Genomic DNA, 115,343 nt, shown 5'->3' on the forward strand with positions numbered 1-115,343 from the left:
GCCTTCATTCCAATCTGTTCCGTTTCATACAGCAATAAAAAACTCACGACTAATAACCCGGTACCACAGTGGCTTTATGTAATATAAAGGTAGTCTAATCACACCAAGTTTTAATTCAAATTATTTGACCAATAAAACCAAATACTTCAGCTTTTACTTATTCCACACCCGGCCTATTATTACTCCATCGAAGGCGATAAGCCTTGAAACAGACCAAAAACATTAAGGAATACGACCATGAGATCCATCAAATATTTAGTTGTAGTTACCGCTCTTTCTCTGGCTTCATTTGGCGCATTTGCCCAAACAGTTAGCGCAACTGCATCAACTCTCGATGGCGCCGAAGCAAAAATCGCCGCACAGGCAAAACAAGCTGGAGCAGAGTCTTACAACATCACTGAAGCATTCAGTGGTAACCAGGTGCATATGACTGCGGAACTGAATAAATAAATCGTATCGGCCATAGTTACCCTCTGATGTATCGCTATTTATTGCCATACCAAAACACGTGTTTGAATTCTGACTCTTATTTGGCGACAGTTCCTTGTCGCCTTTTTTTATTTGTGTGCCAGTAAGCGATAAAAAACGCCCTGTGCCAACTGGTACAGGGCGTTTATACAACCGTAATACGGTGAGGTTATTTATGCTGGCCCGCTTTCTTACGCCGGGAAGTTAAATCCTTCAGTAACCGCGTAATATCTTCATCAGAGAAAATATCTTCTATTTCACGATTAAGTTTACGCCGCCAGTTTGGGTACTGCGTACTGGTGCCAGGTACATTCACAGGCTCCGCCATATCCAGCCAGTCTTCAGGCTGCAACCCCAACAGAGCGCTGTTTGAGTCGGCAATATAGCGCTGTAGCCCACGGTTAAGAACAGGTGACATGTGCATAAGGCGCGCCTGCTTTCCCGTTCGTTTTGGCACACAACCATACTGGTGCAAACTATCAAGTAACCCTTGTTTCGCCGCTTCACGTTCCTGATATAAGCCTTTAAGAATCACCTTGTCAGGATACAACCCTAAAGATTCACCCAGCGTCAAATCTCCACATGCCCAGTATCCCCGTAAAGTTGGCAGGTCATGGGTAGTGGCAACAGCCATGGATTGTTCTGGCCAGATATCCGGTGCTTTAAACTGCTTGTCGCTGTCATGCTCAAAATAGAGCACTTTGTATGAATACACCCCGCTACTTCGCAGTTTACCCACGATTTCTGCTGGAACTGTCCCCAAATCTTCGCCAATCACCATGCATTGATGGCGCTGGCTTTCCAGTGCCAGAATGGCGAGCAGGTCGTCTACCGGGTAGTGAACATACGCGCCTTTATCTGCCGTTTCGCCATAAGGGATCCACCACAAACGCAGTAACGACATCACATGGTCAATACGCAGCGCGCCGCAGTGGGTCATGTTGGCTCGTAATAAATCAACAAACGGCTCATAGGCACGCTCGAACATTACATGGGGATTAATCGGTGGTAAGCCCCAGTTTTGCCCAAGTGGGCCAAGTATATCTGGTGGAGCACCCACGGAAGCTTGCAGGCTATATAGTGAACGATCACTCCAGGTCTCAGAACCTCCCTCAGCCACACCCACAGCCAGATCACGATAAAGCCCTACAGACATTTCTGCTTTCAGACATTCGTCCCAACAGGCCGAGAATTGTGTGGCTGCCAGCCACTGTAACCACATCCAGAAGCACACTTCCTGGGAATTTTGCTCACAAAACTGCAGCACAACAGGGCTTTGCGTATCCTGCCAGGCTTCAGGCCAGGCCGGCCACCCCCAATGCTGAGCATCTTCTGCCAGCAAATGGTGGTGCACCGCATCATACGCACCTTGCCAATAAAGGCTTTCACCGCCATCGCGCACAAAGGCCTCAAACAATGCAACAGTGTCGTCATCATGAGGCCGGGCACAGAAGGTATCCCAGGCCAGGCGCAGTGCAGCAATTTTAAGTTCCGTTACTGTGGTGTAATCCACCCATTCAGCGCTACGGGCTTTGGCTATCGCTTGTTGTGTTGTTGTTTTTTCCCACCAGTGTTGTGCGGCATCACTGGCAGCAAAATCAGCTACAGCGGGAACATCGATATACAAAACATTCAGCCAGCGGCGTGATGACGGACTGTACGGGCTGGCACTTTCAGGCGTGGCAGGGTACAACGCATGCACCGGGTTCAGGCCAATAAAAGCCCCACCTCGTGCGGCAATTTCCGGCAGCATTCGCTTCAGGTCACCAAAATCACCGATTCCCCAGTTAGTTGCTGAACGTAATGTATATAGCTGTACACAAGCTCCCCAGAGTTTTTTCCCTTGTAAGAGTGACGCGGGTTCATAACAACGGGGTGGAGCCACAATGACCTGGCAGTGCCAGCGCTGTTCATCCTGAGTGAGAGTCAGTGAGTGGTATCCGGGTTGCAGGCTGGTGGGTAAACGCATGGGCTTACCGCCCTGAATTGCGCCGTGATGCTGTTCACCGTTTTCTGTTGTCAGCAACCACTGGAAACGCCCGTCACCTTTTACTGGCACAGACAGGCGCTTACCAGCAACCAGTACATGTACAGGAGGCAATACACGTTGGCTGTGTTGGTATGCCAGTGCTGGGGCATCACCCATTGCCGCCAGCAGCCGCTGGCGGGTGTCCATTCCGATGCTCTCAGGTTTACCATGTGCATTGATGTAACTTGATGCAATCCCTGCTTCCAGGGCGGCTTGTTCAAGACGTTTTTTGTCTATCATCCTTTCACCTACCTTGATGTCCTTAGCGCTTTGCCTGCCAAATACGTGCCTGGTAGTCGCGAATGGAACGGTCTGAACTGAACATACCGCAACGTGCTGTATTCAGAATCGCCGCACGCGTCCAGGCCTCCTGATCGCGGTAGAGTTCATCAACCTGTTTCTGCGCTTCAACATAAGCATGGAAGTCAGCCATCACCAGATATGGGTCGCCCCCTTGTTTCCCCATGCTGTGTAGCATTTGGTCGAATGCATGTTTATCGCCGTTGCTGTATTTACCGTGCTCCAGCTCTTTCATAACTGCATCCAACAGCTTGTCTTTTTTACGCCATTTTTGCGGTTCATAACCGGCGGCTTTCAGCGCTTTCACTTGCTCTACGGTATGGCCAAAAATAAAGATATTTTCCGCACCCACTTTCTCAGCAATTTCAACATTCGCACCATCCAGTGTACCGACCGTCAAAGCACCATTCAGCGCCAGCTTCATATTCCCGGTACCTGAAGCCTCTTTACCGGCTGTTGATATTTGCTCAGAAACATCCGCAGCAGGGATCATGACTTCTGCGGCAGACACACAATAATCCGGCAAGAAGACCACTTTCAGTTTGTCGCCAACCACCGGGTCAGCGTTGATAACTTCAGCCACTTTGTTAATGGCAAAGATGATATTTTTCGCCAGGTAATAACCCGGAGCCGCTTTTGCCCCAAACAGAAACACTCGCGGAACTCTGTCTGCTTTCGGGTTTTCGCGGATCTCTTTGTAAAGCGCAAGGATATGCAACAGATTCAAATGCTGGCGTTTGTATTCGTGCAAGCGCTTAATCTGGATATCAAATAGCGCGTGGGGGTTAATCTCAATCCCGGTTCGTTGCTTAACGAACTCCGCGAGGCGCACTTTATTCTGCTGTTTAATCTCCCGATAAGCTTTGCGGAATTTGGCATCATCAGCATATTTTTCGATACCTTCCAGTACATCCAGGTCATTCGCCCACTCTTTTTTCAGTGTTTTATCCAGCAGTTCTGCCAGATCCGGGTTGCACTGTTTTATCCAGCGGCGAGGCGTAATGCCATTAGTCACGTTATGGAACTTGTTCGGCCATAACTGGTAGTATTCCGGGAACAAGTCCTTCACCACCAGCTCAGAGTGCAGCGCCGCCACACCGTTCACCGCAAAACCACTTACCACACACATGTTCGCCATACGAACCTGGTGGTCATGCACCACTGCAAGTTTCGCCCACACAGCTTCATCCCCAGGCCATGTTGCTTCAACCAGCTTTTTAAAGCGGGCATTAATCTCTTTGATTAACTGCATATGGCGTGGCAGCAATGTTCTGACTAAGCGCTCATCCCAACATTCCAGTGCTTCAGGCATCAGGGTATGGTTGGTGTACGCAAAAGTACGGCTGGTAATCGCCCAGGCGTCATCCCAGTTCAACTGGTGTTCATCAATCAACACACGCAGTAATTCCGGAATGGCAATAGTGGGATGGGTATCGTTCAACTGAATAACTTCAAAGTCGGGCAATTGTGACAACTTGCGCCCAGCCAGGTGGTGGCGGCGCAAAATATCCGCAACGGAACAGGCACACTGGAAATATTGCTGCATCAGGCGCAGTTTTTTCCCCGCCAGGTGGTTGTCATTGGGGTACAACACCTTCGTCAGTTTTTCCGCGTCAATCCCCTGCTTTTCGGCGCGCAGAAAGTCACCGTCGTTAAACTTACCTAAATCGAAAGGATGAGCGTGTTTCGCCTGCCATAAACGCAAAGGCTGAGATACACCATTACGGTAACCAATAACCGGTAAGTCCCAGGCTTCTCCTTGAATAACAAAAGCGGGTTCCCAGTGCGGTTTACCTTCTACGGTCACCACTTTGCCACCAATGCTAACCTGCACATCCAGGGCACTGTTATGGCGAAACCATGGGTAACTGCCACGCAACCAGTCATCCGGGGCTTCATGCTGTTGGCCATCAACAAACGACTGGCGGAATAAGCCGTACTGGTAATTCAGGCCATAACCCATTGCCGACTGCCCAACGGTTGCCATGGAATCCAGGAAACAGGCAGCAAGGCGCCCCAACCCACCATTCCCCAGGGCCGGGTCTGTTTCTTGTTCCAGCAAATCACTCAGGACGATGTCGTAATCGGCCAGCGTTTCGCTAACCGACTGATACCAGCCCATATTCAATAAGTTATTACCGGTCAGGCGGCCAATCAGAAACTCCATTGAAATGTAGTTTACATGGCGTTGTTTTTTTTCCGGCTTTGCCAGGGGTTGCGCAGCCAAAAGCTCCGCCAGCGCCCCACTAACAGCCTGCCACCACTGGTGTTGCGTCATTTCTGTAGCCGCATGTAACCCAAAATGCTGCCACTGACGTGTCAGGGCAGCCTGAAATTGTGCTTTATCGAATGTAGGCTGTGACATAGGTAATCGGTGTCCTTCAAGTAATTAGACAAAGTTTACGTTAGTGTGCCTGGGCCCCAAAGTGGATACCTCATCCCGCCCAGGATTAGGCAGGGAGGAGTAGCGGGGAGTAGGGAAAACTGTGATCCATGACACTCAAATTAGTCGGAAACCACGTAAAAGCATAATGCGAAATATTAATGAAACAGGTGAAATTTCAGGTTAAGAAACACTTTAATCAATTGAAATAATTACTATTAGATGCAAATAAAGACTGACATATTTTCTGCACATTATGTGGAAATAAAACCAAACCCATTGTTTTTACTTGGAAGAGCAGAGTGAATCGGAGATAAGCGTGGCGAAACAAAGGAGGATGGCTAACCCTGGCTACGCCCCCAAATCATCCAATAAGTTTCAGAAATGTGACCCTGTGCACCTTTGAAGGTCTTTTATACAGGGTTAACTTGCATTAAAGACTAATCTGACTGAATTTATCTTAAGAATTAATTACGAAGCGCGAAAAAATTCGTAATCCAGTAGTTTCGACACAGTGAAGTGAATGACTATGTTAATTCCATCCAAACTTAGCCGCCCGGTGAGGCTCGACAATACTGTCGTGCGTGATCGCCTGTTGGCAAAACTATCTTCGGCCAAAAACTACCGTCTGGTGCTGGTTACCAGCCCTGCTGGCTATGGGAAAACGACACTCGTCGCTCAGTGGGCTGCCAGCCAGCCTCATCTGGGTTGGTTTTCACTTGATGAAGGCGATAACCAACCTGAGCGTTTTGCCAGCTACCTGATAGCCGCAATTCAACAGGCCACTGGAAATCATTGCGTTACCACCGAAATGATGGTGCAAAAAAAGCAATATGCCAGCCTGATTTCACTTTTTGGGCAGCTCTTTATTGAACTGGCTGAATGCCAGCATGCCTTCAAATTGGTTATTGATGACTACCACCTCATCTCCAACCCGGTAATTCATGACGCTATGCGCTTTTTCCTGCGCCACCAGCCAGACAATCTCACGTTGGTCGTTCTGTCCCGCAACCTGCCACAACTGGGGATAGCCAATCTGCGCGTGCGTGATCAACTGTTGGAAGTTGGCAGCCATCAACTGGCCTTTACCCAACGTGAAACAAAACAATTTTTTGATTGCCGGTTAAGTTCACCGCTGGATGACCAGGAAAGCCACCAGATTTGTGAAGATGTCGCCGGTTGGGTAACTGCATTACAACTCATTGCACTTTCTGCCCGGCAAAAAAATACCGCCACTCAACACTCGGCCCGGCGGTTGTCCGGCATCAACGCCAGCCACTTATCTGATTACCTGGTTGATGAAGTGCTTGATACTGTTACACCAGCAACCCGCCTGTTTCTGCTAAAAACGTCTCTATTACGCTCAATGAATGATGCGTTAATTGTGCGAGTGACGGGCGAAGAAAACGGACAAATGTGGTTGGAAGACCTTGAGCGCCAGGGGCTATTCATACAGCGTATGGATGACGATGGAGAGTGGTTTAACTACCACCCATTGTTTGGCAATTTCTTGCGCCAGCGTTGTCAGTGGGAAATGTCCACAGAATTGCCAGCTATTCACCGTGCCGCAGCAGAAGGCTGGATGGCACAGGGCTACCCTGCCGAAGCTATTCACCACGGTGTGGCAGCAGGAGATACCGCGTTATTACGCGATATTCTGCATCAACATGCCTGGGATTTATTTAACCAAAGCGAACTGTCACTGCTGGAAGAATCCCTCAATGCACTGCCCTGGGCGGTGCTGTTAGATAACCCACGCCTGCTGTTACTGAAAGCCTGGCTGATGCAAAGCCAGCACCGTTTTCAGGAGGTGAACACCCTGCTGGCCCGTGCAGAAGAAGAGATGACACGTCAGCCAGATGAATCGCTACATGGGGAGTTCAATGCATTGCGAGCGCAAGTTGCTATCAATGCTGGCAATCCCGATGAAGCAGAACGCCTTGCGATGCTGGCGCTGGAAACATTGCCATTTGCCAGCTTTTACGGCCGCATCGTCGCTACCTCCGTTCATGGAGAAGTGCTGCATTGCAAAGGGGAACTGAACAGTTCACTGGCTTTAATGCAGCAGACTGAGCAGATGGCACAAATCAATGAGGTATGGCACTACGTTCTGTGGAGCCAAATTCAGCAGAGTGAGATTTTATTCGCACAGGGATTCCTGCAATCTGCATGGGAAATTCAGGAGAAAGCCTTTCAGTTAATTCAAACCCAACACCTCGAGCAGTTACCACTCCATGAATTCTTGCTGCGTATTCGTTCGCAATTACTCTGGGCATGGGCCCGGTTGGATGAATCGGAAGCGGCAGCACGCCAGGGGATGGATGTTCTGGTTAACTACCAGCCACAGCAGCAACTTCAGTGCCTGTCGTTACTGATTCAAAACTCGCTGGCTCGGGGGGATTTAGATAATGCCCGCGGTTTGCTCAACCGCCTGGAAAATTTGCTGGGCAACGGTTCATATCATATCGACTGGGTCAGTAATGCCGATAAAGTACGCGTCATTTACTGGCAAATGAACAATGACAAACAAGCGGCAGAAAACTGGTTACGCCAGACTCCACGACCGGCGACAGTCAGTAACCATTTCCTGCAAAGCCAGTGGCGTAACATTGCCCGGGCACAAATTCTGTTGGAAGAGTTTGGCACAGCTGAAACCATTCTGGAAGAGTTGAACGAGAACGCTCGCCGGCTCCACCTGATGAGTGACCTGAACCGTAACTTGTTACTGCTCAATCAACTTTATTGGCAGGCAGACCGTAAGAGCGATGCCCTCCAGGTACTGGTTGAAGCACTTTCTCTGGCAAACCGTACTGGCTTTATCAGCCACTTTGTTATTGAGGGTGAACCAATGGCGCAGCAGTTACGCCAGCTAATCCAACTGGCGACATTGCCAGAGCTGGAGCAACACCGTGCGCAACGTATTCTCAAAGAGATAAACCAGCATCACCGGCATAAATTTGCTCACTTCGATGAAAGCTTTGTACACCGTTTATTGAACCACCCGGATGTGCCAGAATTAATCCGCACCAGCCCGCTCACACAGCGAGAATGGCAGGTACTTGGGTTGATTTATTCAGGCTACAGTAACGACCAAATTGCGGGTGAGCTGGATGTGGCAGCAACCACAATCAAAACCCATATTCGTAACTTGTACCAAAAGATGGGAGTAGCTCACCGCCGGGAAGCCGTGCAGCAGGCGCAAGAATTATTAAAAATGATGGGGTACGGCGTATAAGCCCTGTTGTTGTCAGCCTGGCTGATATTGGCCAGGCTAACCGGGTTTAGCATAACTCCAGCTGGACGTTATTTTCGGCAATCACCTGCATGACGCCAGCAGGTGGCATAATGTCCGTATACAACGCATCAACCAGGCCAATACTGCCCAGATTAACCATGGCATTACGGCCAAATTTCGTATGATCAACCACCAGCATCACATGGCGTGAATTATCAATGATTGCCCGTTTGGTGCGGACTTCGTGGTAGTCAAACTCCAGTAACGAACCATCACTGTCGATACCACTGATCCCCAGAATGCCAAAATCCAAACGAAACTGTGAAATAAAATCCAGCGTTGCTTCGCCAATAATTCCACCATCGCGGCTGCGTAACTCACCACCTGCCAGGATTATCCGAAAATCGTCTTTTACCATCAGGGTGTTTGCCACATTAAGATTATTGGTCACCACCCGCAAATGGCTGTGGTTCAGCAAAGCATGAGCGACGGCTTCTGGTGTAGTACCGATATCAATAAACAACGTTGCCCCGTCAGGGATCTGGCTGGCAACTTTCTGCGCAATACGCGCTTTTTCTGAAGCCAGTGTGGCCCGACGGTCGTGCCATGACGTATTAACTGAGCTTGATGGAACGGCAGCACCACCATGGTGGCGCATAATAATATTCTGGTCAGCAAGGTCATTCAGATCACGGCGAATAGTCTGCGGGCTAACCGAAAAATGTTCCACCAACTCTTCGGTACTGACATAACCTTGTTTTTTGACCAGTTCAATAATGGCATCATGCCGCTGTGTTTGCTTCACCCTGCTCTCCTGTTGTTATTGTTGCGGCACAAGAGCCGTTTTCGCGACCAAACCAGTTATGCGCGTTTTCGCGTTTGGCTGCTGTCAACCAGCGCCATAGCCAGCCCCACCAGTAAACCAGTCAGGTGTGCGCTATTGGCAATGGACATCCCCATAACATTAAACCAGCCAATCACCAGCCAGAGCAGCGCAAACACCATCAACCCACGGGGTAACATCACACCGCAAGCCGGGTCGCGCTCGCCCCGTAACCACACATAACCCATTAAGGCATACACCACTCCCGATAAGCCACCAAACCATGGCCCGCCAAAATAGTGTTGTATAAAGCCGCTGAGTAAGGCGGAAATCAAGGTGATAGTCAGCAATTTACCACTGCCAAGGCGCTTTTCGACCGGGCCGCCCAGGTACCACCACCACACAAGGTTAAATGCGATATGCAGCAGCGAAAAGTGCAACAGGATATGCGAAAAGTAACGCCAGACCTGGAACTTGAGCGAAGGGTCAAATGGCCAGGCCAGCCACAGCATTACCTGCTGATCCCCAACTATCTGCATCAAAATATACACGGCGACACACAAGACCAGCATACCCAAAGTCAGTGGGCCTGCTTTGCTGCGCAGCGTTGCAAAGAAAGGATAGCGCCGATAATGCAGCCCACTGCCGATATGTCCAGTGGACCAACTCGCCGCAAGATAACGAGGATCATTGGGGTTCGCCAGAAAATGTTCCAGCGCTTCTCTGACTTGTGATTCCTGGCTTTCATCCTCCAGCCAGATATCTGTATTCACCCGGTGTTGCAAACTCAGGTGTACGCCCTGAGTCGCCATATAATCGACAAACGCCTGGGCCATACGCGGGTTTTCAAATGAGGCAACCATCAACATAGGGTAACAACCTGCTTATCCATAATAGTCATAGCAGTATACCGATTAAATAATCCCGGCAAAAATTACTCTTCACCCTGAGCAACTTCGGCTGGGAACTGGCGATGCCAGGCCTCAAAACCGCCATCAATGCTGTACACCTCATCATAGCCTTGTTGCAATAAGTATTGAGCTGCCCCTTTACTGCTGTTGCCGTGGTAGCACATCACCAATACAGGCGTATCAAAATCCGTATCTTGCATAAATGCCGGTAAAGAAGCGTTGGTAAGGTGAAACGCGCCAGGGGTATGCGCCAGGGTATAACTTTGTGGATCACGGATATCCACTAACACCGCACCACCAATGTGTAATTTCTGGTGAGCTTGTTCAACATTAATACATTCAAAGTTATCCATTATCTGCGCTTACTCTTCTCTGTATAGGGGATAAAACCCGTTTCCTGGTAAGGAAAATGGGGCCTGATTCTCTGGTACCCAGTGTACGTGGCTGCGCGTTAATGCGCCATTGTGTTATGCATATCACGCGAAATTGTTTTTTTCTTGTTACCAAAAGCGCGTCCCCTTGCTATTATGAGCGATATCGAACATTTTTGAGCTTTAACGAAAGTGCGTGGGGGAAAAATGGAAACCAAAGATCTGATTGTGATCGGTGGCGGCATCAACGGTGCCGGCATCGCTGTAGATGCAGCCGGGAGAGGCTTGTCTGTTCTGTTATTAGAAGCACAGGATTTAGCCTGTGCGACATCATCGGCCAGTTCAAAACTGATTCATGGCGGGCTGAGATACCTTGAACACTACGAATTTCGCCTGGTGAGTGAAGCACTGGCTGAACGTGAAGTGCTGCTCAATATGGCACCACATATCGCCTTTCCTATGCGCTTCCGCTTACCTCACCGCCCGCATTTACGCCCAGCCTGGATGATCCGCATTGGTCTGTTTATGTACGATCACCTGGGGAAACGCACCAGTTTGCCAGGCTCTGGCGGTTTGCGTTTTGGCGCAGACTCAGTGCTTAAACCTGAAATTGTGCGCGGTTTCGAATATTCCGACTGCTGGGTGGATGATGCAAGGCTTGTGCTGGCTAATGCTCAGATGGTGGAAGAAAAAGGTGGGCAAGTTCTCACCCGCACTCGTGTCACCTCTGCACGCCGCGAAAATGGCCTGTGGGTGGTTGAAGCTGAAGATGCCGACACCGGCAAGCGCCATACCTGGCAAGCGCGTGGGCTGGTCAATGCAACCGGCCCCTGGGTGAAACACTTCTTTGATGACGGCTTACACTTGCCATCGCCTTACGGCATTCGCTTAATCAAAGGCAGCCATATAGTGGTACCGCGTGTCCATACACAAAAGCAGGCCTATATTCTGCAAAACGAAGACAAACGCATTGTGTTTGTTATTCCCTGGATGGATGAGTTTTCGATCATTGGTACTACTGATGTTGAATATAAGGGCGACCCGAAAAGCGTTCAGATTGACGACAACGAAATTCGTTACTTGCTGAATGCCTATAACGCGCACTTTAAAAAGACACTCACACAAGAAGATATTGTCTGGAGTTATTCAGGGGTACGTCCGTTGTGTGATGATGAGTCTGATTCACCGCAAGCCATTACCCGTGATTACACGCTGGATATTCACGACGAACAAGGCAAAGCGCCGCTGTTATCGGTATTTGGCGGTAAGCTGACGACTTACCGGAAGCTGGGTGAACACGCGATGGATAAGCTCAGCCACTATTACCCCAATATCAAACCCGCCTGGACCAAAGGTGCAGTGTTGCCGGGCGGCCATTTTTCTGGTGACCGGGATGATTATGCAGCGCAGTTACGGCGTAAATTCAGTTTCCTGACTGAATCCCTCGCCCGCCATTTCGCCCGCACGTACGGCAGCAACAGTGAGAAGATCATTGGTAATGCCAGCAGCGTGGCAGATTTAGGTGAAGATTTTGGCCATGAGTTTTATGAGGCAGAACTGCGTTATCTGGTCGCTCACGAGTGGGTACGTGAACTGGACGACGCTATCTGGCGCCGCACCAAGCAGGGTATGTGGTTAACTGAAGCCCAACAAACCCGTGTTGCACAGTGGTTGTCTGAACACCAACAATCATCAGACAGCAAGCTTTCACTGGCATCCTGAGTACAAAGAAATAAGCGCCTCTGAAGTCCCCCACAGAGGCGCTTTTTCATTAGCTATACTAAAGCCTTACCGGTTTAATATGCCAAATTTCATCGGCATATTCCTGAATGGTTCGGTCAGACGAGAAATACCCCATATTGGCAATATTGTGCATTGCCCTTGTGGTCCACTCTTCTGGTGTCCGGTACAGCTCATCCACTTTTTTCTGGCAATCCACATAGCTACGGTAATCTGCCAGCACCTGGTAGTGGTCGCCAAAGTTTATCAGTGAATCAACCAGGTCCCGGTAACGCCCTGGCTCCTGTGGGCTGAACACCCCAGTCGCGATTTGCGTCAGCACCTGATACAACGCTTTGTCTTTCTCGTAATACTCACGCGGGTTATATCCCTTGCGGCGCAGTGCTTCCACTTGTTCTGCAGTGTTGCCGAAAATAAAGATATTATCTTCGCCAACATGCTCCAGCATCTCCACGTTTGCACCATCCAGCGTACCAATAGTCAGTGCGCCATTCAGAGCAAACTTCATATTACTGGTACCCGATGCTTCTGTACCTGCCAGTGAAATTTGTTCCGAAAGATCAGCCGCAGGAATAATCACCTGTGCCAGGCTAACACTGTAGTTAGGAATAAAGACCACCTTCAGCAAATCTTTTACCTGGGGATCATTATTAATGACCGTTGCAACATCATTTATCAGGTGAATAATGTGCTTCGCCATGTAATAAGCAGAAGCGGCTTTACCGGCAAAGATATTGACCCGCGGCACCCAATCGGCATCCGGATTCGCTTTAATCTGGTTATAGCGCGTAATCACATGCAATACATTCATCAACTGGCGTTTGTATTCATGAATACGCTTTATCTGCACATCAAACAACGCATGGGGGTTCAGGACAATCCCCATTTGCTGGGCGACCCAGTCCGCAAGGCGTTTTTTATTTTCCAGTTTAGCGTGCTGAATATCATTGTTTACTGAAGGGTAATCAATATGTTGTTTCAGCTCACTCAACAACCCCAGGTCAGTACGCCAGTTATGGTCGATGTTATCGTCCAGAACTTTGGACAAACCAGGGTTCGCCAGCGCCAGCCAGCGCCGTGGGGTAATCCCATTGGTTTTATTACAAAAACGCATCGGGAAGATAGCTGCAAAATCAGCAAACAGTGACTGCACCATTAAGTTTGAATGCAATTCGGAAACACCGTTTACTTTGTGGCTGACCACCACAGCAAGCCACGCCATACGCACGCGGCGCCCATTGGATTCATCAATAATTGAAGCACGACTCAACAGCCCCACATCTTCCGGGTATTGTTCCTGCAACGTTTTCAGGAAATAGTCGTTTATTTCAAAAATAATCTGCAGATGACGGGGCAAAATCTTGCCCAGCATATCCACATCCCAGGTTTCCAGCGCTTCGCTCATCAAGGTGTGGTTGGTATAAGAGAAGACCTGGCAAGTCACCTCAAAGGCTTCATCCCAGCCAAAGCCGTGTTCGTCTATTAGCAGGCGCATCAATTCAGGAATCGACAATACCGGGTGCGTATCATTCAGATGGATGGCAATTTTATCTGCCAGGTTGTCGAAGGTTTTATGCATTTGCCAGTGGCGGCTCAGGATATCCTGAATGGTGGCGGACACCAGGAAGTATTCCTGGCGCAAACGCAACTCCCGGCCTGAATAGGTAGAATCATCAGGGTAGAGAACGCGGCACACGTTTTCTGAATGGTTCTTGTCTTCCACCGCGGCAAAATAGTCCCCCTGGTTAAATTTACCCAGGTTAATCTCGCTACTGGCCTGTGCGGTCCACAGCCGTAACGTATTGGTTGCGTCCGTATCATAGCCAGGAATAATTTGGTCAGTGGCAACCGCCAGGATCTCTTCGGTTTCCACCCAGTTCGTTTTCTTACCTTCTTGCTGAATACGCCCACCAAACCGCACCTTATAGCGCGTATTATGGCGGCGGAACTCCCATGGGTTACCGTATTCCAGCCAGTAATCTGGCGACTCTTTCTGCCGGCCGTCGACTATGTTCTGTTTGAACATGCCGTAATCATAACGGATTCCGTAGCCACGGCCTGGTAAACCAAGGGTTGCCAGTGAGTCCAGAAAACATGCCGCAAGGCGACCTAACCCACCATTACCCAGGCCCGGGTCGTTTTCCTCTTCAATCAGCTCTTCAAGTGAGAGCCCCATCTCTTTCAATGCCCCGTCAATATCTTCATAAATACCCAAAGACAACAGTGCATTTGACAGCGTGCGGCCGATAAGAAACTCCATCGACAAGTAATACACCTGGCGAACTTCCTGGGAGAGCTGTGCCCGGTTGGAACGAAGCCAACGCTCGACCATTCTGTCCCTTACGGCAAACAACGTAGCATTCAACCACTCATGTTTATTGGCGATAGCCGGGTCTTTACCGATGGTAAACATCAGTTTGTAGGCAATGGAATATTTCAACGCCTCGACGCTGAGTGTAGGTGATGCATAGCTAAAGGGTGCGTTCATAACAGTGATTCCTGGAGACTAAATCAAGCGTTGATAAAGTTCGCGGTAGGACTGCGCCGCTACCTGCCAGCCAAAGTCCATACTCATCGCCTGGCGCTGGACATAGCGCCATAACGATGGGCGTGACCACAACACAAAAGCCCGACGAATCGCCCGTAGCAGCGAAAGGGCATTACTGTCTTCGAATACAAAACCACTGGCGAGACCATCAGCCAGGTTTTCCAACGAGCAATCTGAAACGGTATCCGCCAAACCTCCCGTACGTCGCACCAACGGCAACGTGCCATATTTCAGCCCATACAATTGCGTTAACCCACAGGGTTCGAACCTGCTCGGTACCAGAATCACATCTGCACCGCCCATTATTCGGTGGGAGAACGCCTCGTGATAACCTATTTGTACCCCAACCTGCCCGGGGTGCTCTGCAGCGGCTGCAAGGAAACCCTCTTGCAGAACTGGGTCTCCTGCTCCCAGCAGCGCCAGTTGCCCACCTTGCTCCAGTAAGCCCGGCAGTGCCTCAAGCACCAAATCCAGCCCTTTCTGGCTGGTCAGCCGGCTTACTACTGCAAACAACGGCACTTTGTCATTAACCTTTAGCCCCATGGCTATCTGGAGCTGGCGTTTGTTTTCCGCTTTCGCTTCCACAGAATCACGATCGTAGGCTGCAGTGAGCAATAAATCATGGGCCGGATCCCAAATTTTTTCATCCACACCGTTAAGGATCCCACTCAACCGCCCTTCCCTGTGCCGCTGGGTTAACAACCCTTCCATACCATAGCCATACTGTGACTCGGTTATCTCGCGAGCATAGGTAGGGCTCACGGCGGTAATGTGATCAGAATAGTAGAGACCCGCTTTCAGGAAAGAAATTTGCCCGTTGAACTCCAGGCCATGCATATTGAAAAACTCGCCTGGCAACTGGATCTCTGCCATGTGTTTGGCATAGAACAACCCCTGGTAGGCAAGGTTATGCACAGTAAATACCGATTTTGCTGGCCGCCCACGCGCGGCGAGATATGCCGGTGCCAGGCCAGCATGCCAGTCATGGGCATGAACCACATCTGGTTGCCAGAACAAATCCAGGCCACAAGCCAGCTCACTGCCCACCCAACCCAACAGGGCAAACCGCAGCACATTATCGGTATAGGCATGCAAATTGGTATCGTGGTACGGGCTCCCAGGGCGCTCATAAAGGTGTGGTGCATCAATCAAATAGATGCCCACACCATTAAAATGCCCATACAGCAGTGTCATCGGGCCCGCAAACGTATCCCGCCGGGTTACCACTTGTGCGTCAGTGATGCCTTTACGAATATCCGGAAAAGAAGGCAACAGAACACGCGTATCCACTCCACCCGCAATTTGTGCAGCAGGTAACGCACCAATTACATCCGCCAGGCCACCAGTTTTCAGCAGCGGAAACATTTCAGAACATACATGTAAAACCTGCATTGTTGCTCCCGTTCAATGTTTGGCCCACACTTTGTCAGTGAAGGCTCCCTGTTGTTCAGGCCTCCAGGCGGGCCAGCATTTCACGCGTTACCAGAACAATGCCTTCTTCGGAGCGATAAAAACGACGGGCATCCTCTTCGGCATTCTCACCAATCACCATTCCTTCAGGAATGACGCAAGCTCTGTCAATAATGCAGCGTCGTAAACGGCACGAACGGCCGATCCACACATCAGGCAAGAGCACAGCGGAATCAATATTGCAAAATGAGTTCACCCGCACACGGGGGAACAACACAGACTGCACCACTACTGACCCCGAAATAATGCAACCACCAGACACCAAAGAGTTCAGTGTCATGCCATGGCTACCCGAGCGGTCCTGCACAAACTTAGCCGGAGGAAGTGGCTCCATATGGGTACGAATTGGCCATTTCTGGTCATACATATCCAGTTCGGGGGTGACTGAAGCTAAATCCAGGTTGGCTTTCCAGTAGGCTTCCAGCGTACCTACATCACGCCAGTAAGGCTCTGATTCGGGGTCTGACTGCACGCAGGACAAAGGGAAAGGGTGAGCAAACGCTTCACCTGCTTTGGTAATTTTGGGGATGATGTCTTTACCGAAGTCATGGCTAGACTGCTCATCTTTATCATCTTCTTCCAACAACTGATAAAGATACTCTGCGTCAAACACATAGATTCCCATACTCGCCAGCGATTTGGTTTCATCATTGGGCATCGCTGGTGGTTGCTCTGGTTTTTCAACAAAATCAATGATGCGCTCTTCTGTGTCGACAGCCATTACCCCAAATGCACGGGCTTCATCAATAGGAACAGGCATGCAAGCAACAGTACATTTAGCCCCTTTCTCCACATGGTCAATCAACATGCGTGAGTAATCCTGCTTATAGATATGATCACCGGCAAGGATCACCACATAGCTCGCTTTATAGCGCCGAATAATATCCAGGTTCTGCGTTACGGCATCGGCAGTGCCGCGATACCAGTTTTCACCGTGCACACGCTGCTGTGCGGGCAGTAAATCAACGAATTCATTCATTTCTTCATTGAAAAATGACCAGCCTCGCTGAATATGCTGCACCAGTGTATGTGATTGATATTGTGTAATAACGCCAATACGGCGAATACCAGAATTGATACAATTAGACAGGGCGAAATCAATAATGCGAAATTTACCGCCGAAGTGAACCGCAGGCTTGGCGCGCATTGAGGTTAAATCTTTTAAGCGCGTTCCTCGCCCACCCGCAAGAATAAGGGCAACGGACTTCATTGGCAGCTCACGCGCCAACATCAACGAATCGTTCTTCTCGAATTTTATCATGACTGACTCCTTTATTTATGACCGGTAAAAACGCACACTCCGTGCGCGGGCCCATGCCATACAGCCATTACAACCGGGTTGTCCTCTCCGGCAAATGGGGGGACAGCACGCCATTCCCCTTCGGGTAAAACAAATTCACTCACAGACTGCGTAGCATTCAGGGTTATCAGCCACTGCCCTGAAAGCAGCACCTGCAATTGCTTTATCTCTGACTGCCACTCATCAGGGCTAAGCGACCTGGCCTGGCGGTTAAGCCAGACAACGCTACCATCCCCCTCATCCCACCACTGGTTACGGACCAGTGCAGGGATGTGCTTTCTAAGTTTGAGTAATTCGGCAGTAAACGCCATCAACCCTTCATTCTTATTCGCCCAATCCAGCCAGGTCAGCTCATTATCCTGGCAGTAGGCATTGTTATTGCCGTGCTGGGTGTGCCCGTGCTCATCGCCTGCCAATAACATTGGCGTCCCCTGAGCAAGCAACAAAGTCGCCAGTAAGCCATGAGCTGAATGGCGGCGGCGTTCCTGAATATGAATATTGCCTGTTGGGCCTTCCTCACCATGGTTATTACTGAAATTCGCACTGGTTCCATCGCGGTTTTCTTCGCCATTCGCTTCGTTATGCTTGTGGTTGAAACTGACACAATCACGCAGCGTAAAACCATCGTGAGCTGTCACCAGGTTAATGCTGGCCGAAGGGCTGCGCCCCTGGTGGCGAAACACATCGCTGGAGGCCGCAAACCGGCAGGCAAACTCACCAGGATTTGAGCCATCACCAAGCCAGAAACGCCGCATACCATCGCGAAAATGGTCATTCCATTCAGCAAACAGTGGCGGGAAATTTCCCACCTGATAACCACCCGGCCCAATATCCCAGGGTTCAGCAATCAATTTCACTTGCGATAACAATGGGTCCTGGCGAATCGCTTCAAACAAGGGGGCATCCTGGCGAAATTCCGGGGTACGCCCCATCACACTCGCCAAATCAAAGCGGAAACCATCAACATGAAATTCCTCTACCCAGTAGCGCAGATTATCAACCACCATATCCACCACCGCCGGGTGGCTCAGATTCAGCGTGTTACCACACCCCGTCCAGTTGTGGTAATCCCCGTTGCCCTGTAGCCAGTAATAGCTGGCGTTATCAATTCCTCGCCAGCTAAATGTTGGGCCAAAAAGATCAGTTTCTGCTGTGTGATTGAGCACAATATCCAGGACAACTTCTATCCCCGCCTGGTGTAACGCTTTAACTGCAGTGCATAGCTCAGCCCTTGCGGCTTCAGGGTGTGAAGCATACCCCGGCTCCGGGCAATACATCGCCAGCGGGTTATAGCCCCAATAATTGCTGAGCCCCATCTGCTGCAAACGTGGTTCTGTCGCAAACTGAATCACTGGCATTAACTCCAGTGCAGTAATCCCCAGTTGCCTGAAATAATCGAGCATAACGGGGTGAGCCAATGCGAGGTAAGTGCCGCGCAACTCCGCGGGAATGCCCGGATGAAGGCGCGTAAGGCCACGCACATGGGCTTCATAAATTACCGTTTCGCCCCAGGGAGTACGCAGCGGTTCATCGTCTTCCCATTCAAAATGAGAGTGAACAACTACGCAGCGCGGCATAACGCCGCTGTTATCCCGGTGGTCGGGGTTATCCAGGCCACCATGGAACAACGCGTTATCAGGAACACCACCAATGACAAGGCGGGCACACGGATCCAGTAGCAACTTTTCCGGGTTAAACCGGTGCCCTTGTTCTGGCAACCAGGGGCCATGCACGCGGTAACCATACTGCAAACCAGGACGGGCTCCGGGTAGGTAACCATGCCAGATATCGCCAGTACGGGCGGGTAATAAATGGCGCTCTTCGTTGCCGTCTTCGCCAAACAGGCACAACACAACCTGCTCCGCATTAGCTGAGAACAAAGTGAAGTTCACACCGTGGCCATCAAACACCGCGCCAAGGGGCGCAGAATTACCCGCCAGCAGTTGCGTCATCGACATCCCCCTCACGTACCAGCCAAATTGTCGCCAACGGCGGCACGGTTAAACACAACGAGTGTTCACGCCCATGGCTTTGGATAACATCACTTTGGATGATGCCGCCATTGCCCATATTACTGCCATGGTAGTACTGAGAATCGGTATTAATGGCTTCGCGCCAACGGCCAGGCTGGTTAACCCCTATACGGTAGTGCTCGCGAGGAACCGGGGTGAAATTGCTCACCACAATGATTTCATTACCCTGCTTGTCACGCCGGATAAACGCGAATACTGAGTTGGCCTTATCGTCAACAACCAGCCATTCAAACCCATAAGAGTCAAAGTCTAGTTGATGCAACGCTTTGTGGTGGCGATAGGTGTGGTTCAGGTCGCGCACCAGGCGCTGTACGCCGTTATGCCAGTTATCCTTACCTTCCAGCAAATGCCAGTCCAGGCTGGTATCATGGTTCCACTCACGCCCCTGCGCGAATTCATTCCCCATGAATAACAATTTTTTACCAGGAAAGGCCCACATCCAGGCGTAATAAGCGCGTAAGTTGGCAAACTTTTGCCAGGCATCACCGGGCATACGATCAAGAATAGACCGTTTCCCGTGAACCACTTCATCGTGAGAAAGAGGGAGTACAAAGTTTTCGCTGTAGTTGTACAGCATACCGAACGTCATCTGGTCGTGGTGATATTGCCGGTGTACCGGGTCCAGCTTCATGTAATTCAGCGTGTCATGCATCCAGCCCATGTTCCATTTAAACCAGAATGCGAGGCCATCTGGCCGGGAAACGCCGGGGAAATCGGTGGATTCTTCCGCCATTGTCACGGCACCAGGCACTTCCTTACCAATTATCTGGTTAGTCTGGCGTAAGAAAGCGATAGCCTCGAGGTTTTCACGCCCACCGAACTCGTTGGGGATCCATTCACCTTCAGCACGGCTGTAATCGCGATAAACCATTGAGGCGACGGCATCTACACGCAGGCCATCAATACCAAACCGCTCCATCCAGTACAGTGCATTACCCACCAGGAAGTTCTGCACTTCACGGCGGCCAAAGTTATAAATCAGGGTGTTCCAGTCCTGATGGTAACCTTCACGTGGGTCCTGGTGTTCATACAACGCTGTGCCATCAAAACGCGCTAAACCGGCATCGTCTACCGGGAAATGGCCCGGCACCCAGTCAAGAATGACGTTCAACCCGGCTGCATGGGCCGCGTCAATAAAATAGTGAAAATCATCACGTGTACCAAAACGCCGGGTTGGCGCATATAACCCCTGAGGCTGGTAACCCCAACTGCCATCAAACGGGTGCTCATTGATAGGTAACAGTTCGATATGGGTAAACCCCATACTTTTCACATACGGCACGAGCTGTTCCGCAAGCTCCCGGTAACTTAGCCAGAAGTTGTTATCGGTATGGCGGCGCCAGGAACCGAGATGCACTTCATAAATTGAAATGGGGGCGTCGAAGTCGTTCGCGCGCTGGCGTGATTCACTGATTGTCTGTTTTGGTGGTAACCCGCAGATCATTGATGCCGTATCAGGGCGCATTTGCGCTTCAAACGCATACGGGTCTGATTTAATGCGTAAGTTGCCGTGGCAATCCAGCAACTCGAATTTGTAGAGCTGCCCATTGTGCGCCCCTGGAATGAAGATTTCCCAAATCCCCGATTCTCGGCGTAAGCGCATAGGGTGGCGTCGCCCATCCCAAAAATTAAACTCCCCAACCACGGAAACCCGGCGGGCATTCGGTGCCCAGACAGTAAACCGCGTTCCTGTCACGCCATCCATGGTCGCAGCATGCGCGCCCATCGCTTCGTAAGGGCGCATATGGGTGCCTTCCGACAATAACCAGCCGTCCATTTCCGGCAATAAAGGCCCGAAACAATACGGATCGTCTATCAGGTTCTGTTGCCCATGCCAGGACACAGCTAATTGGTAGCGAAAGGGATTTTTTCTGCGAGGTAACACCGCGGCAAAGAAACCGCGAGAATCAAGACATGTAAGCTGGCCGATTTTCCGGCCCGTTTTCGGTTCAATAACCCAAACATCCGTGGCATCAGGTAACAATGCGCGAACTTCCAGCCCGGCATCAGTTTTATGCATGCCCAGCACGGAAAACGGGTCCGAATTCTGGCCAGCAAAAAGCGCAGTTATCACGTCCTTATCAATACATACAGACATGGTAAGCATCCTGTTTTTATGTGTCATGCCTGTCCGATTTACGCATGTGCGCAGGCATGCCCACTTATTTTATCGACCTGACAGTGCAGTCTTTCTCCCTGCTACTCTGTCACACAAAAAGCAGAAACGTGGCAAGCACGCTCTCTTTAAGCATAGTCAATGGTTTAGCTAACTCCCGAGAAAAAAATGAACATCGCGTTTACTCCATGTAGTGCGCAAGAAAACGGGAGGGGATCCCCTCCCGCGTAGGATAAAATGCTAATCAGGCAAGCTGGCGCAGCATACGACGCAACGGTTCAGCAGCGCCCCACAGCAGTTGGTCGCCAACAGTAAAAGCAGAAAGGTATTCTGGGCCCATGTTAAGTTTACGCAGGCGCCCAACCGGCGTAGACAATGTGCCGGTTACCGCAGCAGGTGTCAGTTCACGCATGCTGATTTCCCGGTCATTCGGAACCACTTTCACCCAGTCGTTGTGCGCAGCAAGCATTGATTCGATGGTCGCAACGGACACGTCTTTTTTCAGTTTCAGCGTGAAAGCCTGGCTATGGCAGCGTAATGCGCCAACGCGCACACACAGGCCATCCACAGGAATTGTTGATGTGGTTCCGAGAATTTTGTTGGTTTCTGCCTGGCCTTTCCACTCTTCACGGCTCTGGCCGTTATCAAGTTGTTTATCAATCCAGGGGATCAGGCTACCGGCCAGCGGTACACCGAAGTTATCAACCGGCAACGCACCACTGCGAGTCAGCGTGGTTACTTTGCGTTCAATATCCAGAATAGCCGATGCCGGGTCAGCCAGTTCTGCCGCCACTTCGTGATGCAACTGCCCCATTTGCGCCAGCAGTTCGCGCATATGTCGGGCACCGCCACCGGAAGCCGCCTGGTAAGTCGCAACAGATGCCCACTCAACCAGGTCATTGGCAAACAAACCGCCCAGGGACATCAGCATCAGGCTGACAGTACAGTTACCGCCAACAAATGTGTTAATGCCTTTGTTCAGGCCATCGTCAATAACCTTCTGGTTAACCGGGTCCAGAATGATAATGGCATCATCTTTCATTCGCAGGGAAGATGCGGCATCTATCCAGTAACCTTTCCAGCCGCTTTCCCGCAGCTTTGGATAGATTTCATTGGTATAATCGCCGCCCTGGCAGGTCACGATAATATCCAGGGCTTTCAATGCGTCCAGGTTCCCGGCATCCTGCAATGTGCCAGCAGGTTTCCCGCCGAACGCAGGTGCGGCCTGCCCAGTTTGAGAGGTAGAGAAGAAGATGGGGTTAATGGCGTCAAAATCGCGCTCTTCAACCATGCGCTGCATGAGCACGGAACCAACCATGCCACGCCATCCGATAAAACCAACATTTTTCATAACTTATCTTTCCTGCAAAGATGTGTGCGTTTTTTGTGTACCCGTGAGGGAACCGGTTTATCCTTTCACCTTACAAAAAGCAGCTAAAGTCGCAAGTGAAATTAATCAATGATGACCATCTCATCAGAAGCACGACTTATTTAGCAGAAATTCCGAATTCATTATTATGGAAATTTATTTATGAATGAAATCATTTCCGCAGCAGTTTTGTTGATCCTGATTATGGATCCTCTCGGAAATTTACCCATTTTCATGTCTGTACTGAAGCATACCGAGCCAAAACGACGCCGCAGAATAATGATAAGGGAGTTATTAATCGCGTTGTTGTTTATGCTGATTTTCTTATTTGCAGGTGAGAAAATCCTGTCATTACTTAATTTACACGCAGAAACCGTGTCCATTTCAGGCGGGATAATTTTATTCCTGATTGCCATTCGGATGATTTTCCCTGCCCCCACGGGAAGTTCAAGTGGCCTGCCAGCCGGTGAAGAGCCTTTTATTGTGCCGCTGGCGATTCCGCTGGTTGCCGGGCCATCGCTGCTGGCAACACTAATGCTGCTTTCCCACCAGTACCCCAACCAAATGGGGCATTTAGTGATTGCCCTTCTGGTTGCATGGGGAGGTACCTTCATTATTTTGCTGCAGTCTTCACTGTTTTTACGGCTATTGGGTGAAAAAGGCGTTAATGCGCTGGAAAGGTTGATGGGGCTTATTTTGGTGATGATCGCCACTCAGATGTTTCTGGACGGTATTCGTACCTGGATGCAGGGTATACCGGTGCATGGGTAATACCCCTCTTGTCGGAAAGTCTGCAGCTACAATATGAAAATAAAAGTATCTGCAGTCCCATAGTTACGGTGTGCTGGTAGATTCCCGCTCCATAGCTTCCGGCCAGGCATCGGCCTTGCGGGGTTGCCAGAAATCCGCAGTTCCGGCATTGCGCGGCGGTGGCAGTTCATCGTCGTGCTGCATATACATACACAGGTAACTCCAGATTTGGTTCAGTTGCTCCCGCTCCCCCCACTCTTTCGCCAGCACAAAGCGTTCCACCACCTGGTGGGTGCCGGGTTCACACAACGCTCCATACAGGTGGTAGCCACGGATACCCGGGGTGCTTTCAAAATGGACTTCTCCGTGGATATCTGCCCAGTTATACACACTGATACGGGTTATGGCCTTCCGCCAGGGCTGCCAGGGCTGTTTATAGTTATACACATAGAGTTTTTGCCGCTTGCGGTTCAGGCGTATTGGCAGGCTGCGGGGCTCTACAAAGTACATTTTTAAACAATAAAGTATCAAAGGAGGGAAAAACCCCCCTGCCCAAAGCCATATCAATATTCCATATAAATCATACCATTTAAGTCCGGCTGTCATGACAAATGCCAATATCAAGGATAATACAGCACAGGCTAACGACAGGAATGCCGAAAGCAACATTCCTCCCCACATCACCTCAATCCGGTAACGGGGCACTTCCAGGTAAATATCATTCCGCTCTGTCAGCCAGCGCAGTTGTGGCGGCACCAGCTGGGGCTCATGGTTTTCCGGCAGGTCTTCACACCAGTTGTTGTGTTTGGGGTGCAAACGGGGTGTGGGGTACTCAAACTGCATAAAAGACATGGTTATTCATCCTTGTTAGCGTATCAGTCCATATGGGTGGCCAGTTGCCGGTGTGTCTACGGTGTGCTGGTGGATTCCCGCTCCATGGTTTCCGGCCAGGCATCGGCCTTGCGGGGTTGCCAGAAGTCCGCGGTTCCGGCATTGCGCGGCGGTGGCAGTTCATCGTCGTGCTGCATATACATGCACAGGTAACTCCAGATTTGGTTCAGTTGCTCCCGCTCCCCCCACTCTTTCGCCAGCACAAATCGCTCCACCACCTGGTGGGTGCCGGGTTCACACAACGCCCCATACAGGTGGTAGCCACGGATACCCGGGGTGCTTTCAAAATGGACTTCTCCGTGGATATCTGCCCAGTTATACACACTGATACGGATTATGGCTTTCCGCCAGGGCTGCCAGGGCTGTTTATAGTTATACACATAGAGTTTTTGCCGCTTGCGGTTCAGGCGTATTGGCAGGCTGCGAGGTTCTATGAAATAAGTTTTCAGGGCAAAAAAAACTAAACATAAAATGACGATAGAGGTTAAAAAGGCAGTGATGACAAAAAAATAATGAGCAATCGCGATACTATAAAAGGCAAGAAAGAAAATAATAAAAGTGAATATAACTACCAAAAAAATCATTCCTCCCCACATCACCTCAGTCCGGTAACGGGGCACTTCCAGGTAAATATCATTCCGCTCTGTCAGCCAGCGCAGTTGCGGCGGCACCAGCTGGGGCTCATGGTTTTCCGGCAGGTCTTCACACCAGTTATTGTGTTTGGGGTGCAAACGGGGTGTGGGGTAATCAAACTGCATAAAAGACATGGTTATTCATCCTTGTTAGCGCATCAGTCCATATGGGTGGCCGTTGCCGGTGTGTCTACGGTGTGCTGGTAGATTCCCGCTCCATGGCTTCCGGCCAGGCATCGGCCTTGCGGGGTTGCCAGAAGTCCGCAGTTCCGGCATTGCGCGGCGGTGGCAGTTCATCGTCGTGCTGCATATACATACACAGGTAACTCCAGATTTGGTTCAGTTGCTCCCGCTCCCCCCACTCTTTCGCCAGCACAAAACGTTCCACCACCTGGTGGGTGCCGGGTTCACACTGTGCCCCATACAGGTGGTAGCCACGGATCCCCGGGGTGCTTTCAAAATGGACTTCTCCGTGGATATCTGCCCAGTTATACACACTGATACGGATTATGGCTTTCCGCCAGGGCTGCCAGGGCTGTTTATAGTTATAGACATAGAGTTTTTGCCGCTTGCGGTTCAGGCGTATTGGCAGGCTGCGGGGAGCGACAAAAAACATTCTGAGAGAATGAAATGTGAATGAGGAAAAGACCACTATAGAGATAACTGCCAGACTATATATTTGTATTGAAATAAATAGCCATAGTAAGAAAAACATCGAAAAAACGGCTTGTGATGCTGCCAAGATTATCATCCACCACATCACTTCAATCCGGTAACGGGGCACTTCCAGGTAAATATCATTCCGCTCCGTCAGCCAGCGCAGTTGCGGCGGCACCAGTTGTGGCTCATGGTTTTCCGGCAGGTCTTCACGCCAGTTGTTGTGTTTGGGGTGCAAACGGGGTTTGGGGTAATCAAACTGCATAAAAGACATGGTTATTCATCCTTGTTAGCGCATCAGTCTATATGGGTGGCCAGTTGCAGGTATTCGTCCGGCAGTGATTTATCCGGCCACCAGACCACCGACAGTTCCGCACGCTTAAAACGGGTGGTGTTAAGGGGAAAGGTGCCGTCCAGTTGCAACCCGTGGGGCTCCGGCTTTTTCTGCTCACCGTTTTTTTCCGGCTGTGAGCCCGCTGTCGTGGCATTGCCTTGCGGGAAGGTGCTGCCTGATGCCAGGCCCTGAAGCGGCTGTTCTGCCCGTGCCCTCCCGGTGTCATCCTGCCGGCCCGGCTCCGGTGCCTGTTCCCGGGTAAACCAGGTTTCTGCCAGCGTGGTGGCGGCAGTGACCTGCCTGACCGGTTGGGGATTCGGCACCATGACATACGCGCGGGAATACTGTACCCGCAGGGCTTCATAGGTCTGTGGCTGCAGTGGTGGCAGGTTACCCTGCTGGTCTGCGGAGGCACTGCATGCCAGTACCTGGCGTATTCCCCCGTGGGTGATACCCGCCAGTTCCGCCCGCCAGGCGGAGTTTTCCGGGTGGCAGTCTGCCAGAATGACCCGGGCCGCCAGCAGACGGGTGCCCGGTAATGGAGCCGCTTTGCTCAGCGCGGCCAGCCGGTCATAACGCAGTTGCACCGACACCCCGCTGGTTATAATCGCCAGCGCGTCCAGGCACTCCTGCAGGTCTTCCAGGCTTTGCGGGTGCCAGACCGGTTCGCGTTCATCGCACCTGTTACGGTTACCAAAGCAGCAGTGGCTCAGCCAGCGCTCCAGCGGGGAGCGGATATAGCGGTTGCCTAATGCCACCAGGGTGGCGGCCAGAATACCCAGGGCAATACACCAGCCTACCGGGCCAAGCAGGGTTAAAGTGCCGGCAGCGCTATAATGAATCGCAATAAATCCAGCCCCTAAAGTAATGAATGCAGCCATACCATATAACACTGAGGCAGCCCAGTCTCCTGACTGCCACGCATTAACTGCCCGTAATCCCAGTGCCACACCCTGAATAACCACCGCCAGCCCGGCAATGACCCCGGCGGCTCTCAGCAGGATATCTCCCTTGTTAAACAGGTTCAGTACCGCCGCGCTCTGCCCCACAATTTCCACGGCTGACGCCATCAGTATCAGCACACCGGATGCCAGCGCCATTTCTGCCAGGGTGTCGCCGGGCATCGCACTTTTCAGGGCTGCCAGATTATCGGCCGTGGTGCTGACCATCACCCCGGCCAGCACCAGACCCAGCACCCCGCTCTGCAGGTGCGGAGAAATCCGGGCCTGCGCCCGGGCCACGCGTTTTATCTCTGCATCACTGAGGGCGATATCCCCGTTTTTCAGCGCACTGCTCATCGCCTCCGGGGTCATCCCCGTTACCCCGGCCAGCAGCTCCGGGCTGTTCAGCGGCAGTGCCAGCCGCACCCTGATTCTGCGGTTCAGTATCTCCGCATCCGTTATCTGTGGCGGGTGCCGGGCACTGGTGGTACGGGTAAACTGCCCGTCCGGGGACGTGCGGGTGGTCCATAAAGGCCGCCCGTGGGCGGTTAACTGGCGGCGGACCTGTGACTGAAAGTCCCGCACCGTCATCTCCCCGGTAAAGACACCCACACCCGGGCCACCGGTGGTGGCACTGCCCACCGCCATCACCACCCGCTCCACCCCGTTTCTGACCCTCTCAGGCAGGGTATGGCGCAGGTGAGCAAACGCCCCGCTCACCGCCGTGACCAGGCTCGCCGCCTGGCGCTGGTACACCTCACTGTTCACAAACTGGCTGACTTCGCTGCTGGTGAGGGCTGATTTCAGGTCGGCATACGAAAACAGCCCGCCGAACACCCCGGCAGACACTTTCTGCCCCCCCAGCATGGCCACAAACAGCGGGCTGGCCGGGTTCTCCAGCCAGGCCCGCCAGCCGGAAAAATCCGCGTTGTCTTCCGCCTGCCCGGCCCGCTCTTCCGGCACGTCTTTATGCGGCCCGCCATGCAGGCAGCAGGCCAGTGTACGCAACAGAAACGACCAGCTGAGCACACTGTGCTCCGGTGCATAGTCGTCCTGCATTATGCCCTGCCAGGCGGCAGAGCCCTGCAGCTGCGCCAGGTCCTGCCAGATGGCTGCAATACGCCGGCGATGGCTGCCCACCATGCTTTCATATTCACGGGCAAACTCCGCCCGGGCAGGCTCATGATAAAACCGCTCCATCCGTCTTAACGCTTCATGCGTTCTGAGGGCCACCTCCGCCTCCCGGCTCAGGGTAAACGAGCCGTGGTAACCCGGCGTGGAAAACCCTTTCAGTTGCGGGTCATTATGCACCCGCAACCGGGTGCCTTCACGGAGTGCCAGAATGCTTTCCGACACCATCAACTGGTGAATCACCTTCTTTTGCCCGGTGTACGCCGCCAGCGCGTCCGTCACGTCCAGCCGGCTGTGGTTTAATTCCTGTACCACCCCGACAATGTCATCCAGCACCACGGCACTGACCGGCGCACCGTACTGTTGCTCAGCACGGGCAAGGTGCAGCCCCAGCACCCGCTGCTTTTCCCTGTTCGTGCGCGGATAAAAGCCGTGCGCCCCGCCCGGGGTGCCATCACGACCGGCCACCGACGGGAAGGATTCCACGGCAAACTCAGCAACCTGGGCTTTCAGGGTGTCCAGGGAAGGCTCCAGCGCCCGGTGCCGGTGCGGCTGCGTGGCGCTCACCTGCCCCCCGGACAGGGTCAGTTGGGTAAAACGCGCAGACGGGCCGTTTTTGCTGCGCCAGGCATCCAGGACGTCCATGCTCCACGGGTCGCTGCTGAATGCCATGCGAATATCCGTGTGATGGGGTGCGATGGTGATAAAACTGGCCAGGATGTCATGGTGCTGTCTCCGGCAGGCGGTATTCAGGGGCGGGATGTCCGGGCTGGCCGGCATCTCTTCCACATTAAACTGGCGCAGGTACCCTTCCGGGGTCACCTGGTACCCCTGCCAGATTTCCCCGTCCAGCAGCACATAGACGTACCCGCCACGCAGGGTGCGCAGGGCATACTTGAATTCCCCTCCGGCCAGGGGAACCGCCTGCTCAGGCACCGCCGGACGCCAGGCAGGATGCACCAGAAAAGCGGGCACAGCCGCCACCCGCAACGGGTAAATGGCCACACCCTGCCGGCTGCAGGCTTTACAGCCAGAGGGCGCTGCCGCAGCCTGGCGTGCTGCGAGTGCATTACGGGCAATCTGTTCTTTGATATTCATCGCCGGAACTCCTTTCCGTTAAAGGCCCGGCAGGATGCAGGGCCTGGAACCCCACCATCCGGTAAACGGGTTGTGGACCACCGGGCGGCAGAGGCAGGACTGAGGGAAATCTGCAAAAATCATTAAGCCGGGTGCAGCCTACAACATAAATCCGTTAACCCGTCAGGCGGAAATAACGAAGCAATAGTCAGTTAATCCGGATCAGTAGCCGGTAATCAGGCTGTAACAGGGTGTTCCGAATGATCAACGCGGTCATTGCCCGCAATGGCGGGAAATATTCATACCGGGAATAACAGGCAGAACAAACAGCAGAAGGGTAAACAGACAGATGTTGAGCATTAAAAAGGGCCTTCAAAGAAGGCCCTCCTATAAAAAACCAGTCAATACTGGCTGACAGCCATGCCACACATCACGTTACGACAGCAAAGTGAAAGCAATGGCACCAACAATTGCGCCAGTGGTTCCCAGGATGGTTTCCATCATGGTCCAGGTTTTCAGGGTTTGTGCTTCAGATGCACCGGTAAACCGGCCAAATAACCAGAAACCCGCGTCGTTTACGTGGCTGACCACAATTGAGCCACCGCCAATACAAATTGACAGCGCTGCCAGTTGTGCGCCAGAGAAGTTCAACTGACTGATAACCGGCATAACCAGGCCAACTGTTGTCAGGCAGGCAACTGTCGCGGAGCCCTGAATAATACGCACTGCTGCAGCCAGGATAAAACAGGTTACCGCAATGGGCAGACCCATCCCGGTCAGCGCTTCACCCAATGCCGGGCCAACGCCTGAATCAACCAGTACCTGTTTAAATACACCACCAGCACCAATCACCAGCAGGATAATCCCGGCAGGCTGCAGAGCCTGGCCACAGATATCCATCACCTTCTCTTTCGGCATTCCCTGGCGTACTGCCAGGCCATAAATAGCAACCAGGCACGCAACTAAAATTGCGGTGAACGGGTGGCCGATAAATTCGAACCACTCATAGGCAGTTGAACCCTGCGCCACAAAATGTGCGGCAATAGTTTTCAGGCCTACCAGTACCAGCGGTAACAGAATCAAGGACAGGCTGAAACCAAAGGAAGGCAGTTTACCTTCACCCAGGTGCGGCTCAGAGACATCATCAGGCACTTTTAACTCAACATAACGGCTGATGAAGTTACCCCAAAGTGGCCCGGCAATCAGCATCCCCGGAACAGCTGCACACAGGCCAATCAGGATCATCCAGCCAAAATCGGCGTGCATCTGTGATGCCAGCAGCATAGGCGCAGGCCCCGGCACCAAAAATGCCGCAGCCGCCGCCACACCAGCAAACAATGGAATAACCAGTTTCACCAGGTTAGTGCCCGTATGGCGCGCCATAGAAAACGCCACACTGATAAGCAAAACGATAGCGACTTCGAAGAAGAGCGGTAATGCGCATACCAGGCCCGCAAGGCCAATAGCGAAATGCGCACGGTTATGACCAAACGACTTCAACATTTTGACGGCAATCTGGTCAACCGCACCGGTTTCAAACAAAATTTTCCCGAACATCGCACCCAGCGCAACCACAACCGCCAGGAACCCGAGGGTACCGCCCATCCCTTTTTCCATGGTAGCCGCAATTTTATCCAGCGGCATACCCGAACACAGGCCAGCACCCACAGAGACAACCATCAATGCCAAAAACGCGTGCATACGCGCTTTCATAACCAGGAACAGAAGCAAAAGAACCGCGCCAACCGCGGTTAAAACGAGTGTTAATGTACTCACTTGGCACTGCCTTTATTGATTTGTGCAATTGTGCTGGCTACTACTCCATCCAGCGGTTGATCGATATCAACCACCAGCACATCGCGTTCTTCGGCATGGGGCTCTTCCAGAGCCTCGAATTGAGTCACCAGCATTTGGGGTTTGAAGAAATGACCTTTGCGCGCTTTTAAACGGCTTTCGATCAGTTGGTAATCCCCTTTGAGGTAAACAAACGCCAGGTTAGGGTTACCTTCGCGTAAAATATCGCGGTAGCGTTTTTTCAGTGCGGAACACACAATCAGCGAAACAGCGTTGGTTCTCTGCATGGCAAAGGCTGCGTCATTAAGCGCTTGCAACCATGGGGTACGGTCATCGTCATTTAATGGTTCGCCAGAAGCCATTTTCAGGATATTGCAGCGAGGGTGCAGAAAATCGCCATCAAGGAAGGCTGCCTGCAATTTATGGGCAACTTCACTGGCAACGGCGGATTTACCACTGCCAGAAACGCCCATCAGGACATAGACACGGTTTTCAGGATTAATAGTGCTCATAGCGTAACTCCGACTGGCACAGGCTAAAAATGTTACGGGTAACTGTTATCGGTAACATTTTCAACGTTGGCTGTTCAATAAGCAATAACCACAATCAGTGAAAGCTAATAAGTGTGAGCTACGTCAAATATTGAGTTTTTCAGATTGATCCACCAGGAGACAAGGTAAAGCCCAAATCCAGCATCTTCGGCGACACGATTTCGCCACGAATTCGTGCTAACAGGCGCTCGGCACCAATCCGGCCCATGCGTTCACGCGGAGTCAACACACTTGCCAAACGGGGTTCCATCACCTGGCCAATATCATGGCCGTGGAAACCCGCTATGGCCATATCTTCAGGAATACGCAGGCCCAGGCGCTGGCATTCAAATGCCGCCCCCACAGCCAGGTCATCGTTAGTACAAAAAATACTGTCCAGCTTCGGGTATTCGCGGCGCGCCTGGCGCAATAACTCACTCCCGGTGGAATATGAAGAAGATTGCTCAACCATCACACAGTAAGGCACAAGACCGGCATCCTGCATAGCCTGCTCATAGCCACGCTGTTTCATTAAAGTACGTTCATCAAGCCGCGCCCCGAGATAAGCAACATGCTGATGGCCGCGCTGGATAATCGCCGCTGTCATCTGGCGAGCCGCTTCGAAGTTATCAAACCCTACTGCAATATCCAGGCAAGGGCTGATGCTGTCCATCATTTCCACCACAGGAATACCCGCCACTTCAATCATTTTCAGTGTGCGTGGCGTGTGCCTGCGCTCAGTCAGAATCAGACCGTCGATATTCCAGGACAGCATGGACTCCAGGCGTTCTTCTTCCAGTTCGGCTTTATAACCGTAGTGCGCCAGCATGGTTTGGTAGCCGTGCGCATCAATCACACTTTCAATACCGCGCAAGACTTCCGCAAAAACCTGGTTAGTTAGCGAAGGCAGCATCACGCCAATGGCACGGCTGGTTGAATTCGAAAGGATATCCGGTGCCCGGTTGGGTATATACCCCAGTTCATCCAGCGCTGCGGCAATCTTGACGCGTAGCGCCGCGGAAACCTGTTCCGGGTTGCGTAAAAAACGGCTAACCGTCATTTTGGTCACGCCGACTTTATCAGCCACATCCTGTAGTACCGGTCTTTTCTTTTTCATGTCCTGTGCACACAATTTGTTATTGACAGTGAAGTTTACCATGAAAAAAGCCCGCCTTGCGTAAACAGGGCGGGCCAAAAACTACGAATCAGATTCAGACTGGCGGTAAATCAAACAGCAGAATTTCACTGCCTTCGCTGGCATGCACAGAAAGTGCCTGTTCATCCCAAATCGCCAACCCGTCACTGGTTACCGCTTTAGTGCCGTTAATGGAGACTTCACCTTTCACGACCTGAATCCAGATGCGGCGGTCAGCGGCAACCTGAAACACAGATTGCTCATCTTTCACCAGTGCCCAGCGCCACAATTCCATATCCTGGAACACTTTTAACGACCCGTCGCGAGCATCCGGCGACAACACCAACTGGCGGCCCTGCGCGGCATCAAAGCGGCGCTGCTCATAACGCGGGGTAATTCCCGTCACTTCCGGGATAATCCAAATCTGGTACAAGCGCAGGGCTTCAGTCGCACTCGGGTTGTATTCAGAATGGCGAATACCCGTACCCGCACTCATAATCTGGAACTCACCCGCCGGTACTTGTTCTTTGTTGCCCATGCTGTCCTGGTGTTCAACGGCACCTTCCAGAACATAGGTCAGAATTTCCATATCTTTGTGGGGATGGGTACCAAAGCCCTGGCCTTCATCAATAACATCTTCGTTAATCACCCGCAAAGCAGAGAACCCCATAAAGTCAGGATCGTAGTAATTTGCGAACGAAAATGTGTGCCAGGAATCCAGCCAACCATGGTTTGCATGCCCACGGTCCTGTGCTTTACGTAAATAGATCATGTTGCCCTCCTCATCAGTTGCATTCAGTTTAGGGGGCAAGCTGCAGGGAAGATAGAGGGTGAAAATTGACGCCTCTGTTCAAAAAAAATGAATAATACAATCCTTGTCACGCAAGATAGTGGTCGAGACAAAATCCCGCCAGGCACCAGGTTGTCATCAATTTTGCTGAATCAGTGAAAAACAGATAAAAAAAAGCCAGCACCCGGCTGGCTAAAGTAATACTGGAAGCAATGTGAGCAATGTCGTGCTTCAGGTTTCATTGAGGTGTCCCCTGAACGCAAGGCAATAATAATCATTATCATTTGCATCTGTCCAGTTTTTTTTGCAAAAAATGGCAGTTGACCCCATAAGAAATCGCAATGATGCTAACGGAAATCAACTAACAATGGAGAGGAACAGGATGAACAGGCCAGAAATACGCCAGGCTGAACCCAACGACGTAGCAGCATTACTGGGTATTTACCGCCAACCAGAGGTGTATGAAAACCTGCTTCAGCTTCCTCACCCTTCCACATCTTACTGGCTTGAGCGCATTACTCACCCACAGCCGGGGCAAAGGCACCTGGTGGCACTGGTCGAAAACCAGGTGGTGGGGCATATGGGGCTCACTGTGAACGCCAACCCACGCCGCAGCCATGTCGCTACATTAGGGTTGTGTGTTGACCCCGCCTTTCGCCAGCAAGGTATTGGCAGAGCACTGATGCAGGAGGCCGTAGTGTTATGCGATAACTGGCTGCGAGTCACCCGTATCGAATTGACAGTATTCGCCGATAACCAGCCCGCCATTCGGGCATATCAGCGTGCAGGGTTCGAGCAGGAAGGCCGGGCTAAAGCGTTCGGGTTACGTAATGGCGTTTATGTTGATGCATTATTCATGGTGCGCCACAAACCCGAGTGATTCAGATAACACGGAAAAACCAGCGGCAGGGCCAGAGAAAGGATAAACTTATAGTCTGTTTTCAGGAGAAATCACCATGAAACGCTATCTGATTCTGGCGCTGTTGTTGCCTGTTACTGCAATGGCTGTTCCGCTGAACACCACCAATAACCCCAACCAGCCGGGGTATGTGAACCCCAGCCAGCAACGGGTGCAACAAGAAATGCGTACCCAGCAGATGCAGCAGAAAAGCCAGTTAAACCAGGCTGCAACGGCTCAACAGCAACAGCAGCAACAAAAACTGCGCCAGCAGTTAAATGAGGCGCAGCAACGCACCCAGCAACAGCCGCGTTAATTGGCGCTACCTGGCTCAGGCACCAAAACCTGGGCCAATTTGTTCCAGGTTATCGGTGCAGATACAATCCACACCCCATTGCATCAGGGTTCTGGCGCGCTCCGGGTGGTTTACGGTGTAAACCAGAATACGCAACCCGGCGTTTTTCAGAGCAGTAACACGAGCTTCATCCAGCAACTGGTGGTTAAGATGAATAGATACACACCCGAGGCGAGAAGTCAGTTCCTGCCAGTTATCGTCCCATTCATCCAGTAATAACCCGCGAGGTAACTCCGGTGCAGCAAGTTGAGCCGCAGCCAGCGCTTCAACAGAGAAAGAGGAAAGCAACGGAGTCGCCATACCCGCCCACAGTTGTTGTGCCGCCAGAGCAACCTCTGTACCTGTTCGGGTTTCCACACCAGTAGTTGGTTTGATTTCAATGTTGACCATGACGTTTTGCTGGCGGCAACGCTCTGCGACATCGCTCAAAAGTGCCAACGGCTCTCCGGCAAATGCTTTGCCAAACCAACTCCCGGCATCAACCTTGTTCAGCACATCCCAGTTCATCTCCCCGGCAACGCCCCAGGCGTTGCTGGTGCGCTCGAGCGTGTCATCATGCAGCAGGAAAATTTCACTATCGTGGGAAAGTTTTGCGTCGCACTCAAACATTTTGAACCCGCGAGCAATGCCTAAATCAATCGCCGCCAGGGTATTTTCTGGAGCCAGTTTTCCCCCACCACGGTGTGCAACAATGCGGGGATAAGGCCAGTGACTCATAACCGTTGTCCTGTTTCGCCATCAAAGAAATGCAGTCGGTCTTCCGGCAGGTGTAGCCACAACATGGAGCCTCGTTGCGGCCTGTTTTGGTGATCCAGGCGGATTATCATTTTTTGATCCCCCCAACGCCCGTGAGCCAGGTTATCAGCACCCAGCATTTCCAGCGTATCCATCACTAATGGCAGACCACCTTCAGCCTGAGAGCTTAACGCAATATGCTCAGGGCGAATACCCAGAGTCAGCGGTTTACCTGCCAGCGAAGATAAGTTTCGCCCGACAGGAACAGCCATGCCTCCGGGTAACTCAAAACGGTACCCATCGTTGCTCACTTGCCCACCCAAAAGGTTCATGGCTGGTGAGCCAATAAAACTGGCAACAAAGCGGCTGGCCGGTTTTTCATAAACCTCAACCGGTGTGCCAATTTGCTCTGCAATGCCTTTATTGAGCACCATCACACGCTGTGCGAGGGTCATGGCTTCAACCTGGTCATGGGTCACATACAAACTGGTGGTATTTAACCGCCGGTGTAGTTGCTGGAGTTCCAGGCGCATTTGTACCCGTAGCTTGGCATCCAGGTTGGAAAGCGGTTCATCGAACAAAAATACCGCCGGGTCGCGCACAATTGCCCGCCCCATGGCAACCCGCTGGCGTTGCCCGCCAGACAGCTCACGTGGGCGGCGTTTTAGCAATGTATCCAGCTCCAGAATACGCGCAGCTTCTTGGACTTTATGGGCGATATGTTGCTTGCCCATACCACGTATTTTCAGGCCCCAGGCCATGTTCTCTTCCACTGTCATGTGCGGGTAAAGCGCATAATTCTGGAATACCATCGCAATACCACGCTCGCTGGGTTCCAGTTCTGTTACTCGCTGGCGGTCAATCCAGATATCGCCACTGGTCACCCGCTCAAGGCCCGCAACCATGCGTAACAAAGTGGATTTACCACAACCAGAAGGGCCAACCATGACGATAAATTCGCCGTCTGCGACATCCAGCGTCAAAGGGCGAATCACTTGTGTTTTGCCATCCCAGCTTTTGCTGACGGCCTGTAATTTTAATCCTGCCATGTTATTTCTCACTATCCACCAGACCACGAACAAACGCTCTTTGCATCACCAAAACCACCACTAAAGGCGGTGCCAGGGTCAGTAGCATTGCTGCCATAACCTGGTTCCACTGTGTTGTGCCATCTCCCGTTGAAATCATGCTTTTAATACCGGCAACAGCAGTGCCCATATCCGCTTTACTGGTAATCAAAATCGGCCACAGATACTGGTTCCAGCCATAAATAAAGGTAATAACGAACAGTGCAGCCAGGTTGGTTCGCGAAAGCGGCAGTACGATGTCGCGGAAAAAGCGCATCGGGGAAGCGCCATCAATGCGTGCAGCTTCCAGCAACTCGTCCGGTAAGGTCATAAAAAACTGGCGAAACAGAAATGTTGCCGTCGCAGAGGCCATCAGTGGCAGTGTCAGCCCGGTGTAACTGTCGAGCATTTTCAGGTTGGCAATCACTTCAACGGTGGGAAAAATACGCACTTCTACGGGTAACATCAGGGTGATAAAGATCATCCAGAAGCACAGGTTACGCAGTGGGAAGCGAAACCAGACAATGGCGAAAGCAGAGAGCATGGACACCGAGATTTTGCCCACCGTAATGCCCAACGCCATCACAAAACTGTTCAGTAATAACACCCCAAACGGCGCAGTGTTGCCCCCCACGCCCTGGTGCCAAATAAGCGACAGGTTTTCCCACAAATGGCCGCCGGGTAATAGGGTCATTGGGGTATTGAATACCGCTTTGTTGTCGAGAGTGGCGGCCACAAATGCCACATACAACGGGAATAAAATAACGATAATGCCCGCTATCAGCATGATATGGCTGAAGATATCCAGCCCGCGTCGGTTCTCTATCATTGGTAACGCACCTTGTTTTCCACGTAGCGGAACTGAATCACCGTCAGAATAATAACCAGCACCATGAGCACCACGGACTGTGCAGCAGAGGCCGATAAATCCAACCCGGCAAAGCCTTCCCGGTAGATTTTGTAAATCAGCGTCGTTGTGGCCTGAACCGGCCCACCGCCTGTCGCTGCATCAATCACTGGGAATGTGTCAAAAAAGGCATAAACGATGTTAACCACCAGCAGGAAGAAACTGACCGGGGTAATGAGCGGTAATGACACACGGAAAAAGCGCCTGACTGGCCCGGCACCATCTATGGCGGCGGCCTCCATCAGGGAGCGGGGAATAGACTGAAGTGCGGCGAAGAAAAACAAGAAGTTATAACTAATTTGTTGCCATACAGAGGCAAATACCACCAAAAACATGGCCTGCCCACTATTTTGTGCATGGTTCCAGTGGTATCCCAGTTGTTCCAGCGCCCATACCAACAACCCGCGCCCCGGGTTAAACAGGAAGATCCACAACACAGCGGCAATTGCGGGTGCAACAGCATAAGGCAGTAATAACAGGGTTTGGTAAAGGCGGCTTCCCCGCACAACATGGTCTACCAGGGCGGCGAAAAACAGAGAAATAGCCAACCCACAGCCTGTCACCAAAGCACTGAACTTGATGGTGGTCCAGAAGGCATCCAGGTAATAACTGTCGTGGGCCAGTTGAATAAAGTTACTCATACCAGCAAAAGTGCTGGATAACCCGAAGGGGTCGACGTTCTGGACCGAGTACCACAAAGCTTCACCGGCAGGCCAGATGAAAAAAATAATGGTGATAACCACTTGTGGCAGTACCAGTGCATAGGGCAACCACGAAGTGCGAAAAACCGGGCGTGATGATGACATAGCATTACCTGGCAAAGATAATATGCTTCACTGCCATCCGGGCAGTGAAAGAGTAAACAAGTTGCCTGTCCCATTGCGGGTAAACGGCTACCCGTGAGAAAACTGGTGCGACGGCTCGCACCAGTTTTCAGGGGAATCAGGATTTCGTCGACTGTTCAAAGCGGCGCAGCAACTGGTTACCACGTTCAACAGCAGCATCCAGCGCCTGTTTAGGTGTTTTCTTACCCGTCCAGACACTTTCCAGCTCTTCATCAACAATGGTGCGAATCTGTGGCATGTTGCCCAGACGCAGCCCTTTGGTGAACGGCAATGGCGGTTTGTTCAGCATCTGTCGCGTGGCAATGTCTGCACCGGGGTTTTTATCGTAGAAACCTTCTTTGCGTGTCAGTTCATAAGCCGCTTTGGTAATCGGCAGGTAGCCGGTTTTCTGGTGCCATTCAGCGGCAATTTCTGGCTGCATCAGGAACTTCATAAACTCAGCCACACCTTTATAGGTCGGCTTGTCTTTACCCTGCATCACCCACAGGCTGGCACCACCAATAATGGCGTTTTGCGGCGCATTTGGCACGGTATCGTCGTACGGCATCATGCCCACACCGTAATTAAACTTCGCATAGTGGCGAATATCAGCCAGAGACCCAGAAGATGCCGTAGTCATAGCGCAGTCACCGTTATAGAACTTCTCGGTAGACTCATCTTTGCGGCCAAAATAGCTGAATGTCCCTTTCTTGTTCATCTCTTCCAGCATGGCGATATGGCGCACCTGCACTGGCTGGTTAAATTCCAGTTTGGCATCAGTGCCATCAAAACCGTTGTTTTCAGTGGCAAACGGCAGGCCGTGCCAGGCACTGAAGTTTTCCAGTTGGATCCAGCCCTGCCAGCCACTGGCGTAGCCACACTGCATACCGGCTGCGCGGACTTTCGCTGCGTCTTCGGCCAGTTCCTGCCAGGTTTTGGGTGGCTGGTCCGGGTTCAGGCCTGCTTTTTTGAATGCGTCTTTGTTGTAATACAGCACCGGCGTGGAGCTGTTAAAAGGCTGGGACAACAGGTGCCCGGTTTTTGAGTCGGTGTAGTAACCGGAAACGGTCGGCACAAATTGTGATTCATCATATGGAATACCCGATTCTTCAAATACCTGGTAAACCGGTTTGATAGCTTTGGATGCCATCATGGTTGCCGTGCCCACTTCATACACCTGCAAAATGGCGGGCGCATTTCCCGTACGGAATGCAGCAATTCCGGCAGCCAGACTTTGTTCGTAGTTGCCTTTATACACCGGCTCGATTTTGTAATCCGGGTGGGTCTGGTTAAAGCGTTGTGCTAACGAATCCACTTCTTTACCCAACTGACCTTCCATGGAATGCCAAAACTGAATAGTTGTGACGGCCATCGCCTGGGTGCTGAAAGCGAGACCAAGCGTAATGCCCAAAGCTGTGTGTCGTAGCAAAGCGTTCATGCCGTTATCTCTCTTGTGTCCATGGGGAAATGCGCGATATCACGCGTTTTTTGCTCGCGAAGTAACATGACACGCCCGTATGACAGAAAAATAACTGTTGTATGACGTAATCATGACGAGCGAGTGATAACGGGATTTCAGTAACAAGACACTTTGGTGAAAGGCGAGTCAAAACAAGAGAGAAAATGAAAAGGGGCCTGAATGGTCACGGAGCCTGATGATAAACCTCATGTCCCCACAGAAAGAGAGGATGCTACCCAATAAAAAACCTGGAAAATCAATTCATTGATTTTCGGCTGATAACTAAAAAGAAGGGAAACCACGCTCTTCCCTTCTTTTTCATCAATCTGAGGGGCCAGAATGGCCCCTTGAAGGTTGCGGACAAACAAGAAAAAAGTGTTAGCCGCCCAGATAAGCGCTACGCACCGCTTCGTTTGCCAACAGAGCATCCCCCGAATCCTCCAGCACTACATGGCCGTTTTCCAGAACATAACCACGGTCGGCCAGTTTCAGCGCCTGGTTAGCGTTTTGTTCAACCAGGAAGATTGTCATGCCTTCTTCACGTAACTGCTCAATGGTGTCGAAGATCTGTTGAATAATGATGGGTGCCAGGCCCAGAGACGGTTCATCCAGCAGCAATAAACGCGGCTGGCTCATGAGTGCCCGGCCAATGGCCAGCATCTGCTGTTCACCACCAGACATGGTTCCCGCACGCTGGATACGGCGCTCTTTCAAGCGCGGGAACAGGTCATAAACCCGTTCAATACGTTCCTGGTACTGTTGCCGGTCTGCAAAGAAACCACCCATTGCCAGGTTTTCTTCTACCGTCATGCGGGAAAACACCCGGCGCCCTTCCGGTACAATAGCCACGGCTTCACGCATGATTTTTGCGGTGTGCCAGTGGGTAATGTCTTTACCATCAAAGGTAATGGTTCCTTGAGTGGCACGGGGATCGCCACACAAGGTTCCCAGCAACGTGGTTTTCCCTGCACCATTTGCGCCAATCAAGGTAACAATTTCACCCTGGTTGATGTGCAAAGAGACTTCATGCAACGCCTGAATTTTCCCGTAGTGCGTGCTCACCTGGTCGAAAGATAACATTACATTGTCCATATTACGCTTCTCCCAGGTAGGCCCGAATCACATCCGGGTTGTTACGAATCTGCTCAGGTGTACCGTTAGCCAGCGGAGTACCCTGGTTTACTACATAGATACGGTCAGAAATCCCCATCACCAGTTTCATATCATGTTCAATCAGCAATACCGTGGTGTTGTGGTGGTTGCGTAACTCCATGATCAACTCATCAAGCTCATGGGTTTCATTGGGGTTCAGCCCAGCCGCAGGTTCATCCAGCATCAGAATTTCCGGCTGGGTTACCATGCACCGGGCAATTTCCAGGCGGCGCTGCTGGCCGTAGGCCAGGTTACCCGCCAGGCGGTTCGCATGCTCCAACAGGCCAATACGCTCAAGCCAGGTGGCTGCGCGGTCCAGTGCTGCACTTTCTGCTTTACGGAATGCGGGAGTTTTCAGCAGCCCGGAAAACAGGCCACTTTTCATATGCTGGTGTTGTGCCACCAGCAGGTTTTCAATCACCGTCATTTCACGGAACAGGCGGACATGCTGAAAAGTACGGACCACGCCCAACCGGGCGATTTCCTGGCCTGGCAAACCTTCCAGGTGCTTATCTCGCAATAAAATCTGCCCGCCAGTTGGGCGATAAAAACCGGTCAGGCAGTTAAATACTGTGGTTTTCCCGGCTCCATTAGGGCCAATCAAAGAAACGATTTCCTGGGGATGTAAATCCAGGGAAACATCGTTAACCGCCAGCAAGCCGCCAAAACGCATCATCAGGCCGCTGACAGATAATAATGGCTGACTCATGCCTGCTCTCCTTCACTGCGTTTTTTCAATTTCACCTGAGCACGGGTCATTGGTAATAACCCCTGCGGGCGCCAGATCATCATCAGGACCATCAGCGCACCGAGCATTAACATGCTGTATTCATTGAAATCACGCATCAGCTCACGAGACACAACCAGCAAAATGGCCGCCAGAATAACGGCGAATTGCGAGCCCATTCCCCCCAGCACCACAATCGCCAGAACAAAAGCAGACTCAGCAAAGGTGAAAGATTCCGGGCTGATAAAGCCCTGGCGCGCAGCGAACAGCGTGCCAGCAAACCCGGCAAAAGCCGCGCTGATGGTAAAGGCTGTCAGTTTGATACGCGTAGGGCTCAGGCCCAGAGAACGGCAGGCGATTTCATCATCACGCAGCGCTTCCCACGCACGCCCCAGGGGCATACGTAACAGGCGGTTAATAATGAATACTGTCAGCGCCACTAACAGTAAAGCGACCAGGTAGAGGAAAATAATACGATCGCTGGGATCATACTTCACATGGAAGAAGTTGCTGAACGTATCCCAACCACCTTCACGTGGCGAGCGGTTGAATTCCAGGCCAAACAGTGTCGGTTTCGGGATCTGGCTGATCCCATTCGGCCCACCGGTGATTGCGGTATTGTTCAGTAATAAGATACGCACAATTTCACCGAACCCCAGGGTGACGATTGCCAGGTAATCACCCCGCAGGCGCAGAACCGGGAAGCCCAGCAGGAAGCCGGCCAGTGCAGCGACCAGCCCGGATAACGGCAGGCAGATCCAGAAGCCTAACCCATAGTAGTGGCTCAGCAATGCGAAGGTATAAGCGCCAATAGCATAAAAACCGCCATAGCCCAGGACCAACAGGCCAGACAGCCCAACCACCACGTTCAGCCCCAAGCCGAGAATGATATAAATCATGGTCATGGTGGCGATATCTACCGTACCGCGAGATACCAGGAACGGCCAGACAACCGCAATCACCAGAATAGCACCCAGCAGTAATTTCTGTTTCACGCTGGAACCGTCAATGGCAGGCATTGTCAGGCGCGGCCCGGCGACCTTCTTCATTGCTTGCTGGAACAGTGGCCGCAAGATTTGGAACAGGAAGACTACCGCAGTACCGATGTAGATCCACTCCCAACGGATATTTGCCGCACTGCCAACAACCAGGCGAGTTCCACTCAAATTCAGTTGCACGCCCATAAAGACCGACGCCAGGACAAAGAAAATGGCGGCAGATAAAATGGCAAAGAAAAACGTAACCGGTTTCATACTTTTTCTACCTCCGGGCGCCCAAGGATACCGGTAGGCATAACCAGCAACACCACAATTAACAAGGCAAAAGAAACCACGTCTTTATATTCAGTGCTCAGGTAAGCAGACGTCAGGGCTTCGGCGATGCCCAGGATAAGCCCACCAATCATCGCACCTGGAATACTGCCAATCCCACCCAATACAGCAGCGGTAAAAGCTTTCATCCCGGCCATAAAGCCAATAAACGGGTTAATTACCCCGTAGAACTGCCCCAGCAGCACACCGGCAACCGCCGCCATCGCAGCACCGATAACAAAGGTCAAAGCAATTACGCGGTCGGTGTTAATACCCAGCAGGCTCGCCATTTTCAAATCTTCGGCGCAGGCACGGCAGGCGCGCCCCATGCGGGAGTAACGAATGAATAACGACAATGCCAGCATCGCAATAAAGGTCACCACCCAAATGACCAACTGCATGGTGGTAATCGTTGCCGAGAAGTTCTCACTGGCACCGATGATCCACTGCCCATTGATAAGGCTTGGCAACGCAACATCACGGGAGCCCTGAGTCAGGCTGACATAGTTTTGCAGGAAGATAGACATCCCGATAGCGGAAATCAGCGCAATCAGGCGCTTGGAGTTACGCACGGGTTTATACGCCACTTTTTCAATGGACCAGCCGTAAGCACTGGCAATAACAATTGCGCCCACAAAACCGGCACCAATCAGCATCCAGCTGGCATCAATCCCCATCATCATCAGTGCGGCAATTATCATGAACGAGACATAACTGCCAATCATATACACTTCACCATGGGCGAAGTTGATCATGCCGATAATGCCGTAAACCATTGTGTAGCCAATAGCGATAAGGGCATAAGTGCTGCCCAGTGTCACGCCATTAAACATTTGCTGTAAAAAATAGAGAAACTGCTCAGACATAACATAGCCTTTTTCTGTCCTTCCGGCGGTCAGATAGCCGGAAGGCGGGATTACAGTTAGTCAGCCTTACTTCGCCACAGAGGACGAACCATCAGCATGCCAGCGGAAAACACCGAATTCGAATCCCTTCAGATCGCCTTTTTCATCCCAGTTCAGCGGCCCAATTACGGTGTCGGCACCGTGTGATTTCAGGTAATTTGCCAGCGCCAGCGGTTCGTCACTGCCCGCATGAGCCAGTGCATTAGCCAGTGACTGCACAGCAGCATAGGTGATCCAAACATAGGGGCCAGACGGGTCTTTTTTCTCAGCTTTCAGCGCCGTCACAATGGCCTGGTTTGCCGGATCCTGGTCGTAGCGTTTTGGCATAGTTACCAACATGCCTTCAGCCGCTTTACCAGCAATATTAGACAATGAGGCATTACCCACACCTTCCGGGCCCATAAACTGTGTTTTCAGCCCGGTCGCCCTTGCCTGGCGCAGGATCTGCCCCATCTCCGGGTAGTAACCACCGTAGTAAACAAAGTCGATATTTTCTTTCTGCAGGCGGGCCACCAGGGTGGAGAAATCTTTCTCACCAGCAGTAATACCGTCAAAGAACACCACATTGGCCCCGGCTTTTTTCAGGCCATCGCGCACTGAAGTTGCCAGACCTTCACCGTACTGCTGTTTATCGTGGATAACCGCAATACGTGTGGGTTTCACCTTATCGACAATATATTTCACCGCAGTTGGTGCCTGGGAAGAATCCAGCCCGGCAGTACGCATGATAGTCTGGTAGCCACGCATGGTGAGTTCCGGGTTTGTTGCCCCGGGGGTTATCATCAGAATGCCTTCATCTTCATAAATATCAGATGCCGGTTGAGTGGAAGAAGAACAGAGGTGACCAATGACATACTTGATGCCTTCGTTAACCACTTTGTTTGCCACAGCAACAGCTTGTTTCGGGTCGCAAGCATCGTCGTATTCCACCGCAACCAGTTTGTCGCCGTTAATACCACCTTTTGCATTAATATCTTTAACCGCCTGGCGGGCACCATTGAATTCCATATCGCCCCATTGCGCTACCGGCCCGGACATGGCACCAATTACCGCAATTTTTATCTCTTTCGCCAGCGCCGCGTGAGACATCGCCAGCGCAACTATGCCAGCGAGCAGTGTCTTCGCGTTGATTTTCATCCTTTGTAATCCCCATTCGTGATGTTGTGTGTGAATATTTTGTTTTGTTATGGTTAAAAACAGACCTGTCTTTTTTATAAACAATGCTATTTTTACCTGTCCCTGTAATGAGTTAGCGGCATTTTTTCCAAAAAAGCCACCAAATACTCTATATTTCAGGTGATTAACCGGAGATTTTATTCTGTATTAATACTGAGATAAACAAAAAAAACCATACACTACAGCACAAAATATTGACATAAAAAGTTACTAAAACACAAAAAATGTAGATAAATAAACTGGATTATTTTTATCCATACGGTTTAAAAACCACTCGATATGATTTAAATAAACTAATCAACTAAACGCATTCTGCTTTGATGTTGAGCGCAGGCCAGTAAAATAGCGTTACATACTCACTGTTTCATTCCAGGAAATGCAGCTTATGAAACTCACTATCATTCGTCTTGAGACGTTTAGTGAACAGGATAAAATCGATCTTGCGAAAATTTGGCCTGAATACTCAGAAGCCTCTCTGAATGTTGATGAGAACAACCGGATCTATGCCGCTCGTTTTAATGAGCGCCTGCTTGGCGCGACACGGGTAACACTCAGCGGGGCACAGGGAACAATGGATTCGTTTCGGGTCAGAGATGTCACCCGTCGCCGCGGTGTCGGGAAATATATGCTCGAAGAAGTGCTGGGTGCGCTGCCGGAAGTTTCAGACTGGTGGGTAACGGATGTTGGTGTGGAAAACTACGCAACAATGAATGCGTTCATGCAGGCGCAGGGTTTTACCGAACGCGAAGGTGGCTGGCATATCCCCGAATAAGAACGGGCAGGTGCATGGCCTGCCCCTGCCCGCAAGGCCCTCATAAAGAGGGCGCTTTTACTGATAACCGTTATTTGGCGTCAGTTGCTGTACCGTTGGCATGCCAGGTAAACACGCCGAATTCAAAGCCTTTCAGGTCGCCTTTCTGGTCCCAGGACAATGGCCCCATAACCGTGTTTGCACCATGAGCTTTCAGGTAATCGGCCATAGCTTCGGTATCGTCACCACCGGTATTTTCCAGTGCGGTAGCCAGTGACTGAACAGCAGCATAAGTGGTCCATACAAACGCACCACTTGGATCCTGTTTTTTAGCTTTGATAGCGTCAACAATCGGTTTGTTTGCCGGCAACTGGTCGTAGTTTTTAGGTTTGGTAACCAGCATGCCTTCAGCCGCTTTACCGGCGATATTAGACAAAGAAACGTTCGCCACGCCTTCCGGGCCCATAAACTGAATCTTCAACCCAGCAGCCTGAGACTGGCGCAGGATCTGCCCCATTTCCGGGTGATAACCACCGTAGTAAACGAAATCGATATTTTCTTTCTTCAGGCGGGCAACCAGTGTGGAGAAATCTTTCTCACCGGCGGTGATACCGTCAAAGAACACCACATTAGCCCCGGCTTTTTTCAGGCCATCACGCACTGAAGTTGCCAGGCCTTCGCCGTACTGCTGTTTGTCGTGAATCACGGCAATACGCTGTGGTTTAACGTGATCCAGAATATATTTCACGGCAGTTGGGCCCTGGTCAGAATCCAGGCCGGTGGTACGCAGAGTCAGTTTGTAACCACGCGCAGTGAGTTCTGGTGCGGTTGCAGCAGGCGTAATCATCAGCACACCTTCATCTTCATAGATATCAGATGCAGGCTGAGTGGAAGAAGAACACAGGTGACCAATCACATATTTGATGCCATCGTTAACCACTTTGTTTGCTACGGCTACGGCTTGTTTCGGGTCACAGGCATCGTCGTATTCTACGGCAACCAGTTTGTCGCCTTTAATCCCGCCTTTTGCGTTAATATCCGCAATAGCCTGGCGCGCCCCAGTAAATTCCTGATCACCGTACTGCGCTACCGGCCCGGACATGGCGCCCACAACAGCGACTTTAATATCCTTAGCCACTGCTACGCCGCTCATCGCCAGAGCAATGCACCCTGCCAGTAACGCTTTACCCTTCATATTCATCCTGAGTTTCCCCATTCTTGTTGTGATTGCAGTTTGTTGTATTTGGCACTTTTTTGTAACGGCCAACTAAAGTGTGCCTGTTACACCATTTGTTTTATTGTCGGTAAAGCTGCCCGTGCCCATGCAGCATACTCTGCCTGAACATACCTTATTTTGATGGATTTGGAATAACATTTTTCAACAGACTGCAACACTTTTGTGATGCAAAAAGCCCACTTGCCAGCACTACACGGCAAGTGGGAGAGCGGAAAATCACCATCCGGCGGGTAAATAACCTAATGCAGAAGCGATAGCGTAGAGAGCGCTCAGTATGTACATCAGGACAATCACACCTTTGAGTACCGGGTGTGTAATCACATCAGCACATTGCCAGGCAGGGGTGATATCCCCTTTTTTCCGGGCACCTTTGAGGATAAGAATCGGCATAATCGACAAAATAACGCCACTGAATACTCCGGCAAAATAAAGTGCATTCACAAAAGACACCATGCCGCTGTAAGCCAGAATAAACGGCGGAACAACCACCAGCAGCATGACGCCAAGACGGCGAAGCGGCTGGGTGTCACTGCCAAGTGAAAATTTATCGAAAATATTGGTCAGAAAGCTACCACCCAGCCCCCAGTACGAAGTCAGCATGGCGCATAACGCAAAGATATTGGCCGAGAAGAAAGCCCATTCACCCAACGCTCTACCCCAGGAAATGGTGGCAACATCGCTGATAGCATCAAGGCCATTTAGTGAGATAACCGAAAGCGGGACCACTGTTAATAAAACGAATGTCAGCCCCATTCCCACCATAATGGCTTTGGGCAACTGAGCGGGTTTATCACTGAATCCGCGGGCCATTTCCGGCACGATATATTGCGCAGAAAAACAGAATGCAATGACGTTAAATACCGGCACCATATAGCGCCAGTTGCCATCCAACAGAAAACGCGTTTGTGTGGTGTCTTTCAGGAACGTTGCCACCACCAGCACCGTTATCATCACGACCATACCGACACTGATAAACTTTTCACCACGGCCAATCGCCTTCAGCCCCAGCCAGAGCACACCTGCAGCGGGTAAGAAGAAACACAGGCTGCCCAGTGCTGGCGAAATCCCTAACAGGGAGTGCAAGAGTTTACCACTGCCGGTCATATACGCAGTTAACGCACCAACGCTGTTGACACACACGGAGAGGAACATCAGCCACGAGCCAACACCGCCGACATAGCGTCTTGCCAAGCCGCTTAACTGGAGATGTGCACGGGTACGTAACGTAGATTCAGCAACATAGAGCATAGTAATCGTGGTCAACACTCCCACAATCACCAGCCAGAACAAGAGAGAAAGGAAACCCGCTTTGCTGGATGCATAAGCGATAGACAAGACGCCTGCGCCGATGTTTGTCCCAACAATCATGGCAACGCCTTCGAGGAAACTTAAGGGTTTGGAGGGTGCAGAAACCCGCTCTCGAGCCGCCCAGGCCCGGGAGAGAGAGGTATTCTCAGACATAATTCTTCCTTAAATAACCGGTGGCATCCCCCACCGGTCCAGGTTGTTTTAACGGTGATTAACAGCTCACATCGATACACAGGTACTTAAGCTCCAGATATTCCTCGATTCCGTAGCGCGATCCTTCGCGTCCGAGCCCAGATTGTTTGACGCCGCCAAAAGGCGCGACTTCATTAGAGATAAGACCGGTATTCACGCCGACCATGCCGTATTCCAGTGCTTCAGATACACGCCACTGCCGAGAGGCATCAAGGGTGAAAAAGTAGGCAGCAAGGCCGAAAATAGTGTCGTTCGCCATCTGCACCACTTCCGCTTCACTGGTAAACCGAAAGACTGGCGCAACCGGGCCGAACGTTTCTTCAGTGGCAAACCGCATGGTTTTGTTTACATCGCGCACCACAGTCGGTTCAAAAAAAGTGCCACCCAGTGCGTGCGGTTTACCGCCAGTCACAACTTGTGCGCCTTTACTCACCGCATCGGCAATGTGTTGCTGTACTTTGTCGATAGCCTGGCTATCAATCAGCGGCCCCTGAGTGGTTCCGGGTTTGGTGCCTTCGCCCACACTCAGCTTTTCAACTTCCTGTACCAGCTTGTCCATGACCTGGTCATAGACCCCGTCCTGCACATAAACACGGTTAGCGCATACACAGGTTTGCCCGCTGTTGCGGAATTTAGACGCCATAATCCCAGCCACGGCGCTATCAATATTTGCATCATCAAACACGATGATGGGTGCATTACCACCCAGTTCCAGCGACAATTTTTTAATGGTAGGTGCGCACTGGGCCATAAGAATACGGCCCACTTCCGTGGAACCCGTAAAGCTCAGTTTGCGTACTACCGGGCTGTCGCACAGCACTTTGCCCACCTGGGCCGCATCGCCCGTGACGATTTGCAACACGCCCGCCGGAATACCGGCATCCTGCGCCAGTTTGCCCAGCGCCAGTGCGGTAAGCGGTGTTTGCTCTGCGGGTTTGACAATCATGCTGCAACCCGCTGCCAGTGCAGGGGCTGCCTTGCGGGTAATCATTGCCGCCGGGAAGTTCCACGGAGTAATCGCCGCACACACACCAACGGGCTGCTTGATAACCACCAGGCGCTGGCTGGCCTGAGGAGCCTGCAATACACTGCCATCTATCCGTTTGGCTTCTTCAGCAAACCAGGTGATGAACGATGCCGCATAAGCCACCTCGCCACGGGATTCCGCCAGAGGCTTGCCCTGCTCTGCTGTCATTAACTGCGCCAGGTCTTCCTGGGCGTCAAGAATAGCGGCAGCCCAAGCCTGCATATAACCGGCACGTTGTTTGGCAGTCAGCGCTTTCCACTCAGCCTGTGCCTGTTGAGAAGCCGTAATTGCCAGCTCTGTTTCAGCAGCACTCAGTTGGGGAACATGCGCTATCACTTCGCCCGTTGCCGGGTTGGTAACAGCCTCTGTTTTCCCGTCCTGCGCGTCGCACCACTGACCATTGACCAGCGCCTGCTGGCACAGTAAGCCAGGATTATTCAGTTTCATTGCGCCGCAGCCTCCTGCTCCAGAGCACGGCTCAGAATATCCAGCGCTTTGCTGAATTGCGCTTCCGGAATTGTTAACGGGTAGAGGAAACGGATTACGTTGCCGTACACGCCACAGCTAAGCAGCAGCAAGCCTTCTTTCATTGCGCGCTGCATTACGCCACGAGTGAAATCAGCAGACGGTTTACCTGTTTTGGGATCCAAAAATTCCACGGCGACCATTGAGCCCTGAGCACGGATTTCAGCAATCTGCGGGCAGGTTGCGCGGGCTTTGGTCAGCACTTCCACCAGGTGTTGGCCCAGTTGGTTGGCACGCTGGCACAGCTGTTCTTCATCAATCACGTCCAGCACTGCGTGAGCGGCTGCAACAGACAGCGGGTTACCGGCATATGTACCGCCCAGCCCACCCGGCCCTGGTGCATCCATCACTTCCGCACGCCCGGCAACACCAGACAGCGGGAAACCACCCGCCAGGCTTTTCGCCATAGTCATCAGGTCAGGTTTTACACTGTGGTGTTCCATGGAGAACAGCTTGCCGGTACGAGCAAAACCAGACTGCACTTCATCGGCAATCAGTAAAATGCCATGCTCATCGCACAGTGCGCGTAACGCCTGCATAAACTCAGCCGGAGCCGGGATAAAACCACCTTCGCCCTGAACGGGTTCCAGCAGAATGGCTGCCACCTGGGTTGGCTCGATGTCGGATTTGAACAGGCGCTCAATGCTGTCCATTGCATCCTGAACACTCACACCATGCAGTGCATTCGGGTATTGCGCATGGAATACAGAACCTGGGAACGGGCCAAAACCAATTTTGTAGGGAGCCACTTTGCCAGTCAGCGCCATGGTCATGAAAGTACGGCCATGGAACCCACCACAAAAGGTAATAATGCCTGGGCGGCGTGTGTAAGCGCGGGCAATTTTTACGGCGTTTTCTACCGCTTCTGCCCCGGTAGAGAAGAAAGTGGTTTTTGCTGGTTTCTCTACAGGTACCCGCTCGTTAATACGTTCGGCCAGGGAAACATAGCTTTCATAAGGCACCACCTGGTATGCCGTATGGGTAAATGACTGGAGCTGGCGTTCTACCGCAGCAATCACTTTTGGATGGCGGTGGCCAGTGTTAAGCACCGCGATACCGGCAGAGAAATCAATATATTCATTGCCTTCAACATCCCACAGCGTGGCGTTTTCAGCTTTCTCGGCATAAAAACCACACATAACACCCACACCACGCGGTGTGGCATCCTGACGACGTTTATCTAATTGCTGATTTTTCACCCTGAATTCTCCTGTCACTGAGGCTGGCAGCCTTTCACGTATGTGCAACAAAACTTATACAGTGACGTTTATTTACACAGGGTATGGCCCTATAATCTAGTACCAGTTAAGAAAAATTGAGGGATCCAATTGCGCTCGCTAATTGGGGATTTACTGCAACTACGTTTGGCAGAACAGCCAGAAGATAAGCTGCACAAGCAGTTATACAACGCAATACGCCTGACTATTCTTGATGGCAGCCTGGCACCAATGAGCCGTTTGCCCCCTTCCAGGGATTTGGCTCAGCAATTGGGCCTTTCTCGTAACACTGTACTAACAGTTTATGATCAATTGCTTGCAGAGGGATATATTGTTTCTCGCCAGGGGAGCGGTACTTATATCGCACAAACTCTGCCAGATTCATTTTTTACCGCTACAGAAACACTAAACTCAGAAGAAGACTCTGATCTCTCCCAGGCTTTTTCATTACGTGGTCAGACCTTACTGAACCACAGTAGTGCAAGCCCACAGCAGTGGGGAGCATTTATTCCTGGTGTACCGGATGTGACTGCCTTTCCCCATGCGTTATTCAGTAAAATTCAGGCCCGGCTTAGCCGTCGGCCAAATGCTCAACAACTGACTTACAGTTGCCAGGGTGGCAGCCCGGACCTGCAACTCGCTCTGGTAGATTATTTACGTGTCGCACGCTCTGTGCACTGTACCCCGGACCAGATTCTGATTACTGAAGGAATACATCAGGCTTTCGATTTAATCAGCCGCATGCTGTGCAACCCAGGAGACAACGCCTGGGTTGAAGAGCCTGCTTACTGGGGGATTCGCAATATTTTGCGTATGAATGATGTCCGAATTACACCAATAAATGTCGACCAGTACGGCATGAATCCCCCGGAAGCCCCACTCGCGGGAAGACCACCACGCCTGATTTTCGTCACGCCATCCCACCAGTATCCTTTAGGGTCAGTAATGAGCCTGGAGCGCCGCCAGCGTTTACTGGCCCTGGCGCGCTATAGCGGCAGCTGGATTGTGGAAGATGATTACGACAGTGAGTTTCGCTTTTCAGGGCAGCCAATTCCCGCCCTTCAGGGCCTGGTCCGTGATCCGCCCGTTATTTACATTGGGACATTCAGTAAAACACTCTACCCGGCCTTACGGCTTGGCTATGTGGTGCTTCCTAAAGCCATTGCCAGTGAATTAAAAACTGCACATGGGGAGTTGTACCGCGGGGGCCATTTGCTGGCCCAGAACGCGCTGGCACAATTTATTACCCAAGGGCATTACACGGCGCATATTCGCCGGATGCGCTTACTGTACGCACGCAGGCGAGCTTTCCTGGCGGGGCTGATTACCCGCTATTTAGGGGAGCAGGCGCTGGGTGATTTCAACAACAATGCCGGGTTGCACCTGATTTTAAATCTGCCTTTAACAGCCGATGACGTGGCGATTGCACAGGCTGCCAGCGCACGAGGTATTTTGGTGCGCCCACTTTCCCGTTACTACTTTGGCACCCGGGTACACAAAGGGCTGTTGATGGGGTTCGCCTGCGTGCCCGAAGAAGATATGGAGCGTGCTTTTTTGAAATTACTGCCCTGCATACAGCAAGGCTGCCCGGAACTGGCTTTACCTTCCAGGGCTGAATAACAGGCATAAAAAACCCCGTCAGCCTGGTGGCAAACGGGGTATTCGTGTTCTGTGCAATCAGGCTTCGATAGCCGCTCGCAGTTTTTTCATGGCGTTTTTTTCAAGCTGGCGCACACGCTCAGCAGAGACACCATAATGATCTGCCAGTTCCTGCAGCGTGCTCTTGTTGTCTTCATCGAGCCAACGTGCACGAATAATCTGCTGGCTACGTTCATCCAGGCCTTCCAGCGCCAGAGTGAGTTTGTCAGCAGCATGAGACTCCCAGTTATCATCTTCAATGCCATCGGCAAAGTTAGACGATTTATCCTGCAGGTACAGGACCGGAGCCATTGGCTGGCTGTCATGGGAATCGTCATCGGTTGGCATATCGAAAGTCATATCCTGCGCTGCCATCCTGGATTCCATTTCACGCACATCTTTGCTGGTAACACCCAGTTCGCGGGCAACCATTTCAACTTCATCCTGGTTAAACCAGCCTAAACGCTGTTTGGTTTTTCGCAGGTTAAAGAACAACTTACGTTGCGCTTTGGTTGTTGCCACTTTCACGATACGCCAGTTACGCAGCACATATTCATGGATCTCAGCTTTGATCCAGTGAACTGCAAACGATACCAGGCGCACGCCGACATCAGGGTTGAAACGGCGCACAGCTTTCATCAAGCCGATATTACCTTCCTGAATGAGGTCCGCCTGTGGCAGGCCATAACCGGAGTAGTTACGCGCAATATGAACAACAAAGCGCAGGTGCGACAGAATCAGCTTTTTAGCTGCTTCCAGATCACCCTGGTAATGCAGCCGTTCAGCCAGCTCCCGCTCTTCATCTGCCGATAACATCGGCCAGGTATTGGCAGCCCGGATATAGGACTCCAGATTGCCTACCGGGGCTAAAGCTAAATTTTGCATTTCTTTGGTCATTCAAATCCTCACATCACCTGTCGCCTGGTATTCAGCATACCCCCATCAGGCAGTCATGCTTTTACCAAAGCGTGTTGAGTAACGAGACTATCATTCACACCTTAGCTATGACAACAAAGTTATCCACAAGTTCACATATGATTTGTGAATATTTTACACACAAAGTGTGACACAGGTATGAACATCCAGAAAAGTGACGCCGGGTTATTCATTACGTCTCTCTCCCAGCTGCGATTTCTCGCAGGCAATGGGAGAGTATAACAGAAATTTTTTAATCGGGAGTAAAGTGGCGTAAATGCTGAACCGTTGCCAGCCAGGCTGCCGCCCACCCAATCATTGCCGCCACCAGTAACAGTAGCAGGGCTTCATCGAAGGAAAACCCGCTGATACTGAATGTCGTGCCAAATACTTTTGCCACATCTCCGGCCGCAGATGCAAGACGCAATACTAATACTTCAGACAATATCAACGATAAAAATGCGCCACTGAAGCCCAGCAAAGCACCGCCATACAAAAACGGTCGCAGAATAAAGCCATCAGTTGCACCAATCAATTTTTGTACATTGATAGTATCTCTACGAGCAAAGATACTCAGGCGTACGCTATTACCAATGACCAGGAATACTGCCGCAACCATTAGAATACCAATCATGGCCGAGACATTACCCACCAGTTGAGTAATCGCCACCAGGCGTGTAAACCACCCATCGTCCATGCGCACTTCATCTATACCATGGATACGGGAAATACGGTCTTTAAGCGTGGTCAGCGATTGCGTATTCTGAAAATCAATTTTGGGCACCACCACAGCAACTGCTGGCAATGGGTTTTCTTCCAGCATATCCAGCGCGCCACCAAAACCAGACCAGTTACGGAACTCGCCCAGCGCTTCGTCACGCGTCAGATAATTGACCTTATCCACGCCAGGCTCCGCCTGGATTTGCCCTACGACTTGCTGTGCTGCGTTATCGTCCAGTGTTTTCTCGAAATAGACGGTGATTTGCGGCGAAGGGTAATACTGGTTCGCCGCTTCACTGACATTTTTGTAAACGATGTAGCAAACGCTGGGCAGCGTCAGTGAAATAGCAATCACCATTACAGTAAGAAATGTGGCAAAAGGTGTACTGCGCAGATCAGCAAGCGCCCCCTGCCAGGCGTAACGCACCTGTTCATTAAATACATTACGGCTACCGGGCTTTCCGCGCTGGTTGCCCCCTTTATGGCGGGCTTTCACATTCCGGGAAGCCGGTGTGGAACCTTTGGTCGCACGGTCCTTAAAATCCTGCAATTTGTTGCCGAAGCGGCGTATACGCTTCAGTGCATCATTTTTATTCACCCGCAACGCCTCCATGCAAATGCCCGTCGCTGAGCGTCAGCACCCGATAAGAGCGGCTGTCAATCAACGCCGTATCATGGGTTGCCATTAATACTGTTACCCCAACACGGTTAAATTCTTCGAACAGGCGCAAAATGCCTTCTGACAATGCATTATCCAGGTTACCGGTCGGTTCGTCCGCCAGCAATACAGCAGGCTTATTCACCACCGCCCGGGCAATGCCCACACGCTGCTGTTCACCACCGGATAACTGGATAGGAAAACTTTTCGCTTTGTCCAGCAGGCCAACTTTATCCAGCGCTGCACTGACCCGGCGACGAATATCTTCCACCCCGGCACCAGCAATAATCAGCGGGATAGCGACGTTGTCAAACACAGTGCGATCCATCAGCAAGTGGTGATCCTGGAAGATCATGCCAATCTGGCGGCGAAGAAAAGGGATCTCCCGGTTCTTCAGCCTGCTGATCTCATGCCCGCTAAACCAGATTTTCCCCGCACTTGGCCGCTCAATGCCGCAAATCAGCTTGAGCAATGTACTTTTACCCGCGCCAGAGTGACCGGTCAGAAACGCCATCTCGCCCGGTTGCATATGGAGCGACACTCCCTGCAACGCCTGCCTCCCTCCGAGATAAGCTTTGCTGACATGTTCAAAGCGAATCATCTTTAATCCTCTCGGGCAAATAATGCCTCAATAAAATCGTCCGCTTTAAACGGACGCAAGTCCTCAATACGTTCACCCACCCCAATATAGCGAATTGGAATGCTGTACTGGTCAGCAACCGAGAAGATAACTCCCCCTTTCGCAGTACCATCCAACTTCGTGAGCGTGATACCGCTCAGACCAACTGCTTCATGGAATAGCTTCGTCTGGCTGACTGCATTTTGCCCGGTACTGGCATCAATTGTCAGCATCACTTCATGAGGGGCATTTTCATCGAGCTTTTTCATCACCCGAACAATCTTTTTCAGTTCTTCCATCAGGTGCGCTTTATTCTGCAAGCGACCTGCAGTGTCGGCTATCAGCACATCGACATTACGGGCCTTCGCTGCCTGAATGGCATCAAAAATCACCGATGCAGAATCCGCGCCCGTGTGCTGCGCAATCACCGGAATATCATTACGCTGGCCCCAGACCTGTAACTGCTCAACGGCCGCTGCACGGAAGGTATCCCCGGCCGCCAACATCACTGATTTGCCCTGCTGCTGGAACTGGCGAGCCAGTTTACCAATAGTGGTGGTCTTGCCTACGCCATTCACCCCAACCATCAGGATGACAAACGGTGTTTTCCCTTCGATATCCAGCGGCTGGTCTACTTTTACCAGAATTTCCGCCATCTCTTCTTTCAGCAACCCATACAAAGCTTCGGCATCGCGCAGTTGCTTACGGGAAGCCCCTTCCGTGAGATTGGTGATAATTTTACGGGTAGTTTCTACCCCAACATCGGCTATCAGCAGTTGTTCTTCCAGTTCCTCGAACAAATCATCATCGATTTTTTTGCCGCGGAACAAGGAGATAAATCCGGAACCCAGGTTCTGTCGCGTTTTAACCAGGCTGCGTTTCAGCCGGGCAAAGAAACCTTCTTTGGTAGGTTTCTCCTGCTCAACGGGTTCAGATGCCGCTTCAGTATCAGCATCAACATCGCCTGCTTCTGCTTCTGCTTCTGCTTCTGCTTCTGCTTCTGCTTCTGCTTCTGCTTCTGCTTCTGCTTCTGCTTCTGCTTCTGCTTCTGCTTCTGCTTCTGCTTCTGCAGGAGGCTGCTCGCTTTCCGGGGCCTGTTCAATCCCGGCTGTCTCAGCAATAACAGCACTGCCGGTGTTTTCTACTAACTCCGTGGTTGCTACTGGCGCAACGGGCTCAATACTTGCATCAGCCACATCATTTTGAGCAACACTTTCTTCATCGGCAGCCACCCCGTATTCACTGTCTTTGGCATTATCTTCAACTGGCGTCGCCTCAGTTGGCGTATGCTCATCTTCAACTGATGCAGCCGTTTCAGGCTCTGCTTCTACCGCACTTTCACTGGCCTGTAACGCAGCCGCGGCAGCATCTTCCTGGCGTGTTGCATCCTGTTCAGCAACATCCTGTTTTTGTTCTTCTTCCGCAGCCTTCTGGCCAAAGCCCAGCCAGGAAAACAAGCCACGTTTTTTTTCTTTTGCCATCGGCGACTACACTCCTCGCTGCTGATTCATGGCGATGCCCCGCATGCCATCAGCAGGGACCAAAAATGGAAATAATTGAATGAGACAGTCTATCACTTTCCCGCCGAGTGAGCACTCCGGCAGATGCTTTCCAGAAAGCTGCCTGCAAAATGCGGCAAGTTAATGACGTGCACGGAATGGATGGAGGTTTCCCCATTGCACACTCGCCGTTAGAATAGCCGCAACATCCTTAAGCTCAGTGCGATTTATGAAGAAAAAACAAACTAACAGTGCCGGCCAGATACGCATTATTGGCGGGCAATGGCGGGGGCGGAAACTCCCGGTGCCAGACAGCCCAGGGCTGCGCCCCACAACTGACCGGGTCCGGGAAACAGTATTCAACTGGCTGGCACCTTATCTCGTTGATGCGCACTGCCTGGATTGTTTTGCCGGAAGTGGCGCTCTGGGTCTGGAAGCTTTATCCCGTTATGCGGCCAGCGCGACATTGCTTGAGCTGGAACGCAGTGTCGCGGCACAGTTGCAAAAAAACCTGGCAACGCTCAATGCCAGCAAGGGTAAAGTGCTGGCGACCAACACCCTGGCTCACCTTGCACAACCCGGTTCACCGCACAATATCGTGTTTGTGGATCCGCCCTTTCGTAAAGGGCTACTGGAAGACACAGTGCAATTACTGGAACGCAATAACTGGTTGGCGCCAGATGCAGTAATTTATATTGAAAGTGAATCAGAACATGGGTTACCCGCTGTGCCGGGCAACTGGGAGTTACACCGCGAAAAAACGGCCGGGCAAGTGGCCTATCGCCTATACTTGCGCAAGACGCAAGGAGAACAGAATGCTGATTAATCTGGGCCGTCTGCTTATGCTCGGCGTGTGGGGGTTTATGGTATTGAACTTGATCCACCCCTTTCCTAAGCCACTCAACTACTTTATGAATGTGGCGATGGTTTTCACGTTTTTTATGCATGGCCTGCAAGTCACTTTGTTGAAAGCAAGCCAGGGTAAAGACTCCCCCAAAATCGGCACATTGCAGCAAACACGTATTTTTTTGTTTGGCGTATTCGAATTAATGGCCTGGCAAAAAAAACAACAGAAAAAACCATGATGTTTTGGTTCAGGGTGTTGGCGTAAATTCCAGAAATCGGGTTCCCTGGTAATGTAACGTTCCCCGATCACCAACAGACACGGCGTGGTATTGCTGCGCCGTTACCCGAAAACGCATTTCCACCCCACCTTGCGGTGCTTTAAACCCCATCTCATAGCGAATTGAATCTGCAGGCGAAGAGACTTGTTGCTCACGTGAACGCCGCTTTGCCACCGGCACTTCCCGCTTACTGGAGACTGCCATCGTTTTAAAACTGACTGGCGCTCTGTCATTTGCTGCATCCTGGCGGCGCTGCTGCATGTAACGTAACGAGGCAAGAACCACGATTACCGCAATAACCACAACGAAAAAAAATGGCGGTTTACTCATACCTTTCCCCAATGATACAACGAGTTTCAGACTACTCTGTGCAAAGTGGTGTTGTCAGCCAGCCACTTTGCCGCTCAGACTTTAACAAGGAAAGGTCGCACAGGTATATGCGCCAGCCCTTTTTTTAGTTCATCAATCCAAACAGGGAGAGTGACTATGCTTTGGTCATTTATTGCAGTGTGTTTTTCTGGTTGGCTTTATGTTGATGCGTCCTACCGTGGCCCTGGGTGGCAACGCTGGCTGTTTAAACCGGTCACGTTGTTACTGCTGTTACTGCTGGCCTGGCAGGCTCCTATGTTTAATTTAATGAGCTACCTGGTACTCGCCGGAGTGGTAGCATCCATGGCAGGAGATGCCTTACTACTGCTGCCTACTCAGCGCTTTATTTATGCCCTGGGTGCGTTCTTCCTGTCGCACCTGCTTTATACCGTCTGGTTCGCCAGCCAGATGAGCTTTGGCTTCTGGTGGCCAGTACCGGTAGTGCTGGCGGTTTTGGGTGCCTTGTTACTGGCGATTGTCTGGAGCAAATTAGGAGAACTGCGCTGGCCGGTCAGCGCATTTGTTGGGATGACTCTGGTCATGGTGTGGCTGGCGGCAGAACTCTACTTTGCCCGTCCTGTAGATACCCGCTTTTCGGCCTTTATCGGCACTGCGCTGTTATTAATCAGCCATAGCATCTGGTTATTCAGCCACTTCCGGCGGCGATTTACTGCTGACCGGGCAATAACGGCCGCATTCTATTTTGCCGGGCACTTCCTGATTGTTCGCTCGCTCTATCTGTAAAAACAACAGCGGGAAAGGGTTACACATACGTATTTCCCTTTCCCGTCAGCAAGAGCGAACACATCTTTTTGCTTGACTCTGGAGTGGGCTCCAGAGATTAACATCAATACAGGCCCTGTTTTATACCGGAGACTGTATGCGTATATCACCCCCCACTACACCCCAACGCCAGGTTCCGTCACTGAGTACGGCCCGGCTTAAACCCATTGCGCCATCTGCCGAACCCGCGGCCAAAACAAGCTGTTGCCAGGGAGAAACGGCGTGTTGTACAGCAACGCCACGTGCTGAGCACAATTCCAACAACGTGCAAGCAGGCAACCAGCGTTTTCAATGGCGAGTGGAGGGAATGGACTGTGCGGCTTGCGCCAGAAAAGTAGAAACCGCAGTACGCCAGTTAAGTGCGGCCAAACAGGTGCAGGTTGTGTTTTCCAGTGAAAAACTGGTTGTGGATGCCGATAGCGACATTCGCAAACAGGTTGAGCACGCAGTAAAGAATGCAGGTTATCGCCTGCACAGTAATACTCGCCAGGTAGTGGCCGCGCACACATGGCGTGATTATCTGCCACTGTTGGTCTTAACCACCATGATGCTCTGTAGTTGGGCAATTCGTGCATTCTCACCCGAAGCCGGGCAAGTTGCGTTTGTCTTTACCACACTGGTTGGCCTGTGGCCAATTGCCCGCCAGGCACTGAAATCCATAAAAACCGGCAGCCCATTTAGTATTGAAACGCTGATGACTGTTGCGGCACTTGGGGCGCTATTTATTGGCGCTACCGCCGAAGCAGCTATGGTTCTGCTGCTGTTTATATTGGGTGAACACCTGGAAAGCTATGCTGCACAACGTGCCCGTAGCGGTGTCAGTGCGTTGATGGCATTAAAACCCGATACTGCTACGCGCATGCAGGACGGGCAGCGTGAAACCGTTCCGGCAGATACTTTACGCCCCGGCGATATTATTGAAATCGCCGCAGGCGGGCGGCTTCCTGCCGACGGCACATTAAATGATGACATCGCCAGCTTCGATGAAAGTGCGCTCACTGGCGAATCTGTTCCTGTCGTTCACCGGCAACATGATGTCGTGCCAGCGGGTAGTACCAGCGTTGAAAGTCGGGTCACTCTCACCGTGGTCTCTCGCCCAGGAGAAAATGCCATCGACCGTATCCTCAACCTGATTGAACAGGCAGAGAGCCGTAAAGCACCGGTTGAACGCTTTATTGACCGTTTCAGCCAGATTTACACACCTCTGGTTATCCTGCTGGCACTGCTGACAACATTACTTCCACCGTTGCTGTTTGCAGCACCCTGGCAGGAATGGATTTATAAAGGGCTGACTCTGCTCTTAATTGGTTGCCCCTGTGCGCTGGTTATTTCCACCCCGGCCGCTATTACCTCAGCACTGGCAGCTGGCGCACGTTTTGGTGCTCTGATTAAAGGCGGGGCAGCACTGGAGCAACTGGGTTCAATCCGCCATATCGCTTTTGATAAAACCGGGACATTAACTCTGGGTAAACCATCTGTTGTTCACACTGAAACCTGTGCTGCAATCAGCGAAGATGCGTTATTAAGAGTGGCCGCGGCGGTTGAACAGGAGGCAACACACCCACTGGCTCAAGCGATTGTTGCTGCCGCTCAACAAAAACAATTGGTACTTCCCGAAGCCCAGAATCAGCGAGTGGTTCCGGGTAAAGGGATTCAGGCACAGATTAACGGGGAAGATTATTTCCTGTGCGCACCCGATGCCGCTCCCGAAGATGTACTCACACCGCAACAAAGCACAGCCATTACCGCTCAGGAATCCGCTGGAAGAACATTGATTCTGGTGGTGGCACTCAGCACCCAGCAATTACTGGGGTATTTTGCCCTGCAGGATACATTGCGCCCGGATGCTCGTGATGCCATTGCCAGGCTTCAGGCTATGGGGATCCGTGGCACAATGTTAACCGGTGATAACCCACGGGCGGCAGCCGCTATTGCTCAGGAAACCGGGCTTGAATTTCAGGCTGGTTTACTACCTGCAGATAAAGTGGCGGCCGTAGCGCGTTTGCGTGAACAAGGCCCAATCGCCATGGTAGGAGATGGTATCAATGACGCTCCGGCAATGAAGGCCGCAACGACAGGTATTGCCATGGGTAATGGCACCGATGTCGCACTGGAAGCCGCAGATGCAGCCATAACGCACAGCAAACTGGGCACTTTACCCGACATGATTCGCCTGGCACGCGCTGCACACAACAATATCCGCCAGAACATCACCCTCGCCCTTGGCCTGAAGGGTATCTTTCTGGTCACCAGTTTATTGGGAATAACTGGGTTATGGCTGGCAGTACTGGCAGACTCCGGCGCCACGGCGCTGGTGACATTAAATGCCTTGCGCCTGTTGCGCCAACGCGCCCGGTAGCAGAATCAGTGTTGTTTACGCAGCAGGTAGCGGTAGGGCAAGGCCTCAGTGCTCTGAGCAACCAGCTCATGCTCCATAAACCGGCAAAAACCGGGGATGTCACGAGTGGTTGCCGGGTCATCGGCCAGGATCAGCAGTGTTTCACCGGTTTGCATGCTGCGCACCATTTTTCGCACCATCATCACCGGTTCCGGGCAACGCAGCCCCTGCGCATCAAGCATATGGTCAGGGCTGGAAAACAGATTTGACATAGTTTTCTCTAAAAAGTCATAAAACCTGGCGGATGATAATCCTGTGAATATCACCTGGCTATCATCGGTTTTTAAAAGAAACTGAATGGAAAAGAAAATCACTGTTCTGATTTTCAGTTTATTACGGCCGTACATTACAGCAAAACCGCGCAGGACTTTGCCTGTAAGTTAAACCGCTCTAGTTTACGCAGGCCGAGCAACAGCGCAAGCCGCGTGAACGATTGCGTTAAAATTAACCATTGCAAAACTTGTTCAACTGCGTATTATGCGGCGGTTTTCATTGCTATGGTGCATGTTGCGTCAGGCAAACCAGTGACTGGGTTCCCTCACCCCAGCAAACAAAAAGGTGACATTGATGATTCGTTTTACCGCAATCCAGCGCATGCATGCGCTTTTTTGGCTTTCGTTGTTCCACCTGCTGGTGATTACCTCCAGCAACTACCTGGTACAACTCCCGGTTTCCGTGTTTGGTTTTCACACCACCTGGGGTGCCTTCACATTCCCGTTTATTTTCCTGGCAACTGACCTGACTGTGCGTATTTTTGGCGCGCCACTGGCCCGCCGGATAATTTTTGCCGTAATGGTTCCCTCATTGTTGGTTTCCTATGTTATTTCCTCGCTATTTGCCGATGGCACCTGGCAAGGGTTTAGCGCGCTGGGGCATTTCAATCTGTTCGTTGCCCGTATTGCAGCCGCCAGTTTTATGGCTTACGCACTGGGGCAAATTCTGGACGTTCACGTCTTTAACCGCCTGCGCCAGAGCCATTACTGGTGGCTGGCACCCACGGCATCCACCTTTTTAGGCAACATCAGCGATACCCTGGCGTTTTTCTTTATTGCGTTCTGGCACAGCCCGGATCCGTTTATGGCACAACACTGGGTGGAAATCGCACTGGTAGACTACAGCTTTAAAGTTCTTATCAGCATGGTCTTCTTCCTGCCCGCCTACGGTGTACTGCTCAATGTGGTGTTGAAAAAGCTGGCAGACAAATCTGATTTAACGGCGTTGCAAGTCCATTAAGGGACGCGCTTTTTTCTTGTGGTAAAATGGCCGGATAGCCGTTATGGCTGTTTAACTGAAAGGAAGATGTCAATGCGCAACCTGGTAAAATATGTCGGTATCGGCCTGCTGGTCTGTGGGCTGGCAGCTTGTGACAATAAAGACAGCAATACGCCAACAGCGAGTAATGCTGACCAGAGTCAAAAAGCTCAGAGCAACACGGTCTCGTTACTCGAAGGCAAGCTGAACTTCACCTTACCGGCGGATATGAGCGACCAGAGCGGGAAACTGGGCACGCAGGCAAATAACCTGCATGTGTACTCAGATCCAACCGGCCAGTCCGCAGTGATTGTTATTGTGGGCGATAAGAGTGTGGATGCACTGGACGTACTGGGCAAGCGCCTGGAAGATGAACAACGTGACCGCGACCCGCAACTGCAGGTAGTTTCTAATAAATCTGTTGAGTTACACGGGCACACCTTCCAGCAACTCGACAGCATTATCTCAGCCAAAGGCCACACCGCCTGGTCTTCTGTTCTGCTGGGCAACGTAGACAATAAACTGGTCACCATGCAGGTAACTCTGCCAGCGAACGATCAGCAGCAATCGCAGGTTGTCGCGAATAATATTATCGGCAGTGTTGAAGTGAAATAACGCATTATGCCTGGCCGGCCTGTAATGCAGGCCGGTTTTTCATCCACCATGTTAGTAATAACCCAATTCCCGCCAGCCCAGCAGCACCAAAATAGATAGCCGGAACACCCACCCATGCCATCACTAACCCGGCAAGTGGCCCGGTAATACCCAGCGACATATCCATAAATACGGTATAGGTTGCCAGTGCACTGCCCTGGTTTTGTTGCGGCACGGCTTTAACAGCCACCACACCCAAAGAGGGGAAGACCAACGAAAAACCGGCACCCGCCAGTAACGCGCCCATGTTTGCCACCCATGGAGACATTGAGAACCCCACCAGCACCAGGCCAACAATCTCCATGCTCAGGCAGCACATTGCCACAAACACACCACCCCGGCGGTTAATGGCATTAGGAAATAACAGACGTGTCCCGACAAATGCGCCACTGAACAACGTCAGAGCGAAAGCAGCATCGGGCCACCCTTTAGCCTGGAAAAACAGTGTAATAAAGGTGGCGATAACCCCAAAACCAGCTGAACCCAGCGCCAGCACCAGGCCATACACCCATACTTTGCCCAATACAGCACGAAACGGCAGTGGCTTGCCTTTACTGGCTTTCACATGAGGGCGGGGAAGCGCCAGCAGAATTGCCAGTAATGCCACACCCATAATAACCAGCGCCAACAGGAACAATCCCCCCAGGTGGTAAATCCATACACCAAGTGGGGCCCCCAAGGCCATGGCACCGTAAGTGGCAATACCATTCCACGAAATCACTTTTCCTATTTGCGCCGAACCAACCACTCCCACGCCCCACAACGTTGACCCTGTACCAGCAAAACTTTGCCCCAGGCCGAGAATAACCCGCCCCAGGCACAATACCGCAAGGCTCACAACAGGCAGGTATTCAAGACTGGCGGCCAAAAGGTAGCAGCCGCCACTAAGCAGGCAACCGCATAACCCAAGAATCACCACGCGTTTGGGCCCAAAGCGGTCAGCCGAACGGCCAGAATACGGGCGGCTTAATAAGGTCGCAAAATATTGCAGACTGATAACCAGGCCTGCCCAGAATGCACTGAACCCCATAATGTCATGGACGTAGCCCGGCAACACAGCCAGAGGCAGGCCAATCGTAAGGTAGCTGGCAAAGTTGAACATAACGATGGAGCCGATGCGCAAATTCAGGCGCGCACCACTGAGCGGGGCTTCTGAAACAGGGGCTGACATGGGAGGTTACCAGAAATAATAAGTTACCAAATAATTCACTATACCCTGAAAATGTGCGGGTTTCTTCGATTATTCGGTGTGAATTACTGCTGCCGCTGCACCGTGTTTTTCCCCGGCCAGATAACCAGCGTAACGCCTGCCATAATGGATAACACACCCAGCAAATTCAGCCAGGAGAAAGTGTCGTGCCAGCCGGGCAACCAAATTGCCGCGGCCCACACTAAAATGTAGCTCAGGCTTAACAGAGAGTAGGCTTTGCTCAGTGGTAGTTTTTTCAGTGCACCGTACCAGCACACCATTGAGGCCAGGTAGCCGCCAACCCCTGCCACCAGCCACAGGCTGCCTGGAGCGATATGGAGTATGGCCAGAATAAAATCTGGTAAGGGCCAGACTGCCGGTAAACGGCCCATTGCCAGCTTCATTGCCAGTTGGGCTGCGGTGACTAATAACACGCTAGATAACGCCAGCAAATACCCCATTACACGCCACCGCTCAGCAAAATAATCCCCAGAATAATCAGCATAATACCCAACCAGTGCCGCCGTGTTAAACGCTCGCCCCAAATCCAGTGCGCCGCCAAAGAAACCCAAATAAAGTTCAGGCTCATCATCGGGTAAGCCAGGCCAACCGGCACCGATTGCAGTACTACCAGCCACACCAGCAGCCCAAGCCCCATTGCCACCAACGCAAGAAATAACCACCGCCAGGCGCGATGACGCCCAGCTGAACCTGCAGGCATACAAGCTGCTTGTTTTTGGCACAATTGCCCCAGGCAACTGAGCAGGCTGGCAATAATTATTCCACTAATACCCATTATTTTTGGTGATACAGGTAAAGGACAAATCGCCCCTGGTGAACAATAGCATCCGGTTTGGGAACCTCATGCTCATCAACAACCCCGTGGCGCGAAAGTAACAGCACCAGAGCAACATTACCTTGCTGGCGGTGCTTGCTCAACCAGGTGGGGAACTCTGCCGTTGGTACCAATTTACCCCTGGCATCCGGGTAGCTCATGCCATAAGCCAACTCCCCCGGTGAGCCATACATATTGATATCACTGCGTTTTAGTGCCCAGGCGATCGCAGAAGCGGTTCCCACATTATTACTCAAAATATAACGGCTACCCGCCAGTTCGCCCTGCACATTTTCCACAAAGGCCTGGGGTTGTTTGGAATCGATAATTTGATCCGGAATTGCCGCCCCGACTAATAAAGCCAACCCTAATGGGCACAATGCAGCAAGTTGCCAGCGTGGTTGCCAACCGCGGGAAGAAACCCAGCCCACCACAGCCCAACACACAAAGGCGAGCACGGCGCAAAAGACTTTAAACAACTCGGTAGTTTGGTAGAGCGGATGTTTGGCCAGGCCAAAGGGAGCCAGCACAAAGAGTACGGCCAGCGTACACACGCAGCCAAAGCCGATATTAATCCAGCCATTCAACCGGCGAATACCTGAGCCAGCCGCCTGGGCATAATGTGACAGCAGAATGGCTAACGGGGCGAAGCAAGGGAGAATATAGGTAGGCAACTTCCCTTTCGCGATACTGAAAAAGAGAATGGGCATCACCACCCAACCCAGTAAATAAACCGCGCCAGAATGGCTGTGCCGCTTTACCCAACCGGATTTTAGTGCGCCTGGCAGGTAAGCAAGCCAGGGTAGCGTACCAGCCAGCAAGAAAGGCAGGTAATACCAAAACGGCGCTTTATGCTGGGCATTGCTCTCAGCAAAACGTTGAATATGTTCCACCCAGAAGAAATAGTGCCAAAAATCAGGCTCCAGGCGCGCAACCGCCAGTGCCCAGGGCAGTGTAATTAGAGTGGCACTGATTACCGCCAGGGGCCCAAACAGCAGGACTTCTTTCCAGCGTTTATGTACGGCCACCCAGGGTAAAACACCGATAACCGGCACGGCCAACGCGAGGAAGCCTTTAGTCATCACGCCCATTCCACAGGCCAGACCAAGCAGCAGGTAGCCACCGATTTTGCCTCTGGTGGTCTGTGCTTCACTGGCAACCCAGAAACTGCACATTGCCGCGGTTAGCCACAACGTTATCATTGGGTCGAGAACCGCGTATGTCCCAATGCCATACACCAAAAAGCAGGTGAGAAAGATAACGCCAGACATCACGGCTGTGGCGTTATCTTTCCAGATACGTTTCGCCAGCCAAACCACCATCAGCGCACTGAGTGTGACGGAAAAAACCGAACCAAACCGTACCGCAAAATTATTATGTCCAAACAACAACTGGCTCAGGTTATTGATCCAGTAGCCAGCTATCGGTTTTTCGAAATAACGCACGCCCAGAAAATGGGGATCCACCCAATTCCCAGCCGCCAGTAATTCCCGGCTGATTTCGGCATAGCGCGTTTCATCCGGTTGCCATAACAGGCGGAACTCAAGGGGCAACAAATAATACAATGCATAGCAGGCCAGCAGCACAAACAGCGTCTTTGTTGATTTCATCAAGATTACCGTTAAACAGGTTGTTGGCATCCCAGCCAGCCTTCACGGCCAGCTATTTCATGTCGGTAGATTTGCCCGGCAGGCAACAGCGAGTGGTCTTCAGGCAACAGTGCGGAAAGCGGACAAAATTCAATATCTTCACGCCGGGCCTGCTCGAGAAGCTGTTCAAAAAGCGGGTTAAAAATGATGCCTTCCACCTCAGCATGGATGGTGTAAACCGGCACACCAGAATCAGCGTGAATTTTATCCAGTAAAAACCGGTTAAACCCCGCGGCATCCACAGACTGGCCAACCACTTCATCCCAGGTTGGCAGGGTTACGGGAATTTGGACTGTCCCCCGGGAGCCATCACCCAGCACTGGCGTGAAAGGCATCCGCCCACGGCAATCACTGTTGTACTGGAAACCAAAGGGCTGTTTGGCAGCGACAACACGCTGGTCTGCACGCCAGCCTGCCACTGCGGAACAAGTAACCGGCGCACCAATAATCTGCTCCAGCGCGTCTTTACCCTGGCGAATATGAGCTGCGAGTTTTTCCTGTGGCCAAACACCCGCCCAGGTTTGCCAGGCGAAATGATCCCAGGCATGCAAGCCCACTTCATGGTGCCGGGCGGTTTCACGAATGACGTCCTGGTTCGCTTTACCAATTAGCTTTCCCGGCCATGCCGTACCCGCCAGCAAAATATCCAGCCCATACAAAGAAGCCGCGCGTGAGCGCAGCATCTTCCACAAAAATTTGGGCTTCACCAGCCGCCACAAATGGCGGCCCATGTTGTCCGGCCCCACACTGAAAAAAAAGCTGGCCTGTATTTGGTAACGGGCCAGGCTTTCCAGTAAACGAGGAACCCCGTCACGGGTTCCTCGCAGGGTATCGACATCAATCCGCAAACCTACGCGTTTCATGCCTTATCTTCCGGCAGTTCCACGGTACGCAGGAAGAAATCCAGCGTTTCATCAATGGTGCGTTCCATTTCCACTGTTGGCGTCCAGCCTAACAAACGCTGGGCATTACGAATACTGGGTTTGCGGTGCTCAACATCCTGGTAGCCTTTTCCGTAATAGGTGCTGCTTTCCACCTCACGGAAACCAGCAAATGGCGGGAAATGTTTGCGCAGTGGATTGCGCTCAAAGCTTGCCAGCAACATTTCTGCCAGTTCTTTAATACTTGCTTCGTTTTCCGGGTTACCAATGTTGATAATCTGCCCGTCACATTTGCCATTTTTATTCTGGATAACCCGGAACAACGCTTCAATGCCATCGCTGATGTCAGTGAAGCAGCGCTTCTGGCGGCCACCATCAATAAGCTTGATAGGTGAACCTTCCACCAAGTTCAGGATCAACTGCGTAATAGCTCGTGAACTGCCAATACGTGCAGCATTCAGGTTATCCAGGCGCGGCCCCATCCAGTTAAACGGGCGGAACAGGGTAAAGCGCAGGCCTTCTTTTTCACCGTAAGCCCAAATTACCCGGTCGAGTAATTGTTTGGATACCGAGTAAATCCAGCGCTGTTTGTTAATTGGGCCAACAATCAGGTTCGAGTGGTCTTCATCGAACACCGGGTCGGTACACATGCCATACACTTCTGAAGTAGACGGGAAAATGATGCGTTTTTTGTATTTCACGCAATCACGGATAATTTTCAGGTTCTCTTCAAAATCCAGTTCAAATACACGCAGTGGGTTACGGGTGTATTCAATTGGCGTAGCAATCGCCACCAGCGGCAGCACTACATCGCACTTCTTAATGTGGTATTCGATCCACTCAGAATGAATACTGATATCCCCTTCCACAAAGTGGAAATGCGGGTTACCAAGGAAGCGGCTGATGGCATCAGAACCAATATCCAGGCCGAAGATTTCGTAGTTTTCATCCTGCAACAGGCGTTCAGTCAGGTGGTTACCAATAAACCCGTTAACCCCAAGAATCAGCACCCGCGTGCGGCGTTTTGCGGCTACAACAGGCGCGTGGCTTAAAATGGCACCTTCAACTAAACCCAGGGTTTGGGCCAGTTGCCCACCCTGCATATACACCCCGTTGTCTGCCTGGCCGGTGACAATTTCCAGAGCACCCGAACCACAAGCAACTACCAGAGGTGAAGTGGATACCACCGTGCCCGCACGCGCTGCGGGGTAGCCATCAACCAGGCGAGATGACCAGACCACAAAGCGGGTTATCCCGGCATAGCCAAAAGCGCCAGGCCAGGGGTGTGCAACAGCACGCACCAGGTTGTGTAAATCTCTGGCATCCCGGCTCCAGTCAAGGCGGCCATCTTCTGGCGTACGGCGGCCAACATAACTGGCCTGGCTATTATCCTGCGCACGGCCCGGCGCATTCCCGGCGCGAATTTTTGGCAGAATATCACTTAACAGAGTGCGCGCCTGTGCCGTCAGCTTGTGGTGCAGGCTCAGCGCGTTATCTTCCGGCGCAATAGCAACGGCTGCCTGAGCAACAATATCCCCGGCATCCGCCCGGCTGACCATTTTGTGCAGTGTTACGCCGGTTTCTTTTTCACCATTAACCAGAACCCAGTTCAGTGGTGCGCGCCCACGGTATTTCGGCAATAAAGAACCATGCAAATTGAATGCGCCAGCAGGAGCACATTCAAGAATGTCCTGGCAAATCAGGTTGCGGTAATAGAAAGAGAAAATTACATCTGGTGCCAGAGCACGAATGCGGTCAACCCACAGAGGATGGTTCACATCATCCGGCGCATACACGGGGATACCGCGCTCTGCGCCAATACGCGCTACAGAGCCAAAAAACGGGTTTTCTCCGGCGTTGTCCTGGTGGGTGAAAATAGCGCTGACTTCATAACCCGCCTCTAGCAGAGCGGTCAACCCAACACACCCCATATCATGGTAAGCGAACACGACGGTTTTCATTCTTGCTCATCCTCTTGAGATTCTTGATGATTACTGCTCACAACTTGCTGGATAAAATAGCGGGGGCGGGCACGGACATCGTTGTAGATTCGGCCGATATATTCACCCAACAGTCCCATACCAATAAACTGGGCACCAATAAACATGAACAACACGGCAAACAACGTGAATACCCCTTCGGCACCCCATGCGGGGCCAAAGATCAGCCGCAATGCCACTAACAACACAGCGAACAGGAAACCGAGCAACGCAATAACGCTGCCAAACACACTCAGCAAGCGTAATGGTGTAGTTGTCAGGCAAGTCACCAGGTCGTACATCAGGTTAATCAGGCGCATAAAGCTGTATTTAGAATCGCCGTGTTCACGTTCCGCGTGCTGAACCGGGATTTCCGTGGTCTTGCGGGCAAAAGTGTTGGCAAGAATAGGAATGAAGGTACTGCGCTCATGACAGTGCAGCATGGCATCAATAATATGGCGGCGGTAAGCACGTAACATGCAACCGTAATCCCCCATCGCCTTGCCAGTGGTGCGCTGGATAAGCCGGTTAATCATGCGTGATGCGCTTTTACGAAACAGGCTGTCCTGACGGTTTTGCCGCACCGTCCCGACCACGTCATAACCTTCGCTGGCTTTTGCCACCAGACGGGGAATTTCTTCCGGGGGGTTTTGCAAATCGGCATCCAGGGTTATCACCAAATCACCGCTCACATGGCTGAAACCGGCCATAATCGCCGAATGCTGGCCGTAATTACGGTTGAGTAATACCGCCACCAGGTGGCTTGCGGGTTGCTGCGCGGCCTCGGTCATTAACCGGGCAGAGTCATCACTACTACCATCATCAACTAATAAAATTTCCCAGTCGCAGGGCAACTGCTGGCAGGCTGCCGTTGTGCGCTGAATAAGCTCGGGAAGGCTTTCCTGCTCGTTATAAACAGGTATAACGACCGAGACTTTTTGTATTGTGGACATAACTAAACCTCAACAACCTGCAATATCGCGCAGTGCAGTAATTACCCGGGTGACATCGTCATCAGTCATATCCGGGAATAACGGAATAGAGCAAATACGGTCGCTGTTCCATTCAGTATTGGGTAATACAAGGCCCGGAAAGCGTTCGCGATAATATTTCTGGGTGTGAGCGGCACGGAAGTGCAAGCCGGTGCCAATATTGCGGGCTTTTAGTTCCGTCATTAATGCATCGCGGGAAAGCCCACAGCGTGCTTCATCTACACGCAAAATAAACAAGTGCCAGGCATGCTCGTGGGGCCATTCAGGCAGAGCAAGCGGTAGATAAGGGGTATCCGCCAGTTCACGCCCGTAACGTTCAGCAATAGCTTTACGCCGCAGGTTTAGTTGCGGCAGTTTGCCAAGCTGAACCAGTGCTATCGCTGCGTTGATATCGGTGAGGTTGTATTTGTAACCAGGGGTTATCACTTCTGCCTGGGGCGCTCGCCCATGAGTCTGACGGTCATAAGCATCAACCCCCAGCCCGTGAAACTTGAGGCTGCGGATTTGTTTGGCAAGCTGCTCGTCGTCAGTCACCACCAGGCCGCCTTCGGCACAGGTCATGTTTTTAATCGCGTGAAACGAGAAAACTGCCGTGCCACAGTTACCTACATGTTCACCCCGGTAGTATGTGCCAGCGGCATGAGCCGCATCTTCAATGACGGCGACACCGTGCTTTGCCCCCAACGCACGTATTGCGCTAAGGTCTGCCGGAGCACCGGCATAATGCACAGGGATTATCGCTTTAGTGCGGGGTGTCAGTGCGGCCTCAATCGCTTCTGGCGTAACCATCAGTGTGTCTTTATCAACATCAATCATCACGGGTTCTGCGCCCAGCAGGCAGATCATATTGATTGTGGACACCCAGGTCATGGAGGGAGTAATCACCTCATCTCCCGGGCCAATGCCCAGCGCCATCAGCGTGACATGCATCCCCCCTGTCGCCGAGCTGACAGCAATTGCGTGCTGGTTGCCTGTTAATTCGCAAAATGCGGATTCCAGGGCCTGGTTTTTCGGGCCAGTGGTAATCCACCCCGAAGACAGTACATCAGCAATGGCGCTCAATTCAGATTCGCCTAATGCCGGGCGTGAGAACGGCAGAAACTCACTCATGCAATGTTTCCTTTAACTATCATCTAAATAATAAATTTCGCTTTCAGAAAGATATGCGTTGTTATTATTCTGTTCTCAATAAGATAAATGGCGCTATAACAAAGCGCATCCGTGTATCAACCACACCTCAACGGCTGTAAACTAACAGCTGTTTCTTAGAAAAGACTTAAGGCGGGCTATCACCCGAACGGACTAATTTGGCGTAAAGCCATTATTAAGTTTGGTTATAAATCAGAAAGTTGCCAGTCTATTTATGATTATTTTTAAATATTTCACAATTAATAAACTGACATTAAATGAAATGTAAAAAGTTAAGTAAGAAGCAGCCTATTGAATGGCAATAAAATGTGACGAAACTCTCATTTGTCATTACTATTTAATTTTTGTGTCATTCTCTTTTCTTAATTACCATTTCCAGGCTTGTGACATTCTTTCTGTAAGAAAAGCAACGAATAACCTCACGCGAGGCGCTAAAAACCGGCTGTGTAAGTACACGGCATTTAACGGTGCCGCCGGGATTTTATCGCCAGGGAGAACTTCAATTAACCGCCCGGCCAATACATCGTCGCCTACATCCCAAATTGATTTCATCACGATTCCAGCTCCGCACAACGCCAGCTCATGCGCCGCTGCGCCATCATCACAGACATAACGCCCCTGAACTTTCACCGAAATACGCGTATCACCTTCATTGAAAGCCCAATCTACTGCGGGTGAATGACCAATCAGAATGCAGTCATGGTGAGTTAAATCCTGGACCGTTTCAGGTATGCCTTTGCGGGCAAGATAGGCTGGTGAAGCACACAACAACCGGCGGTTTGGAGCCAGGGGGCGAACAAACAGGCGAGAATCATTCGGTGTACCGTAGCGAATGGCCAGGTCATAGCCGCCAGCAACTAAATCGACGATTTCGTCATTCAAAGAAACATCCACATTCACTTCCGGGTACTGTTCAGTAAAGGCAGCCAAAGCCGGAACAATATACCGCCGGCCAAGCCCATGAGGTGCAGACAACCGTAATGTGCCGAACACCCGGCCATTGCGGCCAGTCATGGCTTCTTCGGCCTGCTCCGCCGCTGCCAAAATGCGCATGCAGTGGTCATAAAACAGCGCCCCCTCTTCCGTTACCGATAACTGGCGGGTACTGCGATTGATAAGCCGAATAGCCATGCGACGCTCCAGCTCTGACAGGCGTTTACTCACCACAGCAAGCGATAAGCCTAAATCACGAGCTGCTGATGAAAGGCTGCCACCTGCAACGATGCGCTCAAAAATACGTAATGAAGTCAGGTCGTCCAGTAGCGCCATTATTAACCTCATGGAAAGAATGATTATCTATAATTGATGATTGAAAAAATATAGCAAAGCCGCAAACTGACAGATACCCCTTACATTCACCACAGGAGATAAATCCATGAAAATTGATTTTTCCGGGAAAACAGCACTGGTAACCGCTTCAACTGGCGGAATAGGTTTTGCCATTGCCCAAGAACTGGCTGCCAGCGGTGCAGTAGTTATCCTGAATGGTCGCAGTGAAGAGAGCGTCGCAAAAGCCACCCGTAAACTGCAGGGTGAAGTTCCTGGCGCAAAATTACAGGGTGCGGTTGCTAATTTGCAGGATGCCTCTGGGGTTGAGCAATTACTGAAGCAACTCCCCAAGGTTGATATTTTGGTGAATAACGCGGGAATTTATGGCCCACAGGATTTTTACGACACCGATGACGCCACCTGGGAAAACTACTGGCAAACCAACGTGATGTCTGGCGTTCGCCTGTCACGCGCGCTGTTACCCGCCATGACAAAACAAGGCTTTGGGCGAGTGGTGTTTATTTCGTCCGAATCAGCCCGTAATATTCCGGCAGACATGATTCATTATGGCGTAACCAAAACAGCACTACTCGCTCTGGCGCGCGGGCTGGCAAAATACGTAGCCGGGACTGGCGTCACGGTGAACAGTGTTCTGCCAGGGCCGACGATTTCTGATGGCTTTGCCACCATGATGAAAGATGAAGTAGAACGGACAGGTAAATCGCTGGAAACGCTGGCTAAAGAGTTTGTTATGGCTCACCGCCCTTCTTCCGTTATTCAGCGTGCGGCCAGCGTGGAAGAAGTCGCCAATATGGTAGTGTATATATGCTCACCACAGGCTTCCGCTACATCGGGTGCCGCACTACGCGTCGATGGCGGTGTCGTAGACGACATTCTGTAGTTTCCTCTGTCAGCCCGTCTTCAATAACCCCGATTAAAATATTGTCAGGCACTTTCGAGTGCCTGCTCATTTCCTGCTTCAAATATTCTGAAACACATTCAAAATTATTGAGGACTAATCTCAAATAAATGTCATTTTCATTTCCATAAAATTTTATTATGATCACTTCAACCAGAATTTATGCGATGGTTAACAAATCAAAGACAGATAACGTGTACATAAATTAGTCAATATTTTTGTATAAGTTTAAAAAACAACCTGTTCTGTCGCATGCGTTAACCTTCCCAATTTTAACACCGGGCCAGGCTGGCCTGTTTCACCAAATGGTCGCTGAGGGAACAGCCGGAAGAAGTCGCCTAAGGGCGGCTTTTTTCGTTATAACCCCTAGATCCTTTTCTTATTCCGCCGGGTTTGTCTTGCTTTTACAGTGTCTTCCCGGTGAGATAAGCCAAAAAGGAGCCCTGCGATGTTTTATCTTGAACCCACCCCGGCGAACCACCCCGAATTACAACAACTCATTACTGAACTGGATAACTGGCAAAACGCGTTGTATCCCGCAGACAGTTGCCACAGCCTGGATCTACAGGCACAGCCCGAAGCACATATATACTGCCTGATTGCCCGTTCAGAGCAGGGGGAAAGGGTAGGATGCGGCGCAGTGGTGCTGGAAGGGGAAAATAAGGGCGAGATAAAACGAATGTATATTCGGCCAGCCTGGCGTGGCCATAAACTGGGTGAAAAAATACTGGCATGCCTGGAAGATGTAGCGCGTCAGCACAGCCTTCCCTGGCTACGGCTGGAAACCGGCATCCACCAGCACGCGGCAATTCGCCTGTACCAAAACTGCCAGTTCGAAATACGTGAAGCGTTTGCCCCTTACCAACCCGATCCCTTAAGTGTGTTTATGGAAAAGGCACTGGTGTAATTTAACGGCGCACGGCAATCGCTTCTATTTCCACACCGGCATCTTTCGGCAACCGTGCCACTTCCACACAGGAGCGCGCCGGGAAAGGCGCCTGATGCTCACGGAAAAAGGATTCATACTCAGCATTTACTAAAGCAAAATGGTTGAGATCCTTAACAAAAACCGTGGTTTTAATAATATCCGCCACTTGTAAACCACTGGCTTCAACAATTGCCCGCACGTTTTCCAGAGACTGGCGGGTCTGTTGCTGTATATCTTCAGGCATTTCGCCTGTTAACGGGTTAAGCGGGATTTGCCCGGAAGTCATCACCAGTGAACCAAGATCCACACCCTGAACATAAGGCCCAATTGCGGCTGGTGCTTTTGATGTTGAAATTGCTGACATATTCACGACCTTGTTAAAAACGAGATTATTATTGACCAGAAAGTTCGGTAGTACGGCGAACTGCCGCCAGCACGCTGCTTTGCAAACCCGCGGCAAAATCACTCTTATTCAGTTCATACAACCCATTAATTCCCACCCCGGCAGGAGAGTTATTGATATCCATTAGCTGGCGTGGGTGCAAACCCGATAATTTCAGCATGGATACAGCACCCACCAAGTTTTCCCACACCACTTGCGTTGATTGAGCACGGGTTAACCCGGCCAGCACACCTGCATCCGCCAGTGCCTCGGCAAAGTAATAAACATAATTCACCCCGGCGACAGCAAACCCAGTAAAGGTGTCTATCAGGCGCTCTTCCAGTAACATGACCTTGCCGAAACTCTCCAGAAAGGGCATCAACGGCACACTGTCAACGTGCGCGTTAAATGCCACGCCGCTGTATCCAAGACCCGTGTCTGTCAGTGTGTTAGGGATAATTCGTGCCACCGGGCGGTCTTCACCCAATAGCGATGCCAGCCGGGCCAGCGTCACTCCCGCAATAATCGACACCACAGTAGCCCCGGGTTTGGCATGCTGGTTAATCAGTTGGGCAACACCGGGGATATCATCTTGTGGGCGCACCCCTATCACAATGTAATCCGCCGCAGCCAGCGCATCGGGCAATACCTCGAAGTGCGTATTACTTAATGCGTAACGCGCTTTCAGTGTCGCCACCCGTTCCGGGTCGATATCCGATAACGTAATCGCATCAGGTTGTACCGCTTCGCGTTTCAGGGCTGCGCGAATAATGGCTTCGGTCATCTGGCCGGCACCAATAAAGTGAATCTGGCTCATCGTTAATCCTCTGAAGTCACTGCAACAGGATTTAATGACTGCTCTACCAGCGATACCCAAAGACCAATACCGGGGGCAATAAGTTGGTCATTAAAATCGTAATAAGGGTTGTGTAATGAAGCGCCGGGCGTTGGGCCATCAGCCCCTAACCAGAGGTAAGCGCCAGGGCAGGCTTCAAGCAAATAGGCGAAATCTTCCGCGGCCATTGAAGGAGGAAGTTGGGTATGCACCTGAGTGATACCTGGCGTGCTACGCGCTGCATGGGCAAGGGTTGCCGCCTGGTCAGCATGGTTGACAGTAACGGGATAACCATATTCCCACTGAATTTCACCACGGACACCAAATGGCCCGGCCAGTTGTTCAACATATTCCGCCATTAGCGCCTGGCACTGCGCACGTGCACGCTGGCTCAGGCAACGCAGCGTTCCGGAAAGTTGCATCGTTTCAGGAACGACATTAATCGCTTCGCCCGCCTGGAGTTGGGTCACGCTAATCACCGCACTGTCCAGTGGGGAAAGACGCCGGGTGGCAATGGTTTGCAGCGCCGTAATCAAGTGCGCACCGGCGAGTACCGGGTCGGCACCTTTTTCTGGCATGGCCGCATGGCAACCAACGCCCGTGAGAGTAATAAAGAAGTTATCTTGTGAGGCCATCATCGGCCCAGGGTTCACCGCCACTTCCCCCACAGGCAAACCGGGCCAGTTATGCAGTGCGTAAACCGCTGACATCGGGAAGCGGTCGAACAAACCTTCTTCCACCATTAAGCGCCCACCACCAGCGTTTTCTTCTGCTGGCTGGAAAATAAAACAGACCGTTCCCGTAAACGCTCTGGTCTGGCTTAAATAACGAGCAGCCCCCAGCAAAATCGCTGTGTGCCCATCATGCCCACAAGCATGCATCGTACCGGGGGAAGCCGAACACCACGCCACAGTGTTGTTTTCCTGGATGGGCAGTGCGTCAATATCTGCACGAATACCAATGGCCGGCCCTTTGCCATTACGCAGCACCCCAATAATCCCGGTGCCAGCCATGCCGGTATGTACTTCGAGCCCGAATGTTTCCAGCAATTCACTGATTTTGGCTGAAGTATGAAACTCCTGCAGGCCGATTTCTGGGTTGGCATGAATTTCACGCCGCCAGGTCACGGCTTGCTGAATAATATCCTCGGGAATTGGCTGCATATTTCCTCTGCATTGTCACCGCACAACGCCAGCGCGTTGCACAGGAAAAAACGTTACAGCGAACCGAGTGTCAGTTCGCTCAATTATCAGGTCAGTGAGTTTCCCTTCAGGTATCAGGGTTTGCCGAAATAAATCCGGGCCAGACCTTCTTTGGTTACTTCAATGGCATGTTCAGCACTCAATGAAATATGCTGTTCAATCAGCGCAACGCCTTTTTCAATATCGCGCTGGCGTAGAGCGGCAATAATATCGACATGTTCGTCATACGCATTATTGCGTCGTACGGGAGTCTCTAAATCAATGCGCCGAAAGAAACGGCTCAATGAATTGAGGCTGTCGAGCATTTCGTATAACCGGCTGTTATGAGAAATACGGGCGATTTCCATATGGAAGCGCTCATCAATTTCGGCAATTTTGGCCCAGTCCTGGTCATTTTGTGGCGGGCGATGCTGGCTTACTTCTTCCCAGATAGCTGTTGTCGCCGCGATTTCTTCGTCAGTTGCCCGTTGGCAGGCAAAGCGAAAAGTGGATTGTTCGATGACCATGCGCACTTCGTACAACTCTCTAACACCTTCCGGTGTCAGATCGCGTGAATAAAACCCTTTGTTCGGGACAAAGTTCATGAAACCATCTTTAGACAACCGGTTAAGTGCTTCCCTCACTGGTGTGCGAGACACCCCCAGTTGTGCGGCAAGTTCAACCTCATTCACCCTTTCGCCAGGGCGAAAATGGTAATCAATCGCCAGCCCTTTAACTTTCTCGTAGACTTTTTCAACGCTGTCGGCGCTACGGGATTTCTTTTTAATAGCAACCACATTATCCCCTTACATTTTCCCTTAACATCGCAGCACACCGTAAATAAATAAACCAGAAGCACGGGTTATTTCACCGAATATTTTTATTGATAACACAGCAAAAAAAACAACTCAACACAAAATTGAATACACTTATTCATAACCTAATAACCTTTGATTATTAAGAGTTTTGTATTTTTAATTGTTAGCTAAATCATTAACCTGCACCATTTTATAGCAAGCTTGCTCCAAAATGATTCAAAGTGTATTCACTTTTGCACACAGATATTTTCCATAACCTACAACAAGAAACCTAAAACTACATTGGCGGAAAAATTTATTATTTCCATCCTCACCGTTGTATTTATTCATTAATTTTTTCCGAACCCCATAAAAATACTATGGGTTTGATCCAGTAATATGCTTCCCTGGCACTGTCTTTGCTTAATACACAAGTGTATGCACTTATACATTCACTTTAGTGCACTACTTTTCGCCTTCACCAGGGAAGCCTCGCAATGCTGCAGAGGCTGAAAAACACCGGCCTTAAGAGCCGGCAATGATCAACCGGAGAACCAACATGAAAAGTCGTTTTGGGCAGAGCATGACTCTGTCAGCATTAACAGGCATGACGTTGTTAGGTTTAGCGCACACGGCACTGGCCGATGTGAACATTGGTGCAATTTTGCCCTTAACCGGTACCAGTGCCAGTATTGGTGAAGACCAGCGCAGGGGGATTGAACTGGCCGTGGAAAATATCAATGCCCACGGCGGGGTGGATGGGCAACCGCTGCACGTTATCGTTGAAGATTCTGCTGGTAGCCCGGTTACCGGCCTGAATGCGGTACGTAAACTGACCCAGGTTAACCATGTCCCGTTGGTGGTTGGCAGCTTTTCCTCCAGCGTCACCATTCCGATTGGGCAATATTTGGTGAAAAACCACCTGCTGCATATCAACATTTCAGGCACCAGCACTGATGTGCGTAAAATTGGCGCTACGTCCTGGAGTGTCATCGGTCTTGATTCCCTTTCAGCCCGTTTTTCCGCAGAAGATGTACACCAACTGGGTTACAACAAAGTGGCATTCATTGCACCTGATGGCGCTTACGGCCAGGGTATGGCGGAACAGTTCACTAAAGCATTTGAAAAAGCGGGCGGCAAAGTTGTTGCCAAAGTGCTCTACACCAGCGGGCAACCCTCTTACCGCCGCGAACTGGAGCAAATTTCCCGTGCTCACCCACAAGCCTACGTTTACACCAGCTATGGCCAGGATGCCATTGTGCTTAACCGAGAAGCCTGGGAGCTTGGCCTGAGTAAAACCCCCTGGTACGGCATGTATTTAACCATGGCGATAGATGGTTCTCCGGCACAATACACTAACGGCCAAATGGGAATGGAAGTGGCAGGTATCGACCAAAAAGCCGCTGGCAGCAATGGCGAAAATTACGCCTCGCTTTACCAGAATAAATTCCATGAAAAACCGCGCTCCGTTTATGGCAGCTATGCCTGGGACAGCATCATGTTGGCTGCGACAGCAATCGATAAAGCGCACAGTGCTGAACCTGCTGCAATGATTACCGCAATGAAAGCTGTGGCGCCTGGTTTTACCGGCATTACCGGGAAACTGGACCTGGATGCGGATAACCAACGCCAGAGCCAGCCATACCTGAAAGTCAAAGCGAGCAATGGTGCTCCGGTTCCCCGGTAACGGGCGGTTTATTTTGCCTGTTCACGCTACATCATTGGGGAAAAATCATGCTGCAGTTTTTGATTGATACATTGATTCGCACGGCAGATTTATCACTGGTCGCGCTGGGGCTTAGCCTGGTGTATGGGCTGGTGCGGTTTGCCAACATCGCCCATATGCAATACGCCATGGTTGGCGCATTTATTACGGCAGCCGGGCTTCACCTGGGTATGCCGTTATCACTGGCTATCATCTTTTCCGCGGTTGTTTGCGGCATGCTCTCCATGGTGTTGCATCACTGGGTATTTCAGCCACTGTTAAAAAGCGGTACGGCTAACGCCATGATTGGTTCGCTGGCCGTATCAATGGTGCTGATTGCACTGGTTCTTGGGGTCGAAGGATCGGCTCCCATCAACTACGCCCTGCCCATTGGTGATCTGTGGCAAATTGGCGATACCCGCATCTCTTCAGATGAACTCTGGAGCCTGGGTGTCACTGCCGTGCTGGTCGCCGTATTTAGCGTGCTGATGTTCAAAACACCACAAGGCCGTGCAATACGCGCTCTGGCAAGTAACCGCGACCTGGCGGCAGCTTCAGGTTTAAACGCCAGCGCCATTATCCACAGTGTGAACCTGGTGGCTGGCATGTTAGCGGCCGTGGGTGGAAGCATGCTGGCAATGAATGCCAGTGCCTGGGTCAACCAGGGGAATGACCTGATGCTGCCAGTGCTGGCGGCAGCCATTCTGGGCGGGCTGGGCAACCCCATGGGAGCCATTTTTGGCGCGTTACTTATTGCCAGTACCGAAACCCTTGTCACCAATATCGACTGGAGCTGGCTGTTCGGTGGGGAATTACTGTTTATTCCGGTTACCTGGGTAAATGCCTCATCGTTTGTCATTCTGTTATTGGCGCTGTTGCTACGTCCTTACGGCCTGTTTAACCGGGAGGTGCGCCGTGTCTGAGTTTTTACTGCATATTTTTTGTCTGGCGGGCATCTATGCCATTGTCGCGCTTGCCCTGAATTTACAGGCGGGCTATGCCGGGTTGCTCAACTTTGGCCATATCGTGTTCGTGGGTACTGGTGCGTATGCCATCGGTTTAGGCAGCCAGTTTGGGTTGCCTCTGTGGGTGGTAATGCCTGCCGGAATAGCCTGCGCCATCGTTATCAGCATCATGATGACGCTGTTGGGCCGCCAGTTAACCGCAGACTACTGGGGGATTGCCACGCTGGCATTGGCGGAGATTATCCGTATTGCGGTGGTCAATGAAGATACTTTTACGGGCGGTGCACAAGGTATCGGCGGCCTGGTTGCCCCCTGGTCAACCGGTAGCAGCGTGATGGATACCCGTATCTTCGCCGCTATTATTCTGGTGGCCGTTATCCTTGCCACACTGGCATGCCTGCGAATAGGTTCCAGCCGCTTTGGCCGCGCGCTTCGCCTGATGCGCGAGCAACCCCAGCTAGCCATGTGCATGGGGTATGCCCTGCCGTGGTTAAAATGCCGGGCATTGATGAGCAGTGCAGTGATGTGTTGCCTGGCCGGTATGCTGCTGGCCTGGTACACCGATTATGTCAGCCCGGATTACCTGCTTTCTTCAGAAACCTTTCTTATCTGGAGCATGGTGATGATTGGCGGAATCGGGAATGTTCGTGGTGTGCTGCTGGGTGTGTTGTTAGTGGAAGGCTTGTATAACTTTATCCCCTTCGCAAAAGATTATTTCCATATTAGCTCTGATTTGACTGGTGCACTGCGCCTGGGTCTGGTGGGGCTAGCATTGTTATTGTGCCTGCTGACCAGACCTGGCGGCCTGTTACCCGAAAAGTTGAGGATTATGTCATGACCGATTTACTCAACGTGTCTGGTGTCAGCAAAGCCTTTGGTGGCAACCAGGTGCTGTCGTCTGTCTCATTTAGTATGGCGAAAGGTGAGATCCTCGGCCTGCTTGGGCCAAATGGCTCCGGGAAAAGTACCCTGCTTAACACAATTTCCGGGTTTACCCGGCCAGATGGCGGCAGCATCACGTTCAATGGGCAACCCATTGCCCGCATGGCAAGCCACCTCATTATTCAGGCAGGGATTGCCCGGACATTCCAGTTACCGGTCATGCCAGAGAAGATGAGCGTCATGGAAGTGGTAATGGCAGCGGGAACCCGCCAGCACGGGCTGGTGAACGGATTACTGGGCCTGGCTTCCGGGCGCAAGGCTGAAGAGGAAGACAAAGCCCGCGCCAGTGAATTGCTGAATACATTGCTGCTAACCAAAGTCAAAGATCTGCCTGCCGCCGCGCTGTCGGGTGGGCAGAAAAAACTGCTGGGGATTGCCTGCGCGCTCATGGGAAACCCTGCGCTGCTGATGCTCGATGAACCGATGGCAGGTGTTCATCCGAAGCTGCGCCAGGAACTGGTAGAAACTCTGGTTCGCCTGAGCCAGCAAGGGATTTCCTTACTGGTCATTGAACACGATATGCACTTTATCAACACCTTGTGCCAGCGCTGTATTGTGCTGGACAGAGGGCAGATTGTCGCCAGTTGCCGCCCGGACGAACTGGCGGAAAACCAGCAAGTGCTGGACGCGTACCTTGGGCGCAGCACAACAACACTGCAGGAGGCCGTATGATAACGCTGGAAAACGTGATTGCGGGTTACACACCAGGAATCGATATTCTCCACGGTATTTCCTTGCATGTTGCACAGGCCGAAATTGTCACACTGCTTGGCCCAAATGGCTGCGGCAAATCTACGTTACTTAAATCAATTGCCGGTTTTGTTTCCCCCCGCGAAGGGCGGGTAGAAATTGATGGGCGAGAAACAGCAAAAATTCCGGTACACCGCAAAATTCGTGAGTGTTCTCTGGGGTTTGTTCCGCAACTGGATAATGTCTTCAACAACCTGAGTGTCGCAGAAAACCTGCAAACGGGTGGGCAGTTTTTACCACCGGGGCAGCGCAGGCAACGAATGGCACAACTGGCAGAACATTACCCGGTGTTACACAAAAAATGGCATTCCCCGGCATCTGCGCTTTCTGGTGGGGAACGGCAAATTCTCGCACTCGCCCGGGCATTGATGCCATCGCCTTCCGTACTGCTGCTTGATGAGCCCTCTGCCGGGTTATCACCGAAAATGCTTACCGAAGTATTCAGCGCCATACAAACCATTTGCCGCCAGGAAAAAGTCACTATTTTGATGGTGGAGCAAAACGCCATGGAAGCGCTGCATATTTCCGACCGGGCTTATGTGCTGGCGCTGGGTAAAGTGGCAATGCAGGGTAAAGCTCGGGATCTGCTTAACGATCCGCGTATGCGGGAACTGTACTTTGGCGGCCGTGCCGCCTGACAGGAAGAGTAACAAAACAGAAGGAATACATCATGCCGATTACCCCGGTTATCGACCACGCAGTAATCAATGTCGATGACGAACTGAATCAGGCACAACACTTGTTTCAACGGATGGGCTTTCAGCTCAGTGAGCGGGGCCATCACTCTATGGGCTCCAGCAACCACCTGGCGATATTCAGAGATAACTACCTGGAGCTGCTGGGTTATGAAGTTGACAGGCAAACTGCGTCGCGCGGTTTATGGCAAGTGGCACCTGGCCTTGCTGGCCTGGTATGGAAAACCTCGGATGCTCATGAAGTTTGGCAACACTTGCAGCAGTGTGGGCTGGAGGGAGAACCACCGACAGCATTTTCCCGGCCAGTCACCCTGCCCGATGGCGGTACTACTGAAGCCCGTTTTTGTATCACCCGGATTCGTGGCAGTGCACTGGATTATGGCTTCAGTTTTTTCTGTGAACAGCAAACACCTGAAGCCGTGTGGCAACCCGCCTGGCAGGTTCACCCAAACACAGTGCAGGCACTGACTGCATTTGTGATTGCCTCACCTCAGCCAGTACAAACGTTGGCGTTATACCGCCAGTTGTTTAACTGTGTGCCACGTATGGATGCGCAGGGTGGCTATGTTCTTGATTCAGGTACCTGCCGCCTGCGGGTTATCAGCCATGACCAGGCAAGTCAGGAATTTGCGCTACCGCCTGCCGGGCAGAATGCGCCCGCTAAAATGGTGGCGCTGTGTTTCCAGGTTGCCTCATTGAACCAACTCAGGCAGAGCCTTACTCAGGGCGATATACAATGGCAAGAACAAGGTAACGCGGTGCTGGTCACTCAACAGCAAGCACAGTGGCTGGCAATGCGTTTTCACCTTTAAGGCAGAGTAACGTCACTGGGCGGCAGTGTTGCACCGTCGCCCAGTGTGCGCTGCATTAACACGGTGTCCACCCAGCGCCCATGTTTAAACCCTACAGATTGCAGTGTCCCTACCAGGTTAAACCCAAGGCTCCGGTGTAAGCGCAGCGATGCCTGGTTTTCGCTATTTCCAATCACCGCCAATAACTGCCGGTATCCCGCTTGCTCAACCAGGCTAATAGCATGGGATAACAACGCACGTCCAAGGCCCTGCCCACCATGTTGGTGATGAATATAGACAGAATCTTCCAGAGTAAAACGGTAAGCGTGACGCGGGCGATAAGGCGCCAGGTAGCAGTAACCGAGCACCTGCTCACCTTCCAGCGCCACCAACCAGGGTGTTCCATGTGCCTGCACTTTTGCCAGCCTGCCCGCCATTTCGGCAACATCTGGCGGCGTTGTTTCAAATGAAGCGATGCCATGCTCAACATGCCAGGCGTATATTGCGCATATTTGCGTGACATGTTGCTGTTGTGCGGGAATTATTTTCATGTTTTGCTCACAAGGATTATGCAGGCATTCAGAGTGCCATGTTTCGGGTATTCCAGACAGCCTGTATTACTTATGCACGCTATAAGGAAACCTTTGATGGCCGCCCTTAACCTGGATCATCTGCATACGTTTTGCCTGGTGGCCCGCTACGGCAGTTTTTCCTCAGCCGCCAACATTCTGGGATTGTCTCAGCCCGCGGTAAGCCAACACATTCGCCAACTGGAACAGTGGTTTGCCACGCGCCTGCTTGAACGAACAGCCAGAGGCATGAAGCCCACGCCTGCAGGCCTGCTTTTACTGGAGTTAGCACCGCAACTGGAACATATCGTTGCCGATATCCAAACCCAGGTGACCAATTGCAGCAGTATTGCCCGTGGCGTTGTCTCCCTGGGTATGGGAGCCACAGCCTGTATTCACCTGATGCCGCCGCTACTGCAGGCACTTCGCCAATCTCACCCACAACTCACCGTCAGTATCCGCACCGGTAATACACAAGAGATTATCCGCGCCGTGGAGGAAAACCGGCTGGATGCCGGGTTAGTGACACTTCCGGCCGACAGCCGCAATATCTCACTGGCTCCACTGTGTGACGATGAATTCTTCGCTATTGGCCCATCTGAAGAAGTGCAGGCTGCGCCGTTAACTCCAGGGGTATTGAGCAAGCAGCCACTGATAATCTTTGAGCCAGGCAGCAGTACCCGCAAATGCATTGATAGTTGGTTTGCCGAAGCAGACCATGAGCTGCAACCCATCATGGAATTAGGCAGTATCGAGGCCATAAAAAGCCTGGTGCGTGCCGGTATGGGTTACAGCATTGTTCCCGCAATGGCCATCACACAGCCAGAACCTGGCATTACCTGTTGGCCGTTAATGCCCCGGCTTTCACGTACGCTGGCGCTGGCCTTACGTCAGGATAAACCCCTGAATCACGGTTTGAATGCCCTGTTAAACGCGCTAAAAACCGCGGTCCTGCCGGTGAACCCGAAGTGACGCTTCACAGCAGGGTATTCCCGCGTTAAGTTAGGGTTAACACTCCTCTGGCTGAAACTGAATATGACTGTGCTGCTTAATTCGTTTGATCAACCCATTGGCGCTCCACTCACTGGCTGGCAAGGTTGCCCGTTACCACAGCGCTGTAATCTGCAGGGCCACTACTGCCACTTAGCCCCACTGAATACAGCAAGCCACAGTGAGCAACTCTATGCCGCATGGCTTCAGGCTGAAGATGACCGGGGCTGGACCTGGTTGCCCGCAGGGCCATTCACAGACTTCGCCTCATTTAACCAATTTATTATTCAGGCAGCCGAAAGCCAGGACCCACTGCACTATGCGGTGATTGACAACACCACTGGCGAAGCAACCGGCACACTGGCTTTAATGCGCCAGGACCCGAAAAATGGCGTTATCGAAGTGGGCTCTGTTATTTTTTCACCCCGCCTGCAACACACCACCGCCGCAACAGAAGCCCACGCGCTACTGATGCAGTACGTGTTCGACACACTGGGTTACCGGCGCTATGAATGGAAGTGTGATTCCCTGAACGCGCCATCCCGCCGGGCTGCAGAGCGGTTGGGGTTCACGTTTGAAGGTATTTTCCGCCAGGCGATTGTCTACAAAGGGCGCAACCGGGATACCGCCTGGTTTTCGCTGCTTGATGGCGAGTGGCCACAAGTTCATGATGCCCTGAGCGCCTGGTTATCACCGGGTAACTTTGATGAGCACGGGAAGCAACGCCAGGCACTGAGCGTATTACGTGCGTGGCAGCAAAACCCACAGGAGCAGCAAGCATGACCACCACAATTCGGGATGCCCGCCCGGAAGATGAAGCCGCCTGGCGCGCGTTATGGCAGGGTTACACCACATTTTATGCCAGCGACATCCCTGAGCCGGTTACCCACCACACCTGGCAACGGGCGCTGAACCCGGATTCCCCATTAGGGATTCGGCTGGCGGTTTGTAATGAACAGATTGCCGGTTTTAGCCTGTATGTGCTTCATGAAGGCTCATGGGTCACCACCCCGGTGTGTTACCTCGAAGACTTATTTGTTGACCCTGCTGCTCGTGGGCAGGGGCTGGGGCGGGCACTGATTGATGACCTGATTCATCTGGCTGAACAAAACAACTGGTCCCAGCTCTACTGGCATACCCGGGAAGGTAACTCGGCCCGGGCATTGTATGACACATTCATTCAGGCCGATGACTATGTACGTTACCGGCTTGCAATCCCCAGAGGGTAATCAGCCTTTCTGGATATACTCAGTAATATCAGTATATTGTGGGTTCCACCCCAAAAAAAGTCTGGCTTTATCCGCATTAATTCGGCAATTTGAACCAAACGCCACAGAAGCCATCAGGTTTCCCCAGGTGGCCACCGCCGTTTCAAATGTGAGTGACCGGGGTTCTCCTTCAAGCCTCGAGCCTCTCTGAATCGCCTGAGCCAGTTCGCGGAAAGCTACCTGGCCGTTTTCGGCATAAAACAGTGACCCCGGCTTCGCATGTTCCAGCGCCAGTAAAAAGAGGGCAACCATGTCATCGATATGCACATGGCTCCAACGATGCGCACCTTCCCCCAGATACTCAGCGTAACCACGCTCTTGCGCCATATGCGTTAGCATCGGTAATTGCTTGCTCTCGCGGTTAATGAGCTTCCCTTCACCATAGACCATCGCAGGCACAAGGACGACTGAGCGTACATTCTCGCGGGCAGCCCGCAACACCATACGGTTTATGGACAACCGCTCAGGAAAAAATGGGCTTTCATCGCAAGGGAAATCTTCGGTATAAACAAAATCTCCGACACTGTGTCCACCCACAACCGGACTGGCCAGATAACCAGCCCCTGAAGTATAGATAAAGGTTTTACCACTTCCTCGTAGGCGCTTGAGTAAACGGGCAGCAATATCGGGGCTGTCACATTCTGCTGCATGAATCACAGCATCACAGCCCTGTATTGCGCTATCCAGTGCCGGGTTAGATTCTGCCGTAAGTTCTCCGGGTACAGCCACCATCCCCGCGGCCCTGACCGCCAGGGCATCTTTTTCACGCCGAACAACGCCACAAACCTGATAGCCCGCCGCCTGTAAAGCCACTGCGACACTGCCACCAATGTAGCCGGAAACACCCGTTACCAGCACCCGCCTGATTGCTGCCATATTATCACCCATCTTTTTGCGATTTAGCCGCACGGTAAACAATCGCGCAGACAGAGTAATAGACAATAGGTGCCCTTTTTAGTCACGCATGGTGAGCAACATGTACAGCAGGTTTACGCCAGTTCTTCTGGTGTGGCATTACCGTTAGCCACATGCCCCGCCAGCGCTGTCGCGTCACATTTCTCCCATTCATCCCAACTCATTACTGTTTTCACTATGGCAACACCGATTATTCATTGAGGGGAGCGCTGGAAGGTTTCACTATTACCCGAGCCTGATTGTGTCAGGACTCATGCAGGCTGCGCCGCACCCAGAGAGCCAGAGGAAGAATTAACAGCCCAAACATAAAGGGAATACGCCAGCCCCAACTCGCCAACTGGCAAACCAGGCTCGTCGGCCATGAGTTGCTGCTTCCATAATGTAGGTTGTAGCAGGACCAGCCTCTCCACCTCATGCCAGGCGCCGTGCAGCATACGGGTTATCACCAGCAGAACGGGTGTTACCATACCTATCGACTCATATGATGGCACCAACACCAGACCACCGGTGCCAATTGTCATAAAGACCATGGTAAACAACGTGGCAGATTTGCGCCCGACATGGTCGGCGTAACTACCAATATCAGACCCACTCATGGGCAAGGTTAAAGTCGATTTATGTTTGCCATGGCAACAAAGTTATTTCACGACATGATTGCCAAACGAATCGCCGCGCAAAATGATCCGTGGCAATCCACCGACCAATAAAAGTCGTGAAAAAAACAGTTACCTTGTCGCATCACGTATTGTCATTATGATGATATGACACCCGTTGGTTATACGTGCTAGGTTTGATGTAACACTATTTAATTTTTATTTCACCATGCTAATTTCATCAATGATAAAAAAAGATTTCGGTATTTATAAACTTCAAAAAGGCCAGTTTTGGATTCTTCTCTATGCCTTTTTAATAACAGGGTGCACTACCAACAATTTAACTACAGCGCAAGACATAGCCAAAAAAGGACAGCTAACCGAAAAAGTTGTCGTCACCCCTGAGTTTAGTTTTCTTACCTGGCAACGTATAAATGCCCCTTCACAACCACTGACCATTTATATTGAAGGTGATGGCCTGGCCTGGATTTCACGCTACCAGCCTTCATCGGACCCTACGCCGAAAAACCCCGTCGCACTGCGGTTGGCTGCACTGGACCCTGGCAGCAATGTGGTGTATATCGCCCGGCCCTGCCAGTACATCGGCGTAGGCAGCAACCCTACCTGCCAGGTACCTTATTGGACAAGCAAGCGGTTTTCTGCGGATGTGATTAACGCGATGTCCGAAGCGATAGACAAGATTAAACAAAGCGCTTTTGCAACTCAGATTCAATTAGTGGGTTATTCGGGGGGCGGTGCGGTTGCCGCATTATTAGCTGAACAACGTAAGGATATATTATCTCTGCGTACTGTAGCGGGTTACCTTGATATTGAATATGTGAATCAATTACACCATGTTTCGCCAATGCCCGATTCGCTTAATCCCATCAATAAAGCGAATAAATTGGCGCTTATTCCTCAAATTCATTTTAGTGGTGCGCATGATACGCTCATTCCCCCTGAAGTTGCCCAGCGTTTTACTCAGCAAACGGGTGGCAGTTGCGCGCGCGCTGTGCTTGTTCCCGGAATGACGCATCAGGGCCCATGGGAAACGCAGTGGCTCCACTTGCTCAAACAGAAACCTGAATGCGGCAAGGGAGGTAAGTAATCATAATAAAATTAACAGGGTAAAGTATGAACAAGCTGTTTAAAGTAAAACCATTGATAGTGGCCATTGTCTCTGGGTTGTCGGCCATGACGGTAGCTGGCTCTGCTGGTGCGACAACCGACACACTGGTTATTTCAAACACATCCAGTGATATTCAGGTTTTATCCGGTGAAAGCTACACCTCAATTACAGTGACGGATACCGGTGTAATTGCAGGGGCCGACGACGGAATCTACAATAACGGTACCATCACCACTATTACCAACAATAACCTTCTGGGGGCCGGGTACTACGGTATCCGCTCAAGCGGAAGTATTGGAACTATCAATAACCTGGGGACCCTCAGCTCTGACCGCGCCTATGCTCTCTATAATAGTGGTACTATTGATGCGTTGAATAACAGTGGAACAATAAGCGCAGTATGGGGCTATACGATCCTGAATAATGGCACCATAAACAGTATCAACAACTCGGGAACAATCAGTGCTGGCACCACATCATCCAATGTACTGAATAACACGGGTACTATTGGCAGCATCACCAATACTGGGACGATTAAAGGCGATATCACTTCATCAAGTAGTCTGGATTTTATTGGCGGCACGGGCAGCACCATCGGTACTCTGACTGGCTATACCGCAGATGAATCAACGCCAGTAATTGGAACTATTTCTTTGTCCAGCGGCGACCTGACACTCAGCTCCGGAAATATGCTGCTGAACGATAATGTCACGCTTTCATCGGGTTCTTTTAATAACACCAGCGCTAATCTGTATATTTCCAATCCCATCACTATTACGGGAAACTACACCCAGTCTGCCAGTTCTTCGCTGAATTTTAATGTTGCCAGCGATGCCGTTACTACAGGTAGCCTGTCTTCCGATTCCGGGTATGGCCGGTTGATTGTCAATGGAGCAGTCACACTGGCATCGGGATCATCTGTCAACCTGGTAAGCCAGGGTTACGCGTTCGCGGCAGGCCAGCGTTATGTGGTTATCGATGCTTCAGATGCAGCCAACACACAATACAATGAAGGAACCCTGAAATATAACGCATCAGGCTTTACAGGCACGGTAAAAGGCAGCGCAGCAACAGACTCCAGCTCAGGGGATAAATTGCTGGTGCTTAATTTATCTGCTGCACAAACAACCACGCCAACCATACCAGCTACGCCTACCACGCCTACCACGCCTACCACATCGACGACGCCGACGACGCCGACCACGCAGTCCTGGGAACCAACTATCGGTAATGCCATTTCATCCTTAAATGGCCTGCAAAATTATACCGGTGTTTCGAATGCAGGGTTGTTGAATTTATACAATGCTTCATTAGCAATTAACTCTGTTGGTGAAGCTAATAGAGTGGGAGAGCAGCTTTCCCCAGGAATGAATGCCAGTGCAGCAAATGCGGCGAGCACCGCGACTTTTGACATGCTCAATGTCATTGGTTCAAGAATCAGCGCAACGCAGTTTGCCTGGCGTAACGGGAAAAGTGGTATTGCCGCCGGGGATGAGTCACTCAATAACGCGGTATGGGGGCAAACTTTTGGTGGGCGTGCCAACCAGGGTAACACCGGTGAAATGTCCGGGTATAAGGCAACTTATGGCGGACTGGTTTTGGGTGCCGACCGCGCGATAAATGATAACTGGCGTTTAGGTGGCGCGCTCAGCTACACCTCAACTAATATTAAAGGCAACAGTAGCTTTAACGGTTCAAATGCCTATGTAAACTCCTGGGGGTTAACGGCTTATGCCAGTTACCTCGCGCCGGACTGGTATACCAACCTTTATGCAACCGCCGTAACTCAGCGTTTCAACACACAACGTAGCGTAGATTTAACCGGGTATTCTGGTATTGCCAACGGCAAGTTTGATGGACAGCAGTATGCGGTAAAAGCCGAGTTTGGTTACCCTTTAGCTGTCACTCAGGCATTCACTGTGACGCCATTGGCCAATCTCAGCTATAGCTTTATGCAGCAAAATGGCTATACCGAATCGAACGGTAATGGTGCTGCATTACGGGTAGATGCCGCCCACTCAGATGCCATTAAGTCCGGGCTTGGTGCCAAATTTGAGGTCACCACGTCAACGCCAGTCGGTGAGTTGACTCCTTACTTACAAATGCTCTGGTATCACCAGTATGACAACCAGCCGATGCAGATTTCCTCCAGCTATGCGGCGGCAATTGATGAAACTGGATTTACTACCCGTGGCGCATCTCCAGAAAAAGACACCGGTGATTTCAGCGTTGGGGCTACACTGGTTCACTCTGGTACCTCCAGCATTACTGCTTACTACGATATTAGCGCAGCACCGCATTATTCAAACCAGTCAGTCAGCCTGCGGTTCAAACAGCTGTTCTGATTAATACCCGTCCGGCCCTGGTGTCAGCACATGACACCAGGCCATTTTATTCCTCACATTACAGTGCCGCGGCTATCGCTTCCCCCAGCTCAGCGGTGCTGGCTGTTCCACCCAGGTCACGGGTCAGGCAATGCCCTTCTGCCAGCGTTTTTTCTACTGCCTGCAAAACTGCGGCTCCCGCTTCAGCGTAGCCCAAATGCTCCAGCATCATTGCGCCACACCAAATCTGGCCAATCGGGTTGGCGACACCTTTACCAGCAATATCTGGCGCAGAACCATGCACCGGTTCAAACAGGCTGGGGAAACAGCGCTCTGGGTTGATGTTGGCAGAAGGGGCAATACCGATAGTGCCAGTGCAGGCCGGGCCAAGGTCTGAAAGAATATCGCCAAACAGATTACTGGCAACCACCACATCAAACCAGTCAGGGTGTAAAACGAAATTCGCAGTAAGAATATCAATATGGAATTTATCTACAGATACAGACGGGTACTGCTGTGCTATCTCTGCCACACGGCTGTCCCAGTAGGGCATAGTGATCGCGATACCATTCGATTTAGTGGCCGATGTCAGGTGTTTTTTCGGGCGTCGCTGAGCCAGCTCGAACGCGAATTTCACTACGCGATCCACGCCGGTTCGCGTCATTACGGTTTCCTGAATCACCACTTCCCGTTCAGTACCAGGAAACATCGTGCCACCGACACTGGAATACTCCCCTTCGGTGTTCTCCCGCACCACATAAAAATCGATATCGCCTGGTTGCCGGTTTGCCAGGGGCGCTTTCACGCCAGGCATTAAACGCACTGGCCGCAAATTAACATACTGGTCGAATTCCCGGCGAAACTGGAGTAACGACTCCCACAACGACACGTGATCCGGCACGACATCCGGCCAGCCAACAGCACCAAAATAGATGGCATCACAGGCCTGTAACTGTTCACGCCAGTTATCCGGCAACATTTTGCCATGCTGCTGCCAGTATTCTGCACTGGCGAAGTCATGCCATTGCCATTCCAGAGGGATTGAAAATTTACTGGCAGCCGCGTTCATCACCCGAACGCCCTCCGGCATCACTTCCTTGCCTATACCATCACCGGGAATTACTGCGATTTTATGAACAGCCATTGCATGCACCTTTGGGTTGTTTATGCCTGTATTGCAGTATATGTTTTCATTTCAGGTTAATAATTGGCTTAAAATGAAATCCAATGTTTCTTAAAAGTAAAGAAACCAGAACCTCAACAGACGACATGGCGTTTTTCATGCATCTGGCTTCTGCCGGAAGCCTGACGGTTGCTGCGCGGGAAATGGGGTTATCTTTGCCTGCGGTAAGTAAGCGGCTGCGGTTACTCGAAGAACGCCTTGGGGTGCAATTGCTGCACAGAACCACTCGCCGTATAGAATTGACGCCAGAAGGCAAAAGCTACCTTGAAGGTGCCCGGCCTTTGCTGGACCAGTTACTCGAACTGGAAGACAGAATCAGCAGCCAAAATCCGCTGTTGCGTGGGTCGCTCAACATTAATGCGTCATTTGGTTTTGGGCGGCGTTTTGTCGCGCCCTGTTTATCGCGCTTTGCCGCCCTTCACCCGCAACTGAATATCACCCTGCAACTCACCAGCCAGCCGCTAAATTTCCTTGATGCTCAGATGGATATTGACATCCGTGTTGGTGAGCCACCAGATGCCCGTCTGGTTGCCCGCAAGCTACGCGATAACCCGCGAGTGCTGTGTTGTTCGCCTGGTTATGCCACACAACATGGCTTGCCTGCCAGTGTAAACGACCTGGCAAAACACAGTTGTATTCTGCTTAAGCAATTTGACAGTGATTTTACTTTGTGGCGAATGAGCCGGGGAAAGCAGACCATCAGCCAGAAAGTGAACGGGCACCTGGTGACCAATGATGGTGAAGTTGCCATGAGAATGGCAATAGATGGGCACGGGATTTTGCTGCGCTCCTGGTGGGATGCAGAGCCCAGTATTGCCAGCGGTGAACTGATACATGTATTACCGGAATGGCAGGCTACTGGCGGGAACATTTACGCAGTCTGGCTTCCCCAACGCACACCCCATAACCGGATTACTGCGTTTGTGGATTACCTGATGTCAGAACTGAACCCCAGCGTATAACAATTGCTGCACCAGGACTGGGGAATATAAAGCCACATATTCACCTGTGTGGCGTTAGCCAGCATGAAATGGTGTCTTTCATGACAGCCAGGCGTTGCTCCAGTTCAGCAACCTGTTTTAAATCTTTTTGATACAGAATCGACAATGTTGATTGATTTATCAGGTAGAAAAAACCCAGTGCAGAAATACTGATATTTAATTGCATCGCATCAATACCCGGTCGGATACTGCCATCTTCCTGGCCACGCAACAGGATAGTTTCGGTAATACTCAACCAGCTACGGTTGATGGGCACAATAGTATCCAGCGCTTTAAGGTGACGAGCCTGCAGCTGATTTTCGCTATTCAGTAAACGAATAAACTCCGGATTTTCCAGATAATAATGCCAGGTAAACTCAACCAATTTTAATACAGCATCGCGCGCAGATAAGGCATCCAAATCAAGCGCAGCCTCTTTGGTACGAATGTCCTGATATGCAGCTTCCAGTACCTTTGAGAACAAAGTGTCTTTATTGTCGAAATAATAATAAATCAGTTGCTTATTGACTTGTGCCAGAGCGGCAATTTGGTCAACCCGGGCCCCATCAAATCCTTTATCTGCGAAGACCGCTTTAGCTGCACCAAGGATCAGACTTTGGGTCAGTTCGGGATCATGCCGGCGTTTAGACACACTCTCCTTAACCATTTTTCCCCCGTAAAATCATTCAATTAAATTCTCTGCAATCATTATTAACCAATTAGTTGAATCTGAGAAGTCGATCATCCTTTTCTTTTTTTGTCCTTCCTATACTGTTTATATTAAATCAACTAGTTGGTTGAAAGATTTAAAAGGAGCTGCACAATGACCTATGCACAACGTCCGGTGGCCTTCGTTACCGGCTCCACGCGTGGAATTGGCAAAGCCTGCGCGTATCAACTGGCACAAAGCGGATTTAATGTCGCGATTAATGGGCGCGATACCGAAGAGAGTCGGGCACGGCAAGAAGTGATCGTAGCAGAGCTCCAAACCAGTGGCGTAGAAGCCATGGCCGTCCCCGGAGATGTTGCCGTACTGGAGAGCCAGTCTGCCATGCTGGAAGCTGTAACAGCGCGCTGGGGGAGGCTTGATTGCATTGTTAACAATGCCGGAACCGCTGCCCGTGTGCGGGGTGATTTACTGGATGTGACACCAGAGAATTATCAATATTGTCAGGATATAAATACACGCGCCATGTTCTTCTTCTGCCAAAAAAGCGCAAAGTTCATGCTTGAACAAGGGCAATTAGGTAATCAGCATCGCGCCATTATTAACATCACTTCCTGCAGTGCCCAAAGCCTGAATATTTCTCGTGGCGAATACTGCGTATCTAAAGCAGCTGCCAGTATGGTCACACAACTTTTTGCCATGCGTCTCGCCGAATCCGGTATTGGCGTATATGAGGTTCGACCAGGCATTATCGAAACGGACATGACCAGTACCGTTAAACCCAAATACACGCAACTGATTGAAGAAGGGTTAGTTCCAATGAAACGCTGGGGACAACCTGATGACATCGCTATCGCTATTGATGCGCTGGCGAGCGGTAAATTGCCTTTCACTGTCGGCCAGATCATCGAACTTGATGGTGGCCTGAACAAATCCCATTTTTGAATACGAGGTACTTCAATGGCCATTATTTCTGTTGGCATTATCATGCACGGCGTCACCGGTCGTATGGGGAAAAATCAGCATTTGATCCGCTCTATTGTTGCTATCCGTAACCAGGGTGGCGTTGCACTGGCTAATGGCGACTACCTGATGCCTGACCCGATTTTGATTGGGCGCAATGAAGAAAAAATCGCAGCTTTGGCTAAAGAAACAGGCATTACGCGTTGGGGGACAGACCTTGACGCAGCACTGGCAAACCCCAAAGACACTATCTTTTTTGATGCAGCAACCACTCAGGCACGCCCCACTTTGCTAAAAAAAGCGATTGCGGCAGGCAAACATATTTATTGTGAAAAACCCGTGGCAGTAAGTTTGTCTGAAGCCATGGAACTGTACCACTATGCAGAACAACAGGGTGTTTGCCACGGTGTTGTGCAAGACAAATTATGGCTACCCGGATTACGCAAATTACAGCTTCTCAATGAATCTGGTTTTTTTGGCAAAGTTCTGTCTGTTCGTGGTGAATTTGGCTACTGGGTCTTCGAAGGTGATTTACAGCCAGCACAGCGCCCATCCTGGAACTACCGTCAGGAAGATGGTGGCGGCATTATTCTCGACATGATCTGCCACTGGCGGTATGTCATCGACAATTTATTCGGTGAAATCAAAAGTATTAGCTGCCTGGGAGCCACCCACATCCCACAACGTGTCGATGAACAAGGTAATTCTTACGCCGCAACTGCAGATGATGCCGCATATGCCACTTTCGAACTTCATAATGGCACCATCGTACAAATCAACAGCTCCTGGTGCGTGCGGGTTCGCCGTGACGACCTGGTGACATTCCAGGTCGATGGCGTCAACGGTTCCGCTGTAGCCGGGCTGACCGATTGCCTTACCCAGTCCAGAGTTAATACCCCCAAACCTGTCTGGAACCCTGATGAACGCCAGACCCATAACTTTTTCAATGACTGGGTTCCGGTACCAGATACCACAACCTATGACAACGCTTTCAAAGTGCAATGGGAAGGTTTTTTACGCCATGTTCATGGTGAGGGCGATTTCCGCTGGAATCTGCTCGAGGGTGCTAAAGGCGTACAGCTCGTAGAACTGGCTTTGCAAAGCTGGCGCGAACGCCGCTGGTTAGATGTTCCGTCTTTGATCAAATAAGGAGCGCATATGCAACATCCCGATCCCCGGCGGCTTTCCATTAATACCGCTACCGTTCGTAAACAGTGGACGCTCGATAAAATAATTGACGGCTGTGCCCGCCACGAGATCCGAGGGATCTCGCCATGGCGAGATCAAGTACAGGCACTGGGGCTGGAGAAAACAGCCAGGTTAATCCGTAGCAATGAGTTAACCGTCAGCGGCTACTGTCGAGGCGGTATGTTTCCAGGCATCGATGATGCTGCCAGACGTGCTGCGGATGATGATAACCGCAAAGCTGTGGATGAAGCGCTGGCGGTGGGTGCTGCCTGCCTGGTACTGGTAGTGGGAGGGCTGCCAGGCTCCTCGAAAGATATCGAGGGGGCCCGTCAGCAAGTCAAAGAAGGGCTTTCCCGGTTACTTGATTACTCACGTAATGTTGGCATGCCTCTGGCAATTGAGCCATTACACCCAATGTATGCAGCTGACCGCGCATGTGTGAACACTCTGGAACAGGCAAATGATTTGTGCGATGAACTGGGCGATAAGGGGCTGGGCATTGCCGTTGATCTCTATCACACCTGGTGGGATCCGAAGTTTTTCCTACAACTGGAACGCGCAGGGCGTAACCGTATTCTGGCGTTCCACATTTGCGACTGGCTGGTGCCAACCCGCGATTTGCTCTCTGACCGGGGAATGATGGGAGATGGAGTTATCGATATTCGCCGCGCCCGTCTCGCTGTTGAGTCACTGGGCTACCAGGGGGCGCATGAAGTGGAAATTTTCTCGGAACTGAACTGGTGGCAACAGGATCCCAACTACGTCTTATCCACCTGCAAGGAGCGCCATCAGCAACACTGTTAATCAGAGTTTTGCGGTATCTGATTTCTCGTCACATCCGATATGTCGAGGGCATTATGCATACAGATACAAAAAAAATGATCCTGGTGTCCGTGTTATGCGGGCTGGGATACATGATGTACTCCGTTGATCGTATGACGGTTTCGTCAGCTATCAGCCTTATGGCCAGTGATTTTCATCTGGACCGTGCACAATCAGGTTTTCTGATGAGCTCATTTTTTTATGGGTTCATCGGCTTCTTGTTTATTTCTGGCATTATCGCCGACAAACTCAGCGGAAAGCCGGTTCTGATCCTGGGGTTAGTTATTTTCTCACTGGCAACCATGTCTACCGGAATCGCAGGCAGCCTGACATCATTGCTATTTTACCGAGTAATGACCGGAATAGGAGAAGGTGTCTTTTGGCCTGCCGCCTCTCTGGAAGTCGCGAACGTCACAACCGAGAAACAACGCACCACAGTGATGTCTCTCTACTGGATGGGCTACCCGATTGGCGGCTTCTTGGGTACCTGGCTTGGCGCTATGCTTGGCCCTGTCTTCGGCTGGCGAGTGGTTTTTTATGTGGCTGGCAGCATGGGTCTGCTGGTAGCTCTGGCCTATTTACTATTGGTAAAACCCACAGAGAAAAACACACACCAGGCACAAAAAACGTCGTTGCCGTTAAAACAACTATTCCGCAACCCTTCCGTTTTACTGATGGCACTCTACTATTTCCTGCTCCTCAGTGGCTGGTGGATTGTCCTGTTGTGGGCACCAACATTTTTAATGAATGTTAAACACTTATCGATAAGTGTCGCAGGCACTATCGCCAGCCTGCTGGGCCTTGCTGGTGCCTTGGGGGGATTTCTGATAGGCCGCTTGTGCGATACAGGCAACTTCAACCGTAAGCGCGCTATCCTGATTGGTATCACCTTACTGAGTAGTTTGCTCATGGCGGCAATGGTGCTAAACATGCCCGTATATGCCGTGATAGTTGTCATTCTCTTACTTGGTTTCTTAGGTTACCCAGTCACCCCACTGGTAATTTCATTTACCGCTGAATTGGTTCCGCAGGCATTACGCGGTTCGGCTATTGGCTTTGTTATGAATATAGGTATGGCAGCCGGTGGTATTTCCCCAGTGTTAGCCGGGTACTTCGCTGATATCTATTCCTTGAGTACCGTATGGTGGGTCGCAGCCTGTGTCATGGTATTCAGCTCCATGATGTTACTCGGTGTACAAAAATCCCCGGCAGTTTATTCCAACCCGGCAGTGCCTGGTCTCAGTCCCAGTAAACAGTAGAGGAAAATATGGCAACAACTATCCCTCAATCCATTCTGACGCACTTAACAGATGTCGCTATGCCACGGCATGTAGCAACAGCCAGTCCGTCACTCACGCAAAATATTGCTGGTTATTCCATTCCTCTTTATGACCACGAGGCATTGGTTATAGGTAGTGGAGCAGCTGGCCTGCGGGCGGCAGTGGAATTGCGCCGCAGAGGAATAGATGTTGTTGTTGCCACTCAAACTTTATTTTGGGGAACATCTGCCTGCTCAGGCTCAGATAAGCAGACACTGCACACGGCATCAACCAGTTTTCATGGTGATGACTTTGTTAAGCTGGCAAGTGCCTTAGGGGCGGGTGGCGCAATGGATGCAGATACTGCTTATGTCGAAGCAGTGGGTTCCATCGAAGCATTTATTGGGTTGAAAAGCATTGGATTACCGTTACCGGAAGACCGCTACGGTGCTGTTTTACGGTACCAAACAGATCACGACGAAGCTGGCCGGGCCACCAGCTGCGGACCACGAACTTCACGGTTGATGGTCAAGGTATTAGCTGAAGAGGCTATTTTACTGAATACCCTCTTTATCGATCATGCAACAGTCATACGCTTGCTGACTGAAGGCGAAGGGGCATACCGCCACATTGTGGGTGCTGTCGCCATAGTAAAAGGAGCACGCTGCCCGGAAAACCCGTGGGGACTATGTGTAATACGTGCCAGCGCCGTCGTTCTTGCGGCTGGTGGGCCAGGTGAACTGTTTCGTGATAGTGTTTACCCGAAGCGCTGCTTTGGGTCACTGGGGTTAGCTCTTGAAACCGGGCTGGAAACCGTCAATCTCACCGAACATCAATTTGGTATTGGAACACGCCGTGATGAGTTTCCCTGGAACTTGTCTGGCACATATATGCAGAGCATGCCCTACATCTATTCCGTAGATGCTCATGGCCAGGAACATAACTTTCTTGCACGCTTTTACCGCACCACCAGGGAACTCGCTTCCAATATTTTCCGTAAAGGCTACCAGTGGCCTGTCCACGCCAGCCGGATGCTGGATTTTGGCTCCAGCCTGGTCGACCTTGCGATTTATAGTGAAGCACAACAGGGCAATACCATCTTCATGGACTTTAACCGTAATCCGTTGCCTGTTGAAGGTTCGCCGGATTTTTCTTTGGAAGACCTGGATGACGATGTCCGGACGTACCTGACTAACAATGACGCCAATCTGGCACTGCCCATCGAACGCCTGCAACACATGAACCCTCTGGCGATTGAATTATACAAACACAATGGCCATGACCTGACACAATCCCCTCTGGCTTTTAACGTTAACCACCAGCATATGAACGGTGGTATTGCTGTCGATACTTGGGGGCAAACATCATTAGCCGGGTGCTATGCCATAGGAGAAGCTGCGGGAACACATGGTGTGACTCGCCCTGGAGGTGCAGCACTGAATGCCGGCCAGGTTTTTGGGTTACGCTGTGCAAAACACATTAAGGCGACAAGCCGGAACACAACAGATTCCTGTTTCGCTTCCGAAGTGTCGGCACTAATCAGCACTATCCGGCATGACAGCACATCGTCACAGGCACCGACTATTGAAGCCGTTAAAGCAGAAATACAACAGCGAATGAGCGACGTTGCTGGATTCATTTGCCATATAAATCAAGTCCCTGAAGCATTGGCGGCAACCAGACGCCTCAATGAACAGATAACTCAGCATGGCATCGCCATTACACACCCCAACCAAGCTGCACAGCGCTTCCAGTGGCAACAAATGGCTCTGGCTTGCGAGGCATTATTAACCGCGTTGAATTTCTATATTGAACAGGGTGGTGGCAGCCGTGGGGCCCGTGTGCTTTGTTCCCCTGACGGTGACCAGGTACCCTCTACCCGAGCCGGAGTACTGACTGACTACCGTTTTTTGGCGGAAAACCCGCAGCAGCGGCAACAACAATTGGTTGTACACTGGTCAAATGGCGGCTTCAGGGTAAAAGTGCAGGGCCTGCGGCCACTGGAGGACCTTAGCACCCTGTTCTTTGAAAAAAACTGGCCTGACTTTCTGACTGACCGTATTTACCATCATTCCCCAACTTCAGCGGACGATTAAGCGGCCAGTGCCTGGGCACAAGCCCAGGCGGAGCTCCAGGCCCACTGGAAGTTGTAACCACCCAACCAGCCCGTGACATCAACCACTTCACCAATAAAATAGAGCCCTGGCACCGTGCGGGCCTCCATGGTTCGGGAAGAAAGCGCATGGGTATCGACACCGCCAAGCGTCACTTCAGCAGTGCGGTAGCCTTCTGTGCCATTTGGCACCACTTCCCATTGCGACAACTGTGCAACCATGTCTGCCTGCTGGCGTGAATTAAGCTGCTTCAAAGTGACATCTGGCACTAACCCCAGCGACATCAGCACTTCAATCAAGCGCTTCGGCAGTAACAAAGCCAGGGTATTTTTCAGACTTTGGTTCGGATGCGCCTGGCGCTGCTCATTAAGTAGCGCGTCCACACCACCGTCAGGTGTCAGGTTGACCACAACCGGTTCCCCTGCCCGCCAGTAACTGGAAATTTGCAGCACTGCCGGGCCAGACATGCCCCGATGCGTGAACAAAATATTTTCACGAAATTGCGTGCCATCCAGGGCTGTAACAACAGTGGGTAACGATACACCAGACAAGGTTTGCAACTGTTCCAGCAAGGGTTTATGCAGCGTGAACGGCACCAGGCCCGCACGGGTGGGCAAGACGGGAATGCCAAACTGCTCGGCAACTTTATAGCCAAAGGGCGAGGCGCCCAGTCCAGGCATGGATAGCCCACCACTGGCAATCACCAGTTTGTTGGCATGAATTTCTGTGCCGTTAACTTGCAGCGTAAAGCCTTGCTCATTGCGTTCAATATTTAACACTTCGCTACGCAACCGCAATGCCACGTTACCCTTTTGGCACTCGTCCAGCAGCATGGTGACAATTTGTTCGGCTGAATCATCACAAAATAACTGCCCCAGCGTCTTTTCATGCCAGGCAATACCATGGCGGGAAACCATGTCGATAAAATCCCATTGGGTATAGCGTGCCAGGGCAGATTTGCAAAAATGGGGGTTTGAGCTTAAATATGCTGCGGGTTCGATATAAAGGTTAGTAAAGTTACAACGGCCACCACCAGACATAAGAATTTTTCTGCCCGGTTTTTTTCCGTTGTCTAATACTATGGCACGTAAACCGGCCTGCCCGGCCTGAGCCGCACAAAATAACCCGGCCGCACCCGCACCAATCACCACCACATCGAATTGTTCCACGCTTTCCCCCTATTTTGTCTGGCGGCGAATTGTAAAGATAGTCCGTTAATCACACCAGTACAAAAGACAATCTTTCAGATATCCCATTGAATTATTACAAATTAATGACAATCAGTGAGAAAAGCGACGCAATTTAAATCAAAAAAAGTCTATTTTCACTTTGCCCCCGGCGCAGTTGTCCTTGATAATGCGCCGCGTTCATGTCCACAGAATGGCTTAACGTCTATGCTACATCTCTTTGCAGACCTGGATTTGCATACCGGGTTGTTATTGGTTCTCGCACTGGCTTTCGTGCTGTTCTACGAAGCCATCAATGGTTTTCACGATACCGCAAACGCTGTTGCTACCGTCATTTATACGCGTGCGATGCGCTCACAACTGGCTGTTATGATGGCTGCGGTATTTAACTTCTTTGGCGTCTTATTGGGCGGGCTGAGCGTTGCTTATGCCATCGTTCACATGCTGCCAACAGACTTATTGCTGAATGTGGGGTCCGCACACGGTCTTGCCATGGTGTTCTCCATGTTGCTTGCCGCTATTATCTGGAACCTTGGCACCTGGTATTTTGGCTTGCCAGCATCCAGTTCCCATACTCTGATTGGCGCTATCATCGGTATTGCCCTGACGAACGCCCTGATGACTGGTACGTCCGTTGTGGATGCACTCAACATTCCAAAAGTTATTAATATTTTTGGCTCGCTGATTATCTCCCCAATTGTTGGCCTAGTTCTGGCTGGCGGGCTGGTGTATTTACTGCGCCGCTACTGGAACGGCACCAAAAAGCGTCGCCGCGTCCACTTAACACCGGCTGAGCGCGAAAAACAGGATGGTAAAAAAAGACCACCATTCTGGACGCGTATCGCACTGATTGTTTCCGCTATTGGCGTGAGTTTCTCCCATGGTGCGAACGACGGGCAGAAAGGTATCGGGCTGATTATGCTGGTACTGATTGGCGTGGCCCCTGCCGGTTTTGTGGTAAACATGAATTCGACAGGTTACGACATTACCCGTACCCGGGATGCCGTCACTAACGTCGAACTCTACTTCCAGCAGCATGGTGAAGCGGTTAAACATGTCATCGATATGGCTCCCCCGGCTAATCTTGAGCCCATCCCGGGTGGAACCCATGAGTTCCATTGCGATGCCAGCCGTGCTGTGTATGCTCTGGATACAGCGAAAGGCTTGTTAGCCAACCTCGACAGCTATGAGAAATTGAGTCTGGAGCAACGCAGCCATTTACGCCGTATGATGCTGTGTATTGCCGATACGACAGACAAAGTGGCTAATCTGCCGGAAACCAAAGCCGACGATAAGCGCTACCTCAAGAAGCTCAAAGGCGACATGCTGAGTACCATAGAGTACGCGCCTATCTGGATTATTATGGCGGTAGCGCTGGCACTGGGTATCGGTACCATGATTGGCTGGCGCCGTGTTGCCACCACTATCGGTGAGAAAATCGGTAAGAAAGGCATGACTTACGCACAAGGGATGTCTGCACAGATGACTGCTGCGGTTTCTATTGGTATTGCCAGCTACACCGGCATGCCAGTGTCTACCACCCATGTGTTGTCGTCTTCTGTTGCCGGTACCATGCTGGTTGATGGCGGTGGGTTACAAAGCCGCACAGTTAAAAGCATTTTGATGGCATGGATCTTTACTCTTCCTGCTGCCATTCTGCTTTCCGGCTGCCTGTACTGGCTGTCACTGCACCTGATCTGATTTTAAGATTGAGCAATAAGCGGGCTACCTGGCCCGCTTAATCTTACCCTTTCAGCGCATATTCCATTCAGCTCAGTGCCAGATAGCCAACCCCACCAGGCTTACAATCACTAAACCACACAGCGAACTGGTCAGGATAAACTGGCGACGAACCCGCTCACAACGGCGAATAAATTCATCGTCATGATGGTCTGAATACCGTTTGGCATAGATGTATCTTACCAGGCGCATTTGCTTGCTGGGTTGACCATGTGAGGTGAAGAAACCGCCACCATCGACGTACTGATACAGCAAAGGATCACAACCTCGTAGCACCACCAACAACGCACGTAACGATGAGAAGTAACGCGCCATATTGATGACACAAACGACACACAACGCCCAGAACAACGCAATGGTGCTGATCATACATCCTCCCCGGCGATTTTCCGGCCACTCCGGATACCATCGCTCCCCAAAAAACAGACAGTCAGCAAAAGTGTCAGTGAGCTAAAAACGCTCAGCCATAAAAAGTTTATCGGCATGCCTTATTAAATAGTGTAGGTCTCAGGTTGTTTTTTTTTCCATACAACAAACCGATAACAACCGCACAAAACAGTTAATTGATTGTTATATATCAACCTGGCTCAAATTGACTGCGTGACTGTCGCGCTATAATGTAGGTAAGGATTCAGTACCTGAGGTCATTACGCTGGAAGTCGCTCCCGTAACTGATACGGGCGCACAGGAGACAAAAATTGCCTGGGTTGTTCTCCTGTCCATGTGTTCATCGACAGCTTATGGAAGGAATAACATTATGGCTTACAAACATATTCTGATTGCGGTAGACCTTTCTCCGGAAAGCAAAGTTCTGGTTGAAAAAGCAGTATCTATGGCTCGCCCCTACAATGCGAAAATCTCTCTGATCCACGTCGACGTTAACTATTCAGACCTGTATACCGGTCTTATTGATGTGAATCTGGGTGATATGCAAAAACGGATTTCCGAAGAAACGCATCACGCACTGACGGAGTTGTCCACTGGGGCAAACTACCCGATTACTGAAACCCTGAGTGGCAGTGGAGACCTGGGCCAGGTTCTGGTGGATGCGATTCGTAAATACGACGCGGACCTGGTGGTATGCGGTCATCATCAGGACTTCTGGAGCAAGCTAATGTCTTCAGCGCGCCAGCTTATCAATACCGTTCATGTCGATATGCTGATTGTGCCGCTCAAAGATGACGACGAAGAAGAAGCATAACCCGTAAGCACAGGTACTCTGTGGGTAATATGCAGTAACACAAGTACACCCTTGCCAAATGGCAGGGGTGTGTTATTTCAGGCAAGCGGTGTTCCGGGGTAGATATCAAAACGGTGGTTTTTAGTGGTGATAGCGGAACGGGTTTCAACCCCAGCAAGTGCTGGCGCATAATCCGGCCTTTTCACGACGACACGTTTGGTTGCCAGGCGCTGCGCGGGGGCCAGTAACGCATCAGCATCGTCATCAGCCCCCACCAGAGACTGAAACACGCGCATCTCTTTTTTCACTAACGCGCTTTTTTGCTTATGGGGGTACATCGGGTCGAGGTAAACCACCTGAGGGCGGGGTTCCAGCCCTTCCAGTGCTGTCAGGCTCGAACCATGAATCAACGCCAGCCGCTCCCGCAACCAGCCACCAATTTCCTGGTCCTGGTAACCACGGTTCAGGCCATCTTCCAGTAAAGCGGCCACCACCGGGTGGCGTTCGAGCATCCTTACATGGCAACCCACAGAGGCCAGCACAAAAGCATCACGCCCAAGCCCTGCAGTTGCATCCACCACATCAGGCAAATAATCGCCTTTCACGCCAACGGCTTTAGCCACCGCTTCCCCTCGGCCACCGCCAAATTTGCGCCGGTGGGCCATCGCGCCAGCAACAAAGTCGACATAAATACCGCCGAGCTTTGGCTCATCCCGCTTGCGTAATTCGAGGTGAGAAGCAGTCAGTACCAGCGCCATGGGGTTGCCGTCATCGTGGGTTAACCCCCAGCGAGCCGCCAGAACAGATAAGGCGCCGGAATCGGCGCCTGTTTCAGCTAACAAACAAATGTTCACTGTTAGTCTCAGCCCTGAATACCGTAATGGTGCAACATGGCATCCAGTTGTGGTTCACGGCCACGGAAACGTTTGAACAACGTCATTGGCTCTTCGGAACCGCCACGGCTTAAGATGTTTTCCAGGAAGGATAAGCCGGTTTCACGGTTGAAAATGCCTTCTTCCTCGAACCGGGAAAATGCATCCGCAGCCAGGACATCAGCCCACAGGTAGCTGTAATAGCCCGCAGCATAGCCGCCAGCAAAGATATGGCTGAAGGCATGCGGGAAGCGCCCCCAAGCAGGAGAAGGCACCACAGCCACCTGTTTTTTGATTTCTGCCAGGGTTTCGAGAATTTTTGCGCCCTGTTGCGGAGAAAATTCCGCATGCAGGCGGAAATCGAACAGGCCGAACTCAAGCTGGCGCAGAATAAACATCGCTGCCTGGTAATTTTTCGCCGCCAACATTTTATCCAGCAGAGACTGTGGCAGTGGTTCACCGGTTTCGTAATGGCCAGAAATAAATGCCAACGCTTCCGGCTCCCAGCACCAGTTTTCCATAAACTGGCTTGGCAGTTCGACTGCATCCCAGGGCACACCGTTGATCCCGGAAACACCCGCGGTATCAATACGTGTCAGCATATGGTGCAGGCCATGCCCGAACTCATGGAACAACGTAGTAACTTCATCATGAGTAAACAGTGCCGGTTTGCCATTCACCGGGCGGTTAAAGTTACAGGTCAGGTAAGCAACGGGTTTTTGCAACGAACCGTCTGCTTTACGCAACTGGCCCACGCAATCATCCATCCACGCCCCGCCCCGCTTGTGCTCACGGGCATACAAGTCGAGATAGAAACTACCGCGCAGGTCACCCTGCTCATCATAGAGTTCGAAGAAACGCACATCCGGGTTCCATACGTCCACGTCATTGCGTTCTTTCGCGGTAATGCCGTAAATGCGTTTCACCACTTCGAACAGGCCATTTACTGCCTTGCTCTCCGGGAAATACGGGCGTAGTTGTTCGTCGCTAATGCTGTACAGGTGCTGTTTTTGTTTCTCGCCATACCAGGTGAGATCCCACGGGTTCAGTTCTTCCACACCATAATGCTCGCGGGCGAAAGCGCGCAATTGAGCGAGTTCGGCTTCCCCTTGTGGGCGTGCGCGTTTGGCTAAATCGGTCAGGAAATCCAGCACCTGCCCAGTGTTTTCTGCCATTTTGGTTGCCAGAGATTTTTCGGCATAACTACCAAAGCCCAGCAACTCCGCCAGTTCGTGGCGCAACGCCAGGATCTCTTCCATGATTGGCGTGTTATCCCACTTACCGGCATTTGGCCCCTGGTCAGAAGCTCGTGTGCTGTATGCGCGGTACATCTCTTCACGCAAATCGGCGTTATCGCAATAAGTCATCACCGGCAGGTAACTCGGGATATCCAGCGTCAGTAACCAGCCATCCTGCTCTTTCGCTTCAGCCTGCGCTTTGGCCGCGGCCAGTGCGCTTTCCGGCATCCCCGCCAGTTGGGATTCATCGGTAATCAGTTTGCTCCAGCCCATGGTGGCATCCAGCACATTATTGCTGTAAGCCGAGCCCAGTTCAGACAACCGCGCCGCAATTTCGCCATAGCGTTTCTGTTTGTCTTTCGGCAAGCCAATGCCTGACAATTCAAAATCACGCAGTGCGTTATCGACCGCTTTTTTCTGTGCCACGCTCAGGCTGGCGTAATGTTCGCCATCGCGCAGGTTGCGATACGCCTGGTACAGGCCTTCGTGCTGGCCAACCCAGGTGCTGTATTCAGATAACAATGGCAGAGTTTGTTCATACGCTGCTCGCAATTCCGGGCTGTTTTTGACCGAGTTGAGGTGGCTTACCGGTGAGAAAATCCGCCCCAGCCTGTCATCTGTTTCCGCCAGTGGCTGGCACAAATTATCCCAAGTCCATGGCGCACCCTGCGCCACCACCTGCTCAACTGCCGCGCGGCAGGCATTCAGTGCGTCGGTCACGGCCGGTACAACATGTTCGGGTTTGATTGCAGAAAACGGAGGAAGAGTAAAATCGGTAAGTAATGGATTGGTCATAGCGCAGTCCCAAATAAAGTGAGGCGCGTTTCCACGCGCACTCTGGTGTTCCTGAATTGTCCACATCTCAAATAACCCAGCAGCCTTACAGGCCATAAATCACTGGTATTATCAGGATATACATTAAGGTATAGCATGGGGGCGTGATCTGCTCATTTCAATGCTGGCTCGCACCTTTCCCGTCGTTACCCGTTTTCCGGTATACTGAGCGATTATTGTCAGACATTCTGGACTCCCGCAATCATGCTTAGTTACCGCCACAGCTTTCACGCTGGCAACCACGCCGATGTGCTAAAACACACGGTTCAAAGCCTCATCATTGAATCGCTTAAAGAAAAAGAAAAACCTTTCCTGTACCTGGATACCCACGCCGGAGCTGGGCGCTATTTGCTTAGCAGTGAACAGGCGGAGCGCACAGGTGAATACCTGGAAGGGATTGCCCGCGTTTGGGATTGCCCGGATTTGCCTGAAGCCATGGCACCCTATATCAACGTGGTACGCCAGCTGAATACCAACGGCAACCTGCGCTATTACCCAGGCTCCCCACTGATTGCCCGTGAGTTACTGCGCCCACAGGACAGCCTGCAACTGACAGAGCTGCATCCCAGCGATTACCCATTATTACGCACAGAATTCAGCAAAGATGAGCGTGCGCGAGTTGCACGCAGCGATGGTTACCAGCAACTGAAAGCAAAATTGCCACCTGTTTCGCGCCGTGGTCTGGTACTTATAGACCCGCCTTACGAAATTAAAACGGATTACCAGGCAGTGGTGGAAGGTATTGCCGAAGGCTACAAACGCTTCGCCACCGGGGTGTACGCGTTGTGGTACCCGGTAGTACTGCGCCAGCAAATTAAACGCATGGTTCACGCTTTGGAAGAAACCGGCATTCGCCGTATTTTGCAAATCGAGCTGGCTGTGCGCCCGGATAACGATCATCGTGGCATGACAGCCTCAGGTATGATAGTGATAAACCCGCCGTGGAAACTGGAAGCGCAAATGGCAGAAATTCTGCCCTGGCTTCATGGCAAACTGGTGCCGGAAGGGACTGGTCACACGGCACTGAACTGGATTGTGCCCGAGTAATCACTGATTGGAGTGATTGGTGGCATCATTGCGGGTCCAAACGGATACTGTTGGCCTGTTTTCACTGCGCAGGCATAACCGCGCACTAAACTAAGGAACCCCATGAGCAAACATTACGACTACATCGCGATCGGCGGCGGCAGCGGCGGTATCGCATCCATTAACCGCGCCGCTATGTACGGCCAGAAATGTGCACTGATTGAAGCAAAAGCGTTGGGCGGAACATGTGTGAACGTGGGTTGTGTTCCCAAAAAAGTGATGTGGCACGCCGCGCAAATCGCAGAAGCCATTCACCAGTACGGCCCGGATTATGGGTTTGATACCACAGTGAATAATTTCGACTGGCAAAAACTCCTTGCCAGCCGTAGTGCTTATATTGACCGTATTCATGCCGCTTACGACTCGGGTTTATCAAAAAACAAAGTCGATGTAATTCATGGCTTTGCCCGTTTTGTTGATGCCAAAACCGTCGAGGTCAATGGCGAAACTTACACGGCAGACCACATTCTGATTGCCACAGGTGGCCGCCCAAGTTATCCAGAAATTCCAGGCGTAGAATACGGTATTGATTCCAACGGGTTCTTTGAGCTTGAAGCCCTGCCAAAACGGGTTGCCGTGGTGGGTGCCGGCTATATTGCCGTGGAAATTGCCGGTGTGCTGAACGGCCTGGGGGCTGAAACCCACCTGTTTGTACGTAAACACGCACCACTGCGCAGCTTTGACCCGACTATTGTGGAAACTTTAGTTGAAGTGATGGCCGCAGAAGGGCCGCAACTGCACACCCAGGCCATTCCCAAATCGGTACAGAAAAACAGCGATGGCAGCCTGACACTGCACCTTGAAGATGGCCGCAGTTGCGAAGTTGACTGCCTGATTTGGGCCATTGGCCGTGAACCAGCGACAGATACATTTAATCTGGCCGTTACTGGCGTGGAAACCGATGCTAAAGGCTACATTAAAGTGGATAAATGGCAGAACACCAATGTGCCGGGTATCTATGCTGTGGGCGATAACACCGGCCATGTCGAACTGACACCCGTTGCCGTTGCCGCTGGCCGCCGCCTGTCTGAGCGCTTGTTTAACAACAAGCCCGATGAGCACCTGGATTACACCAATGTGCCTACCGTTGTGTTCAGTCACCCGCCAATTGGTACTGTGGGTTTAACCGAGCCACAGGCGCGTGAGCAATATGGCGACGACCAGGTGAAAGTGTATAAATCCGGTTTCACCGCCATGTATACCGCAGTAACACAACACCGCCAGCCGTGCCGCATGAAGTTAGTCTGTGTGGGCCCGGAAGAAAAAATCGTGGGTATTCATGGCATTGGTTTTGGTATGGATGAAATCCTGCAAGGCTTCGCCGTCGCCCTGAAAATGGGTGCCACCAAGCAAGACTTTGATAACACTGTTGCGATTCACCCAACGGCGTCGGAAGAGTTTGTGACGATGCGTTAATCTCGCATTCTCGCCAGTTTCACACTGGACTGAAAAATAAAACGCCAGGTCATCAGCTACCTGGCGTTTTTATTGCGCAACAACCCGCGTGAGAAAACTTCCCACGCTATGCGCACCCATTACTGGCACAAATGCTTCGCATGCCAGGCGATATGCTCACCAACAAACGTGGAGATAAAGTAGTAACTATGGTCATACCCGCCCTGCAGGCGAATCGTATGCGGCTGGTTTTGCTGCTCACAGGCGGTTTTTAACAGCCCGGTTTTCAGTTGCTCTTCATAGAAGTTATCGCCCAGCCCCTGATCCACCAGTAGGTCTTTCACCCGGTGGCCGCTGTTGATTAACGCCACTGCGTCATACTGTTGCCAGGCTGCCCGGTCTTCCCCCAGGTAGGCGGAGAAAGCTTTCTCACCCCAGGGAACCTGGGTGGGTGCAACAATGGGCGCAAAAGCAGACACACTGCAAAAGGCTTGCGGGTTACGTAATGCCAGCACTAACGCACCATGCCCACCCATTGAGTGACCAAACACACTGCGTTTATCTACTACCGGGAAGGAAGCCAGCACCAGAGCATGCAGTTCATTCAGCACATAGTCATACATCTGGTAATGGGGCTTCCAGGGTGACTCGGTCGCGTTGAGGTAAAACCCGGCGCCTTGCCCTAAATCCCAGGCGGCATCATCGGCAACGTCTTCACCGCGGGGGCTGGTATCGGGTGCCACCAGCACCACGCCATGCTCAGCGGCATAACGCTGTGCGCCAGCCTTGGTAATAAAATTCTGCTCATTGCATGTCAGCCCGGAGAGCCAGTACAGCACCGGGCAGGGGGCTTTGCTTGCCTGTGGGGGCACAAATACCGCGAACTGCATGGCACAACTCAGTGTGTTTGACTCATGGCGCCACACTTGCTGTAAACCGCCACACACCCAGTGTTCTTCTACTTTTTGCATCCGGTTTCTCCTGTTTCCGTGATGTCAGCAGCCAGCGGGTGGCTGTTCACCGCCCGCAAGGCTGGTGCATTAATCGTAATGAATAACAGAACGGATGGATTTCCCTTCGTGCATCAAGTCGAAAGCCGTGTTGATTTCATCCAGCGGCATCGTGTGGGTGACAAACGGTTTCAGTGCGATTTTACCGCGCATGGCATCTTCAACCATGCCAGGCAACTGGCTGCGCCCTTTCACACCACCAAAGGCTGAGCCTTTCCATTGACGGCCAGTAACTAACTGGAATGGGCGAGTAGAGATCTCCTGGCCTGCGCCAGCCACACCAATAATCACAGACTGGCCCCAGCCACGGTGCGCACTTTCCAGCGCAGCACGCATCACTTTCACGTTACCAATACATTCAAAAGAGTGATCAACACCCCAGCCAGTCATCTCAATGATCACTTCCTGGATGGGCTTATCATAATCGTTAGGGTTGATGCACTCAGTAGCACCGAACTCTTTGGCCAGCTCGAATTTTGACGGGTTGGTATCAATAGCGATAATCCGCCCTGCTTGCGCCTGACGAGCACCCTGCAGAACCGCAAGGCCGATACCGCCCAGGCCAAACACCGCCACAGAATCACCTGGCTGAACTTTAGCCGTGTTATGTACGGCACCAATCCCGGTGGTAACACCACAACCTAACAGGCATACCTGCTCATGGTTGGCCTGCGGGTTAATTTTTGCGAGGGAAACTTCAGCCACAACAGTGTACTCACTGAATGTGGAGCACCCCATGTAGTGATAAACCGGTTCGCCGTTGTAGGAAAAACGAGTAGTGCCATCTGGCATCAGCCCTTTCCCCTGAGTGGCGCGCACAGCGGTACACAGGTTGGTTTTACCGGATTTACAGAATAGGCACTCGCCACATTCTGCGGTGTACAGTGGAATAACGTGGTCGCCAGGCTGCACACTGGTCACCCCTTCACCCACTTCAACCACTACACCAGCACCTTCGTGGCCCAGCACGACCGGGAAAACCCCTTCTGGATCATCACCAGAAAGCGTAAAGGCATCGGTATGGCAAACGCCGGTATGGGTAATTTTGATCATCACTTCGCCTGCACGCGGTGGAGCAACATCCAGCTCAACAATTTCCAGCGGTTTACCAGGACCAAAAGCAACAGCGGCACGAGATTTCATGTAGGAACTCCACTTATCAAAAAGGCACAGCGTAGCGCTGCAAAGCAGCCCGGATGTCGTTATTAATGGCTGCGACACAAGAAAGGATAGCCAGGCTATCGCATGATGGGATGAGTATAGAACATATACCCCTACCGGGTATATACATTACAAGAAAAGCAGTAACAAAAAGAATACAAGCTACTTATATTAAAAAGAATATTATTTAAAATAGGAGCGAACCAGCTTTGCCAGCTCATCAATATCGGCCCCATTCTCACTCTCTTCGCGCAGTTTCCCGGCAAACTCTTCACGAATATAGCTGTCCAGAATTTCAGCCATCAGGCTGTTCATCGCACCACGTACAGCGGCCATCTGCATCAGTATTGGTGCGCAGTCGGTACCTGCTTCCAGTGAGCGTTGAATGCCTTCGCACTGCCCCTGAATACGCTTAATACGGTTAAGAGCACGTTTTTTATCTTCAGGTGAATGTGGCACAGGCACTCCTATACGGGATGGGGGTATATTGAATGTAGTCTATCACGGAAATAGTGACCAGCGGGTTTTCTATTCATACCAGAAATAAAAAGAGGCGCGATGCTGCGCCCATTGGTTGCCGGGCGCATCGCTACTAACGGTGCCGCCACTGAATGGATGCTGGCAAGCGTCGCTGGTGTGGTGTTGGTTCCTGGCTATCCACTAACTGCGTGATCATTTCAAAACAGTCAACGGCCAGTTGGCGGCAATCCTGTTGAATGGTATCGATGCGCACGGAAAGGGAATCATACAGGTAGTGGTCATCGAAACTGGCCAGGTAAATATCGCTGTCCAGCAAATTATGCTGGCTCATATAGCGAAGTACCCCTTCAAGCAAACCACAAGCGGCAACGAACAAGGCCTTCGGTGGCCTTCCCAGCCGGGCACACAGCGTGGCAAACATTTCATAACCGCTGCTGGGGTGGTAATTACCGTGAATAATCCATTCCGGGCGTAATTCAACACCCGCCTGTTCCAACCCTTTGCAAAAACCTTCAAGCCGGTCTTTGGTTGGCGATAAACGTGGCTGCCCGCCAAGGAAGTAAAACTCATCGGCATACTTACCTGCCACCCGGCCAATCAACTCTGCTGTAGGCGAGACTGAATCGGTCATTACCAGTGGCAAGGTGGTGTCACTCATATGGCGGTCAAACAATACAACCGGTAACTGCTCACTCAGTTTTTGGTAATCCGCATCGTTGAGCATGCTGGAAGCCACAATGATGCCATCCACCTGGCGAGCCACCAGGTTGCTGACCACCACCGCTTCCTGGCCAGGGTTTTCATCGGTACAGGAGATAAGCAACTGTAACCCGGCTTCACGGCACAAGGTTTCCAGTTCATAAGAAAAAACAGCAAAGCCGTAGTTGGTGATTTCCGGTACTACCAGGCCCAGGGTGTGGCTGCGGCTGTCACGTAGCAAGCGGGCATGGATGCTGGGCTGGTAATGGTGTTGTTGGGCAACAGACAGCACACGTTCACGCGTTTCTTGTGCAACACGTAACTCCTTGCCCCGTCCATTGAGTACCAGGCTGGCGGTCGCTTTCGAGACACCCGCCAGGCTGGCAATATCACTAATGGTAATGCGTTTGGTTTTTCTCACGGCAGCGAATTGGTTGATGTAAAACCCTATTCTACCATGCAGGCGCGTAACGACCAGTAGCGAGCCTGCAGTTCTGCTTCTCCGG

The 115,343-nt window shown here is 51.5% G+C and carries 103 protein-coding genes (1 of these 103 only partly in view); 37 read left to right on the forward strand and 66 right to left on the reverse strand.

Features of this window, described 5'->3' with window-relative positions; all coding sequences use genetic code 11:
* Window positions 1-237: 237 nt before the first annotated feature.
* The gene (locus LC084_RS17375) at window positions 238-450 is read left to right on the forward strand and encodes a YdgH/BhsA/McbA-like domain containing protein (RefSeq protein ID WP_226572425.1); all 213 of its coding nucleotides are present in this window, start codon (window positions 238-240) and stop codon (window positions 448-450) included.
* Window positions 451-637: 187 nt separating this feature from the next.
* Here LC084_RS17375 and malQ read toward each other — a convergent pair whose 3' ends face one another.
* On the reverse strand, window positions 638-2,734 hold the full coding sequence (malQ, locus tag LC084_RS17380; protein ID WP_226572687.1) for a 4-alpha-glucanotransferase: 2,097 nt from the start codon (window positions 2,732-2,734) through the stop codon (window positions 638-640).
* 25 nt (window positions 2,735-2,759) lie between these two features.
* Window positions 2,760-5,162 (reverse strand): maltodextrin phosphorylase, encoded by a 2,403-nt coding sequence (gene malP / locus LC084_RS17385; protein WP_226572426.1) that lies wholly within the window; start codon window positions 5,160-5,162, stop codon window positions 2,760-2,762.
* Window positions 5,163-5,709: 547 nt separating this feature from the next.
* Here malP and malT point away from each other — a divergent pair.
* Window positions 5,710-8,415, forward strand: a complete 2,706-nt coding sequence (gene malT, locus LC084_RS17390; RefSeq protein WP_226572688.1) for an HTH-type transcriptional regulator MalT — start codon at window positions 5,710-5,712, stop codon at window positions 8,413-8,415.
* 46 nt (window positions 8,416-8,461) lie between these two features.
* Here malT and LC084_RS17395 read toward each other — a convergent pair whose 3' ends face one another.
* The 3 genes from LC084_RS17395 to glpE all read right to left on the reverse strand — a co-directional run bounded on the left by LC084_RS17395 (window position 8,462) and on the right by glpE (window position 10,502).
* Window positions 8,462-9,220 carry a DeoR/GlpR family transcriptional regulator gene (locus LC084_RS17395; RefSeq protein WP_226572427.1) on the reverse strand — a complete coding sequence of 253 codons (759 nt, stop codon included), beginning with the start codon at window positions 9,218-9,220 and terminating at the stop codon, window positions 8,462-8,464.
* 56 nt (window positions 9,221-9,276) lie between these two features.
* Window positions 9,277-10,107: a rhomboid family intramembrane serine protease GlpG gene (glpG, locus tag LC084_RS17400; RefSeq protein WP_226572428.1), complete on the reverse strand. Its 831-nt coding sequence runs from the start codon at window positions 10,105-10,107 to the stop codon at window positions 9,277-9,279.
* 65 nt (window positions 10,108-10,172) lie between these two features.
* Window positions 10,173-10,502, reverse strand: coding sequence for a thiosulfate sulfurtransferase GlpE (gene glpE / locus LC084_RS17405; RefSeq protein WP_226572429.1), 330 nt, complete (start codon window positions 10,500-10,502; stop codon window positions 10,173-10,175).
* Between the two features lie 225 nt (window positions 10,503-10,727).
* Here glpE and glpD point away from each other — a divergent pair, with 225 nt between their 5' ends.
* Window positions 10,728-12,242: a glycerol-3-phosphate dehydrogenase gene (gene glpD, locus LC084_RS17410; protein ID WP_226572430.1), complete on the forward strand. Its 1,515-nt coding sequence runs from the start codon at window positions 10,728-10,730 to the stop codon at window positions 12,240-12,242.
* A 58-nt stretch (window positions 12,243-12,300) separates the two neighbouring features.
* Here glpD and glgP read toward each other — a convergent pair whose 3' ends face one another.
* From glgP to asd, 6 genes are all read right to left on the reverse strand, one after another.
* The gene (gene glgP / locus LC084_RS17415; RefSeq protein WP_226572431.1) at window positions 12,301-14,748 is read right to left on the reverse strand and encodes a glycogen phosphorylase; all 2,448 of its coding nucleotides are present in this window, start codon (window positions 14,746-14,748) and stop codon (window positions 12,301-12,303) included.
* A gap of 18 nt (window positions 14,749-14,766) precedes the next feature.
* Window positions 14,767-16,200, reverse strand: coding sequence for a glycogen synthase GlgA (glgA, locus tag LC084_RS17420; RefSeq protein ID WP_226572432.1), 1,434 nt, complete (start codon window positions 16,198-16,200; stop codon window positions 14,767-14,769).
* 55 nt (window positions 16,201-16,255) lie between these two features.
* Complete coding sequence (gene glgC / locus LC084_RS17425; protein WP_226572433.1) at window positions 16,256-17,539, reverse strand: glucose-1-phosphate adenylyltransferase; 1,284 nt, start codon at window positions 17,537-17,539, stop codon at window positions 16,256-16,258.
* 11 nt (window positions 17,540-17,550) lie between these two features.
* The gene (gene glgX / locus LC084_RS17430) at window positions 17,551-19,530 is read right to left on the reverse strand and encodes a glycogen debranching protein GlgX (RefSeq protein ID WP_226572434.1); all 1,980 of its coding nucleotides are present in this window, start codon (window positions 19,528-19,530) and stop codon (window positions 17,551-17,553) included.
* The gene (gene glgB / locus LC084_RS17435) at window positions 19,508-21,709 is read right to left on the reverse strand and encodes a 1,4-alpha-glucan branching enzyme (RefSeq protein ID WP_226572435.1); all 2,202 of its coding nucleotides are present in this window, start codon (window positions 21,707-21,709) and stop codon (window positions 19,508-19,510) included. The genes glgX and glgB overlap by 23 nt, the downstream gene beginning before the upstream one ends.
* 262 nt (window positions 21,710-21,971) lie before the next feature.
* Window positions 21,972-23,078, reverse strand: coding sequence for an aspartate-semialdehyde dehydrogenase (gene asd / locus LC084_RS17440; RefSeq protein ID WP_226572436.1), 1,107 nt, complete (start codon window positions 23,076-23,078; stop codon window positions 21,972-21,974).
* 180 nt (window positions 23,079-23,258) lie between these two features.
* Here asd and LC084_RS17445 point away from each other — a divergent pair, with 180 nt between their 5' ends.
* Window positions 23,259-23,867 (forward strand): YhgN family NAAT transporter, encoded by a 609-nt coding sequence (locus LC084_RS17445; RefSeq protein WP_226572437.1) that lies wholly within the window; start codon window positions 23,259-23,261, stop codon window positions 23,865-23,867.
* A 63-nt stretch (window positions 23,868-23,930) separates the two neighbouring features.
* Here LC084_RS17445 and LC084_RS17450 read toward each other — a convergent pair whose 3' ends face one another.
* The 8 genes from LC084_RS17450 to LC084_RS17485 all read right to left on the reverse strand — a co-directional run bounded on the left by LC084_RS17450 (window position 23,931) and on the right by LC084_RS17485 (window position 33,740).
* Window positions 23,931-24,698 (reverse strand): DUF6708 domain-containing protein, encoded by a 768-nt coding sequence (locus LC084_RS17450; protein WP_226572438.1) that lies wholly within the window; start codon window positions 24,696-24,698, stop codon window positions 23,931-23,933.
* A gap of 56 nt (window positions 24,699-24,754) precedes the next feature.
* Complete coding sequence (locus LC084_RS17455) at window positions 24,755-25,504, reverse strand: DUF6708 domain-containing protein (protein ID WP_226572439.1); 750 nt, start codon at window positions 25,502-25,504, stop codon at window positions 24,755-24,757.
* A 55-nt stretch (window positions 25,505-25,559) separates the two neighbouring features.
* Window positions 25,560-26,300 carry a DUF6708 domain-containing protein gene (locus tag LC084_RS17460; protein ID WP_226572440.1) on the reverse strand — a complete coding sequence of 247 codons (741 nt, stop codon included), beginning with the start codon at window positions 26,298-26,300 and terminating at the stop codon, window positions 25,560-25,562.
* A 23-nt stretch (window positions 26,301-26,323) separates the two neighbouring features.
* Window positions 26,324-29,530 carry a T6SS effector BTH_I2691 family protein gene (locus tag LC084_RS17465; RefSeq protein ID WP_226572441.1) on the reverse strand — a complete coding sequence of 1,069 codons (3,207 nt, stop codon included), beginning with the start codon at window positions 29,528-29,530 and terminating at the stop codon, window positions 26,324-26,326.
* Between the two features lie 414 nt (window positions 29,531-29,944).
* Complete coding sequence (gene gntU / locus LC084_RS17470; protein WP_226572442.1) at window positions 29,945-31,285, reverse strand: gluconate transporter; 1,341 nt, start codon at window positions 31,283-31,285, stop codon at window positions 29,945-29,947.
* Window positions 31,282-31,815: a gluconokinase gene (gene gntK, locus LC084_RS17475; RefSeq protein ID WP_226572443.1), complete on the reverse strand. Its 534-nt coding sequence runs from the start codon at window positions 31,813-31,815 to the stop codon at window positions 31,282-31,284. The genes gntU and gntK overlap by 4 nt, the downstream gene beginning before the upstream one ends.
* 139 nt (window positions 31,816-31,954) lie before the next feature.
* The gene (gene gntR / locus LC084_RS17480) at window positions 31,955-32,950 is read right to left on the reverse strand and encodes a gluconate operon transcriptional repressor GntR (RefSeq protein ID WP_226572444.1); all 996 of its coding nucleotides are present in this window, start codon (window positions 32,948-32,950) and stop codon (window positions 31,955-31,957) included.
* 94 nt (window positions 32,951-33,044) lie between these two features.
* Complete coding sequence (locus tag LC084_RS17485) at window positions 33,045-33,740, reverse strand: pirin family protein (RefSeq protein ID WP_226572445.1); 696 nt, start codon at window positions 33,738-33,740, stop codon at window positions 33,045-33,047.
* Between the two features lie 400 nt (window positions 33,741-34,140).
* On the opposite strand from LC084_RS17485, the gene LC084_RS17490 reads away from it, so the two are divergent.
* Both LC084_RS17490 and LC084_RS17495 read left to right on the forward strand, forming a co-directional pair.
* A complete protein-coding gene (locus LC084_RS17490; protein ID WP_226572446.1) occupies window positions 34,141-34,638 on the forward strand; it encodes a GNAT family N-acetyltransferase in 498 nt (165 codons plus the stop codon).
* Window positions 34,639-34,714: 76 nt separating this feature from the next.
* Window positions 34,715-34,972 carry a DUF2756 domain-containing protein gene (locus tag LC084_RS17495; RefSeq protein WP_226572447.1) on the forward strand — a complete coding sequence of 86 codons (258 nt, stop codon included), beginning with the start codon at window positions 34,715-34,717 and terminating at the stop codon, window positions 34,970-34,972.
* A 15-nt stretch (window positions 34,973-34,987) separates the two neighbouring features.
* On the opposite strand, the gene ugpQ is transcribed toward LC084_RS17495, so the two are convergent.
* The 10 genes from ugpQ to livK all read right to left on the reverse strand — a co-directional run bounded on the left by ugpQ (window position 34,988) and on the right by livK (window position 45,234).
* Complete coding sequence (gene ugpQ, locus LC084_RS17500) at window positions 34,988-35,728, reverse strand: glycerophosphodiester phosphodiesterase (RefSeq protein WP_226572448.1); 741 nt, start codon at window positions 35,726-35,728, stop codon at window positions 34,988-34,990.
* Window positions 35,725-36,795, reverse strand: coding sequence for a sn-glycerol-3-phosphate import ATP-binding protein UgpC (locus LC084_RS17505; protein WP_226572449.1), 1,071 nt, complete (start codon window positions 36,793-36,795; stop codon window positions 35,725-35,727). Before LC084_RS17505 ends, ugpQ begins: the two co-directional genes overlap by 4 nt.
* A gap of 1 nt (window position 36,796) precedes the next feature.
* Window positions 36,797-37,642, reverse strand: coding sequence for a sn-glycerol-3-phosphate ABC transporter permease UgpE (gene ugpE / locus LC084_RS17510; RefSeq protein WP_226572450.1), 846 nt, complete (start codon window positions 37,640-37,642; stop codon window positions 36,797-36,799).
* Window positions 37,639-38,526 (reverse strand): sn-glycerol-3-phosphate ABC transporter permease UgpA, encoded by an 888-nt coding sequence (gene ugpA / locus LC084_RS17515; RefSeq protein WP_226572451.1) that lies wholly within the window; start codon window positions 38,524-38,526, stop codon window positions 37,639-37,641. The genes ugpE and ugpA overlap by 4 nt, the downstream gene beginning before the upstream one ends.
* Before the next feature lie 136 nt (window positions 38,527-38,662).
* Window positions 38,663-39,982 carry a sn-glycerol-3-phosphate ABC transporter substrate-binding protein UgpB gene (gene ugpB / locus LC084_RS17520; protein WP_226572452.1) on the reverse strand — a complete coding sequence of 440 codons (1,320 nt, stop codon included), beginning with the start codon at window positions 39,980-39,982 and terminating at the stop codon, window positions 38,663-38,665.
* 399 nt (window positions 39,983-40,381) lie between these two features.
* Window positions 40,382-41,095, reverse strand: a complete 714-nt coding sequence (livF, locus tag LC084_RS17525; RefSeq protein WP_226572453.1) for a high-affinity branched-chain amino acid ABC transporter ATP-binding protein LivF — start codon at window positions 41,093-41,095, stop codon at window positions 40,382-40,384.
* A 1-nt stretch (window position 41,096) separates the two neighbouring features.
* Window positions 41,097-41,864, reverse strand: coding sequence for a high-affinity branched-chain amino acid ABC transporter ATP-binding protein LivG (livG, locus tag LC084_RS17530; protein ID WP_226572454.1), 768 nt, complete (start codon window positions 41,862-41,864; stop codon window positions 41,097-41,099).
* Entirely contained in the window at window positions 41,861-43,135 is a 1,275-nt protein-coding gene (locus LC084_RS17535; protein ID WP_226572455.1) for a high-affinity branched-chain amino acid ABC transporter permease LivM, read from the reverse strand. The genes livG and LC084_RS17535 overlap by 4 nt, the downstream gene beginning before the upstream one ends.
* Entirely contained in the window at window positions 43,132-44,058 is a 927-nt protein-coding gene (gene livH / locus LC084_RS17540) for a high-affinity branched-chain amino acid ABC transporter permease LivH (protein ID WP_036111322.1), read from the reverse strand. The genes LC084_RS17535 and livH overlap by 4 nt, the downstream gene beginning before the upstream one ends.
* A gap of 66 nt (window positions 44,059-44,124) precedes the next feature.
* Window positions 44,125-45,234, reverse strand: coding sequence for a high-affinity branched-chain amino acid ABC transporter substrate-binding protein LivK (livK, locus tag LC084_RS17545; protein WP_226572456.1), 1,110 nt, complete (start codon window positions 45,232-45,234; stop codon window positions 44,125-44,127).
* A 424-nt stretch (window positions 45,235-45,658) separates the two neighbouring features.
* On the opposite strand from livK, the gene panM reads away from it, so the two are divergent.
* Entirely contained in the window at window positions 45,659-46,045 is a 387-nt protein-coding gene (panM, locus tag LC084_RS17550; protein WP_226572457.1) for an aspartate 1-decarboxylase autocleavage activator PanM, read from the forward strand.
* A gap of 70 nt (window positions 46,046-46,115) precedes the next feature.
* Here panM and LC084_RS17555 read toward each other — a convergent pair whose 3' ends face one another.
* The 4 genes from LC084_RS17555 to LC084_RS17570 all read right to left on the reverse strand — a co-directional run bounded on the left by LC084_RS17555 (window position 46,116) and on the right by LC084_RS17570 (window position 51,512).
* A complete protein-coding gene (locus LC084_RS17555; RefSeq protein WP_226572458.1) occupies window positions 46,116-47,225 on the reverse strand; it encodes a branched-chain amino acid ABC transporter substrate-binding protein in 1,110 nt (369 codons plus the stop codon).
* Window positions 47,226-47,477: 252 nt separating this feature from the next.
* Window positions 47,478-48,722 (reverse strand): aromatic amino acid transport family protein, encoded by a 1,245-nt coding sequence (locus tag LC084_RS17560; RefSeq protein ID WP_226572459.1) that lies wholly within the window; start codon window positions 48,720-48,722, stop codon window positions 47,478-47,480.
* Window positions 48,723-48,780: 58 nt separating this feature from the next.
* Window positions 48,781-50,235 (reverse strand): NAD-dependent succinate-semialdehyde dehydrogenase, encoded by a 1,455-nt coding sequence (locus LC084_RS17565; protein ID WP_226572460.1) that lies wholly within the window; start codon window positions 50,233-50,235, stop codon window positions 48,781-48,783.
* On the reverse strand, window positions 50,232-51,512 hold the full coding sequence (locus LC084_RS17570) for a 4-aminobutyrate--2-oxoglutarate transaminase (protein ID WP_110027840.1): 1,281 nt from the start codon (window positions 51,510-51,512) through the stop codon (window positions 50,232-50,234). The genes LC084_RS17565 and LC084_RS17570 overlap by 4 nt, the downstream gene beginning before the upstream one ends.
* 129 nt (window positions 51,513-51,641) lie before the next feature.
* Here LC084_RS17570 and pdxR point away from each other — a divergent pair, with 129 nt between their 5' ends.
* Window positions 51,642-53,150, forward strand: a complete 1,509-nt coding sequence (pdxR, locus tag LC084_RS17575; RefSeq protein WP_226572461.1) for a MocR-like pyridoxine biosynthesis transcription factor PdxR — start codon at window positions 51,642-51,644, stop codon at window positions 53,148-53,150.
* A 57-nt stretch (window positions 53,151-53,207) separates the two neighbouring features.
* Here pdxR and rpoH read toward each other — a convergent pair whose 3' ends face one another.
* The 4 genes from rpoH to ftsY form a co-directional block, all read right to left on the reverse strand.
* Window positions 53,208-54,065, reverse strand: coding sequence for an RNA polymerase sigma factor RpoH (gene rpoH / locus LC084_RS17580; protein WP_226572462.1), 858 nt, complete (start codon window positions 54,063-54,065; stop codon window positions 53,208-53,210).
* Between the two features lie 271 nt (window positions 54,066-54,336).
* On the reverse strand, window positions 54,337-55,401 hold the full coding sequence (gene ftsX / locus LC084_RS17585; protein ID WP_226572463.1) for a permease-like cell division protein FtsX: 1,065 nt from the start codon (window positions 55,399-55,401) through the stop codon (window positions 54,337-54,339).
* The gene (ftsE, locus tag LC084_RS17590; RefSeq protein ID WP_226572464.1) at window positions 55,394-56,062 is read right to left on the reverse strand and encodes a cell division ATP-binding protein FtsE; all 669 of its coding nucleotides are present in this window, start codon (window positions 56,060-56,062) and stop codon (window positions 55,394-55,396) included. The genes ftsX and ftsE overlap by 8 nt, the downstream gene beginning before the upstream one ends.
* 2 nt (window positions 56,063-56,064) lie before the next feature.
* Entirely contained in the window at window positions 56,065-57,561 is a 1,497-nt protein-coding gene (gene ftsY / locus LC084_RS17595; protein WP_226572465.1) for a signal recognition particle-docking protein FtsY, read from the reverse strand.
* A gap of 247 nt (window positions 57,562-57,808) precedes the next feature.
* On the opposite strand from ftsY, the gene rsmD reads away from it, so the two are divergent.
* Together rsmD and LC084_RS17605 are read left to right on the forward strand one after the other, a co-directional pair.
* The gene (gene rsmD / locus LC084_RS17600; protein WP_226572466.1) at window positions 57,809-58,405 is read left to right on the forward strand and encodes a 16S rRNA (guanine(966)-N(2))-methyltransferase; all 597 of its coding nucleotides are present in this window, start codon (window positions 57,809-57,811) and stop codon (window positions 58,403-58,405) included.
* Window positions 58,395-58,664, forward strand: a complete 270-nt coding sequence (locus tag LC084_RS17605) for a DUF1145 family protein (RefSeq protein WP_226572467.1) — start codon at window positions 58,395-58,397, stop codon at window positions 58,662-58,664. The genes rsmD and LC084_RS17605 overlap by 11 nt, the downstream gene beginning before the upstream one ends.
* 9 nt (window positions 58,665-58,673) lie before the next feature.
* Here LC084_RS17605 and LC084_RS17610 read toward each other — a convergent pair whose 3' ends face one another.
* Window positions 58,674-59,033: a DUF2500 domain-containing protein gene (locus tag LC084_RS17610; protein ID WP_226572468.1), complete on the reverse strand. Its 360-nt coding sequence runs from the start codon at window positions 59,031-59,033 to the stop codon at window positions 58,674-58,676.
* A 156-nt stretch (window positions 59,034-59,189) separates the two neighbouring features.
* On the opposite strand from LC084_RS17610, the gene LC084_RS17615 reads away from it, so the two are divergent.
* Together LC084_RS17615 and LC084_RS17620 are read left to right on the forward strand one after the other, a co-directional pair.
* Window positions 59,190-59,816 (forward strand): lysoplasmalogenase, encoded by a 627-nt coding sequence (locus tag LC084_RS17615; protein ID WP_226572469.1) that lies wholly within the window; start codon window positions 59,190-59,192, stop codon window positions 59,814-59,816.
* 142 nt (window positions 59,817-59,958) lie between these two features.
* Window positions 59,959-62,214, forward strand: coding sequence for a zinc/cadmium/mercury/lead-transporting ATPase (locus LC084_RS17620; RefSeq protein WP_404808688.1), 2,256 nt, complete (start codon window positions 59,959-59,961; stop codon window positions 62,212-62,214).
* A 5-nt stretch (window positions 62,215-62,219) separates the two neighbouring features.
* On the opposite strand, the gene tusA is transcribed toward LC084_RS17620, so the two are convergent.
* Complete coding sequence (tusA, locus tag LC084_RS17625; RefSeq protein WP_226572473.1) at window positions 62,220-62,465, reverse strand: sulfurtransferase TusA; 246 nt, start codon at window positions 62,463-62,465, stop codon at window positions 62,220-62,222.
* A 355-nt stretch (window positions 62,466-62,820) separates the two neighbouring features.
* Here tusA and LC084_RS17630 point away from each other — a divergent pair, with 355 nt between their 5' ends.
* Window positions 62,821-63,486: a 7-cyano-7-deazaguanine/7-aminomethyl-7-deazaguanine transporter gene (locus tag LC084_RS17630; RefSeq protein ID WP_226572475.1), complete on the forward strand. Its 666-nt coding sequence runs from the start codon at window positions 62,821-62,823 to the stop codon at window positions 63,484-63,486.
* 72 nt (window positions 63,487-63,558) lie between these two features.
* The gene (locus LC084_RS17635) at window positions 63,559-64,119 is read left to right on the forward strand and encodes a DcrB family lipoprotein (RefSeq protein ID WP_226572477.1); all 561 of its coding nucleotides are present in this window, start codon (window positions 63,559-63,561) and stop codon (window positions 64,117-64,119) included.
* A 4-nt stretch (window positions 64,120-64,123) separates the two neighbouring features.
* On the opposite strand, the gene LC084_RS17640 is transcribed toward LC084_RS17635, so the two are convergent.
* The 9 genes from LC084_RS17640 to LC084_RS17680 all read right to left on the reverse strand — a co-directional run bounded on the left by LC084_RS17640 (window position 64,124) and on the right by LC084_RS17680 (window position 74,101).
* Window positions 64,124-65,329, reverse strand: coding sequence for an MFS transporter (locus LC084_RS17640; RefSeq protein ID WP_226572479.1), 1,206 nt, complete (start codon window positions 65,327-65,329; stop codon window positions 64,124-64,126).
* Window positions 65,330-65,412: 83 nt separating this feature from the next.
* Window positions 65,413-65,808 carry a 4-amino-4-deoxy-L-arabinose-phosphoundecaprenol flippase subunit ArnF gene (arnF, locus tag LC084_RS17645; RefSeq protein ID WP_226572481.1) on the reverse strand — a complete coding sequence of 132 codons (396 nt, stop codon included), beginning with the start codon at window positions 65,806-65,808 and terminating at the stop codon, window positions 65,413-65,415.
* Entirely contained in the window at window positions 65,808-66,143 is a 336-nt protein-coding gene (gene arnE, locus LC084_RS17650; RefSeq protein ID WP_226572483.1) for a 4-amino-4-deoxy-L-arabinose-phosphoundecaprenol flippase subunit ArnE, read from the reverse strand. The genes arnF and arnE overlap by 1 nt, the downstream gene beginning before the upstream one ends.
* On the reverse strand, window positions 66,143-67,792 hold the full coding sequence (gene arnT, locus LC084_RS17655; protein WP_226572485.1) for a lipid IV(A) 4-amino-4-deoxy-L-arabinosyltransferase: 1,650 nt from the start codon (window positions 67,790-67,792) through the stop codon (window positions 66,143-66,145). The genes arnE and arnT overlap by 1 nt, the downstream gene beginning before the upstream one ends.
* Before the next feature lie 11 nt (window positions 67,793-67,803).
* Entirely contained in the window at window positions 67,804-68,694 is an 891-nt protein-coding gene (arnD, locus tag LC084_RS17660) for a 4-deoxy-4-formamido-L-arabinose-phosphoundecaprenol deformylase (RefSeq protein ID WP_226572487.1), read from the reverse strand.
* Window positions 68,691-70,673: a bifunctional UDP-4-amino-4-deoxy-L-arabinose formyltransferase/UDP-glucuronic acid oxidase ArnA gene (gene arnA / locus LC084_RS17665; RefSeq protein WP_226572489.1), complete on the reverse strand. Its 1,983-nt coding sequence runs from the start codon at window positions 70,671-70,673 to the stop codon at window positions 68,691-68,693. The genes arnD and arnA overlap by 4 nt, the downstream gene beginning before the upstream one ends.
* A complete protein-coding gene (arnC, locus tag LC084_RS17670) occupies window positions 70,670-71,644 on the reverse strand; it encodes an undecaprenyl-phosphate 4-deoxy-4-formamido-L-arabinose transferase (RefSeq protein ID WP_226572491.1) in 975 nt (324 codons plus the stop codon). Before arnC ends, arnA begins: the two co-directional genes overlap by 4 nt.
* A gap of 9 nt (window positions 71,645-71,653) precedes the next feature.
* A complete protein-coding gene (gene arnB / locus LC084_RS17675; protein WP_226572493.1) occupies window positions 71,654-72,793 on the reverse strand; it encodes a UDP-4-amino-4-deoxy-L-arabinose aminotransferase in 1,140 nt (379 codons plus the stop codon).
* Window positions 72,794-73,198: 405 nt separating this feature from the next.
* Window positions 73,199-74,101 carry a LysR family transcriptional regulator gene (locus LC084_RS17680; protein WP_226572494.1) on the reverse strand — a complete coding sequence of 301 codons (903 nt, stop codon included), beginning with the start codon at window positions 74,099-74,101 and terminating at the stop codon, window positions 73,199-73,201.
* A gap of 106 nt (window positions 74,102-74,207) precedes the next feature.
* Here LC084_RS17680 and LC084_RS17685 point away from each other — a divergent pair, with 106 nt between their 5' ends.
* Both LC084_RS17685 and LC084_RS17690 read left to right on the forward strand, forming a co-directional pair.
* Window positions 74,208-75,002, forward strand: a complete 795-nt coding sequence (locus LC084_RS17685; protein WP_226572495.1) for an SDR family NAD(P)-dependent oxidoreductase — start codon at window positions 74,208-74,210, stop codon at window positions 75,000-75,002.
* A gap of 466 nt (window positions 75,003-75,468) precedes the next feature.
* Window positions 75,469-75,927, forward strand: coding sequence for a GNAT family N-acetyltransferase (locus LC084_RS17690; protein ID WP_226572496.1), 459 nt, complete (start codon window positions 75,469-75,471; stop codon window positions 75,925-75,927).
* 1 nt (window position 75,928) lies between these two features.
* Here LC084_RS17690 and LC084_RS17695 read toward each other — a convergent pair whose 3' ends face one another.
* The 4 genes from LC084_RS17695 to LC084_RS17710 all read right to left on the reverse strand — a co-directional run bounded on the left by LC084_RS17695 (window position 75,929) and on the right by LC084_RS17710 (window position 79,143).
* Window positions 75,929-76,312: a RidA family protein gene (locus LC084_RS17695; protein WP_226572497.1), complete on the reverse strand. Its 384-nt coding sequence runs from the start codon at window positions 76,310-76,312 to the stop codon at window positions 75,929-75,931.
* Between the two features lie 28 nt (window positions 76,313-76,340).
* Window positions 76,341-77,147 carry a pyrroline-5-carboxylate reductase family protein gene (locus LC084_RS17700; RefSeq protein ID WP_226572508.1) on the reverse strand — a complete coding sequence of 269 codons (807 nt, stop codon included), beginning with the start codon at window positions 77,145-77,147 and terminating at the stop codon, window positions 76,341-76,343.
* Between the two features lie 2 nt (window positions 77,148-77,149).
* The gene (locus tag LC084_RS17705; protein ID WP_226572509.1) at window positions 77,150-78,328 is read right to left on the reverse strand and encodes a M20 aminoacylase family protein; all 1,179 of its coding nucleotides are present in this window, start codon (window positions 78,326-78,328) and stop codon (window positions 77,150-77,152) included.
* A 113-nt stretch (window positions 78,329-78,441) separates the two neighbouring features.
* Complete coding sequence (locus LC084_RS17710) at window positions 78,442-79,143, reverse strand: GntR family transcriptional regulator (RefSeq protein WP_226572510.1); 702 nt, start codon at window positions 79,141-79,143, stop codon at window positions 78,442-78,444.
* 559 nt (window positions 79,144-79,702) lie between these two features.
* Here LC084_RS17710 and LC084_RS17715 point away from each other — a divergent pair.
* The 6 genes from LC084_RS17715 to LC084_RS17740 are packed head-to-tail and all read left to right on the forward strand — an operon-like array spanning window position 79,703 to window position 85,012.
* Window positions 79,703-80,830 carry an ABC transporter substrate-binding protein gene (locus tag LC084_RS17715; protein WP_226572511.1) on the forward strand — a complete coding sequence of 376 codons (1,128 nt, stop codon included), beginning with the start codon at window positions 79,703-79,705 and terminating at the stop codon, window positions 80,828-80,830.
* A 47-nt stretch (window positions 80,831-80,877) separates the two neighbouring features.
* Window positions 80,878-81,771 carry a branched-chain amino acid ABC transporter permease gene (locus LC084_RS17720; RefSeq protein ID WP_226572513.1) on the forward strand — a complete coding sequence of 298 codons (894 nt, stop codon included), beginning with the start codon at window positions 80,878-80,880 and terminating at the stop codon, window positions 81,769-81,771.
* Window positions 81,764-82,651 carry a branched-chain amino acid ABC transporter permease gene (locus tag LC084_RS17725; RefSeq protein WP_226572515.1) on the forward strand — a complete coding sequence of 296 codons (888 nt, stop codon included), beginning with the start codon at window positions 81,764-81,766 and terminating at the stop codon, window positions 82,649-82,651. Before LC084_RS17720 ends, LC084_RS17725 begins: the two co-directional genes overlap by 8 nt.
* Window positions 82,648-83,427 (forward strand): ABC transporter ATP-binding protein, encoded by a 780-nt coding sequence (locus LC084_RS17730; RefSeq protein ID WP_226572516.1) that lies wholly within the window; start codon window positions 82,648-82,650, stop codon window positions 83,425-83,427. The genes LC084_RS17725 and LC084_RS17730 overlap by 4 nt, the downstream gene beginning before the upstream one ends.
* A complete protein-coding gene (locus LC084_RS17735; RefSeq protein ID WP_226572517.1) occupies window positions 83,424-84,143 on the forward strand; it encodes an ABC transporter ATP-binding protein in 720 nt (239 codons plus the stop codon). The genes LC084_RS17730 and LC084_RS17735 overlap by 4 nt, the downstream gene beginning before the upstream one ends.
* A gap of 32 nt (window positions 84,144-84,175) precedes the next feature.
* The gene (locus tag LC084_RS17740; protein ID WP_226572518.1) at window positions 84,176-85,012 is read left to right on the forward strand and encodes a VOC family protein; all 837 of its coding nucleotides are present in this window, start codon (window positions 84,176-84,178) and stop codon (window positions 85,010-85,012) included.
* Here the strand turns inward: LC084_RS17740 and LC084_RS17745 are convergent.
* On the reverse strand, window positions 85,009-85,542 hold the full coding sequence (locus LC084_RS17745; protein ID WP_226572519.1) for a GNAT family N-acetyltransferase: 534 nt from the start codon (window positions 85,540-85,542) through the stop codon (window positions 85,009-85,011). The two genes, LC084_RS17740 and LC084_RS17745, sit on opposite strands and share 4 nt — an antisense overlap.
* Before the next feature lie 96 nt (window positions 85,543-85,638).
* On the opposite strand from LC084_RS17745, the gene LC084_RS17750 reads away from it, so the two are divergent.
* The 3 genes from LC084_RS17750 (at window position 85,639) to LC084_RS17760 (ending at window position 87,779) form a co-directional block, all read left to right on the forward strand.
* The gene (locus tag LC084_RS17750) at window positions 85,639-86,532 is read left to right on the forward strand and encodes a LysR family transcriptional regulator (protein WP_226572520.1); all 894 of its coding nucleotides are present in this window, start codon (window positions 85,639-85,641) and stop codon (window positions 86,530-86,532) included.
* Between the two features lie 63 nt (window positions 86,533-86,595).
* Window positions 86,596-87,333: a GNAT family N-acetyltransferase gene (locus LC084_RS17755; RefSeq protein WP_226572521.1), complete on the forward strand. Its 738-nt coding sequence runs from the start codon at window positions 86,596-86,598 to the stop codon at window positions 87,331-87,333.
* On the forward strand, window positions 87,330-87,779 hold the full coding sequence (locus LC084_RS17760; RefSeq protein ID WP_226572522.1) for a GNAT family N-acetyltransferase: 450 nt from the start codon (window positions 87,330-87,332) through the stop codon (window positions 87,777-87,779). Before LC084_RS17755 ends, LC084_RS17760 begins: the two co-directional genes overlap by 4 nt.
* Here the strand turns inward: LC084_RS17760 and LC084_RS17765 are convergent, their stop codons facing one another.
* Together LC084_RS17765 and LC084_RS17770 are read right to left on the reverse strand one after the other, a co-directional pair.
* On the reverse strand, window positions 87,780-88,694 hold the full coding sequence (locus LC084_RS17765) for an NAD-dependent epimerase/dehydratase family protein (protein WP_226572523.1): 915 nt from the start codon (window positions 88,692-88,694) through the stop codon (window positions 87,780-87,782). It lies immediately after the preceding gene.
* 290 nt (window positions 88,695-88,984) lie between these two features.
* The gene (locus LC084_RS17770; protein WP_226572524.1) at window positions 88,985-89,329 is read right to left on the reverse strand and encodes a hypothetical protein; all 345 of its coding nucleotides are present in this window, start codon (window positions 89,327-89,329) and stop codon (window positions 88,985-88,987) included.
* 241 nt (window positions 89,330-89,570) lie between these two features.
* Here LC084_RS17770 and LC084_RS17775 point away from each other — a divergent pair, with 241 nt between their 5' ends.
* Window positions 89,571-90,434, forward strand: coding sequence for an alpha/beta fold hydrolase (locus tag LC084_RS17775; protein WP_226572525.1), 864 nt, complete (start codon window positions 89,571-89,573; stop codon window positions 90,432-90,434).
* 26 nt (window positions 90,435-90,460) lie between these two features.
* Window positions 90,461-92,800 (forward strand): autotransporter family protein, encoded by a 2,340-nt coding sequence (locus LC084_RS17780; protein ID WP_226572526.1) that lies wholly within the window; start codon window positions 90,461-90,463, stop codon window positions 92,798-92,800.
* Window positions 92,801-92,858: 58 nt separating this feature from the next.
* On the opposite strand, the gene LC084_RS17785 is transcribed toward LC084_RS17780, so the two are convergent.
* Window positions 92,859-93,923, reverse strand: coding sequence for a tartrate dehydrogenase (locus LC084_RS17785; RefSeq protein ID WP_226572527.1), 1,065 nt, complete (start codon window positions 93,921-93,923; stop codon window positions 92,859-92,861).
* Between the two features lie 83 nt (window positions 93,924-94,006).
* On the opposite strand from LC084_RS17785, the gene LC084_RS17790 reads away from it, so the two are divergent.
* Window positions 94,007-94,924: a LysR family transcriptional regulator gene (locus LC084_RS17790; protein ID WP_226572528.1), complete on the forward strand. Its 918-nt coding sequence runs from the start codon at window positions 94,007-94,009 to the stop codon at window positions 94,922-94,924.
* 40 nt (window positions 94,925-94,964) lie between these two features.
* Here LC084_RS17790 and LC084_RS17795 read toward each other — a convergent pair whose 3' ends face one another.
* Window positions 94,965-95,594, reverse strand: a complete 630-nt coding sequence (locus LC084_RS17795; protein ID WP_226572529.1) for a TetR/AcrR family transcriptional regulator — start codon at window positions 95,592-95,594, stop codon at window positions 94,965-94,967.
* A gap of 171 nt (window positions 95,595-95,765) precedes the next feature.
* Here LC084_RS17795 and LC084_RS17800 point away from each other — a divergent pair, with 171 nt between their 5' ends.
* Genes LC084_RS17800 through LC084_RS17820 form a run of 5 tightly spaced genes read left to right on the forward strand, consistent with a single transcriptional unit; the run spans window position 95,766 to window position 101,937 of the window.
* Window positions 95,766-96,554, forward strand: a complete 789-nt coding sequence (locus tag LC084_RS17800; protein WP_226572530.1) for a 3-ketoacyl-ACP reductase — start codon at window positions 95,766-95,768, stop codon at window positions 96,552-96,554.
* A 15-nt stretch (window positions 96,555-96,569) separates the two neighbouring features.
* Window positions 96,570-97,721, forward strand: coding sequence for a Gfo/Idh/MocA family protein (locus LC084_RS17805; RefSeq protein WP_226572531.1), 1,152 nt, complete (start codon window positions 96,570-96,572; stop codon window positions 97,719-97,721).
* A 9-nt stretch (window positions 97,722-97,730) separates the two neighbouring features.
* Window positions 97,731-98,564, forward strand: coding sequence for a sugar phosphate isomerase/epimerase family protein (locus tag LC084_RS17810; RefSeq protein WP_226572533.1), 834 nt, complete (start codon window positions 97,731-97,733; stop codon window positions 98,562-98,564).
* A 53-nt stretch (window positions 98,565-98,617) separates the two neighbouring features.
* The gene (locus LC084_RS17815; RefSeq protein WP_226572535.1) at window positions 98,618-99,841 is read left to right on the forward strand and encodes an MFS transporter; all 1,224 of its coding nucleotides are present in this window, start codon (window positions 98,618-98,620) and stop codon (window positions 99,839-99,841) included.
* Window positions 99,842-99,849: 8 nt separating this feature from the next.
* Window positions 99,850-101,937, forward strand: a complete 2,088-nt coding sequence (locus LC084_RS17820) for an FAD-dependent oxidoreductase (protein ID WP_226572537.1) — start codon at window positions 99,850-99,852, stop codon at window positions 101,935-101,937.
* Here LC084_RS17820 and LC084_RS17825 read toward each other — a convergent pair.
* Window positions 101,934-103,124: a BaiN/RdsA family NAD(P)/FAD-dependent oxidoreductase gene (locus LC084_RS17825; RefSeq protein WP_226572539.1), complete on the reverse strand. Its 1,191-nt coding sequence runs from the start codon at window positions 103,122-103,124 to the stop codon at window positions 101,934-101,936. The genes LC084_RS17820 and LC084_RS17825 overlap by 4 nt on opposite strands.
* 225 nt (window positions 103,125-103,349) lie before the next feature.
* Here LC084_RS17825 and pitA point away from each other — a divergent pair, with 225 nt between their 5' ends.
* Window positions 103,350-104,843 carry an inorganic phosphate transporter PitA gene (gene pitA, locus LC084_RS17830; protein WP_226572541.1) on the forward strand — a complete coding sequence of 498 codons (1,494 nt, stop codon included), beginning with the start codon at window positions 103,350-103,352 and terminating at the stop codon, window positions 104,841-104,843.
* A gap of 72 nt (window positions 104,844-104,915) precedes the next feature.
* On the opposite strand, the gene uspB is transcribed toward pitA, so the two are convergent.
* Window positions 104,916-105,251 carry a universal stress protein UspB gene (uspB, locus tag LC084_RS17835; protein ID WP_064597785.1) on the reverse strand — a complete coding sequence of 112 codons (336 nt, stop codon included), beginning with the start codon at window positions 105,249-105,251 and terminating at the stop codon, window positions 104,916-104,918.
* Between the two features lie 388 nt (window positions 105,252-105,639).
* Here uspB and uspA point away from each other — a divergent pair, with 388 nt between their 5' ends.
* A complete protein-coding gene (gene uspA, locus LC084_RS17840) occupies window positions 105,640-106,083 on the forward strand; it encodes a universal stress protein UspA (protein ID WP_226572543.1) in 444 nt (147 codons plus the stop codon).
* Window positions 106,084-106,160: 77 nt separating this feature from the next.
* Here the strand turns inward: uspA and rsmJ are convergent, their stop codons facing one another.
* Together rsmJ and prlC are read right to left on the reverse strand one after the other, a co-directional pair.
* Window positions 106,161-106,916 carry a 16S rRNA (guanine(1516)-N(2))-methyltransferase RsmJ gene (gene rsmJ / locus LC084_RS17845; RefSeq protein WP_226572545.1) on the reverse strand — a complete coding sequence of 252 codons (756 nt, stop codon included), beginning with the start codon at window positions 106,914-106,916 and terminating at the stop codon, window positions 106,161-106,163.
* An 8-nt stretch (window positions 106,917-106,924) separates the two neighbouring features.
* Window positions 106,925-108,967, reverse strand: coding sequence for an oligopeptidase A (gene prlC, locus LC084_RS17850; RefSeq protein WP_226572689.1), 2,043 nt, complete (start codon window positions 108,965-108,967; stop codon window positions 106,925-106,927).
* A 243-nt stretch (window positions 108,968-109,210) separates the two neighbouring features.
* On the opposite strand from prlC, the gene LC084_RS17855 reads away from it, so the two are divergent.
* On the forward strand, window positions 109,211-110,053 hold the full coding sequence (locus LC084_RS17855) for a 23S rRNA (adenine(2030)-N(6))-methyltransferase RlmJ (RefSeq protein WP_226572547.1): 843 nt from the start codon (window positions 109,211-109,213) through the stop codon (window positions 110,051-110,053).
* Between the two features lie 102 nt (window positions 110,054-110,155).
* Window positions 110,156-111,508, forward strand: a complete 1,353-nt coding sequence (gene gorA / locus LC084_RS17860) for a glutathione-disulfide reductase (RefSeq protein ID WP_226572549.1) — start codon at window positions 110,156-110,158, stop codon at window positions 111,506-111,508.
* A gap of 119 nt (window positions 111,509-111,627) precedes the next feature.
* Here the strand turns inward: gorA and fghA are convergent, their stop codons facing one another.
* The 5 genes from fghA to LC084_RS17885 form a co-directional block, all read right to left on the reverse strand.
* A complete protein-coding gene (fghA, locus tag LC084_RS17865) occupies window positions 111,628-112,458 on the reverse strand; it encodes an S-formylglutathione hydrolase (protein WP_226572551.1) in 831 nt (276 codons plus the stop codon).
* Between the two features lie 69 nt (window positions 112,459-112,527).
* Entirely contained in the window at window positions 112,528-113,640 is a 1,113-nt protein-coding gene (locus LC084_RS17870) for an S-(hydroxymethyl)glutathione dehydrogenase/class III alcohol dehydrogenase (protein ID WP_110027866.1), read from the reverse strand.
* Between the two features lie 201 nt (window positions 113,641-113,841).
* Entirely contained in the window at window positions 113,842-114,117 is a 276-nt protein-coding gene (locus tag LC084_RS17875) for a metal/formaldehyde-sensitive transcriptional repressor (protein WP_110027867.1), read from the reverse strand.
* Between the two features lie 133 nt (window positions 114,118-114,250).
* On the reverse strand, window positions 114,251-115,258 hold the full coding sequence (locus tag LC084_RS17880; RefSeq protein ID WP_226572553.1) for a substrate-binding domain-containing protein: 1,008 nt from the start codon (window positions 115,256-115,258) through the stop codon (window positions 114,251-114,253).
* 26 nt (window positions 115,259-115,284) lie between these two features.
* On the reverse strand, window positions 115,285-115,343 hold the end of the coding sequence (locus LC084_RS17885) for a sucrose-6-phosphate hydrolase (protein ID WP_226572556.1). Its footprint extends 1,360 nt past the window's final position; only the last 59 of its 1,419 coding nucleotides appear in the window; the start codon falls outside the window, past its right edge; it ends in the stop codon at window positions 115,285-115,287.

Source organism: Mangrovibacter yixingensis, assembly GCF_020523985.1.
Lineage (GTDB): Bacteria > Pseudomonadota > Gammaproteobacteria > Enterobacterales > Enterobacteriaceae > Mangrovibacter > Mangrovibacter yixingensis.

What these genes read in the sequence shown, in the direction of transcription:
- LC084_RS17375 (WP_226572425.1), top strand. Translation starts at nt 238, where the DNA reads ATGAGATCCATCAAATATTTAGTTGTAGTTACCGCTCTTTCTCTGGCT.
- malP (WP_226572426.1), bottom strand. Translation starts at nt 5,162, where the DNA reads ATGTCACAGCCTACATTCGATAAAGCACAATTTCAGGCTGCCCTGACA.
- malT (WP_226572688.1), top strand. Translation starts at nt 5,710, where the DNA reads ATGTTAATTCCATCCAAACTTAGCCGCCCGGTGAGGCTCGACAATACT.
- glpG (WP_226572428.1), bottom strand. Translation starts at nt 10,107, where the DNA reads ATGTTGATGGTTGCCTCATTTGAAAACCCGCGTATGGCCCAGGCGTTT.
- glpE (WP_226572429.1), bottom strand. Translation starts at nt 10,502, where the DNA reads ATGGATAACTTTGAATGTATTAATGTTGAACAAGCTCACCAGAAATTA.
- glpD (WP_226572430.1), top strand. Translation starts at nt 10,728, where the DNA reads ATGGAAACCAAAGATCTGATTGTGATCGGTGGCGGCATCAACGGTGCC.
- glgP (WP_226572431.1), bottom strand. Translation starts at nt 14,748, where the DNA reads ATGAACGCACCCTTTAGCTATGCATCACCTACACTCAGCGTCGAGGCG.
- glgA (WP_226572432.1), bottom strand. Translation starts at nt 16,200, where the DNA reads ATGCAGGTTTTACATGTATGTTCTGAAATGTTTCCGCTGCTGAAAACT.
- glgC (WP_226572433.1), bottom strand. Translation starts at nt 17,539, where the DNA reads ATGATAAAATTCGAGAAGAACGATTCGTTGATGTTGGCGCGTGAGCTG.
- glgX (WP_226572434.1), bottom strand. Translation starts at nt 19,530, where the DNA reads ATGACGCAACTGCTGGCGGGTAATTCTGCGCCCCTTGGCGCGGTGTTT.
- glgB (WP_226572435.1), bottom strand. Translation starts at nt 21,709, where the DNA reads ATGTCTGTATGTATTGATAAGGACGTGATAACTGCGCTTTTTGCTGGC.
- asd (WP_226572436.1), bottom strand. Translation starts at nt 23,078, where the DNA reads ATGAAAAATGTTGGTTTTATCGGATGGCGTGGCATGGTTGGTTCCGTG.
- LC084_RS17445 (WP_226572437.1), top strand. Translation starts at nt 23,259, where the DNA reads ATGAATGAAATCATTTCCGCAGCAGTTTTGTTGATCCTGATTATGGAT.
- LC084_RS17450 (WP_226572438.1), bottom strand. Translation starts at nt 24,698, where the DNA reads ATGTCTTTTATGCAGTTTGAGTACCCCACACCCCGTTTGCACCCCAAA.
- LC084_RS17455 (WP_226572439.1), bottom strand. Translation starts at nt 25,504, where the DNA reads ATGTCTTTTATGCAGTTTGATTACCCCACACCCCGTTTGCACCCCAAA.
- LC084_RS17460 (WP_226572440.1), bottom strand. Translation starts at nt 26,300, where the DNA reads ATGTCTTTTATGCAGTTTGATTACCCCAAACCCCGTTTGCACCCCAAA.
- LC084_RS17465 (WP_226572441.1), bottom strand. Translation starts at nt 29,530, where the DNA reads ATGAATATCAAAGAACAGATTGCCCGTAATGCACTCGCAGCACGCCAG.
- gntK (WP_226572443.1), bottom strand. Translation starts at nt 31,815, where the DNA reads ATGAGCACTATTAATCCTGAAAACCGTGTCTATGTCCTGATGGGCGTT.
- gntR (WP_226572444.1), bottom strand. Translation starts at nt 32,950, where the DNA reads ATGAAAAAGAAAAGACCGGTACTACAGGATGTGGCTGATAAAGTCGGC.
- LC084_RS17485 (WP_226572445.1), bottom strand. Translation starts at nt 33,740, where the DNA reads ATGATCTATTTACGTAAAGCACAGGACCGTGGGCATGCAAACCATGGT.
- LC084_RS17490 (WP_226572446.1), top strand. Translation starts at nt 34,141, where the DNA reads ATGAACAGGCCAGAAATACGCCAGGCTGAACCCAACGACGTAGCAGCA.
- LC084_RS17495 (WP_226572447.1), top strand. Translation starts at nt 34,715, where the DNA reads ATGAAACGCTATCTGATTCTGGCGCTGTTGTTGCCTGTTACTGCAATG.
- ugpQ (WP_226572448.1), bottom strand. Translation starts at nt 35,728, where the DNA reads ATGAGTCACTGGCCTTATCCCCGCATTGTTGCACACCGTGGTGGGGGA.
- LC084_RS17505 (WP_226572449.1), bottom strand. Translation starts at nt 36,795, where the DNA reads ATGGCAGGATTAAAATTACAGGCCGTCAGCAAAAGCTGGGATGGCAAA.
- ugpE (WP_226572450.1), bottom strand. Translation starts at nt 37,642, where the DNA reads ATGATAGAGAACCGACGCGGGCTGGATATCTTCAGCCATATCATGCTG.
- ugpA (WP_226572451.1), bottom strand. Translation starts at nt 38,526, where the DNA reads ATGTCATCATCACGCCCGGTTTTTCGCACTTCGTGGTTGCCCTATGCA.
- ugpB (WP_226572452.1), bottom strand. Translation starts at nt 39,982, where the DNA reads ATGAACGCTTTGCTACGACACACAGCTTTGGGCATTACGCTTGGTCTC.
- livF (WP_226572453.1), bottom strand. Translation starts at nt 41,095, where the DNA reads ATGGACAATGTAATGTTATCTTTCGACCAGGTGAGCACGCACTACGGG.
- livG (WP_226572454.1), bottom strand. Translation starts at nt 41,864, where the DNA reads ATGAGTCAGCCATTATTATCTGTCAGCGGCCTGATGATGCGTTTTGGC.
- LC084_RS17535 (WP_226572455.1), bottom strand. Translation starts at nt 43,135, where the DNA reads ATGAAACCGGTTACGTTTTTCTTTGCCATTTTATCTGCCGCCATTTTC.
- livH (WP_036111322.1), bottom strand. Translation starts at nt 44,058, where the DNA reads ATGTCTGAGCAGTTTCTCTATTTTTTACAGCAAATGTTTAATGGCGTG.
- livK (WP_226572456.1), bottom strand. Translation starts at nt 45,234, where the DNA reads ATGAAAATCAACGCGAAGACACTGCTCGCTGGCATAGTTGCGCTGGCG.
- panM (WP_226572457.1), top strand. Translation starts at nt 45,659, where the DNA reads ATGAAACTCACTATCATTCGTCTTGAGACGTTTAGTGAACAGGATAAA.
- LC084_RS17555 (WP_226572458.1), bottom strand. Translation starts at nt 47,225, where the DNA reads ATGAATATGAAGGGTAAAGCGTTACTGGCAGGGTGCATTGCTCTGGCG.
- LC084_RS17560 (WP_226572459.1), bottom strand. Translation starts at nt 48,722, where the DNA reads ATGTCTGAGAATACCTCTCTCTCCCGGGCCTGGGCGGCTCGAGAGCGG.
- LC084_RS17565 (WP_226572460.1), bottom strand. Translation starts at nt 50,235, where the DNA reads ATGAAACTGAATAATCCTGGCTTACTGTGCCAGCAGGCGCTGGTCAAT.
- rpoH (WP_226572462.1), bottom strand. Translation starts at nt 54,065, where the DNA reads ATGACCAAAGAAATGCAAAATTTAGCTTTAGCCCCGGTAGGCAATCTG.
- ftsE (WP_226572464.1), bottom strand. Translation starts at nt 56,062, where the DNA reads ATGATTCGCTTTGAACATGTCAGCAAAGCTTATCTCGGAGGGAGGCAG.
- ftsY (WP_226572465.1), bottom strand. Translation starts at nt 57,561, where the DNA reads ATGGCAAAAGAAAAAAAACGTGGCTTGTTTTCCTGGCTGGGCTTTGGC.
- rsmD (WP_226572466.1), top strand. Translation starts at nt 57,809, where the DNA reads ATGAAGAAAAAACAAACTAACAGTGCCGGCCAGATACGCATTATTGGC.
- LC084_RS17605 (WP_226572467.1), top strand. Translation starts at nt 58,395, where the DNA reads ATGCTGATTAATCTGGGCCGTCTGCTTATGCTCGGCGTGTGGGGGTTT.
- LC084_RS17610 (WP_226572468.1), bottom strand. Translation starts at nt 59,033, where the DNA reads ATGAGTAAACCGCCATTTTTTTTCGTTGTGGTTATTGCGGTAATCGTG.
- LC084_RS17615 (WP_226572469.1), top strand. Translation starts at nt 59,190, where the DNA reads ATGCTTTGGTCATTTATTGCAGTGTGTTTTTCTGGTTGGCTTTATGTT.
- tusA (WP_226572473.1), bottom strand. Translation starts at nt 62,465, where the DNA reads ATGTCAAATCTGTTTTCCAGCCCTGACCATATGCTTGATGCGCAGGGG.
- LC084_RS17630 (WP_226572475.1), top strand. Translation starts at nt 62,821, where the DNA reads ATGATTCGTTTTACCGCAATCCAGCGCATGCATGCGCTTTTTTGGCTT.
- LC084_RS17635 (WP_226572477.1), top strand. Translation starts at nt 63,559, where the DNA reads ATGCGCAACCTGGTAAAATATGTCGGTATCGGCCTGCTGGTCTGTGGG.
- LC084_RS17640 (WP_226572479.1), bottom strand. Translation starts at nt 65,329, where the DNA reads ATGTCAGCCCCTGTTTCAGAAGCCCCGCTCAGTGGTGCGCGCCTGAAT.
- arnF (WP_226572481.1), bottom strand. Translation starts at nt 65,808, where the DNA reads ATGGGGTATTTGCTGGCGTTATCTAGCGTGTTATTAGTCACCGCAGCC.
- arnE (WP_226572483.1), bottom strand. Translation starts at nt 66,143, where the DNA reads ATGGGTATTAGTGGAATAATTATTGCCAGCCTGCTCAGTTGCCTGGGG.
- arnT (WP_226572485.1), bottom strand. Translation starts at nt 67,792, where the DNA reads ATGAAATCAACAAAGACGCTGTTTGTGCTGCTGGCCTGCTATGCATTG.
- arnD (WP_226572487.1), bottom strand. Translation starts at nt 68,694, where the DNA reads ATGAAACGCGTAGGTTTGCGGATTGATGTCGATACCCTGCGAGGAACC.
- arnA (WP_226572489.1), bottom strand. Translation starts at nt 70,673, where the DNA reads ATGAAAACCGTCGTGTTCGCTTACCATGATATGGGGTGTGTTGGGTTG.
- arnC (WP_226572491.1), bottom strand. Translation starts at nt 71,644, where the DNA reads ATGTCCACAATACAAAAAGTCTCGGTCGTTATACCTGTTTATAACGAG.
- arnB (WP_226572493.1), bottom strand. Translation starts at nt 72,793, where the DNA reads ATGAGTGAGTTTCTGCCGTTCTCACGCCCGGCATTAGGCGAATCTGAA.
- LC084_RS17680 (WP_226572494.1), bottom strand. Translation starts at nt 74,101, where the DNA reads ATGGCGCTACTGGACGACCTGACTTCATTACGTATTTTTGAGCGCATC.
- LC084_RS17685 (WP_226572495.1), top strand. Translation starts at nt 74,208, where the DNA reads ATGAAAATTGATTTTTCCGGGAAAACAGCACTGGTAACCGCTTCAACT.
- LC084_RS17690 (WP_226572496.1), top strand. Translation starts at nt 75,469, where the DNA reads ATGTTTTATCTTGAACCCACCCCGGCGAACCACCCCGAATTACAACAA.
- LC084_RS17695 (WP_226572497.1), bottom strand. Translation starts at nt 76,312, where the DNA reads ATGTCAGCAATTTCAACATCAAAAGCACCAGCCGCAATTGGGCCTTAT.
- LC084_RS17700 (WP_226572508.1), bottom strand. Translation starts at nt 77,147, where the DNA reads ATGAGCCAGATTCACTTTATTGGTGCCGGCCAGATGACCGAAGCCATT.
- LC084_RS17705 (WP_226572509.1), bottom strand. Translation starts at nt 78,328, where the DNA reads ATGCAGCCAATTCCCGAGGATATTATTCAGCAAGCCGTGACCTGGCGG.
- LC084_RS17715 (WP_226572511.1), top strand. Translation starts at nt 79,703, where the DNA reads ATGAAAAGTCGTTTTGGGCAGAGCATGACTCTGTCAGCATTAACAGGC.
- LC084_RS17720 (WP_226572513.1), top strand. Translation starts at nt 80,878, where the DNA reads ATGCTGCAGTTTTTGATTGATACATTGATTCGCACGGCAGATTTATCA.
- LC084_RS17730 (WP_226572516.1), top strand. Translation starts at nt 82,648, where the DNA reads ATGACCGATTTACTCAACGTGTCTGGTGTCAGCAAAGCCTTTGGTGGC.
- LC084_RS17735 (WP_226572517.1), top strand. Translation starts at nt 83,424, where the DNA reads ATGATAACGCTGGAAAACGTGATTGCGGGTTACACACCAGGAATCGAT.
- LC084_RS17740 (WP_226572518.1), top strand. Translation starts at nt 84,176, where the DNA reads ATGCCGATTACCCCGGTTATCGACCACGCAGTAATCAATGTCGATGAC.
- LC084_RS17745 (WP_226572519.1), bottom strand. Translation starts at nt 85,542, where the DNA reads ATGAAAATAATTCCCGCACAACAGCAACATGTCACGCAAATATGCGCA.
- LC084_RS17750 (WP_226572520.1), top strand. Translation starts at nt 85,639, where the DNA reads ATGGCCGCCCTTAACCTGGATCATCTGCATACGTTTTGCCTGGTGGCC.
- LC084_RS17755 (WP_226572521.1), top strand. Translation starts at nt 86,596, where the DNA reads ATGACTGTGCTGCTTAATTCGTTTGATCAACCCATTGGCGCTCCACTC.
- LC084_RS17760 (WP_226572522.1), top strand. Translation starts at nt 87,330, where the DNA reads ATGACCACCACAATTCGGGATGCCCGCCCGGAAGATGAAGCCGCCTGG.
- LC084_RS17765 (WP_226572523.1), bottom strand. Translation starts at nt 88,694, where the DNA reads ATGGCAGCAATCAGGCGGGTGCTGGTAACGGGTGTTTCCGGCTACATT.
- LC084_RS17770 (WP_226572524.1), bottom strand. Translation starts at nt 89,329, where the DNA reads ATGAGTGGGTCTGATATTGGTAGTTACGCCGACCATGTCGGGCGCAAA.
- LC084_RS17775 (WP_226572525.1), top strand. Translation starts at nt 89,571, where the DNA reads ATGATAAAAAAAGATTTCGGTATTTATAAACTTCAAAAAGGCCAGTTT.
- LC084_RS17780 (WP_226572526.1), top strand. Translation starts at nt 90,461, where the DNA reads ATGAACAAGCTGTTTAAAGTAAAACCATTGATAGTGGCCATTGTCTCT.
- LC084_RS17785 (WP_226572527.1), bottom strand. Translation starts at nt 93,923, where the DNA reads ATGGCTGTTCATAAAATCGCAGTAATTCCCGGTGATGGTATAGGCAAG.
- LC084_RS17790 (WP_226572528.1), top strand. Translation starts at nt 94,007, where the DNA reads ATGTTTCTTAAAAGTAAAGAAACCAGAACCTCAACAGACGACATGGCG.
- LC084_RS17800 (WP_226572530.1), top strand. Translation starts at nt 95,766, where the DNA reads ATGACCTATGCACAACGTCCGGTGGCCTTCGTTACCGGCTCCACGCGT.
- LC084_RS17805 (WP_226572531.1), top strand. Translation starts at nt 96,570, where the DNA reads ATGGCCATTATTTCTGTTGGCATTATCATGCACGGCGTCACCGGTCGT.
- LC084_RS17810 (WP_226572533.1), top strand. Translation starts at nt 97,731, where the DNA reads ATGCAACATCCCGATCCCCGGCGGCTTTCCATTAATACCGCTACCGTT.
- LC084_RS17815 (WP_226572535.1), top strand. Translation starts at nt 98,618, where the DNA reads ATGCATACAGATACAAAAAAAATGATCCTGGTGTCCGTGTTATGCGGG.
- LC084_RS17820 (WP_226572537.1), top strand. Translation starts at nt 99,850, where the DNA reads ATGGCAACAACTATCCCTCAATCCATTCTGACGCACTTAACAGATGTC.
- pitA (WP_226572541.1), top strand. Translation starts at nt 103,350, where the DNA reads ATGCTACATCTCTTTGCAGACCTGGATTTGCATACCGGGTTGTTATTG.
- uspB (WP_064597785.1), bottom strand. Translation starts at nt 105,251, where the DNA reads ATGATCAGCACCATTGCGTTGTTCTGGGCGTTGTGTGTCGTTTGTGTC.
- uspA (WP_226572543.1), top strand. Translation starts at nt 105,640, where the DNA reads ATGGCTTACAAACATATTCTGATTGCGGTAGACCTTTCTCCGGAAAGC.
- prlC (WP_226572689.1), bottom strand. Translation starts at nt 108,967, where the DNA reads ATGACCAATCCATTACTTACCGATTTTACTCTTCCTCCGTTTTCTGCA.
- LC084_RS17855 (WP_226572547.1), top strand. Translation starts at nt 109,211, where the DNA reads ATGCTTAGTTACCGCCACAGCTTTCACGCTGGCAACCACGCCGATGTG.
- gorA (WP_226572549.1), top strand. Translation starts at nt 110,156, where the DNA reads ATGAGCAAACATTACGACTACATCGCGATCGGCGGCGGCAGCGGCGGT.
- fghA (WP_226572551.1), bottom strand. Translation starts at nt 112,458, where the DNA reads ATGCAAAAAGTAGAAGAACACTGGGTGTGTGGCGGTTTACAGCAAGTG.
- LC084_RS17870 (WP_110027866.1), bottom strand. Translation starts at nt 113,640, where the DNA reads ATGAAATCTCGTGCCGCTGTTGCTTTTGGTCCTGGTAAACCGCTGGAA.